We start from the raw sequence: 113558 nt of genomic DNA, 5'->3' as shown, positions 1-113558 counted from the left end.
CCTTCAGGCCGTTGTTGAGGGCCTGAATGCTTTCCAGGTCCAGGTGGTTCGTCGGGTCGTCCAGCACCAGCACGTTGCCGCTTTCCAGCATCATTTTCGAGAGCATGCAGCGCACTTTCTCGCCCCCGCTCAGCACATTGGGCTTCTTCTGCGATTCCTCGCCCGAAAACAGCATCCGGCCCAGCCAGCCGCGCACAAAGCTCTCGTCCTTCTCCACCGAGTACTGGCGCAGCCAGTCTACGAGGTTCATGTTGTCGGCCTGGAAGAAGGCGCTGTTTTCCTTGGGGAAGTAGCTGGGCGTGATGGTGGTGCCCCATTTGTACTCGCCTTTATCGGCCTTGGCTTCGCCAAAGATGATGTCGAACAGGAGGGAGGCGGCGCGGTCGTCGCGGCCCACAATGGCCACCTTGTCGCCCTTGTCGAGCGTGAACGACACGTTTTTGAGCACCGACTGGCCGTCTACCGACTTAGCCACGCCGTCCACCGTGAGCAGCTGGTTGCCGGCTTCGCGCTCGGGCTTGAAGGCGATGTAGGGATAGCGGCGCGACGAGGGCTTGATTTCCTCCAGCGTCAGCTTTTGCAGCAGCTTCTGGCGGCTGGTGGCCTGCTTGCTTTTCGAAGCGTTGGCCGAGAAGCGGCGCACAAACTCTTCGAGCTCTTTGCGCTTGTCCTCGGTTTTCTTGTTCACGTCCTGGCGCTGGCGCAGGGCCAGCTGGCTGCTCTCGTACCAGAACGAGTAGTTGCCGGGGTACATGGTAATTTTCGAGAAGTCCAGGTCGGCCATGTAGTTGCACACGGCATCGAGGAAGTGGCGGTCGTGGCTCACCACAATCACCGTATTCTCAAAGTTGTCGAGGAAGTTTTCGAGCCAGAGCACGCTCTCGGCATCAAGGTTGTTGGTCGGTTCGTCGAGCAGCAGCACGTCGGGGTTGCCAAAAAGGGCCTGGGCCAGCAGCACACGCACTTTTTCGCTGGCCCCAAGGTCGGCCATCAGCGCGTAGTGCTTGTCTTCGGTGATGCCCAGGCCGGAAAGCAGCTCGGCGGCCTGGTAGTCGGCGTCCCAGCCGTTCATGTCGGCAAACTCGCCTTCGAGCACGCCGAGGCGCTCCCCGTCGGCATCGGTGGCCGTGCCCGCATCGTATTTGGCGTAGAGGGCATCCTTCTCCTTCATCACGTCGGCCAGCTTCTGGTGGCCTTGAATCACGGTCTGGAGCACTTGCTGGTCGTCGTAGGCAAACTGGTTCTGCTTCAGCACCGCCAGGCGCTGGCCAGCGGGCATCTCCACCGCGCCGGTATTGGGCTCCAATTCCCCCGAAAGGATTTTCAAAAAGGTCGATTTGCCCGCGCCATTGGCCCCGATGAGGCCATAGACGTTGCCAGGCAGGAATTTAACGGTAACATCTTCAAACAGCACACGCTTGCCGTAGCGCAGGCTCACATTGGAGGTGGAAATCATTCAACTAACTAGAAAGAGTACGTAAAAAGGCGCATAGCACGCAGTCGGCGGTAAAATTACGCAGGAAGCCGCCGCCGAAGCATTGAAATAAACCGCCGCCCGTGCAAATAAGTGCCAGTCAACGCCATTCGGGTAAAACCCCGCACCAGCGAAGGCAGTATAAAGGGGAAAGCCGTGGCAATTGCGCCACATTCCACTTTTAACTCCTTTATCCAATGGCAACTGCACCCGCACTCAAAACAACCGGTGTTTCTTCCGCCAGCCGCCTGGCAGCGCTTCGCGCCACCGCCGAAGGCAATGGCGTTCGGTACGGCATCTACACGGCCGGGGTCCTGATAGTCTATATGGTCATTGCCGCCCTGACAGGCTTTCTCGGCAACATCGAAGCCAGTGCGCTCAATGGCGCCATCATCATTGCGGGCGTGGTGCTGTCCATCCGTCACCTGCGCATGGTGAAGGGCCGTAGCATGGGCTACCTCGAAGGCTACGGCACGGGCATCATCACGGCCCTGATTGCCTCGGCAATACTGGGGGCTGCTTTCTGGCTGATGGGCGGCATTAGCCAGCAGGCCATTTCGCAAATCCGCTCGCGCGACCTGTTTGGCGCAGACCTGGGTGTGCTTATCAGCGGCCTCGGCATTATCCTGATGGGCACAATGACCGGCGTAATCACCTCCCTCATTGCCATGCAGTATTACCGCTCGCCCGATGAAGAACAGGCAGAAATGAAAGAAAACTAGGGTTTGATAATCCCTTGACCGTAAAGGGCTGACTCCTGGAGTCAGCCCTTTTTTGTTGCTGGTTCTTGCCGCCGATGCAAGTTTTTATTTGTGTCGCACTATATTTTTTATTGAGATTAGAAGATGAATTAGACTAGTTCGGAAACTAAACACTAACTTGCGGCCGTTAAGAACAAATTTCAAACATCTCCCCTGTCAAATATTTGTTTTTTATGTGCAAGACCAACGCCTTTTTGCTAACGTTGCTGTTGGCTGGCGTATCCTTCGGCGCACAGGCCCAAATGGCTGACCGGCTGTCGGAACACCCCGCCATGAGCAAGGCCTACGGCGACAAAGCCGTGAGCCTGACCCGCGACATGACCACCCGCCTGCACCTCAACGAGGGGCAGTTTCTGCGCCTGCTGCCCGTGAACCGCACCAAGCTGGCGGGCCTGACAATCATCGAGCGCGAGTACCGCAACGACGAAACAACCCGCGCCGCCAAAGCCGCCGAGCTGGAAGCCCAGTATGAGCAGGAGTGCAGCCGTATTCTCACGCCCACGCAGCTCAGCCAGCTTCAGGAGCAGAACGGCCAGCCCGCCGGCGCTCCCGCCAATACGGGCAACGGCCTGGGCTAAGTAATTCCAGGTTACGCAATAAAAAGGTCCGCCAGGCATCTGGCGGGCCTTTTGGCGTTATGGGGCCGCGGGCGTGAGCGGGTCGGTGAGGACTTCCGTCACGGTGCCGAGCGGGCCGAAGCGCAGGCTCAGGCAGGGCGCGCCTGAGCGGGCGTGGCGGCCAGTGCATTGGCTGCCGGGCTGCAGGTAGTAGTAATACACTTTCTCGGTGCCGGCCCGCAGCTCCTCCTCGTCGGGCGGGCCGAGCAGGGCCGTCACGTCGTCGGCCCGGGCCTCGTAGAGCTTCTCCTTGCTTTGGGTGAGGGCGGGCACGGCCGCGCGGCGCTGGTTGTGGCAGGCATAGGGGTCGGCGCGCCAGGCGGCAGCGTCGAAGCCGGGCAGTTGGGGCAGGGCGTGGCCACAGCCGGCCAGAAAGGCCGCACTCGCCAGAAGCGCCAGGCGGCGGCGGCCGGAAAACGCTGAAAAGGGACGTGAATTCAAGGACAGGGGGGAAAAAGTTGGCCCAGCGCCAAGCATCGGACGAAACTAAGCACTAAATTTGAGCTAGCGGTGTCGTGCTCGCATCGCAAAATAGATAAGATACTACGTTAGCCATTGTTATTGAATATGCTGAAACACCTTGTTCGCTTCGGGTTGGGATTGTCGATGCTGGCCCCGGCTTTCCAGCTCTCGGCTCAGGAGGTACCGGTGAGTGCGCTGGCAAAGCTGCCGGCGCAGGCCCGCCGGGCCTATTTCCAAACCGCCTTCGAGCAGAAAACCGCGCAGCTCTATGCGCGGCTGCAGCTGAATGTTTCGGACCTGCCCCTGGCCGTTTTTCGGGAAGGCCTGGTGGGCTACTATAACCTGCGGGCGGCCAGCCACCGGGCCCCGGTGCCGCCGGTGCTTACGCTGATTGACTTCAGCCGGCCCAGCCAGCAGAAGCGGCTTTGGGTGATTAATATCGAAAAAGCCAAGGTGCTCTACCACACGCTGGTGGCCCACGGCAAAGCCAGCGGTGCCGATGTGCCGATGGCCTTTTCGAACCAGGATGGCTCGGAAATGAGCAGCCTGGGATTTTACCGCACGGCTCCCACTACCTACGTGGGCAAGCACGGCCTCTCGCTCAAAATCAAGGGCCTCGACCCCGGCTTCAACACCAATGCCGAGAGCCGGGCCGTGGTGGTGCACGGGGCCGACTACGTGTGCGAAGACTTTGTGCGGGCGCACGGCCGCCTGGGCCGCAGCCAGGGCTGCCCGGCGCTGCCCGTGGCCCAAACGCCGGCCATTGTGAAGGCCATTCAGGGGGGCAGCGTGCTGTATCTGCACGGGCCGGCCGGGGCGGGCTACCGCTCCAAATGGCTGGACCTGGATGGCGCGGTGGCGGCTTTTGCCAGCATGCAGTAGGGCCAGGCCACCGGGGCGGGGCAGGGCGGGCAATAACCCGGAAGGGAAGGGTGCGTTAAAGGCGCATCGGGCTTCGGCCTGGGGTGGCCGGCTGGTTAGCTGCGCCACATTTCATACTTCTTTACTTCCCCTGTCCATGCGCTTAAATCTTCGCTTCATCATTGCCATCATCGTGGCGGCAGTGGCTTTGTTCGGCTACTTTTTCAATACCTCCAAAAATGAGGTGACGGGCGAAACCCAGCACGTCAACATGAGCGCCGACCAGGAAATTGCCCTGGGGGTGCAGGCGGCTCCCGAAATGGCCGCCCAATACGGCGGCGAAAGCCCCGATGCCCGCGCCACGGCTGCCGTGCAGCAGGTCGGCCAGAAAATCGTGGCCAGCACCAAAGCCGGCCAGACACCCTACCGGTTCCAGTTTCATCTGCTGGCCGACGACCAGACCATCAATGCCTTTGCGCTGCCCGGCGGGCAGGTATTCATCACCCAGGGGCTGCTGAAAAACCTGACTTCGGAAGGGCAGCTGGCGGGGGTGCTGGCGCACGAAATCGGCCACGTTGTGGGCCGGCACTCGGCCGAGCAGGTGGCCAAGTCGAACCTGACGCAGGGGCTGGCCGGCGCGGCTTCCATCGCCTCGTACGACCCCAATAACCCCGGCAGCTCGGTGGCCAAGGCGGCCATTGCGGCGGCCATTGCCAAGGTTATCAGCCTGCGCTTCAGCCGCAACGATGAGTTGGAAGCCGACAAGCTGGCCGTCGATTTCACGCCCAAAGCCGGCTACGACCCCCGCTCGATGATAAAAGTGATGGAAATGCTGCGCAGCCAGGAGGGCCGCAGCAGCACTCCCGAGTTTATGAGCACACACCCCGACCCGGGCAACCGCATTGGCGAGCTGGAGAAGGACATTGCGGCCGATTATCCGCAGGGTGTGCCGGCCGGGCTGAAGCAATAGCCGGGCATTTCAACACAGCCGAAAGCGGCGAAAATCCAGCCTTGCAGTTGGGTTTTCGCCGCTTTTTTAGTCAGCAATCAGGCGTCCGGCCTTCCCGGAAAAACATGCTCATCAGCTGCGTGCCGGTACTGCGGCAGAGCTTATATGGCTAGACCCGTCGCGGAAGCAGCATCTCTAGTTGCCTGCTTTTTCTACCAGCAGCACGGCCAGCCAGGGGAAGTTTTCGAGGGGGGTTACCCGGTAGGCAGGATTGGCGAGTAGGCGCATTTCGACCCATTGGGGGCATTCCAGGTAGTCATCCCACAGGTTGTGGGTGTGCAGGCCATGGTGGTTGGGCTGGCACTGGGCCAGGTAGTTGGGACGGTCGATGACCAGAAATCGGTCATACCGGCTCAAAAACTCGTCGTTGGTAAGGATGTTGCGCTCAAACCGGGCCGGAAAATTGCGCCGCCAAGCCTGCATGTGCTTGAACTCCTGAGGGGGAAAGGTGCCGCTGCTGGGGGCCACTGCCGACTTCCAGTCCAGGATATAATAATACTGGCGACGGTCAGGCGAGTAGTAGTTGCGCTCCAGAAAGTCGCCCGACAGGGTGACGACGCGAGGCAGCTGGCCGTATTTGCGCAGAATCGACTTGCGTAAGTCGCGGGACCCCGGCCGCAGCTTCCCTCTGAAATTGATGCCAACCAGTACCGGGCGAACCAACGCGGCCGCCACCAGCAGGACGAGGGCCAGGCTGACAAACGCGCCGGCCAGCGGTTTCTGACGCTTGAAAAAAGACTGGATATCTTCGGTGAATAGCGCGTGGGCCGTGTTGCGGGAGGCAATGTAGGTGAGCAGAATAGCCCAGCCCAGGGCACTTGGCAGCATATAGCGCGGGTAAAACACCGGTTTGATGGTGAGCGACACCACCCACACACCAACCGGGACCAGCAAAAAAACAGCCGCAAACACCAGCAACGGTATCTCGGCAGCCTGGGGCCGGTACCTGCTGAAATAGCTGCTTACCCCCGGTTTTTTATACTGATAGATAAAGACGCTGACAATGAGGGCAAAGACGACCAGCAGGGTGCGGGAGGCAAAGCTTTGAGCGGTGATGCCATAGATGTCGATGAGGTCGCGCAGGTCGGGGGCGGGTATCCAGGTGCGGGGCTTGCCGGCATCGGCCTGCACCAGAAAGGCCGGCATGTAAAACACCAGCGAAAGCCAGCCCAACACAATGGACGCATACAGCCAGGGCCTGAACATGCGCAGCAGCCGGTCGACGATGACAAACGCGAGCAACACCCCCGCCCCGTAGAACAGCCCAAACAAATGCGTGTGCACCAACGCCGCGTGGGCGCAGGCATTGAGCAACAGCATGCCCAGGCCGGCATGGCGCTTCTGGTAAAGCCTGGCGTAGAGCAGCAGGCAAACGGCGCTGACGGCCAGAAACAGCCCATACATGCGGGCTTCCCCGTTCTGAATCAATATCAGGTTGGAGGTGCAGAACACCAGGCTGACCCCCAGCGCCGTGGGCCAGAAGTGAAAAGTGCGGCGGATGACAACCCAGGCAATGGCCAGGGCAATGCACATGCCCAGCGAAGTGAAGAGGCGCAACGACAGCTCCGAGGAGCCAAACAGCTTGTCCCAGTTCCAGCCCAGAAAAAAATACAGGAAGGGGGTGTTGTTCAGCTTGTCGTGAAACGCAATGAGCATCTTGTCATACGATGCCTCCGAGGTCATGTAGTACGAGAACAGCTCGTCGTTCCAGAAAAACTTTTTGGCCGATACCGTGACGCAGTGAAACAGAATGGCGCAGACTGCGAAGCCCGGCAACAGGTATTCCCAGCGGGAAGGCTTCAGGGCTGCGGGCGGGGATGGAAGGCCGGTGCCGGGGGATTCGGTAGCATAGCGGGAGGGCTGAATTTTCACCAAACGAGGGATTTTAGGCAACAAGAACGGAGCAGCCGGGCGGCGCGCGTAGCCAGGGGCCGGGCCTGCCACGCGTACCGCCCGGCTACTCGGCGTATTTCTTTTCGGGCTGCAAGTGCAGGGATGGATAATATTTCTTCGACTTGAACACGGTGGTGAGCCAGAGCCGGTACAGCACCTGCCAATAGCCTCCGCCCACTTTGGCCAGCCGGAACGAGGAAACGCCCATTTCGGCCGTGCGATTTATCCACGACATGGGCACTTCCTTCACCGAATAATTCATCACGAGGGGCAGCAGGCCGGTTTCGGCGTTGATGGAGAAGCCGGGCTGCGTGAGCGGCATGGCATCGACCACTTCGCGCCGGAACAGCTTGAGGTTGTTGGTGACGTCGCGAAATTTGGTGTTGAGCATGAGGCGGGCCAGCACGTGGAAGCCGCGGTTGGCCACAATTTTCTGGAAAGGGTAGTTGAGCAGCACGCTGTAGCGCGAAAACCGGCTGCCGATGACCACGCCATACCCCTCGGCCGCGCCGTCGAAGATGTCGCGCAGCTCCGGCAGCAGCTCCCGGAAGTCGCAGTCGATGGACAGGACGTATTGGCCGGTTGCGGCGCGGTAGCCATCCGTGATAGCGCGGCCCACGCCATTGGGTGGGGTGCGAAAAACGGGTTTGATGACCGGGTAAGCTTCGGCCAGCTCGGCAATAACCTCGCGGGTGCTGTCGCGGCTGTTGTCGTCAACCAGCACTATCTCGTGGATGTAGCTGCTGTAGAGGTCCATCAGGCGGCTCACCAGCGGCCCGATATTCATTTCCTCGTTGTGGCAGGGCACCACCACCGACACCGCTCGATGCAGCTGCGGATGCTCAAACAGCGAGCTGGCGGGCAGGTAGGGCTTGATGGCACCCTTTTGCGCGTGCACCAGAATGGAGCTGGCAATATTCTGCACCACCGGCATGTTTTCCAGAATAATCGACAGATTTTGCAGCAGCCATTTCCCGTTGCCCGCCAGCGGCGCATAGGCAAAATCGTGAAAGGCGGAGAAGGTATTGCTAAAGCCGGCGGCCTTTATCAGGCGGTGCAGCTGCTGGCGGCTGTAGAGCTTGCGGTAGCTGGCCCCCCCCGAGTGCTTGAATACAGCATTATTCAGCCTGAAAAACGGATTCCAGGGGTTGTTTTCGTAGAACACGACCTGCCCGCCGGTCTTCAGATAAGCATAGGCCTGGCGCAGAACCCAGGCGCAGTTGGCTTCATCGAGCAGGTCAATTACGACCACAAAATCAAATTCCGGGGCCGGTTGCGCCTGCTGAAGCTGCGCGTAGCTGATGCGGTGCAGGGCCGGGTCGGCGGTTTCATTGCCGGCGGGGCCTTCGGCAAAGGTGATGGCCGTGATGGGGTTTTCGCCCCGCGTGGCCTGCCGCAGCTTGTGCGTGAAAAGGCCCGTGCCGCTGCCCAGCTCCAGAACAGACTGGCCGGGAAGCAGGTGCACCAGGTGCCGGAAGGTTTGGGCGCGCCACAGCAACCGCTCGTCGGCAATGGGGTCTTTCCGAAGCCAGTAGTCATCACGCGTGTGCTCGCGGATTGCCAGTTCCCTGACAATAGAAATGCTATCCATCGGCTATTTCAGAACGGACTTGGTGGCAGTTGGCCCCTGGGCGAGCTTAACCGGGCCCACTTTCAGGAGCGTTGCCTCGACCAGCTGCTTAATGGTGGCTTCGAGGGAAATGCTGATGTCCCAGGAAGGGTAGTGGGCGCGCATCTTGGCCAGGTTTGAGATGTAGCAGATGTGGTCGCCAACGCGGTTGGTGGGCACGTAATGATAGGTCTGGGGCTTTGCAGAAAACTTTTCGACCAGGCTGAAGGCTTCCAGAATGGAGCAGGAGTTGGCCCGGCCGCCCCCCAGGTTGTACACCTCGCCCACGCGCGGGGTATTGACGAACATGTTGATGAACCGGGCCACGTCGAAGGCGTGAATATTGTCGCGCACCTGCTTGCCTTTGTAGCCGAAAATCTTGTATTCGCGGCCTTCCAGGTTACACCGCACCAGGTAGCTCAGAAAACCGTGCAGCTCAACCCCCGAGTGGTTGGGGCCGGTGAGGCAGCCGCCGCGCAGGCAGCAGGTGGGCATGCCAAAATAGCGACCGTATTCCTGCACCATCACATCGGCCGCCACCTTGGAAGCCCCAAAAAGCGAGTGCTTTGACTGGTCGATGGAAAAATCCTCGGCAATGCCGTCGGCGTAGGCCGGGTCGGCATAGTCCCAGCGGGTTTCCAGCTCGGTGAGGGCAATGAGGTTGGGCCGGTCGCCGTACACCTTATTGGTCGACAGGTGCACAAACGGCGATTCCGGGCAGAACTGACGGGTGGCTTCCAGCAGGTTCAGGGTGCCGGTGGCATTGGTATCGAAGTCATCGAACGGAATGGTGGCGGCCCGGTCGTGGGAGGGCTGGGCGGCGGTGTGCACAATGGCAAAGGGGCGCACTTTCCGGAGCAGGTCCATCACGCCCTGGCGGTCGCGGATATCGAGCTCATGATGACAGAAAGCGCTGCCCAGGGATTGGGCCAGGCGCCGCTGATTTGCGCGGTTATCGCCCTGAGGGCCAAAGAATACGGCCCGCTGATTGTTGTCGAGGCCATGCACTTCCCACCCGCAGCCGGCGAAAAAAGTGGCTACCTCCGAGCCAATAAGCCCGGAAGACCCTGTGACGAGTATTGATTTCATGTACGATGTAGTGCGGAAAGGAAACCCGGTTATGCTGGGATAGAATTGCTGATATTTATAATAATTATAGCTTTTTGCCTAAAATTAGGCTAAATATTCTTAAGGATTCAAAAATATAGTTAGAGGTATTTTTCGAAATAAGGGTAGAAATCAGACTATAATGGTAGAATAACCGGATAAGCTCAGGTGCAGGCACTGGTAAAAATCTTTTTAATAACCAGTTAAATAAAACTTCGAAAACGCTGAAATAGCTACGTCCTTATTCTGATATGCTGCGCTTTGGGCGCGGCGCGCACCCGCGCAGGGGCCAGCCTGCTGACGCAGCCGCGGGCGCATTAATGGCACGCATAAGATTAATGGCACGCATAAGCAGGGGCGCTCCTGCAACGTGATGCCGCACCGCGCCACTGGCGGGCAAGCCGTTTGGCTGGCTTGCCCGCCAGTGGCGCGGGCAGCCGGCGGTTAAAAATTGGGCGGGGTGAGGTTTTTGAAATGGCCATTCAGGCGCACCCGCTCCTTGAGGCGCTCGGTTTCGAGCACCACGGGCAGGATGGTGTTGAGGTGCTCGCGCACCATCTCCTGGCGTTCGAGCTCGCTGGTGGTGGCCAGGAGCTGGTATTCCTGGTCGGTGCTGAAGCCGATGTGGTGGGCCACGTCGAAGATGGTGTAGTTGGGGGCCAGCTCCAGCAGGAGCTTGCGCAGGCCGAGGGCTTCGTAGAGCTGGCGCACCTGGCGGGTGATGATGTCGCGCAGCAGGGGGTCGGCTTCGTCGTCCTGCACCACGTCTTCGACCAAGCCGCCGGCGTAGAGCTTGCCGGGGGCCTGGCGGTAGAATTTATTGATGCGGAACACGCCCACGGCCCTGGTCCGGATGTCGAGCTCGCCGCTGGCGTAGGTTTGCTCCACGCTGATGAGGCGCATTTCAGTGCCCAGTTCGCTCAGCGACTCGTCGAGGTAGGGCGGGATGCCGAAGGTGGTGTTTTGCTCGATGCACTCGCGCACCAGCTGGCGGTAGCGGGGCTCGAAGATGTGCAGGTTCAGCTTTTCGCCCGGAAAGACGACCAGATTCAGGGGGAATAGCGGCAGCAGGCGGGCCATGGGGAGCGAACGTGAGCAGGAATGAAATCAAGGCCTCAACAGCTGATGGGCTTGATTGGGTTTGGGGCCGCTGCCAGGGGCAAGCCGCCGCGTAGGAGGCAGCAAGGTAGGGGGGAAAGCTGAAACCCCGCTTGCCAAGCTACTTTTGCGCCCGATGCCTTCTGCCAAGCTGATTCCCGACGTTTCCGTGCTGCTCAAGAAAGCCGGCCGCCTGCTGCTGCAGGTGGGCGCGGCGCTGTTTCTGACCTCCATTGCCTGGGTGCTGATATACCGCTGGGTGGCCCCACCGGCCACCTGGCTGATGCTGGACCGCCACGCCCACCCGCCGGTGGGCCTGGGCTACTACGGCATTCAGGAAGAGCCCCGCCGCATTCACTACGATTTCCGGACCCTCGACGAGGTGGCCCCGAACGTGCCCCTGGCCCTGGTGGCGGCTGAGGACCAGCGCTTTCTCATGCATCACGGCTTCGACCTGGACGCGCTGACCAGGGCCGCCAGGCGCAACTGGAACGGCGACGGCAAGCACATTGTGGGCGGCAGCACCATCTCGCAGCAGGTGGCCAAAAACGTGTTTCTGTGGCAGGGGCGCAGCTATGTGCGCAAGGCGGCCGAGGCCTATTTCACGGTGCTCATCGAAACGCTGTGGAGCAAGCGGCGCATCATGGAGATGTACCTGAGCGTGGCCGAGATGGGCGACTGCACCTTTGGGGTGGAGGCGGCGAGCCGGCGCTATTTTGGCAAGCCCGCCAGCGAGGTAACCGCCGCCGAAGCGGCGCTGCTGGCCGGGGTGCTGCCCAATCCGCTGCGCTTCCGGGCCTCCAATCCCGGGCCGGTGGCGCGGGCCAAGCAGCTGCGCGTGATGCGCAACATGCGCCGGCTGGGCGGCACCCGCTTCGTGGCCGAGATATTGAAATGAGCTGGGGAGCAAAAGAACGTCATGCTGCGACTGCGCTCAGCATGACGTTCTTTTGCTGCTATGAAGCATCACCATATTCTTCCGTTGCTCCTTGGTGGCCTGGGCCTCGCCGGCTGCGCTGCCACGCGCCCCGCAGCCCCCGTCGCCAACCCGGCCGCCGCCCGCCGAGCCATCGTGCAGGTGCTCACTACGCAGATGGCGGCCTGGAACCGGGGCGATATTCCGGGCTTCATGGCGGGCTACTGGCAGTCGGACTCGCTGGTGTTCATCGGGCGGAAGGGGCCGACGTATGGCTGGCAGCCCACGCTGGCCAACTACCAGAAGAATTACCCCGACGCGGCGGCCATGGGCCAGCTCGATTTCAGCGGGCTGCGGGTGACGCTGGTGGCCCCCACGGCGGCGCAGGTGGTGGGGCGCTGGCACCTGGCGCGGCCGGCGGCGCTCGGCGACTTGCAGGGCTACTTCCTGCTGGTGCTACGGCAGATTGACGGCCAGTGGGTGGTGGTGGCCGACCACACGAACAGCGCGCAGTAGCGGGCCAGGCAGCGGGCAAAAAGAAGGCCCCGCCAAAAAGGCGGGGCCGGATGAGGTGACGTGGAAATTGACTTTTACCGCGATGGGGTATCGGGCGAAGCAGGGGGAAGGCCTACTGAAGGCGGCTGGGAGGCGGTGAGGCGAAATTGGACGGAACCGGGAGGTGGGGGCGGGCTAGAGGGTTTTTTGCTGGGTGGTTTCGTTGCCGGGGTTGTCGTAGGCGGAGACGAGGATTTTGTCGCCGGCGAGGCTGGCGTTTTGGGCGGTGGCGGTGTAGCGGTAGGTGTAGCCGTCGGGGTCGGGGGTGGCGTCGCCTTCTTCGACGAGGGTGCCGTCGGGGTTCTGGATACGGACGTGGACGTGGTGGACGGCGAAGTCGTCGGTGGCCTGGATGACGATTTCGTCGCCGATGGCACCGCGGTAGGCGGAGAAATCGACGCTACGGATGTCGGGGGCGTTGAGGTAGTCGGCGACGGCGACGGCGCAGGCGGACTGGATGTCGGGGGAGGTGGCGGACTGGTAGGCGGCTTTCTGGGCAGGGTCTTGCTGGGTGGCGCGGCCGTAGAAGGCGGCCCGCTGGAAGCGCTGGCGCTGGGCGAGGATGGCGGGCGTGGGAGCCTTGGAGGAGGGGCGGGGGGCATCGCCGACGGAGACAGTGCCGTTGGCGTTTTGGCGGAAGACGAGGCCGGAGACCTTGCCGGAGAGTCCCTGGGTGAGGGCGTTGGTAGCTTTTGCCATGGTGGTAAAAGATTGGGGGTTAGGTGTGGAATTGTGCGGGCTAGTTACGAAGGAATATTTAGTTTATTGTATGGTTAGGAAATAAAAAAGCCCCGCTGGGGGCGGGGCTTCTTGTCTGAGGAATGAGTTGGTTTTACAGACCGTCATGCTGAGCGGAGCGCAGCGGAGTCGAAGCATCTCGCGCGCTTCGTTGTGACGGTATTAATTACTGCTGCAAGCGAGATGCTTCGACTCCGCTGCGCTCAGCATGACGTTTTTTGCCGCTCTTGCTTAAATCAGCGGGAGGCCCAACTCGGCCAGGAACTGGTTGTGGCGGGCGGTGGCTTCGGCGGCCTGCTTCTCGATTTCAACCAACTGCTTGTGCACGGCCAGCAGGTCGATTTCCTCGGCGCTGGTGGCGGTACTCACGTAGCGCGAGATGTTGAGGTTGTAGCCGTTCTGCTCGATTTCGGCCATGGGCACGCGGCGGGCGTAGCGGTCTTCCTCGGTGCGGTCGCGGTAGGTGGCCACGATTTTGTCGATGTCCTGCTGGCGCAGGAAGTTCTGGCGCTTGCCCTTTTCGAAGTGCTCGGCGGCGTTGATGAACAGCACGTCGTCGGGCTTCTTGCACTTCTTGAGCACGAGGATGCAGACGGGGATGCCGGTGCTGAAAAACAGGTTGGCGGGCAGGCCGATGACGGTGTCGATGTGGCCGTCCTTGAGCAGCTTGGTGCGGATGCGCTCCTCGGCCCCGCCCCGGAACAGCACGCCGTGGGGCAGGATGATGGCCATGGTGCCCTCGGGGCTGAGGAAGTGGAAGGCGTGGAGCAGGAAGGCAAAGTCGGCGGCCGACTTGGGGGCCAGGCCGTGGCTCTTGAAGCGGAAGTCTTCGCCCAGGGCCTCGGTGGGCTCCCAGCGGTAGGAGAAGGGCGGGTTGGCCACGATGGCGTCGAACGCCATCTTTTTGGCCGGGTTGGGCTCGTTGAGCAGGTCCCAGTCGTTCTTGAGGGAGTCGCCGTGGTGGATGTCGAACTCGGTGTCCTTCACGCCGTGGAGCAGCATGTTCATGCGCGCCAAGTTGTAGGTGGTGATGTTCTTTTCCTGGCCGTAAATCTTGCCGATGGTTCCCCCACTCTCATGCATTTTATGGCGCACGTTGAGCAGCAAGGAGCCCGACCCACAGGTAATATCCAGAACTCTTTCCAGCTTGGCGCGCTTGCCGGCGGCGGGATTCTGGCCGTCGAGCACCACGATGTCGGACAGGATGGTGGAGATGGGCTGGGGCGTGTAGAACTCGCCGGCCTTCTTGCCGCCGCCGGCCGCAAACTGCCCGATGAGGTACTCGTAGGCGTCGCCCAGGGTGTCGGCGTCGGTGGAGAAGTCGCGGATGCCCTCCGAGATTTTCTGGATGATGGTGCAGAGCTTGGCGTTGCGCTCGGGGTAGGTGCGTCCGAGCTTCTCGGAGTTGAGGTTGATTTCGGAAAAGAGGCCCTGGAAGGTGCTGTCGAAGGACTCGTTTTCGATGAACTTGAAGCCTTCGCCGAGGGTCTTCAGCAGCTCGTCGTGCTGGGTGCGGGCCAGCTCGGCGATGTGGCTCCACAGGTGCCGGGGCTCGATGACGTAGTGTACGCGGCGGCGCATGAGCTGCTCAAACTCGGGCACGTCGGCCGCGTTGGCGGCGTACCACACGGCCAGGGGGGCGCGCTGGTCGCCGGGGGGCAGGGCGGGGTAGTCGGTGCCCAGCTCCTTGCGGGCGGCGGTTTCGTAGTTGTCGGAGAGGTAGCGCAGGAAGAGGAACGACAGCATGTAGTCGCGGAAGTCGTCGGCGTTCATCGCGCCCCGTAGCTGGTCGGCAATGGCCCAGAGGGTTTTGCCTAGTTGTTGGCTTTGTTGGTTGCTCATGCGGTGGGTTCGGGGGCAGCGGGAAACAGGTTCTGCATCAGCCCTTTTTTATGGAGTTTGAGGGCTTCTATTTTTTGCGTTTGCGCAGTGATACGGTTGTCGAGAGACGAGAGGCAGGCGGCGATTTTTTGCTGTTCCTCGATTTCATAAGGAAGTTTGACAACAATAGTCCGCAACGTTTTTTGGTTAATCCCTTTCGCTGTGGAGCCAGTTGAGAGCTTTTCAAGTTCATCTTGAAATTGTTTGCTCCAGATTAACTGAATTAGAAATGGATTATTTACTGTGGCTTTTGTTTTAAACGCGACTACCCGCTGGCTTAAAATGTATTTCTGAGAATCAGGAACTAGCAAGGCCTTGCCTAATGGTGCTTCCATTGTGAAGACAATATCTCCCTTTTCAAGATTTACTTTCCCCATCCATTTATCATATAATTCTTCGCTCCCCAAGTTGCATTCCGCATCAAAATCAATAAACCCGTTTTTTACATTGTTTGCAGAAAGACTGACAATGTTGCCACCACCCCAACTCATTCCAAGCTTTGGAGGTGTCCTTCCTCTAAAATCAAGGACCTCATCTAGCAAGTCGTAAAAATTAGTGTCCACCCATTCCTCCGCATCTTGAAATTCTGGAAACCGTAGCTTCGGCACCGTTTCTCTTTCGGCGGGAAAGAGCCCCTGCATCAGGCCTCGCTTGTGCTCCTGGAGAGAATCCAGCTTAACGCTTTGCGCGGTGATGAAGTCATCGAGAGAGGAAAGGGCGGCGGCTATTTTTTGCTGTTCGAGCAGAGGTGGGCAAAAAATTTCAATCTTTCTTAAAATTCCTAGCGCAATAAATTTTTGAGTATTACCAGTATTTAGCCTGTTTAATTCACTCGAAAAGTATTTACTATTGAGAAATTGAACGAGGTAATCATTCAATAATTCTTCTTGTTGCTTTATAAGTGCAACGTTCTTAATAGCAAATCCATCTGTTTTTACTTTGACTGGATTGCCTATTGTTCCAATCATACCGAATAATATGTCTCCTACATCTACCCGTGACCTTTTATTAATCTGCTCGTAGTCACTTACTGAAATTAAATCAGTGTTTTTTAAGTCTAAATCCCCGCTGGATAATAGATTTTTCGATGTAACCAACGGTTTTCCTGCGCTATAGAATTTTGGCGAATCATGAGTTCCGTCTCGCACATCACTCATGTTACCCAATTCTTTTACTTCCCACTCCGGCGCCTCCACAAACTCCGGAAACCGCAGCTTCGGCAGGGCCGTCTTTTTCGTTTCTTTACTCATGTAGCTTGTTTTGCGGTAGGTGGGTTGGTGTTGTTGGGGACTGGTGGCCTATTGTCATGCTGAGCGCAGTCGAAGCATCTCGCTCGGGGGCGTTGGGGGTGGTGGCAGCGTCAGCACGCGAGATGCTTCGACTTTGCTCAGCATGACGGGCTTGTTGTAGACGAGTTAGGAAGGCAGTTGGGGTATCTTCCATTCCACCGTTCCAGGTTTGCAGGTCGACGGCTTCCCAACTTGGGTTCAGGCCCGCGATGAGTGCCTCTTTCTTTGCCCGCGTCCAACCTTTGAGCTGTTTTTCGCGGGCAATGGCCTGGCTGGCATCGACGCAATGCTCGAAATATATCAGCAAGTTGCATTGGTAGTGGCCGGTGAACTTGTAGGCATTGCCCAAGCCGGAGCTGTGCTCTGACAGGCGGCGGTTGAGGTCGTTGGTAACGCCGATGTAGAGGACCGTATGGGCGGGATTGGTGAGGATGTAGACGTACATGGCTGAGTAGGGCTTTAGAACGTCATGCTGAGCGGAGCGCAGCGAAGTCGAAGCATCTCGCGTGCATCGTTGAACGATTGGGTTAGTGCCGCACGCGAGATGCTTCGACTACGGCTACGCCTTCGCTCAGCATGACGGGGGTTACTCATAGGTTTTCAGTCCGGATATTTCGCGGCCTTGGGCCATTTTCTTCAATAGGGGAATCAGCTCGGCCATCAGCTCCTTTTCTTTGGCGGCGCGGGTTTTCCAGCCCAGGCCCAGCGGGGCCAGCAGGTCGCCCAGGGCTTCGCTGTCGAAAATCATGCGGCGCAGGATGCCGGCTACGAAGGCCGTGAGGGCCTCCGGGGCCACGCCGTGCCGGGTGGCGATGGCGGCCTGGGCGGCGGCGGTTTGGGCGGCTTTGTAGGCGTCGAAGCCGGCGCGGATTTCGGCTTCGGTGAAGCCGCGGTCGGTGGGCAGGCCGGCGAAGTAGGCGGTCAGGTCGTCGGCCTCGTCCATGAGGTTGGCGCTGGAGCCCAGCAGGCCGATGATTTGCTCGCGGGTCATCTTCTGCTTTTTCGGCCCCGGCGCGGTGCTGGCGGCCATCAGGCCCAGGATGTAGTCGTAGTCGATGACGGCCGAGGCGAAGAGCACGAACTCAAAGTCGAGCTGGAGCTGCTCCCCGCCGGCATCGGGGCCGTCGGGGCCGGGGTGGCGGCCCTGCTGGTCGCGCAGGCGCTTGGCGGTTTCGAGGTACTGGCTGCGGAAGGCGCGCAGGTCGTCGGTGGGCAGCAGGGTTTCGAGCTGGGCTTTTTCGGGCTCGCCCAGGTCGGTGTACTGGTCGAGCTGGGTGCGCAGGCGCTGCACTTCCTTGAACTTCTCGATGAACTGGCCGCGGGCGGCGTCGCCCTTCAGGTTGGCTACTTCCTCGGGCCGGGCGGGCAGGTGCTGGCCTTGCAGGAAGGTTTCGAGCTGCTGCACGGCGGTTTCGTAGCGGGCCAGCACCACGGGGGCGGGGTCCACGAGCCAGATTTCCTTGGGGTCCTGCTTGTTTTCGAGGCCCGAGAACAGGGCAATGGCCGCATCCACGGCGGGCTGCTGCTGGCGGAAGTCGAGCACGTTGCCGTAGGGCTTGGTGTCGTTGAGCACGCGGTTGGTGCGCGAAAACGCCTGGATGAGGCCGTGGTGCTTGAGGTTCTTGTCGACGTACAGGGTGTTGAGGTACTTCGAGTCGAAGCCGGTGAGCAGCATGTCGACCACGATGGTGATGTCGATGCGCTGGGCGCGGGGGTAGTCGGTCACCGGCCACTTCTGGGCCTTGATGCGCTGCTGCACGTCCTGGTAGTACTGGTCGAACTCGGCGATGCTGTGGTTGGTGCGGTACTGCTGGTTGTAGTCGGCGATGATAGTTTTGAGGGCGGCCTTCTTGGTGTCGGGGTCTTCCTGGTTGTCCTGCTTTTCGTTGGGCAGGTCTTCCTGCATCTGGCGCACTTCGGCGCTCACATCGGCGGGCGGCGAGAATACGCAGGCTACGTTCAGGGGGCGGAAGTCGGGCTCATCCTTTTTGGTGTCCTGCATCTGCTTGAACAGCTCGTAGTAGGCAATGGCGTCGTTGATGCTCTGGGTGGCCAGCACGGCGTTGAAGCGGCGCTGGAGGGTGGCCCCGTCGTGCTTGGCCAGAATGGATTCGACCACCGCCTGCCGGGCCGGGGCGGTGCCGGGCTTGGGGCTGGCCGCGCCGTCGGGCTTGAAGTAGTCGACGTGAAAGCGCAGCACGTTCTTGTCCTCGATGGCGTGCGTGATGGTGTAGGGGTGCAGGCGCTTCTGGAAAATGTCCTCCGTGGTCTGGTACGACGCTTCCCGCCCGTCTACCTGCGTGTAGATGGCGTTGGCCTCGAAAATGGGCGTGCCGGTGAAGCCGAACAGCTGGGCCTTCGGGAAAAACTCCTTGATGGCCTTGTGGTTTTCGCCGAACTGGGAGCGGTGGCACTCGTCGAAGATGAGCACCACGCGCTTGTCGCGCAGCGGTTGCAGCTGGGTTTTGTAGTCCTTGGGGTGGCTGGGGTCGAGGGCGAGGCCGAGCTTCTGGATGGTGGTCACGATGACCTTGTCGGCGTAGTCCTGGGAGAGCAGGCGGCGCACCAGGGCCCCGGTGTTGGTGTTTTCCTCCACGCAGCCCTCCTGAAACTTGTTGAACTCCTCGCGGGTCTGGCGGTCGAGGTCCTTGCGGTCGACTACGAACAGGCACTTCTCGATGTCGGGGTTGTCCTTGAGCAGCGTGGAGGCCTTGAACGAGGTGAGCGTCTTGCCGCTGCCGGTGGTGTGCCAGATGTAGCCATTGCCCCGGTTCTGGTGGATGCAGTCGACGATGGCCTTCACGGCGTAAATCTGGTAGGGGCGCATCACCAGCAGCTTCTGCTCGCTTTCCACCAGCACCATGTAGCGGCTAATCATCTCGGCCAGCGTGCACTTGGCCAGGAATTTCTCGGCAAACTCGCCGAGCTGGGTGATTTTGCGGTTGTCTTCGGCCGCGTACTGGTACACGGGCAGGAACTGCTCGTCGGCCGAGAAGCTGAAGTGCTCGGGGCGGTTGTTGGCGAAGTAGTAGGTGCTGCTGCGGTTCGAGACGATGAACAGCTGCACGAAGCAGAGCAGGGTGTTGGTGTAGCCGTTGCCGGGGTCGGCCTTGTAGTTCACAATCTGCTGCATGGCCACGCGGGGCGACACTTGCAGGGTCTTCAGCTCAATCTGGACCAGCGGCAGGCCGTTGAGCAGCAGCAGCACGTCGTAGCGGTGGTGGCTGTTGGCGGTGTTGATGCGCAGCTGATTCACCACCTCAAAGTCGTTCTTGCACCAGTCCTTGAGGTTGACGAGCGTGTAGTGCAGCGGCGTGCCGTCCTCGCGGATGAAAGTGTTCTGCTGGCGCAGCGTTTTCGACGCCTGAAACACGTCGGGGTTCACGATTTCATCGCGCAGCCGGCTGAACTCCGCGTCGGAAAGCGTCACCCGGTTCAGCTCCTCGAACTTCTGGCGGAAGTTGGCTTCCAGCGCGGCCCGGTCGCGGATGTCGGGGCGGTTAGTGTACTTCAGGCGGGTAAGGTCGCCGATGAAGCCGTATTCAATTTGTTGCTCGTTGACCATGGTAGAAGATGGATTAACGGCGCAATATCGGCAGAAAGGCCCACCCGTTGGCGTGAGGTCTACCGGGTGCGCCATTGGGATGTAGCGCGAACTTTGTAGTTCGCGTCCCAGAACATTAATAATCAAACGGTGCGGGGACGCGGACTACAAAGTCCGCGCTACCAGCCCCAGCCCGGCCGCGTGGGCGGCGGCGGCAGCATAGTCGGCCGTTAGCAGCATGGGCACGCCTTCGCGGCCCAGCTCCTCGCTGATGGGCCCGACCAGCGCGGCGCGCTCGGGCACCTGCACGTCGCGAATGTAGATGGCGCGGATGCGGCCGGGGTGGCGGCGCACCACTTCGCGGTAGATGCGGGCATCCTCCTGGCCGCTGTCGCCGCAGAGCACGAAGGGCAGCTTGGGATAGGTGGTGAGGATGTCGTCGATTTCGTGAAGCTTGTGGGCGAAGTGAATGGCCGCCGAGCCGGTGACGCCGGGCGGGGGCGTGGTCTTGGGGCGGGCAATGCTGAGGTCGCGCAGCAGGAGCGGGCCGGTGGGAATGTTGTGCAGGCTCAGAAACTCGGCAAGCATGTCGTAGAGGTTCCAGGGGCTGCTGCTGACGTAGAAAAACGGGTTGTCGGGCCGGCCGGTGCGGCCGTGCTGCAGCCGGCGGTAGAACTCGGCCACGCCCGCAAACGGCTGTTTCGACTGGGCGTTGCTGAACAGCACGCGGCCCAGCATCCGGACGATGCTGGTGGCGCTGGTTTCGAACACGGTGTCGTCGAGGTCGGAGATAACGCCGAACTCGGCGCTGGCGGGCGGCACCAGCACGTTGGCCGCCGTGCTGATGGGCGCGGCCGGCAGCTGGAAGCCGCGCGGCAGCCGGGCCACGCGCACCGGCACCGGATACCAGAGGTAGGCCACGGGGGCGGGCAACTGGTGCGGCTCGATGATGAGGGTGAAATAGCCCTCGTCGTCGGTCGAAACCAGGTGCTGGCTGCCGTCGGGCAGCTCGGCCACGAGGTCGGCCCCGGCCACTTCGCGGCTGTTGAAGCGGCGCACCATGCTGCGGAAATTGCGCCAGCGCGAGTCGTCGGCGGTGGCGGGGCGCAGACCGGGGTCGGCCAGCAGGCGGCCCTTGATGTAAAACTTCCCGGCCGTGCCGTAGCTGCGGTACGCGTCAATCTGGAGGGGGCGCAGCCAGCCGCGCCGGGCCGCAAAACGGGTGTAGAGATGGTCGGTCCACTCGGTGAAATGGGACAGGGCATTGGGCAGCTTCATGGGGCAAACCTACGGCTGAGGGATGGCAATGGCTGATGGCGCGCGGGCCTGGCTGGCCTTCGGGCGCGCAAACCACGCAGTCCGGGCTGCGGAGCTACAGCCGCCCGCGGGCCTTTTGCGTAGAACCCCGACACCCGAATTCACGGGTCATTTCGCCCTTTCTATGCTCGCCACCGCTGCCCACCCCAAAACCCGTAAAAAGAAGCTGCAGCCTCAGGAAGAGGCGCATATCGTGTACAAAGACCCCGCCCGGCAGGCCGAAATGGCCGGCCTGCGCTATGCCACCGACCAGGGCGCGGGCATCTCGCGCAAGCCCACGCGGGCCGGCCATTTCGTGTACCACGACGCGAAGGGCCAGAAAATTGCCGACCCGAAAACGCTGGACCGCATTGCCAGCTTCGTGATTCCGCCGGCCTGGACGGAGGTCTGGATTTCGCCCTCGCCCAACACCCATTTGCAGGTGACGGGCCACGACAGCCTGGGCCGCAAGCAGTACCGCTACCACCCGGCCTGGGATGCCATGCGCAGCCTCACCAAGTTTTCGCGCCTGCGCACCTTCGGCGAAAAGCTGGTGCCCCTGCGCCAGCAGCTCAGCAAGGACCTGCGCCGCCCGACCCTCGACCGCGAGAAGGTGGTGGCCCTGGTGCTCACGCTCATGGACCAGTCGTTTATTCGCGTTGGCAGCAAGGAATACGCCCGGAAAAACGGCAAAACCAAGCCCAGCTACGGCCTGAGCACGTTGCAGGACAAGCACGTCGCCATCGAAGGGGCCGACGTCAACTTCAACTTCGTGGGCAAGAAAGGCGTGCCGCACGACGTGACCCTGCACGATGCCCGCCTGGCCCGGCTGGTGCGCAAGTGCAAGGAAATTCCCGGCCAGCACCTGTTCCAATACTACTCGGCCGATGGGCAGCGCCACGCCCTCGAATCGGGCGACGTGAACGAGTACCTGCACCGCCACACCGGCCTGCAGCTCTCGGCCAAAGACTTTCGCACCTGGGGCGGCACCGTGAAAATGGTGGAGTGCCTGGAAGCCGTGCTCCGGGAAGAGCCCGATTTGGCCCCCGAGAAAGTGGTGAAAAAGGCCGTGAAGGAAGTCGCCTCCGGCCTGGGCAACACGCCCACGGTGTGCTCGAAATACTACATTCACCCGCAGGTGGTGGAGCTGTTCAAATCGGGCCGGCTCATTGAGTTTCTTCGCAAGCACGATGCCGAAACGAAGGCCGGCGACGTGCTGAGCCCCACCGAGCGGCTGGTGCTGAAGATGCTGGAAGCCGCCTGAGCAGCGGTGGCACGGCCACGCTGCGCGCCGGCGCGGCGTGGCCGTGCGCCGGCGCCGCAGAAAGGCGGCTACTCCTCCGGCGGCTTGTCGTAGGCCCGGGCAGCCGGGGCGCTTCCCTGCCTGAACCGGACGCCGCCGGGGCGCTTCGCGGCTTGCAGCTCGTCGTCGCCCGCGCCGCCGAAAACCGCGATGCTGGGCTTGCGACCGGGCCGGGAGCCGAGCTCCTGCACGGTGAAAACATCGTTGCCGCCCAGGCCTTCGATTTGGATGCGCCGGGTTTCGGTGGGAAGAAACGCCCGCCGGTATAGCAGCTCGGCGGTAGCCGCTGCCTGCACCGTTACCACCGTCGAGTCGGCGTAGCGGAGGATGGTGAAGTGCTCGGGCTGGGCCGTGCCGCCAATGCGCGGCTGCCGGGCCAGCTGCTGGTAAAACGCATCGGCCAGCGCGGGCAGGTTATCGCGCCGGGCCCGCAGCGCCGCTATGGTGCGCGGGCCTTCCAGCGCGAAGGCGGCGGCCGGCAGCCGCTGCACCGCCCGCGCAATGAGCGAATCGGGCAGCTGCTGCTGCATGGCCCTTGCCGTGGTCCGAAACTGGTTTCGGCTGAGCGCGTTGAGGGCCCGCTGGTCGAGGTAGTGGCCGGAGCTCATCAGGCCGGTCAGGTTCTTGTAGCGCGGCCCAAACGTGACCCAGTGGCGCAGCGCCAGGCGGCTCACCAGCCAGCCCAGCCCGCCATCGTCGAGGCGGTAGAACACCATGTCACGGTCTTTGGGCAGGGGCCGGAGCGTGGCGCGGCCGCCGGGGGTGGGGCGCAGCAGGGCCCAGCTCCACTGGCCGGGGTGGCGGTCCCAGTCGCCCAGCCAGCCATCGAGCAGGCGGGCGCGCAGCAGGGCAGCCTGGTCGATGCAGGTAGAGCTGGTGAATACCGCGTTGAAGGCCTTGGTGCTGTTGATGACGGCCGTAGGGGCCGGCAGGGCCGCCGGCAACGGGGCCGCCTTCTCTTCCAGAAAAGCCAGTTGCCCCCGAAAGTGCCGGAGCGAATCGGTCTGAAAAGCCGGGTCGTCGGCCCGCACGTAGTACAGGCGCGGGTTGGCGTGGGGCACGCCCACGGCCCCGGCCAGCACGGGCACCGTAAGGCTGGCGTAGGGGTTGGTGGCGGAGATGTTGTCGCGCAGGGCATTTACCAGAAACGTGCCCCGCAGCCACTGCGGCGTGGCCCGGATAGGGTCTTTATCGACGGTACGCACCACGAAGCTGCGGCCGTCGCTGGCCGCCAGGTTCAGGCTGGTGCTGTTGAAGCCGCCGCCCACTTTGCCCGGCCGCAGGCCCCCGGGCCGGATGCCGGGCAGGTGCAGCACCGGCGCGGCAACCGGGGCCGCCCAGGTGGGGCGGTGGTGCCGGCCCACCAGGGCCATGTAGAGGCCGCCGTGCCGGGCATACTGGCGGCCGGCGGTGGCGTTGTGCACGCTGTCGGCCAGGGCGGGCAGGGGCCGGGCGGCATCGGGCCGGGCATCGGGTTGGAAAAACTGCCGCCTCACGCAGCTTGTGCTCAGCAGCAGGGTGGCCAGGGTGCCCGCAATCGGGAAAAAAAGGCGCAGGCGGGACGGGGTCAAAAGCGGAACGGAATAAGGCCGGGGTTTGAACGGCCACGGACGGAAAAAAGCTGAAGGCTGGCGGGAAATCCGAAATTAATTACTTGTGCTCTTTCGGCGTGTGGCGACGGCGCGAAAGGTAGGGCTCCTGCTGCCGGCTGGCGGCCGAAAGCTTCGAGGCTTCCTGGGCATAGAGCTTTATGCGGCGGGCGCTGCCCTGGCGCAGCAGCTGGTTGCTGCCCTCGCCGCCGTAGAGGCGCAGGCGGATGGCCCGGCCGGAGCCGGTGGTGCTCACCTCAAAAACGTCGTCGCCGCCCAGCCCATCCAGGGTAATGGTGTGGGTTTCGGCGCTGAAATAGGTGCGCTGAAAACGCAGCGAGTCGTTGGCGGTGGGCGCGTGCCGGGCCGAGGAATACACGCGCACGGTGGTGGAATCGGGGTAGCGACGCACCACGAAGCGCTCGGCCAGGGCCGTGCCGCCCAGGTTGGGCGCGTGGGCCAGGGTGCGGTAGTAGGCCTCGGCGGCCTGGGGCAGCAGCTGGCGGCGGGCCTTGAGGTAGTTGCCGAGGCGCACGCCTTCGAGGGCAAACACGGCGGGCGGCAGGCGCCGCATGGCCCGCTCAATAACGGAATCGGGGAGGCGGCGCTGCAGGTCGGCGGCCATGCGCTGGAAGTCGGCCCGGGTGAGCTGCGAAAGGCCGCGCTGGTCGATGAACTCGGCCTGAAAGACCAGGCCCGGCACATACCCGTAGTGCTCCCGAAAGGTATGAAACTGCGGCGCAATGAACCGCCGCGAGGCCAGCCAGGGTACCAGCCCGTCATCGAACCGAAAATAAACCTGGTCCCGGTCTTTGGGAATGGGCTGGAAGCGCACCCGCCCGTTTTGCTCCGGAAACGTGGCCCAGTCCCACTGCCGCTCGTGCCGGTCCCAGTCGCCGAGCCACACATCGAGCAGGCGGGCCCGCAGAAAAGCCGGCTGGTCGAGGTAATACGCCGGATGGAAATACAGCTTCTTCAGCACCGTTTCGCCGCCCACGAAATTGGTGGTGCCCGCCAGGTCCGGCGTGGCCGAAGCCACTTCCTCGTACTTCTCTTCCAGCAGCGCCACCTTGCCCCGAAACCGCTCCGACGTGGGCCCCAGGGCCGTTTCATCGGGCCGGATGTACACCAGGCGCGGGCGGGTGTGGGGCACGCCGGCGGCCCGCGCCAGCGGCGGCACCGTGAGGGCCCCGTAGGGCATGGCAGCCGAGGTGGCATCGCGCACGGCATTCAGCAAAAACGTGGGCCGCAGCACTTTGGGCAGCGTTTTGGTGGGGTCTTTGTCGAGGGCGCGGAGGGCGTATTCACGCTCCTGGCGGCCTTCCAGCGTCATGCTGATGCTTTGAAAGCCGCCGCCGGGCTTGCCGGGCTTCAGGCCCCCGGGCGCGGCCGTGGCCAGGTGCAGTACCGGCACGCTAACGGGCGCGGCCCACACCGGCCGGTAGTGCCGGCCCCAAAACCAATAATAAACCCGGGAGTGTTGGCTGTACTGGCGGCCGGCCGTGGCCAGCACCGAATCGGCGGCGAGGGGCAGCGCGGCGGTGCTGCCCGGGCCGACGCGGGCATCGGCCTGGAAAAAGTGGCGACGGGAGCAGCCGGCAGCGGCCAGCCCCACGCCCAGTAGCACCGGCAGGCAGCGGCGGAGGCGGGGCAGAAAAGCGGAAAGTGGAGGCATCCGGAAAAAAGCAGGCGGGAATGGGCCTTTAACGCAGCCGGGCGGCAAAGGTGGGCATTCGGCGCCAGGAAGCGCCCGCGAGCACAACCGTGAGCGCCGCGTTGCGGTATATGCCAGTCAGAACGTGCGGGCCGGTGGCCTGCTCAGCGGCGCACCGGCCCTGGATAACCTGTCTTTTATGTCCGGCTTTCGCCTTTCGATGCTTATTGCCTGTGGTGGGTTGGGAGTGGCGGCGGCCCTGGCGCTGGCCTGCGGCGCGGGCCCCGATGCCGCCCACAACCCGCCGCCCCACTGGTCCGCCGACTCGGCCACGGTGCGCGTGGCGGCCGGCCCGCAATATGCCCGGGGGGCCGTGTGGCGGTTTTTCTGGGGGCGGCACTACCGCACCATCTGGGCCACGCCGGTGACGGTGCCGGTGGTGCGCCTGGCCACCGTGGTGCCCGATACGCTCACGCCCCTGCGGGCCGGTGGCAGCTACCAAACCCATTCGCTCCGCCTGTGCGCCGCCAACGGCCGCGAGTTTGTGCTGCGCTCCGTGGACAAAGATGCCAGCGCCGCCCTGCCGGCCGGCTGGGTGCACCGCCTGTTGGGTGGCCTCATGAAGGACCAAACCAGCGTGGGGCAGCCCTACGGGGCCTACGTGGCTGCTTATCTGGCCGAGGCTGCGGGCGTGTACCACACCAACCCCAGCCTGGTGTACCTGCCCAACGACCCCGGCCTGCGGAGGTTCCGGGCCGACTACGCCAATGCGCTCTACCTGCTGGAAGAGCGGCCCGACGGCAACCAGCAGGGCGCCGCCAATTTCGGTCATTCGCCGGCCGTGGTCAATTCACGCCACATGCTCACGGCCATCCGGCGGCAGCCCACGGCCCGGGTCGAGCCCCGAGCCTACCTGCGCGCCCGCCTGCTCGATATGTGGCTCGGCGACTGGAGCCGCCGGCCCGACCAGTGGCGCTGGGCCAGCTTTCCGGCGGCGGGCCGCCTGCGCTACCGGCCCATTCCGCGCGACCGCGACCAGGCATTTTTTTTGTTCGATGATGGCCTGATTACCCGCGTTATTGCGTGGTTCGTGCCCAAATACCACAGCTTTCACGCCACCATTCCGCTGGGCACCGTCGATGGCCTCACCACCACCGCCCGCGCCCTCGACCGCACCCTGCTGGGCAGCCTGCGCGCCGAGGACTTCCGCCAGGAAGCCGACTCGCTGGGCCGCCGCCTGACCGATGCCGTCATTGCCGAAGCTCTCACGCGGGGGCCGGCCGAAACCCGGGCGACCATTGCCGCCCGCTTTGGCCCCCTGCTGCGGGCCCGGCGCGCGCAGCTGCCCGCCGTGGCCCAACGGTATTTTGAGGTGCTCAGCCGGGAGTGCTGGGTGGTGGGCACCGATATGCCGGAGCGCTTTGTCATCGGCGAAGCCGGACCGGGGCGCCTGCGGGTGCAGCAGCTGGTTATGCGGCCGGGCCGGGCCGATAGCCTGGTGTTCAGCCGGGTGTATGACCGGCAGGCCACCGGGCAGCTGAACGTTTACGGCCTGGGCGGCGACGACATAGTTGAGCTGCGCTCGGCCATCAATCCCGGCTTTCCGGTGCAGGTGTACGACGGAGCCGGCCACGACCAGGTGCTGCGGCCCGCCGTTGCGCGGGCCGATTTGTCGGCCTTCACCTGGTATAGCCGCCCAGACGGCGATGCCACCCGCCACCCGGCCGGCCTCACCATCGAGCCCGACCCGCACCCCGAGCTGACCACCGATGCCCACGCCTGGCTGAAACGCTACAACCTGCGCGACTAGCCCAGGCCGGGCAGCCCCGCCAGGGGCGCCACGCCATCCAGCGTGCCCGCGCTGCCCAGCACCCGAAACCGGGCAAACAGCTCCTCGGTGTACCAGCTTTCGCGCCGCGTGAGCTGAATGACTTCGCGGTGGCGGGCATCCTTATATGCATACTCCTGCATGGCCCGGGCCGACTCCCACACGCTGAACGTGGCCTGGCGCACCAGCGGCAGCTCGCCCAGCCCGATGGCTGCCCGCACGCCCACGGCGTGGGCCAGCGCCGCGCTGGTGGGCTCCACAAACTGCCAGAAGCGCGGCACCTTGCGCCAGCGGATGCTGGCGCGGGTGAGCACGGCCACGGGGCCGGTGTCGGGAATGAGCAGGTCCGGAGCGGCTTCGAAAGGAGCCTGCCCATCCCACAGGCCGTGGGCTTTCAGGGGGGCCAGGTGAAGCGTCCAGCTTTCCGCGCTGCGCTGGCGGTACCCGGCCCAAAGCGGATGCCGGCCGAAAAAAGCCTCGGCCGGGGCGGCATCGTCCCACACGGCCAGCAGGCCGTAGCGGTCCAGGTTGGGCCAGCTGCCGAAGCCGTTGCTGGCCCCGCTGCCCAGCAGCTTAAAAAAACGCAGGCCCGGCACCCGCCTGAGCGTGGCGGGCGAGGTGCCCATCTGGGCCAGACCCCAGCGCCGGTGGCCGGGCCTGAGCGTGAAAACGGTGAGCGTGGTGAGCGGCATGGGCAGGTTTGAGACAACAAAAAAAGGCCGGAATTGCTTCCGGCCTTCAATTTTTCAGCTTAAGACAAGTTATTTGACCTGCACCTGGGCGTGCTGGTTCACGTCGTCGTCTTTGGTGCGCTCGCCGGTGACCACGGCGCGCACGTAGGCGTAGGCCTGCACGAAAAGGCTGCTGGGCGAGTCCCAGTATTCGGCCTTCTCAATCTCCACTTTCAGGATGGTGATGCTGGGGTCTTCCTTGCCTTTGGGAAACCAGCCGCGCATGGGCTCGCTCCACAGCTCGGCAATTTTGGCTTCGTCGCGGTAGGCATTGGCGCGGCCCGACACGGAGGCGTACACGTTGCTGCCGGGGTCGGAGTAGCTCAGGTTCACCTGGCTGTCTTTCTGAATCTCATACACTTTGGCCGATTCCGCATCGGTGAGGAAGTACAGGGCCTTGTCTTCGCCGGGCTTGATGGTGGCCATGGGGCGGCTGTGCAGGCTGCCGTGCTCGTCGGTGGTGGTGAGCATGGCCATGCGTACTTCTTTGATTTTATCGAACAGCTGGGTCAGGTCGTGGGTTACGGGCGACTTCTCGGACATGGGAAAGAGGGTTGGGGAGGTGAAAGAATTTGCCGCCACCAAAACATGCCGGTGGCCTGTGGGCTTACGGTAGGCAGCCGGCCGGGGTTGAACTAATTGCCCCGGCCGGCCCGTACCTTGCCCGCAGTCATGAATTTTCTGGCCCACCTTTTCCTCTCCGGCTCGCCCGCCTCGCCGGTTTACGCCAACATCCTGCTGGGCCAGTTCATCGCCGACTCGGTGCCCGGCCGCCAGCTCGAAAACTACCCACCCGCCGTGCAAACCGGCATTCGCCTGCACCGCGCCATCGATGCCTTCACCGACCAGCACCCCGTGGTGCGGCGCAGCACCCGGCGCCTGCGCGCGGCCGGCTACGGCAAGTACGCCGGCGTGATTTCAGACATGTTTCTCGACCATTTTCTGGCCCGGAATTTTACCGAATTCTCTACTGAGCAGCTGCCCGATTTTACCCGGCGCATGTACGCGCTGCTCGCCACCCGCGAGGCCGAGATGCCGCCCCGCGTGCAGCAGATGTTCCAGCACATGGCGCAGCACAACTGGCTGCTGGGCTATGCCGAAATCGAAGGCATCCGCCGCGCCCTCACCGGCCTGAGCCGCCGGGCTTCGGCCGGCTCGGGAATGGAAACGGCGGCCGGGGAGCTGCAGAATAATTACGCGGCGTATGAGGCAGATTTTCGGGAATACTTCCCGGAGCTACAGGCAATGGCCGCCGGCTTTTTAGCGTGAGCCGACCCATGCCAGCAGGCCGCCCCGCCAGTGATACCGCCCGGGCCGGGCAAAAGGAACCCCGCCGGCCTGGGCCAGGTCCTGCGCGTCGCAGGCGCACGGAGCGGTGGAGCGGCTGCGCTCGCAAGTAGTCCGGACGGGGCCGATACGGAGAAACCCGTAGCCAGCCGTCACTTGTTGCGTCTGCCCAAAGCTGTACAGCTCGCCGTTTTCCCAGGCATGATGGTAGTCGGAGCATTCGAGGCGAACCGCCAGCAGCGAATCAAGCGTTGGGCCGGGGCGCAAAACGTACAGCGTTTGAACAGTCCCATAATCCGGGCTGCCCAGGCGCTTGTATTCGATGGTGAGCAGCAGCTCCGGCTCCCCCTGCCCGTCCACGTTGGCCGTGTCCAGCTGCACGGTGCGGCCGTGCACCTGCGGAATGCTCACCCAGGCGCTGTCGGGATACGGCTTATAAAAGACGGCGGCGTAGCCTTCGTCGTCGTGGGCAAAAACGTACTTCCCAAAAACAAGCGCAGTGTCGCGATAGAACGAGAAATCCTCGTCCGCTGCCGCCGCTGTGCTCGGTTTACTCCGGAGGGGTTGAAAACCGGGGGCGGCCGATGACGAGGCCGGTGGTTTGCCCGCTTTGCCTGGGTGCTCGGCCGCATGGTTGCAGCTGCACAGCAATCCTCCCGCGAGCAGCGTGAAAAGCCTGAGGGCAGACATCGATTTCGACCTGGTACAAAAAAAGTGTTCCTGCAAATAACCAGCGGCTTTGCAGGAACACCATGATTTGGAAGGGCTGACGCGGCTTAGTGGTGGTGGCCGCCTTCGCCGTGCACGTGGCCGTGGGCCAGCTCCTCGGCGGTGGCGTCGCGCACGTCCTGAATCTTGCCGTGGAAGTGCATCACCATGCCGGCCAGCGGGTGGTTGAAGTCCATCTGCACGGCCGTGTCGCCGATGCTGATGACCTTGGCCTGCATGTGGTTGCCCTCGTTGTCGGCCATGGGCAGGAAGTTGCCGGGCTGCAGCATCTCATCGTCGAGCTTGCCGTCGATGAGAAACACCTCCTTGGGGATTTCGACCAGCGCCTGCTCGTCGTAGTCGCCGTAGGCCTGCTCGGGGGTGAGGCTGAACTGGAACTCGTCGCCGGGGTTTTTGCCGTTGAGCTGGGCTTCAAATTCTTCGGGCAGGCCGCTGTGGCCGAAGAGAAACACCATGGGCGAGTCGGCTTCGGCCGATTCGACCAGCACTTTTTCCTGGTTTTCGTCGGTCACGCTGAGGTCGTAGGTGATGGTGACGACTTTCTTGTCGCTGATTGCAGCCATGGGAAATGAGTTGGGCCGGCAGTGCGGCCGTGGGAATTGGGTGGTAAGAAAATTTTCAGGCAAGATAGGTACGCAAATCCCGGAGAAAGGGCGAGGCGCGCGTCAGCATATTGTGTAAGGGCGGCCCGTGGGGCCGTAACCTCGTCGTTGCGGCTGCGTTAGGTGGGGGGCAGGCTGCCTTTGGCCTGTTCAGCAAACCCTTTTTCGGCTTGCACGATGCGCAACTCCCTGATGTTCCTGCTCGGCGGCCTGCTGCTGGCCGCCTGCCAGGCCGACCCGCCCAAAACCCAGGACGAGGCCGTGAAGAAAGAGGCCGTGGTGCAGGCCGATACCACCAACAGGCTGGTCACTCCAACCGATTCGGCCGGCACCACCGCCCCGTAGCGGCGGCGTTGGCCCGGCGAATCGGTTGGGGCCACCCAAATAAGCTCCTGCGTAGCACCAGCACTATTTTTTATGCAGAATAATCAGCAAAATACCCGGCCAAAGCCGGGTGTTTTTCGTTAGGGAAGCGGGCCCGCCTGCGGGCTCCCAACCAACCTTAACCAATCTCCTTCATTCGTCATGGCCAAGAGTCCCCCCAAGTTCGATACGCCCAATTCACCCCAGCCGGCCGACCTGAGCGGCGGCGCGCACATCACCACCTCGTCGGGCCGCCCGCTCGACGACGTGCAGAACTCCTTGACGGCCGGCCCCCGCGGCCCGGTGCTGCAGGAAGACTACAGCGCGTTTGAGCGCCTGGCCCATTTCAACCGCGAGCGGGTGCCCGAGCGCGTGGTGCACGCCAAGGGCGTGGGCGCGCAGGGCAAGTTCACGGTCACGCACGACATCACGCAGTACACCCGCGCCAAGCTGTTCAGCAAGGTGGGCAACGAGTGCGAGGTGCTGGCCCGCTTCAGCACGGTGGCCGGCGAGCGGGGCTCGGCCGATACGGCCCGCGACCCGCGCGGCTTCTCGCTGAAATTCTACACCGAAGGCGGCAACTGGGACATGGTGGGCAACAACACGCCCGTGTTCTTCATCAAGGACGGCCAGAAGTTTCCCGACTTCATTCACAGCCAGAAGCGCGACCCCTACACCAACCTGCGCAGCAAAACCGTGATGTGGGACTTCTGGAGCCTGATGCCCGAAAGCCTGCACCAGGTGCTCATTCTGATGAGCGACCGGGGCACGCCCTACGGCATCCGCCACATGCACGGCTACTCGTCGCACACGTTCTCGCTGATTAACAAGGACAACGTGCGCACGTTCGTGAAATACCACTTCATCACGCAGCAGGGCATTAAGAACTTCACGGATGCCGAAGCCACCGAGATGGGCGGCCTCGACCCCGATTTTGCCCAGCACGACCTCGTGGATGCCATTACGCAGGGCAATTTCCCGCAGTGGAAGCTGTTCATCCAGACCATGCCGGAGGCCGACGCGCCCACTTACAAGTGGAACCCCTTCGACCTGACCAAGGTGTGGCCCCACGCCGACTACCCGCTGCAGGAAGTGGGCGTGCTGGAGCTGAACAAGATTCCGGTGAACTACCACGCCTTTGTGGAGCAGGCTGCCTACACGCCCGCCAACATCGTGGACGGCATGGGCTTCTCGCCCGATAAGATGCTGCAAACCCGCATCCTGAGCTACCCCGATGCCCACCGCTACCGCATCGGCGTGAACTACGACCAGCTGCCGGCCAACCGCAACCCCTTCGCCACCAACAACTACCAGCGCGATGGCCACATGGCCTTCGGCAACAACGGCGGCCCGGGCGTGAACTACTACCCCAACTCCTTCGGCGGCCCCACCGAAGACAAGAGCGTGAGCGACCATGCTTACCCCGTGGAGGCCACCTTCGTGAAGCGCTACGACCGCAACGCCCCCGGCGACGACGACCACTACACCCAGCCTGGCAACCTTTTCCGCCTGATGGATGCCAAGGCCCAGGAAGACACGATTAAGAACATTGTGGGCCACATGGACGGCATCGAAGGCCCCAAGCGCGAAGAAATCATTGCCCGTCAGGTGGCCCTGTGGCGCAAAGTAGATGCGAAGCTGGGCGCCGGCGTAGCCGCCGGCCTCGGCGTGAGCGACAACGGTGCCGCCGCCGGCAGCAACGGCAAAGGCAGCCATTACGCCCCGCCGCCCGCCGCCGACAAGGTGCCGCACGGCGCGCACTAAACCCGTTTAGTTTTCAATAAAAAGACTCGCCGAACTAGTTTGGCGAGTCTTTTTGCTTTTTAGTGAATGCAGCCCACCCATACTTGGGTTCGCTTCACATACGCATCGGCGTACCAGTGGCGGGCTGCCGTACCGGCAGTTCGCACCACGGCTGAGCCGGAGCCTCCAACCGCCGCAACTACCAGGTAATAGCCTTTGGCAAAGCCATTGTAGCCGGTCGAATATTCAATCGAAACGTAGGCCGAATCTTCGATTTCGCGTCCCCGCGCCACGTAAGCCGGGTATTCAAAGCCGTTGTCAGCGCAAGTGGCCTTGCTCATCGTGAGGCCGGAATGGGCATTGGGCCGGTAGCCTTCCAAGTTGAGCGGGATATGCAGGCGGGAAGCAGCCTGGCGGGCAGTTGTCAGCGCAGTCTGGTAATCTTTTGTGCTTTGCAGAATCACCACATCCTTCGTTACCCAAGGCTCCTGCTGCACGCCCATTTTTTGACTGGTAACGAGGATGGTTAAACAGATAAGTGATAACTGGCCATTCATTTCATAAGGAAGGTAACAGCGTGTCGTAATGCTGATGCAAGTCGAACAATTAATCCTGCAGCTCCCAGGCCGTGCGGTAGCCGCCTATACGCTCCACGTACTCAATAAGGGCCTTGAAAAACGGGTGCGCGCTCAGCGTCGAGGAGTCGCCGACGAGCAGCAGCTTTTTGCGGGCCCGGGTCATGCCCACGTTCATGCGGCGAATGTCGCTCAGGAAGCCGATTTCGCCGTGGTTGTTGCTGCGGGTGAGGGTGATGGCAATGATGTCGCGCTCCTGGCCCTGGAACGAATCCACGGTACCCACGCTGAGCTGGCGGTGCAGCATCAGGCCGCTGAGCTCGTCGTTTTCCTCGATGGCGTCCTTGAGGTAGTTGATTTGGGCGCGGTAGGGGGCGATGACGCCGATGCTGAGCGGGTCTTCCTCATGGTCGGCGGGGTCGTAGGGTTCGAGGAGCTGGGCGAGGCGCTTGAGGAGCAGGTCGGCTTCTTCGGGGTTGGCGGTGGAGCGGCTTTCGGGGATGGTGATTTCCTGAAAGCCGAAGCCGGCCGTGTCGAGGAATTCCACGGGCAGGTCGGGGGCGAAGCGCAGGTCGTAGGCATCGAGGCCGGCGTGGGCCACGGTTTCATAGGCCACCAGCTTACCGTCGTAGAACTGGTCGGAGCTGAACTGCATGATTTGCTCGTGCATGCGGTACTGCACCGTGAGCATGCGGGCCGTGGCGGGCTGGCGCTTAATGGCCTTCTCGAACAGCGTTTCGCGCAGGGCCCCGGCCTTGTCGCTCTTCACGGTGGGCGGCAGCTGGTGGTGGTCGCCGGCCAGAATCACGCGCTGGCCCTTGGCAATCGGAATCCAGCAGCCCGGCTCCAGGGCCTGGGCGGCTTCGTCGATGAACACCGTTTCGTAGGTCAGGTGGCGGATGTTGCGGTTGCTGGCGCCCACCAGCGTGCACGTTATCACCTGCACCGATTCCAATAAATCTTCGGTGATGTAGCGCTCCAAGTCGTCGGCCTGCTGGAACAGCATCCGCGCTTCTTCCTTGAGCTGGCGGCGGTGCTGCTGCTCCTCGTAGCCGAAGTTGCGCACGTATTTGCTGGCCGTTTCGCGGTATTGGTCGGCCGTCTGGCGCATCGAGCGCATCTCGTTGTAGCTCTTGTGGTTCATCACCTGGGCATCGAGCGTGTGCTCGAGCAGCAGGTCCGACACCCGCGAGGGGTTGCCCATGCGAATGACGTTGACGCCGCGCTCGGCCAGCTTCTCGGTGAGCAAATCGACGGCCGTGTTGCTGGGCGCGCACACCAGCACGCGCCGCTCACGCCGGATGGTTTCCAGGATGGCCTGCACCAGCGTGGTGGTTTTGCCGGTGCCGGGCGGGCCGTGGATGATGGCCACGTCGCGGGCGGCCAGCACGTGGCGCACGGCGGCCAGCTGGGAGTCGTTGAGCGGGCTGGGATAGAAGAGGTCGGTGGCTTTTTCGTCGCGGAAACGGGCTTCTTTGGCGCCCAGCAGGATATCGCGCAGCTCGGCCAGCCGGTCGCCGTAGGCGCCCATCACCTTGCCCAGGGCGTAATCCATCTCGCGGTAGCTGACTTCGTCAAAAGTCAAATCGATGCCCAGCTTGTGGCCTTCGGTCACCCAGTCGGGCAGGTCTTCCTTGGTGGTGGCCAGCAGCAGCTTGTTGCGCCGCACGCTGGTGATGACGCCGCTGAGGGTGGGCCGGTCGGTGGCCGAGCGGCCGGGCACGTTGCCAAACAAGGAGGCGTTTTTGCCCACCTGAAACAGGTGCAGGCCCTGCTGGCCGGCGGGCCGCTCCAGCTCCAGCACCACCTTGCCGCCGAAGCCGATGTCTTCCTGCGAGATGGTGACGGGGTACCAGGTGAGGCCGCGCTGCTGCCGCTCCTGAATGCTGGCCTTGGCGTTTTTGAGCTTGAACTGCTCCAGGTCTTCCTGCTGCTCCAGCTTCATCAGGGCCTGCACCTGGCGCAGCTCTTTTTCGATGGCGTAGGGGTCGACGGGGGCGAAAGGGGGGATGGTATCGGACAAAAGAATGCGGGTTGGGTTCGTTGCAGTTGGTAACAACGAAAGCGGGGAAATAGTCGATTTACTGGCAACCCATAGGAAACCAAATGCCTCTTACGGAGCAGCTCCCCATATTGGGCAGCACATGATTGGGGTCGAGCGTCGTTATATCAACGTCGCTCATGACTTGGGTTAGCTGTAATTGGTGAAAGTCAGAAACGATGCTTCTCAAAATGTGGCGCGCGTCAGCGTGGTTCCAGGCGCTAACTCCAAATGAACGGCGGTGTTCTGATTCAACCGGCCCCGCATATTCAAACCAGTATCGGGTGAGTTTCATCAGTTGCTGGGAAGTTCTTAAGCCGCGGCCAGCAGTATTTCGACCGCAATAGCTGTGTGACGGCATTAGGGTTGTCGGGCAAAGGTCGGGCGCGCAGCATAAACTCCGGAGTTAATCCGGCCCTGGAAAACCGGCCAGCCCGCTTAGCCTGATGGCAGCACTAAAAAGCCCCGCCGCCCGTATGAGAAGCACTTCTTCACCCGCTCATACCTCCCGAAACCACATGGCAGCTCCCGCCACTCCGCCACTCACCGGCCCCGACCTTATCACCGACGGCCTTGCCCTCACCGACCTCGCCGATGGCGCCATGACCACCGGCCACGCCCACGGCGAGCCCGTGCTGCTGGCCCGGCGCGGCGACGAAATCTTCGCCATCACCGCCAAGTGCAGCCATTTGGGCGCGCCGCTCGGCAAAGGCCTGCTGGTGGGCGACACCGTGCGCTGCCCCTGGCACCACGCCTGTTTCAGCCTGCGCACCGGGGAGGCCCTCCGCGCCCCGGCCCTCGACCCGCTGCCGCGCTGGCCGGTGGAACAGCGCAACGGCCGCGCCTACGTGACCGGCAAGCTGGCGCGCGACCCGCTGGCTCCCTTTGACGCTGCCGAAACCAGCGTGCACCCCGCGGCCGTGGTCATCATCGGAGCGGGCGCGGCCGGCAGCGCGGCGGCCGAAATGCTGCGCCGCCAAGGCTACGAAGGCCGCATCACCGTGCTTGATGGCGAGGCCGAAGCGCCTTACGACCGCACCATGCTATCCAAAACCTTCCCGGCCGATGAGAAGAAGCCCGTCAGCTTACGGCCGGCTGATTTCTACGCCCAGCACCGTCTCGAGCTGGTGCGCGGTGAAGTGGCGGGCATCGACGTGCCCGGCCGCCGCGTGCTGCTGGCCGATGGCACGGCCCATTCCTACGACAAGCTGCTGCTGGCCACCGGAGCCGCGCCCGTGCCGCTGGACATTCCCGGCCACGACCTGCCGCACGTGCACGTGCTGCGCTCGCTGGCCGACCACCGGGCTATTGCAAAAGCGGCCGCCACGGCGAAGCGGGCCGTGGTGCTGGGGGCCAGTTTCATCGGGCTGGAAGTGGCCGCCGCGCTGCGCACCAAGGGCCTGGAAGTGCACGTGGTGGCGCCCGATGGGCTGCCGCTCGCCAAAATAGTAGGGCCGGCGCTGGGCGAAATCGTGCGGAAGCTGCACGAGGACAAAGGCGTCGTTTTTCACCTGGAACAGAAGGCGGCCCGCATCGAAGCGGAGGTGGTGACGCTGGAAAACGGCGAGCAAGTACCGGCCGATTTGGTGGTGGCCGGCATCGGCGTGCGGCCCCGGCTGGCGCTGGCCGAAGCGGCCGGGCTGGCCACGGACAAGGGCGTGACCGTGAACGAATACCTCGAAACCAGCGCGCCGGGCATCTTCGCGGCCGGCGACATTGCCCGCTGGCCCGACCCACACTCCGGCCGCAATATTCGCGTGGAGCACTGGGTGGTGGCCCAGCGCCAGGGCCAGACGGCCGCCCGCAACATCCTGGGGCAGCGCGAGAAATTCGAGGCCGTGCCCTTCTTCTGGAGCAAGCACTACGACTTTTCCATCCGCTACGTGGGCCACGCCGAGCAGTGGGAAGAGGCCCCGGTAAGCGGCGATTTGGCCCGGCAGGAATTCTCCATCGCCTACAAGGCCGGCGGCAAAACCCTGGCCGTGGCCAGCGTGAAGCGCGACGTGGAAAACCTGAAAGCCGAAGTGGCGCTGGAGGCTGATGAAGCGGTGGCGCTGGGGTAGTGGATGGGTTGTTGAAGTGGTGGAGCAGGGTATTTGTCTGTCATTCTGAGCCCAGCGAAGGACCTGCTCCCCGATGAACAGCTCGTAGTATTTTCAAACGGCTCAACCGTGGTAAGGTCCTTCGTCTCTGCTTGAATCGCAGAATGCTCGGGATGACAGAATAATCCACAAACCCACCAGCTACCCCAGCAGCTGCGGCCGCTCCCGGTACACTTTCCACAGAAACTCCCCGAACAGTGTATTGGCCCAGGCAAACCAGGCGCGGGTGTACCTGGCAGGGTTGTCTTTGTGGAAGGACTCGTGCAGGTAGCCGGTGCCGGCGTGGCAGGCTTTGAGGGCCTGCAGGCAGGTCCGGATTTCGGTGTCGTCGCGGCTGGTGAGGCCGCGCATGGCCAGGCCGATGGGCCAAATCATGTCGGGGCCGGTGTGGGGGCTGCCAATGCCGGTGGCGGCCGTGCCCTGGTAGAAGGTGGGATTGGCCGCGGACAGAATCAGGCGGCGGGTGTTCTGGTAGGTGGGCTCGTTGAGGGGCAGCGCGTCGAGGTAGGGCAGGGCCAGCAGGCTGGGCACGTTGGCATCGTCCATGAGCGTGTGGTTGCCGGTGCCGTCCACTTCGTAGGCGTACACGGGGCCGAATTCGGGATGCTGAATGGTGGCGTGCTGGCGCAGGGCCACGGCAATTTCGTCGGCCAGGGCCATGCATTCCTGGGCCGTTTTGTTGTCGTGGGCAATGTCGGCCATCATCAAGAACGCCTGCCGCAGGCTCGTGACGGCGAAGAAGTTGCCGGGCACCAGGAAGGGGTAGCGCGTGGCATCGTCGCTGGGCCGGAAAGCCGAGGCGATGAGGCCCGTGGGGTGCACCGGCGGCGGGTGGCGGGGCGGCGTGTCGAGGAGGTTGGTGGTCTGGCGGAAGAAGTGGTAGGGGCCGGGTCCGGCTTTGTGCTGCTGCTCGCGGAAGGTTTGCAGGGTGCGGGCAATGGCCTGCCGCCACTGCGCGTCGAAGGGCTGGTGGTCGCCCGTGATTTTCCAGTAGTGGTAGCCCAACCGGATGGGGTAGCACAGCGAGTCGATTTCCCATTTGCGCTCGTGCACGCCGGGCTGCATGGCGGTTTCGTCGGTGCGCCACTCGCCCACTTTGGCCGGGTCGAGGTAGAAGGCGTTGGCGTAGGGGTCCTGCAGAATGCAGCGCGTCTGGCGATTAATCACGCCGGCCACGAGCTGGCGCAGGGGCGCATCGCGGGTGATGAGCGCGAGGTAGGGCCACACCTGGGCGGTGCTGTCGCGCAGCCACATGGCATCGATGTCGCCGGTGATGACGAAGGTATCGGGCCGGCCGGCGCGGGTGCCGGGCGTCACGGTGGTGTCCAGCGTGTTGGGGAAGCAGTTATTGAACAGCCAGGCCAGCTCCGGGTCCTGCACGTTGTTGCCGAACTCCGCAATGGCGGCTTCCACGGCCTGGCTCTGGAAGCGGCGCAGGCCGGGCACGGGCCGCACCGTGGGGAACGGCGGCGCTTTGGCTGCCTGGCCGGGCCGGCTCAGCAATGAGCCGGCGGCCAGCAGGCCCGCGCCGCGCACGAAGTTCCGACGATTCATAGGAAAGGAATGTTTGGTAAGAACAAGCAGCGGCACAAAGAAACCCTATGCCCCGATACCCGCGAAATAAACCCGGCGCCCTGCAAACCGTGAGGGAGTGCTGTTTAAAAAGCCACCGGAAGCCAGCCGGGTATTCTGCGGATGAGCTTACCGGACAGCGCTATAAGCGGTTGACAAACGACTGGTTATGCCTGTGGGCGGTTCAGGTAGTAAGCCTGTTTCAAAGCTCCGTATGCCGCGCTCAGGCTTGAAAAAACGAGTAGCAAATACCCGAGCCATAAGCTGATTGCGCCTGAAAACGAATTAATTGGACTCTCTGCAGATGCGAAGGAATGTGGATAATTATTTCTGCAGGCACGCGGTGAAAACGTGTGCGGTATCGATTGCGGCCGCTTAGTTTTGCCAGGAAGTTGTCGGACCTTTCCTTTTCTTTTTTTCCTTTTTTCAGCTCTTCATGAACATTCGTACTCTCAGTCTGTCGGCCATGCTTTTCCTGGCGCTGCTCTGCGCCTCGTGTGGCCCCAGCATCTATCTGGCCAACGACTTCCGCTCGTATGCGCCCAAGCACAAAACGGTGGCCATTCTGCCTGCTACCGTTTCCATTAGCATGCGGCCCAACCAGGCCCGCAACACCAGCGCCGAGCAGATGCGCAACCTGCAGCAGCAAACCGCCCTCGATTTTCAGTCGCGCATCTATGCCTGGCTGCTGCGTCGCCAGCAGCAGTCGCGCTACACCGTCGATTTTCAGGACGTGGCCCTGACCAACTCGCTGCTGCGCAAAGCCAACCTCACCGAGGAAGACATGCGTACGCTGGCCCCTCAGGACCTGGCCAAGGCACTGGGCGTAGACGCGGTGCTCACCACCAGCGTGCGCACCTCCAAACCCATGAGCGACGGCGCTGCCGTGGCCGTGGGCCTGTTGGTGGGCGCCTGGGGTGCCACCAACCAGGCCAACATCACCGTCGACATTCACGAAGCCACGGGCGGCAAGCTGCTCTGGAAATACGACTACGTGGCTTCCGGCTCGGTAGGCAGCTCGCCCGAGGGCATGGTTAACGCGCTGATGCGCAATGCCTCGCGTAAATTTCCCTACACGCCCACCAAATCATAATCTTCCAGCAGCCGACAGCTGAGCAGGCCGCTTCCCACCACGGGGAGCGGCTTTTTTCTTGGCCCGAGCCCGGTCGGTTGTTGGGCATATGGGGAGCTGTGTAGCTGGTCGCAGCACGTCGTGCTGATTCTTTTCCCGAACAGCTGCCTGATTTCTACATCTCCAGCTTCTGTCCCTGAATGGCCTTCGCCATCAGCTCCGGAAACCTGGCCGGCGTGCAGGCAAAGCTGGGAATAGCCAGCGCCGCCAGCTGCTCGGCCACGCGGCGGTCGAAGCTGGGCGCGCCGTCGTCGCTCAGGGCCAGCAGCACCACCACGTTCACGCCGGCGGCTTTGAGGGCAGCGGCGCGCTTTACCATTTCCTTCTCGTTGCCGCCCTCGTAGAGGTCGGTGATGAGGACGAGAATGGTATCCGTCGGGCGGGAAATGAGCTGCTGGCAGTAGCTGAGGGCCAGGTTGATATCGGTGCCGCCGCCGAGCTGCACCCCGAAGAGCAGGTCCACCGGGTCGTGCAGGTTTTCGCTCAGGTTCACCACGGCCGTGTCGAACACCACCATGTGCGTTTTCACCGCTTTCAGCGAAGCCAGCACCGCCCCGAACACGCCCGCGTACACCACCGACGAGGCCATCGAGCCGCTCTGGTCCACGCAGAGCACGATTTCCTTCAGCGCCTGCCCGCGCCGGCCAAACCCCACCAGCCGCTCCGGAATCACGGTTTTGTGCGCCGCCTGGTAGTGTTTCAAATTCGCTTTGATGGTGGCGCCCCAGTCGATTTCGTGGTAGCGCGGGCGCGGGTTGCGCACGGCCCGGCTCAGGGCGCCCTGCACGGCCTGGCGCAGCGGGTTGCTGAGCTTCTGCTCCAGCTCGCGCACCACTTTGGTGATAACCTCGCGGGCCGTGGCCCTGGCCTTCTGCGGCATCACCCGGCTCAGCGACATGAGCGTGCCCACCAGGTGCACGTCGGCCTGCACCGTGCGCAGAATTTCGGGCTCCAGCAGCAGCTGGTTCAGGCCCAGGCGCGTCATGGCGTCCTGCTGCATGATGGCCACCACTTCGGTAGGGAAGTATTCGCGGATGTCGCCCAGCCAGCGGCTCACGCGGGGTGCGGAGCCGCCCAGGCCGGCCTTGCGCTCGGCCTTGTCGCCGTCGTAGAGGGCGGTGAGCACGTCGTCCATCCGGCCGTAGTCGGGCGGCAGGGGCACGGCATCGGCCGCATCGGCGGCGCTGCCCAGAACGAGTTTCCAGCGGGTGGGGGTGGTGGCAGCCATGGCGCGGTGCAGGGCTAAAGGGCGCTGCAGGCCGCAAAATACAGCTTAGCCGGAACCTCCGCGCCCCTGGGGACCGGAAATTCCGGCGGCATCTGCTCACGCAGCGGCTTGGGCCAGCTGGCCGTGCAGGTACTGCTCCACGTCCGCAACGGTGCGCAGCTTCTCGGTTTCAGTGCCCGCCAGGGGCAGGTCGTAGTAGGTGGCCAGCCCGGCCAGCAGCTGCTGGCGCTCCACGGAGGTGAAGGGCGAGTCGTGGGTGAGCGCGGCGCTGGTTTCGGTGCGGCGGTGGCGCAGCCAGTTCAGCAGGAAAGCCCGGGTTGGCGGCCGGGAGGTGTCGGACAGAAAATCCGACGAAAGCGCCAGCTGGTGCATGGTGAAGAGGAAGAGTTCCATCGTGCAGAATAGAGAAGGGTGAAGAAGAGCCGGCCATTCCAACGCCCGCGCGGCGGCGCTTATTGCCGCGCGGTGCGGCCCACGGCGCGGTCCAGGTCGATGGTGGCATGCTGGTAGTCGTATACGGCCTGCAAATACCCTAATTTGGTTCGGGTTAATGCCAGCTCGGCATCGGTGAGGTCGAGGCGCGAGGCCATGCCGGCGCGCCACCGGTCGCGGGTGATGCGGTAGCCCAGCGCGGCGGCGGCCACGGTTTGCTGCTGGCTCTGCACGCGGCGGCGCGCTTCCTGCACGCTCGCCACGCTGGTCAGCACCTCGGCCCGAATCAGCTCCTGCTCGTTGGCCAGGCTGCGCTCGGTTTGCTGCCGCGTGATGCGGGCCTGCTCGGTGCGGGCCAGCACCCGGCCGCCGCTGTAGATGGGCACCGCCACCTGCACGCCCAGGTAAGAGCTCACCGGCCACTGGTAGTCGCCCAGGCGCAGGTTGTAGGCCTGGGCCTGGGTTTGCACGAGGCCGGTGGCGGCCAGCTGCGGCTTGCCCGCCGCTGCCGCCTGCCGGATTTGCTCCTGGTTCAGCTCCTCCGTTAGCTTGAGCTGGCGCAGCTCGGGGCGGTTTTCCAGCGCTTCGGCGTAGGCCTGCCCGTTGGTCAGCGGCTGGGCGCTATCATCAAAATGAAGCGAGTCCAGCAGTGCCAGCGGCTCATCGGCCTCCAGGCCGATGGTGGTGGCCAGCACCGTTTTGGCAATGGCAATGCCGTTGGAAAGGCGCAGGATTTCGGGCCGCAGGTTTTCCACGTTCACGTAGGCCCGCAAGGTGTCCACGCGGGAGGCGCGGCCCTGCAGCAGCAGCGAGCGGGCGTCGCGCAGGGCCTGCTGGTTGCGCCCCAGGCTTTGCTGCTGCAGCCGCAGCTGCTCCTCGGTGATGAGCACGTTGAGGTAGGCCTTGCGCACGGCCGTCACCACGTTGCTGGCCGTCACGGCCGCCTCGGCGGTGCTGCGCACTTCGTCAATGTTGGCCGCTTTGATGCCCGATTTCACCCCGGCCTGCAGCAGCGGCTGGTACACCCCCACGGAGCCCACAAACGCCTGGTCGCCGCCCACGCGCAGATTGGCAATCTGGTTTTCGGCCAGCCCGGCAAAGTTACCCGGCAGGAAGGAAACGGGCCGCTGGATATTATAAACGTATTGCCCGAAGCCGGATACGGTGGGCAGCGCCGCCCCACGGGCCTCGCGGGTGCGCTGGCTGGCCTTAGCCACGGCCAGGCTGGCAATCTGCAGGTCGCGGTTTTTCTCCCGCGCCAGGGCCACGGCGTCGGCAATGGTGAGGGGTTTGGTTTGAGCGGCGGCGGTTATGGAGTAGGCCAGCAGGCCGGCAAGCAGGGCGTAGCGCCGCATCGGCTGCGCGCTTGAAAAGGCAGGAAATTGCATGGGGAATGACTTGAAAAGTCAGGAATTATAAAATGTTGTGCTTAGGAAGATTACAGCGTCTCGTGCTGGCATTAACCTCACCCCCTAACCCCTTCTCCCGCGGAGAGGGGCACCGGCTATGTGCTGGCGTCAGGCTCCCCTCTCCGCGGGAGAGGGGTCGGGGGTGAGGTTTCCCCGCGTCAGGCGGCGCGCTGCATGACCGGCAGATTAGGCGGGCACGGCCACCGGCTCCTCTTCCACCACCACCGGCTTGTGCTTGCGCGAGAGGAAGGAGTACACCGCCGGAATAATGTACAGCGTCAGGAAGCCGGCAAACACCAGCCCGCCCACGATGACCGTGCCCAGCGAGCTGCGGCTGTTCACGGCCCAGGCAATGGGAATGGTGCCGAAAATCATGGCCAGCGAAGTCATCAGAATCGGGCGGAAGCGGGAAGCGGCCGCGGCCTGGGCGGCTTCCAGCGGCGACAGGCCCTGCTCCTTGGCCTGGTTGGCAAACTCCACGATGAGGATGCCGTTTTTGGTAATCAGGCCGATGAGCGTGATGATGCCGATTTGGCTGAACACGTTCAGCGTCTGGCCCAGCGCCCACAGGCTGAGCAGGGCGCCGGTGAGGGCCAGCGGCACGGTGAGCAGAATGATGAGCGGGTCAATCAGGCTCTCAAACTGCGCGGCCAGAATCAGGTAAATCAGCACCAGCGCGAAGCCGAAAGCCAGCACCAGGCTCGACGCGCTTTCGGCAAAGTCGCGCGACTCGCCCGCCAGCGAGGTTTTGATGGTGGCCGGCAGCACCTGCTTGGCAATGCGCTGCATCTCGGCCACGCCGTCGCCCACGGTCGCGCCGGGCGCCAGACCCGCCGACACGGTGGCCGACAAAGCCTGGTCGTAGCGGTAGATGGCGGCCGGGCTGATGCTTTCCTTAAAGGTCACCAGGTTGTCGAGCGACACCATTTCGCCGCTGCGGGTGCGGGCGTACACGCCGCGCAGGGCGTCGGGCGTGCTGCGGTTTTCGCGCTGCAGCTGGCCGATGACGTCGTACTGCCGGTCGTTGAAAATGAAGTAGCCGTAGCGCTGCCCGCTCAGGGCCAGCTGCAGGCTGCGGGCAATTTCGACCACCGAAATGCCCAGCTCCGCCGCTTTGTCGCGGTCAATGGTCAGCACCAGCTCGGGCTTGTTCACCTTCAGGTCGGAGTCCACGAAGCGCAGCACCGGGCTCTTGCGGGCCTCCTCCAGAAACTTCGGCAGCACGGCCGTCACGGCCGCCAGATTAGGCCCCTGCAGCACGAAGTTCACCGGCTGCCCGCCGCCGAAGCGCCCGCCAATGGTGGGCGGCTGCGACGGAAACACCAGCACGCCCCGGAAGTTCTGGGCGTTGCGGCCCAGCACGGCGGCCACCTGGGCCTGGCTGGTGGTGCGCTCTTCGGCCTTTTTAAGGAAGGTTTGCTGAATGGCCACGTTCACCGGCGCAGGCGGCCCGAAGGTGAGCGCCAGCAACGAGTAGGTTTGGAACAAGCCCAGGTTCTGGGTCGAGTCGACCACGAATTTCGACAGCTCGTTCACATACTTTTCAGTGTATTCGTAGGACGAGCCCTCCGGCGCCACCATCACCATCGTCACCTGCGAGCGGTCTTCCAGCGGGGCCAGCTCCGAGGGCAGCAGCCGGCCCACGCCGTAAATCAGCCCCAGGCTGGCCGCCAGCACCGGCAGCGCCACCCAGCGCCGGCGCAGGAACCAAGCCAGCGTGCGCTCGTAGCCGCCGTTGAGGCCCACAAACAGCGGCTCGGTCTTGCGGTAGAGCCAGTTGGGCTGGTCCTGGTGCTTGAGCAGGTAGGCGCTCATCATCGGCGACAGGGTGAGGGCCACGAAGGCCGACACCGTGACCGAGCCGGCCACCACCACCGCAAATTCCTGGAACAGCTTGCCCGTGATGCCCGGCAAAAACAGGATGGGCAGAAATACCGCCGCCAGCGTAATCGTGGTCGAAATCACCGCAAAGTAGATTTCCGCCGAGCCCTTCAGTGCCGCCTGCAAAGGCGTCATGCCCGCCTCTACCTTGGAATAAATATTCTCCAGCACCACAATGGCATCGTCCACCACCAGCCCGATGGCCAGCACCAAACCCAACAGCGTCAATACGTTGATGGAGTAGCCGGCCAGGTACATGATGAAGAAGGCCGACACGATGCTGACCGGAATGGCCACCACCGGAATGATGGTGGAGCGCCAGTCGCGCAGAAACACGAACAGAATCACCACCACCAGCCCGAAGGCGATGAGCAGCGTTTCCTCCACCTCCGAAATCGAGGCCCGAATCGACTCGGTGAAGTCCTTGCCGATGGTCATTTCGTACTCGGCGGGCACTTCCTTGCGCAGCTCCACTAGCCGGCGGTTGAACTCGTCGGCGATGGCAATTTCATTGGCCCCGCGCTGCGGCTCCACAAACACGCCCACGCAGGCCGCGTTGCGCCGCAGCCCGTTGAACACGGCGGTGCGCTCGTTCTCGGCGCCCAGCTCGGCTGTGCCGATGTCGCGGAAGCGCACAATGCTGTTGCCGTCCTGCTTCACTATCATGTTGTTGAAATCCTCGTCCTTGGTCAGGCGGCCCAGGGTGCGGACGGTCAGCTCGTTGCGGTCGCCCTCGATGCGGCCGCCGGGCAGGTCCACGTTTTCCTTACGCAGGGCCTGCTCCACGTCGGCGGGCGTGAGCTGGTAGGCGGCCAGCTTGGCCGGGTCGATGCGCAGGCGCATGGCGTACTTTTTCTCGCCCGCAATGCCGACGTGCTTCACGCCGGGGATGTTCTGCATCCGCTCCTTGATAACGGTGGAGGCCAGGTTGCTGACTTCGAGAATACTCTTGGTCTTGCTCTCCACCACCATGAAAATGACGCCGTCGCCGCCCGAGGCTTTCTCCACCACGGGCGGGTCCACGTCGGCCGGCAGCAGCCGGATGGCCTTAGCCACCTTGTCGCGCACGTCGTTGGCGGCGGCTTCCAGGTCGTCGTTGAGGTTAAATTCCACGGTAATCACGCTGCCCGCCTCCCGCGAAACCGAGGAAATGGTGCGGATGCCGTTGGCCTCGCCAATGGATTCCTCCAAGGGCTTGGTAATCTGGTAGGCCATCACGTCCGGGCTGGCGCCCGGGTAAGAGGTCGTAACCGTGACGATGGGCGAATCCGTGACCGGGTACTCGCGCACCCCCAGGTAGGAAAAGCCCACCAGCCCGAACAAAATAATAAGCACAGACAGCACCCCGGCCAACACCGGCCGCTGAATGCTAACGCTCGATAAACTCATGAGCTAAGAAGAAATGAAGGGTAGTCGTGAGACTATGTATGTGGATTTTTGGAGCAGCGAAACGGTCAGGTTGAGCGCAGCGTCTCGCCGGGGTAACCTCACCCCCTGACCTCCTCTCCCGCGGAGAGGGGGCACCGGTTATGCACCAACGGGAATCGTCAGGCTCCCCTCTCCACGGGAGAGGGGCCGGGGTGAGGTTCCGGCGTCAGGCGGCAAGCGAGATGCTTCGCTGCGCTCGGCATGACGTTCTGCCTACTTATTGGCGCTGGCTACCTGCACGGGCGCCCCCGGCCCCAGCCGCAACAGGTTGGTGGTGATGACGGTATCGCCGGCGCTCAGGCCACTGAGCACCTGCACGGTGCCGCGGCTGCGCGGGCCGGTGGTCACGTCGCGGTAGTCGGCCCTGCCGCCTTTGATGGCGTAGAGCGCGTAGCCCTTGGCCGTGGGAATGAGCGCCTGCGTGGGCACCACCAGCGCCTCCGAAGTGGCGTGCAGGGCGAAGCTGATTTTGGCCGACATGCCCGGCACCAACTGTTGCTTGGCATTCGGGCTGATGGCTTTCACCAGCAGGCTGCGGGTGCTCACGTCGGTGCGCGGCTCGGTGGCAATGATGCGGCCGGCTTGCGGCGCCGAGCCGTTTTCGGTGGTGAATCGGATGGTCTGGCCGGGGCGCACCTCGGCGGCGTAGCGCTCGGGCACGGTGAAGGTAACTTCCACCTGGCTCACGTCTTCGAGGGAGGTGAGCACGGTGCTGGGCGTCACGTAGGCGCCCACGTCCACTTTGTTGAGGCCGATTTTACCGGCAAACGGGGCGCGAATCTGCGTTTTGGCCAGGTCCACGTCCACGGATTTGATATCTGCCTGCAGCACCTGCAGGTTGGTCGACACCTGGTCGTACTCCTGCTGCGTCACCGATTCGGTCCGGAGCAGGCCGCGCATGCGCCCGTCGTCGAGCAGCGCCAGCTTTTCCTGCAGCTTGAGCTTGTGGCGGCGGGCCAGCAGGTCGGCGTCATCGAGCTTGAAGAGCAGGGCCCCGCGCGCCACGCTGCTGCCTTCGTGGGCGTACACGGCGGTGACTTTGCGGGCCACTTCGCTTACCAGCTGCACCTCCTGGTTGGCCTGAATGGTGCCGGTGGCTTGCAGCTCATCGGCGGCGGCGGTGGGGCGCACCACGTAGTGGTCGACGAGCAGCGCGGGCGTGGCGGCCGGAGCCGGGGCTTCGGCAGGGGAGGCTGCTGTCTTGTTGGCTGACAGTACCTTGGGAATGCCAAAGCCTAGCAGAATAACGAGCACAAAGGCGCCCAGCAGCAGCCCTCGCGAACGGGAAAGTGTGGTGGTCATGGAGGTTCGGGGTCAAAGAAAACGCATCAATAAATAATAATGCGTTAATGTGTTTTGATAAAAAAATGACTTGGCAATTCGTAAAAGGTAGCACCTCACCTCAGCAGGAAGCGGCCAGTTTCCCCAGGTGTGCGCTTTTCATCAACACATAAACAAGTGTTGATGTTTTGAGAAAATAAAAAACCAGCTGATTATTTCCATCAGCTGGCACAGGGCTACTTCACTTTCAGCATGCCCAGGAAGCTTTCCAGCTCCTGCAGCTTCTCCGGATTAACGGAGTAAAGCACGCAGCGGCCTTCCTTGCGCGACTCCACCAACCCGGCCTCCATCAGAGCCTTGATGTGGTGCGACATGGAAGGCTGGCTCACGGGCGCTACGTCGAACAAATCGGCGCACGCCACTTGCGGGGCCTGCGAAATCTCCTGCAGGATGCGCAGGCGGTTGGGGTCGCTGAGGGCTTTGGCGATTTTGACGAGGGACTTGGTATCCATGGGAAGCAAAGTTAACACATGCTAATGTGTTGATGTGTGCTAAACGGCTTTGCCCGCCGAATGGTTCGGCCGCCGCCCAGCGCCGCCCGGCTTCGCGGCACCGGCCGGGCCCCTGTATGGCTTGGTCGGTGCCGCGAAGTCGGGCGGCGCTGGGTTATCTTGTGGGTTGGCTACTTTTTTGCAATCAGATGGTTACGCCGGCAATGGCTTTTTCCAGGGCCGTGGGTTCCAGGTCGGGAATGCTGGTGCCTTCCACCCGCACCACTTCCACATCGGTGAGGCCGATGAAAGCCAGAACCGGCTTCAGGTAAGGGGCCATGAAGTCGTAGGCGGCCATGGGCGAGCCTTCGGAATACACGCCGCCGCTGGCCAGCGCCAGGTACACTTTCTTGCCCGTGAGCAGGCCCTGCGGCCCGTTGGGGCCATACGAAAACGTGACCCCGGCCCGCACCAGGTGGTCGAGCCAGGCCTTGAGCGAGGAGGGAATGCCGAAGTTGTACATGGGCGCGCCAATGACCAGCACATCGGCCGCCCGCACTTCCTCGATAACTTCGTCGGAATGCCGGATGGCGGCCAGCTGCGCCGGGGTGCGGCTTTCGGCCGGCGTGAAGATTCCCTGCACGAAGGCTTCCTCGAAGTGCGGCAGCGGGTGCGTGGTCAGGTTGCGCTCGTGCACCGTGCTGCCGGGGTGGGCGGCCCGGAGCTGCTCAACAAGCTGGTGGCCCAGCCGGGTGCTGTAGGAGTTGGAACGGGGGCTGGAAATGATGTGCAGAATATGCATGGCTGATGAGGGGCCAGCCGCATTGGTTTGGCTGACTGGCCCGGCAAACCTACCGGCCGCCCAATGCCGATTCCTAGCTGATTCTCAAAACAGTACCGGTTCTGAAAAGAGTAGCTATTTGAAAATAAGGGCGTTGGGAAACAGCTGCCAGCCATGCTGTAAACCTCCAGCCCGGCGGCGTGGTAGTAGTGCAGCATCAAACCTAACCGCCATGATTCCGCCCACCGTCGACCTTACGTATCCTGCCTGCCGCAGCGCCCATCAGTCCGTGCGCGACACCCTCGACGTGGTAGGCGGCAAGTGGAAGCTGGTGATTCTGGCCGTGCTGCGGGACCGCAAATACCGTTTCAAGGAGCTGAGCCGGGCGCTGAACATCTCGCCGAGCATTCTCTCCAAGGAATTGCAGGAGATGGAAATGGACCGGCTGGTGACGCGCACAGTGTACAACACCACCCCCCAAACCGTGGAATACGAAGCCACCGAATACAGCAAAACCCTGACGGAGGTATTGCAGGCCATGCGCAAGTGGGGCGAGCTGCACCACGAAACCATTGTGGGCAAAAAGCGCGGGGCCGCGGTTTGATTGAGAAGCAGTAAAGAACGGGGAGGCTGCGCACAGCCGCCGCCCCGTTCCGGAACAGCCCAAAGCCTAGACCCCCAGCAGCTCGCGCAGCCCCGGCAGCACCTGCGCCCCGCGCTCCCAGTCGAAGTCCAGGGATTCGGGGGTGGCCGAAGCGGGGGCATCCGTACTGGCTATTTCCAGAATCTGGCGGCGCTCGGGCAGCGAGAAGTCGGTGAAGGCGCGGCGGAGCAGGGGCACGATTTCGCGGAAAGTGTCCTCCTTCAGCTCCCCCAGCCAGGCATCCAGCAGGTCGAATAGCTCGCGGTGGTGGATGAGCAGCAGGCCGCTGCCGCGCAGGAAGCCTTCAATCCAGGCGGTGGCGTAGTCGGTGGGCTGGGCGGGGGCCAGCGCCAGGCCCAGGGCCGTGGCCGTGGCGTCGGAATCGGCCTGGCGGGCATCGAAAAGCAGGCGGGCGGCGGCCCCGGCCAGCAGGCCGTTGGTAGCGGCGTTGCGCTGCACGGCGGCCAGCGCGGCGTACCAATCGGTTTCGTGGGCAGGGTTTTCGAGCAGGCGAATGGCCTGGTGAGTGGCTTCGATGCTGGCCAGAAGCGGCCTGGCGGCGGCATAGTCGAGGCCGGCGCAGGCGGCCGGCAGGCCGATGCACAGGCGCGGCACCAGCTGGTGCACTACCTGGGCCACCTGCCGGGTATCGGTGCGGCGCACGTTGCCGTAGCGCAGCACCTGGGCCAGCGGGGGCAGGGCGGCCAGCAGGTGGGTCACGTCGCGGGTATCGGCCCCGATGGTTTCGAGGCGGGCCACCAGCGCCGGAATGGCTGGGCCGAGGTCGGCGCGCAGGGCTTCTTCCAGCAGCCGGCTCACGGCTTCGAGGCGGGTGGCTTCGGCGGCGCGGGCGGTGGCGCGGGCGGCGGCGGCGGCCAGCACGGTGTTGCCCCAACGGCCGGCCTCAATCACGGCCAGGGCCATTTCGGGTTCCCATTCCAGGGTCCAGATTTCGTGAAAGGTGCCGCTTTTGCCGGTCACTTCCCCGGGCTCGCCCCAGTTGATGTCGAGTAGGCGCAGGCGGTGCAGCAGGTGGCTGCGGTCGCGCTGGGCGGGCTGGCGCAGGTCGAGGTCGAGCGGCTTCGAAACGGCTTCGGGCTTGAGGCGCAGGGACTTTTGCTGCTGGGCCAGGTCCTGCTGCAGGGGCGTGGCGGGCAGGCCGGCCGGCACCTCGCCCAGCTTCACCCCAATCACCAGCTCCTGGTGCACCAGCGCCAGCGGCTCGGCGTAGCCCCCGCCCAGGATGGCCACGGCGGCTTCCTGCAGCTCGTCGATGCCCGGCAGGGCCAGCCCGCGCACGGCGGCCAGCGCGGCGGCCAGCCGCACACCCTCAATGGCGTGGGCCGAAGACGCGTCCACGTCCTGCCCGCGCAGTAGGCGGGTAGCGCGCACCATCCAGTGCGTCAGCACCTCGGCGCGGGGCTGGGCAAACAGCAGCTCGTACCAGGCCGGCGAGAGCACGCCCGCCCCGTAGCCCGAGCTGAACGACAGCCGCTCGTAAGTCCACGGAATCCAGGTGGTTTCGGTGGCGACCTTTTTAAGGCCCTTGAGGCGGGCTTTGTCTTCTTTTTTGCGTAAGTCGGGCTGCAATACCGGCGCGTGCCAGGCCCCGCACACCACCGCCACGCGCGGGTAGCCCTGGGCCAGCGTAGCCCGCAGCGTTTCGCGCATGAAAGCCTCGCGGAGCAGGGTTTCTTCGGTTTCGGGGCGTTTCAATTCCTCGCGCAGGGCCGTCATCAAATCCAGCACCACGGCGAAGGTGTCGGCGTTGCCGGGCGCGTGCTCGAGGTGGGTTTCCCACCACTGCTCCGAGTCGGTGTAGCCGGCCAGGCGGGCGATGTAGGCCACGGGGTCGGTTTCTGCGTTTGCCTCACCATCTGGGGGAACCTCACCCCCTGACCCCCTCTCCAAAAGAGAGGGGGCACCGGTTATGCGCTCTTCCGCTTTTTCAGACAAATCGTCCTCATGGGCCGGTTCCCCCTCTCCTGAGGAGAGGAGGTCAGGGGGTGAGGTTGACGTCAGGTCCACCACCGCGTCCTTCATCCCAAACCGCAGACTCATCGGCAAATCCATGCACCGCACGTGCGCCCCGTGGCGGGCGCACCACTGCACCGCCTGCCACTCCGGCGAAAACTCGGCAAACGGCAGAAACGACGCCTGTCCTTGCTGCTTCGGGTTATAAACGAGCAGGGCCACGGGCGGCACCAGCTCCGGGTGGGTGGCCGTGGCCAGGGCGGCTTCGGCATCGGCGGGGCACTCCAGCAGCACGATATCGGGCCGGAAAGCGTCGAGCGCGGCCACGAGGCTGGCGGCGCTGCCGGGGCCGTGGTGGCGAATGCCGAACAGGCGGAGGTCGGTGGGCATGGGAAGAACAGGGAATTGGGCAGGGCCTGCAAATGAACAACACCCCGCCCAACCGGCCCCGCGCTAGCCGAAATTTTCTTCGATGAGCTCCTTATTGATGAATGCGCCGGCCTTGCCGCCAGCGGCCACCGCCGCCGAAACCGCTCGCATAGGCGTTGTATTGTCGCCGGCCGCGAACACGCCCCCGACGCTGGTGCGCTGGAAGTCATCGACCTGCACATGGCCCATTGGGGTAAGCACGCAGCCAAGCTGCTGCGCCAGGGTGCCAGGCAGCTGAAACGGCACCCGGGCAAATACCGCGTCCAGCGGGTGCGTGGCGCCATCGGCCAGTTGCACGGCCCGCAGCTGCCCTTGCTCGTGGGCAATGCGGGCCAGGGCTGTTTCCACGATGCCGATGCCGTGGCGGGCCAGCGCCTGCTGCTGGGCAGTGCTGAGCGTAGAAGGCCCATCGGTGAAGAGGGTGAACTGCCGCGACCAGTGGTGAATCAGGCGGGCAAAATCGAAGCCCGTGTCGCCGTTGCCGATGACGCCCAGGCGTTGGTCACGCACTTCGTAGCCGTGGCAGTAGGGGCAGTGCAGCACCGAAATGCCCCAGCACTCGGCAAAGCCGGGCAGTGCCGGCAGCAGGTCCGCGACGCCGGTGGCCAGCAGCAGCCGCGCCGCCGTGAAGCTGGAACCAGCGGCGGTTTCGATGCGGAAGCCGTCCGCAACCGTGCTGGCGGTCAGGGCTTCCTCAGCCCGCAGTTCGATGGTGGGGTAATGCTGCACCTGCGCCAGGGCCTGGGCGCGCAGGGCCGCCGGCGTGGCCCCGTCCTGGGTGAGGAAGTTGTGGGAGTGGGGCGTCTGGCGGTTGCAGGGCCGGTCGGTGTCGAGGAGGAGCACGCGGCGGCGGGAGCGGCCCAGGGCCATGGCGGCCGAAAGGCCGGCGTAGCTCCCGCCGATGATAATAGCGTCGAAATCAGGCATTGAGAAGGATGAGAGCAGCCGCGCTGCGTGCGGGCCATCGGGACGGACGCGGGCGGGCTGGATTCCCTTACAAAAAAACTGTTCTGCCCACCGACACACTGCTGCACCCGGCAGATATCCTGCTGGCGCTAAAAGATATCTTACTTCCTATGAAAGATATCCTACTGACACCTGCGGATACGGTTCTGGACCTGGAAAATATTCTAATGTCGCTTGAATATGTCCTAGTGGCAGGTGTGGAGTCGGGGGTGGTTGAAGGAATATGCTGAAATTATCTGAACTCGAATCAACTAGAGATAGAGCTAAGGATACCCTGTCAAATCAGCCTGCCGACACTCTGGCACTCATCATTTCTTGAAAACGCAATTGATTACCATTTGAGTCAGACCAAAAATTGCCATTATTCTCGTAGGAAAAAATATGCAGTTCAGGCGTGGTCAATGCGTTGCAGACGATACATAGCTTATAGTCTAGCGACTTTTTCAAAAGATGCTGGTATTCATTCGGCGTCAGTTCGGCCATAAGCGATGTCCCTGATAATCCTTTGACTTCCAAGTTTAGGGTGCGCCGACCACGAGTTGCAGTCAAGTCCCAACCAACGTTGTCCTTCTCGACAGAAACAACACCATAACCTATGCTGGTGTAATGTGTAGCCACGGCATCTATTGCCGCTTTCTCTACCGCAATTCGCTTTAGAATGTCTGGTTGCCGCGCCCGTTCGTCTTTGGATTTGCTCTTGTCTTTTATTAAACCACCTGCATTAATATAAGCTAAAACGCTCGCTGCAAAAAGCGGATTTTTATCTTGATAAAAGGTATTGCTGCGACCTGGATAACCTTCTCCTCGCGGTACTTCAAATAGCCTTTCATCGTCATCCAGAAGCGTGCAGTCAGCTTCTTTCGCTTTTGCGAAATAGCCGATATCACCTTTCCCATAATTACGTTTAAATGCTGGGGTGGCCGGTTGCAACGTGGCATAGACTTTTGCATGACGATACCAGCCAATAATGAAAGAACCGCCACCTGGGCGATTGGCAATCCATACAACGGTTACATCGGCAAGGCTGCTTCCAGTAGCACCAGCATCAATACGAGACAGGTTGATGCCGCTGGCATTGCTTGGAGGTTGAACGTATCCGTAGCAGCTTTTTTTGAATACTGAATAATTATAAACTTCTCCTTTCTCCGGCCAGGACCCTCCCCCAGAAATGGTATCACTGATTTTGGGGCCAGTGTAATTTTTCATCCAGCCAATGCGAAAGAAAACAATGCGGTCCATTCTATAGGTCGTTTAGGTTGTGAATTGAGGCTAAAAGAAACCTAAACTAATTACTATCCAAATCAAATTTTTGCATACCAAAACTTACTCCACCACCTCCCGGCAGGCCCTATACAAATCCTTCCAGCCCTCGCGCTCCTTGGCCACGGTTTCGAGGTATTCGAGCCAGACCACGCGGTCGGGGGTGGGGTCTTTGATGACGGCGCCGGTGAGGCCGGCAGCCAGGTCGTGGGCGCGCAGGGTGCCGTCGCCGAAGTAGGCGGCCAGGGCCAGGCCGGAGTTCATCACCGAGATGGCCTCGCCGGTGCTGAGGGTGCCGCTGGGGCTCTTGAGCTTGGTTTTGCCGTTGTCGGTCACGCCCTGGCGCAGCTCGCGGAAGATGGTGACGAGGCGGCTGATTTGCTCCAGCGCGGGCGCTTCGACGGGCAGCTGCAGGGCCTGGCCCTGCTTGGCCACGCGGGTCTGCACGATGTGGACTTCCTCGGCCAGGGTGGCGGGCAGGGGCAGCACCACGGCGTTGAAGCGGCGGCGCAGGGCGCTGCTCAGCTCGTTCACGCCCCGGTCCCGGTCGTTGGCCGTGGCGATGACGTTGAAGCCCTGCCGGGCCTGAATTTCGGTGCTCAGCTCGGGGATGGGCAGCACCTTTTCCGAGAGCATCGTGAGCAGGGTGTCCTGCACGTCGGAGGGGATGCGCGTCAGCTCCTCGATGCGGACGAACTGGCCGGTTTCCATGCCTTTGTAGAGCGGGCTGGGCACCAGCGCACTCAGGGAAGGGCCTTCGGCGAGCAGGCGGGCGTAGTTCCAGGAGTAGCGCAGGCTGTCTTCGGCGGTGCCGGCGGTGCCCTGCACCAGCAGGTTGGTGTGCCCGCTGATGGCGGCGGTGAGGTGCTCGCTCACCCAGCTTTTGGCCGTGCCGGGCACGCCGAGCAGCAGCAGGGCGCGGTCGGTGGCTAGGGTGGCCACGGCAATTTCCATCAGCCGCCGCTGCCCGATGTACTTGGGCTCAACCTCAAACCCGTTATCGAGCTGGCCGCCCAGCAGGTAGGTCACCACGGCCCAGGGCGAGAGGTGCCAGCCGGGCGGCTTGGGGCGGCTGGTATCGAGGGCCTTGAGGGCGGCCAGCTCTTCGGCGTAGAGGTCTTCGGCGTGGGGGCGGAGCAGGGTCGGGGTCATGGTCGGGTTGGGATGGGAAATGGAAAGGGTTTGCGGTCAATCAGCCCGTCAGGCTTCGGCTGCGCTCAGCCTGACGGGCTTGTTTATTCGTGCAGGGAGGCCGCCAAATCGGCCTGGAATTTCAGGGTGTCGGCAAAAAGCTGGAACTGGGTTCGGTAAAAGTCGTGGGCATCCGGAATTTCGGCCAGCAGCTTTTGGGCGGCGGCGGCATCGGTGGGCGCAATGTGGTCGCGCAGGGTTTCGCTCACGAAGTAGCCAAAGCGGTACCGCTCGCGGGGCAGGTATGGCAGCGCCAGCGCGGTGTCCGCCGTGTGGCGGGCCACCACGGCCAGCGTGGCGGCCGTGAGGGCCCACGGCCAGGGGCCCGGCAGCACCCGGGTCTGTTCCAGCAGTTCCCAATCGCCTTCCCAGGTGCCGGCGGGCCGGTTCAGGCGCCTGAGCAGCGGCACCAGCAGCAGGCGTTGCTGCTCGGCGGCGGGCAGCAGGGGCACCAGCTTCCACAGCGGCAGTTGGATGCCGGCCTGCGCGAGGCTGGCAGCCTGCTCCAGCCACAGCTGCACGAAGGCCGCCGCGATGCGCGGGCTCTGGTGAGTGGCCGCGCTTTCGGCCCAGGCCATGAGCACCGGCATGGCCCAGTCAGAGGCCAGCGCCTGGGCCAGCAGCTCGGCCGGCGTGGCGTTGAGCTGCGCCACCCAGCGGTCGACGGGCACCCAAGCCAGCAGGTTGGCCAGACGGGCCGCGCCGGCCCCAATGGCCTGGGTCCGGCCATTGGCCCGGGCCAAGTAGCTGAAATGGGTGTTTTGCTCTTCGATGCCATCCAGCAGCCAGGTCTTATCCCAGGCATCGGGCAGGCGGATGTCCAGGGTGGCTTTGCCGAGGCCCAGCAGGCCGCGCCGAGTGCTGAGCAGCGGCACGGCCCGCGCCCACAGCCGTCCGACGAGGGCTGCGCCGGGCAGCCGCACCAGCAGGCCCGCCGCCAGGCGGCGCACGTCCTGGCCCCGCGCTCTGAGCAGGGCTTCCAGCGTGGGCTCGGCATCGGGGTGCAGGTGGTTGCCCAGAATTTCCAGCAACGCCTCCTGGGTTTTGGCGGGCTCGCCGGGCAGGGCGGCCAGGAGCAGGGCGCGGGCTTCGTCGGGGGCCTGGGCAAAGCGCTCGGTGAGCCAGGCGCGGCGCTGAGCCAGCGTGCCGGTTTCCCAGGTGGCGGGGTTGGCCTCGGCCGTGGTGGAGGTACCATCAGTCAGCCTGACCCATGCGGGGTTGAGGCTGGCCAGCCAGTGGCCCCGGTTGCCCAGCACGGGGGGCGCTGCGGCCCGCGTTTCGGCCGTGGCGCCGGCCTGGTGCAGCAGCGGCACCAGCAGCGCCGGCGGCACCAGCCGGTGGCGGGCGGCCACGCTGGTGAGGTAGTCGGGCACCAGCTCCGGGTGCAGGCCGTTGACAAGCATCTGGTGGAGGTAGTCGGTGCCCTTGGGGCCAATGGCGGGCAGGCGCTCGGCCGGCGCGGGCGTCAGGGGCGGGCCGGTGGCCGGGGCTGGCTGGTGGCCCGCCTTGCGCATCAGGGCCAGGGTGCCGGCGGCCAGCAGCAGCTGCTGCTCGGCAGAATCGGCCGGCGTGGGGAAGGGCGGAACGACTTCGCCGCTCTGGCGGGTGCCAAGCAGGGCAATGCGCAGCAGTTTCGCGGCATCAACCGCCCGGGCCGGGCCGGTGCCGGCATTGGCGCTGGCATCCTGCGTCCGGGGGGCGTGCGCAGCGGCTTCAGCGTCGGCATCCTGCTGCCGGCCCACCGATGCTCTTGGCGCCGGTGCGGGAGCGGCCAGGGCGGTTTCGCCGGCGTTCCACCCAGTGAGCGGCCGGAACGCCTGCCCATCCCACTCCCCGAAAAGCGTGACCGGCTGCCCGCCGCTCTCGGCCAGCAGCTGCCAGCCAAAGTTCTCATCACCGAGCCGCAGCGGCAAAATGCCCGCCTCGGTGGCGTGGTGCAGCTGCCAGCGGCCATCGGGCAGGGGCGTGGGCAGCACCTGGCTGAGCGTGGCAGGCCACTCGCGCAGCCAGGGCTGGCGGGCCAGGGCCGCGGCGTAGTCGTGCAGCAGCTGGCTGATGGACTGGCCCGCCGGCACCGCGCCGGGCGGCACGGTGCCATCGAACTTTACGCTGACGGGAGCGGCCCGCAAGGGCAGCAGGCCGGGGTAAAAAGCCACCTCGCCGAGGTAGCTGCCGTGCGGAATGAACGGCGTGCCGAACGGCTGCCCGCCGAAGGAAAACTCCAGCACCAGCGCCGTGCGGCCGGTGTGGCGGCCACTCAGCCAGGTGCGGCGGGCGCTGAGGCGGTCCTCGTCCCAGCGGAACTGGCCCAGCACGCGCCAGGCATCGGCCACGGGCGCGGCGGTGGCCAGCAGGTCTTCTTTTTTGAGGTTGATGCCGACCTGCTGGAGGATTTCCGGCCGGGCATCGGGGCCGAGGCTGGGCAGGTTCCGGAAGGCGCGCACCAGCAGGTACAGCTCGCCGAGGCGGCCCAGCAGGCGCGCGGGCCAGTCGGCGTGGGCGTGGCGCAGCGTGGCCAGCTCGCGCACGGCAGCCGCCAGGCCGGGCAGCTGGTTATCGACCAGCCGGGCGGCCTGGCTTTCCCAGAACCTGGCGGGCTGCTGGTTGAGGGTGGCCAAGCCGGCCCGCACCAGGTCTTCGAGCCAGGCGGCGAGGTCGTCGGCCCCGGCCGCCATGCGGGCCAAGCGCTTCGGGTCGACGGCGAGGTCACTGGCTGCTGGAACCTCCCCCCCCGGCCCCTTCTCCCGCGGAGAGGGGGAGCCTGATGGAGCGTTTTCGTTGTGGAGTGGTGGTACTGCTGAGGGAGCTCCTGAAGAAACGTTCGTCGCGGCAGCGGCCGGGCTGCTGGGCGCTTTTTCAACCTTTTTCTCCTGGGTTTGCTGGCGCTTCTGAAGCCATTCTGCCAGCCAGGCGGGCGGCGTGTGGCCCGTTAGCAGCTCCGGCTGCCGGGCCATGAGCAGGAGCAGCCCGGCCCCGTGCTTGCAGGGAAATACCCGGCTGGGACAGCTGCACTTGAAGGCCGGCTCGGTGAGGTCGATGCCGGTGAGGTAGGGCCGGGAGCCGCTGCCGGCGCACTCGCCCCAGGCGGCCGTATCGGTGCGGCCCAGGTTGGCCCATTTGGCGGGTTTCAGCAGCTCCTGGCCTCTTTTCAGGGTGCCGGGGTCGGTGATGAGGGACTGGGCTTGCGCTTCGGTGAAGGAAATCATGGGAGCGGGGTAGGCCCCAAATGTATGTAGCACATGCTTTAGCTTGTGCGTCGGGCAGGGCCAAAGCGCAGCAGAGACGCCAGGGGGCGTCGCTACACGTTTCACGCAAAAAAGTCGTCCGGGTCGGCCCGGCTCAGGTACTGCCGCAAGTGCGGCAGGGTGTCGAAATGCGGCCCCACGCAGGCCATGAAATCGGCCACGGCCACCGGCCCGCTGGCGTAGGCCACAAACGTGTGCCCGCCCTCGCCAAACTCCAGCTCCTCCAGCAGCCCGGGCTGCGTGTCTTCAATGATGGTTTCGATGTGCTCGGCCCAGGAATCGGCGGTGCCACCGAAGCCATAGTGCTGAAACAGCTGGTAATACGCCTCCAGCCCACTCACATCGGCGAAAATGAGCAGCTGGTACTCGGGCATGACGGCGGCCGGGGCGGCCGTCACCTGGAAGGGAAAGGTGGCAGACATGGGGTGAAAGTACGGCCTACTTCCGCCGCCGCAAGGCCACTACCAGGCCCACGCAGGCCAGCGCCAGGGCGGTAATCAGGGCATCGCGCACGAAATGCCCCTGCTTGGCTTCGGCCACTTCGGCTTCGAGGTCGCGCTGCCGGGCCAGCTGCTGCTTCTCGCGCTGCCGCAGGTTCTGGGCCTCGTTTTCCAGCTCGGCCAGGCGCTGGGCGGTGAGGTTGCGGTCGTCGCGGGAGCTGGTTTCGAGGTGGGTGGTGGTGGCGGCCAGCCGCACCGAGGTCGAAGTGGCTTTTTGGGCGGTTTCGTTGAGCACGTCCACAATCTGCTGGTCTTTGTCCACGATGCCCTGCAGGGCGTCCACCACTTCCTGCAGGTCTTTTTTGGAGGGCTTATTGCCGAACAGGCTATGCCGCTGGGCGCTGGCTTCGGCGTAGCGCCGGGTGAGCACGGCGCGCTGCTGGAGCAGGCCGGGCAGGCGGCTGTCGGGCGTCACGGCGGGCTCCTGGGCAGTGGCCGAAAGCGCCGTTAGCAGGCCTACAGCCGAGAAAAAAACGCGAAACATTGGCCGGCGTGTAGTTCTTTGCAGGCTGGAAGACAAGTGTGAAAACGGCATTGGCATGAATAAAATCCGGATAATGAAGAAAGCCAGCGCCTTATTGCTGGGGGCGCTGAGCGTGTGGAGCTGCGAAACTACGCGCCTGAAAACCCCGCCCACCTACGGCGGGGCCGTGTCGGAGGGCCTGCACGAGAAAGGGGCCAGCGGCGTGCTGCCCTTCCTCATTCAGGAAACCAGCGCCGACGCCACCTACGGCTTTACGGAAACCAACCCCGTGCGAGTTGGCGGCGGCAAGGAGGCCGGGGCCCGCAACCAGCAGCGCTACCTCAACGCCCTGCTCGGCCCCAAGGGGCAGCCCCTTGAATACCAGCGCGAAGGCAGCTGCTGCGCGTTTAAAATCGATGCCGGCGGCGTAGACAACGAAGGCCAGCTCGACGTGTACACCGTCACCTGGAAGGGCCGCAAAGAGCCCCTGAAGCTCTACCTCAACATGTACGAGGAAGGTGCCCTGGCCGCCCCCATGGGCCTGACGGCGGCCCGGTAGCCGCGCAGCCTTGCCCCGCCGGGCGCCGTAAGATGCCAGGCGGCTGGAACGCGGCAAAACAGCCCCGCCAGCGCCCGCCCATGAAAAAGCTCCTCTCATTCCTTTTGCTGCTCACCACCGGCTGCGGCACCTGCGAGCAGGTGCAGCTCACGCCCGAGGAACGGGCCTGGTTTCCCAACCATCCGAAGGGCACGACCATCAGCTTCCGCAGCAACCGCGGCAACGCCAATACCATGACGCTGCTTGCGCAGCGCGAATGGTTTAGCAACACGGATTGCAACAAGCTGGAATCAGGGTCTTACCAGCCCATTCACGTGCAGTACGGCCTGGAATCGGCCACGCAGTACGACCCTAAATCGCCCCATCTCAGCATCGTCATCGATAAAACCAGGCCCACTATTCCGGGCCGGCTGCAGTTCAGCATCTGCGGCCTGGAATACCCGCTGCCGGCCGGCCAGAAAATCGGGCCCACCGACGTGCTGCTGCCGGAGCCCTGCACCCTGAGCACCGGGAAAACCTATCCGGCCGCCTACGTCTTTCGCGATGGCCAGAACGCCAAAAACTACGGGACCGGCCGCCTGAAAGCCTTTCACTGGGACAAGCAGGCCGGCCTGGTGCGCTACGAGCTGGCCGACGGCGAAGTGTTTGAGCGGGTGGGAGAGTAGGAGGGTGGTGAACGGTCAGGCTTCGGCTGCGCCCGGCACGACGGTGGCCGTTTCCGTGATTTCCAGCGCCCGGACAATTAAAAATCCCTCCCTCAGCGGTACTTTTAACCTTGTTCTACCGCTGAAACGTATGCCTGCCCGCTATTTTCCGCGCCTCGCGGCCCTCGCCACCGATGCCACCGCCACGCCCGCCGACCAGCTCCCGCGCCTGCGCAAGCTGCTCGAAGCCGTGCTGCGCGACGAGTACAAGCGGCGGGGCGTGAGCTTCGGCAACCTCAGCCAGGCCATTGGCTTTGTGGCGTATGAGCACGAGCTCACGGGCCGCCTGCGTCACCAGCTGCAGGCCCTGCGCCTGAGCGCCAACCTGGTGCTGCACGAAAGCTACCCCGGCACCGTGGCCGAAGCGGCCTCGGGCTTCAACGCCGTGGTGGAGCTGATTGAGCAGCTCACCGGCGTGCTCTACGACGGCCCCGCCCTGCAGCTCCCGCCCGATGCCGGCCTGCAGGAAAACGAGCAGGCCGCTTTCGAAGCCGCGCTGGCTGCCCAGGCGGCCATTCCGCTGCCGCCCGCCACGCCCCTCGAAGCCTGGCGCGTGCACGTGCTGGCCACCAACCTGGCCACCGGCGAGCTGACCGTGGAAATGGACAAGCCCGCCGACGGCCGCCCCGCCGGCCCGTTCGAGCTGGTGCTGCCCGAGGCCTACGCCAGCCTGCTGCCCACGGCGGCCGTGCTGCACCCCACGCTGCACCTCATCGGCCCGGTGCTGCGGCCCGATGGCCGCGTGCAGCCGCGCCGCGTGGTGCTGGAGCCCGATTACCTCATCAGCGTGACCACCGTGGCCGAGTGCGCCCAGAAGGACGGCACCATCCCCGAATGGGCCCTCATCAGCGCCTTTCTGCCCGATGAAACCTCGCGCCCACTGGTGCTGGGTAACCTGGTGAACATGCTGCTGGACGAGGAAGTGAGCCACGCGGCGAGGAATGAAGAGTTAAGAATGAAGAATGAAGAATTGACGCTGGAGCAGCGGAAAGCTTCATTCTCGGCGCTCTTGGAAAAAGCCCGTCCTGGGCAGGGTTTCTCCAGGAATATTTTCAACGGTGTAGAAAATACGTTCGACTCTGCTACGTCTGGCTCCTCCTTTCCATCGGAGAGGGAGCCGGGGGGTGAGGCGCCCGCCAACGCCGATTTCGACCTCGAGCACTTCCTGCACAAGCGGCTGTTTCGCCTCGCGCCGCTGGCCCTCAGCACCCTGCCCGAGTTCCAGACCCGCAACGGCGTGCCGGAGCTGTTCGCCGACCTGCGCCGCCACCACCGCACCCTGCGCGACACCCAGCGGCGCGGCTTCGTGGCCGACAGCCGCACCGGCTACCAGCAGCAGCGCCTGCGCGTGACCGACTGCTTCCTCGAACCCACCTTTCTCTCGGCCACCTACGGCCTGCAGGGCCGCCTCGACCTGCTCCACGAAAGCCCTACCGGCTACGACCTCATCGAGCTGAAAAGCTCGAAGTCGGTGCCCGGCGGCCCGCCCTGGACCAACCACACCGCCCAGGCCCAGCTCTACCGCCTGCTGCTCGAATCCGTTTTCGGGGCCGACGGCGAAACGGCCGGCCGGGGGCGCACCAGCATCCTGTATTCCAACGCCGCCGATGGCCAGAGCGCCGTGCGCCGCGTGGACCAGGACCAGGCCCTGATTGACCGCCTGCTCAACGCCCGCAACCAGCTGGTGGGCGTGGAGCTGCAGCTGGCCCGCGCCACCGGCCCGCGCCAGACCCGGCAGCTGCTCGCGCCCGTCATCAAGCCCGATTTGGCCGGCCTGCCCAGCTTCGGCCGCGAAAAAGCCCAGCACGTGGCCAATGCCTGGGCCGCCGCCGACCTCGTGGAGCGCGCCTACTGCCTGGAGCTGATTCGCTTCTCGGCCCGTGAGATGCGCCTCACCCTGCTCGGCGACGAAGCCCGGCCCGGCGATGCCGGCGGTCAGGCCGGCCTCTGGCTGCTGCCCCAGGCCCGCAAGCACCAGAATTTCAGCCTGCTCGATGAGCTGGAATTAATCGAAGACCACAGCAATGCCGACGACGATGCCCGCGACGGCCTGGGGCCGCACCTGGTTTTCCAGCGTCCGGCCGGTGGGCGGGAAGTAAACTTCCGGGCCGGCGACACGCTGATTCTGTACCCGCGCCGCAAGGCCGGGGCTGCGGTCGACCACGTTGCGGCCCCGCTCAGTGTGCTCGATGCCCAGGTGGTGAAAGTGGTGCTGGCCGAAGACCTGAGCACCGACGGCCGCGTGGTGCTGTCCATCCGCAACCGCCGGCTGGCGCCGCGCTACCTGCACGGCCACTCGCACTGGGCCCTGGAGCCCGATACGTACGACACCTTCCGCCGCGAGTGGGCCGGCATCTCGGCCTTCCTGAGCCTGGCGCCGGAGCGCCGCCAGCGCCTGCTGGCGCGCACCGCGCCGCGCCAGCCCGAGCCGGAATTCTGGACACCGGCTTCGCCGCCCGCTACCACGGCCCCCGAGGTGGTGGCCCGCGCCCTGGCCGCGCCCGACTGGTTTGTGCTCTGCGGCCCGCCCGGCACCGGCAAGACCCGCGCCGTGCTGCGTGAGCTGGCCGAACGGCTCTACAAACAGGACAAGCACACGCTGCTGGCCGCCTACACCAACCGCGCCGTGGACGAAATCTGCGAGCAGCTGGTGGCCGCCGGGCTGCCGTTTATCCGGGTGGGCTCGCGCCTGGGCACGGCGCCGCACTACCGGCCGTACCTGCTGGATAACATGCTGCGCGACTGCCCCACGCGTCAGGCCGTGCGCGACCGGCTCAAAAACTGCCCGTTCTACGTGGGCACCGTGGCCAGCCTGCTGGGCAAGCCGGAGCTGTTCACCCTCAAGCAGTTCGACCTGGCCGTGGTGGACGAGGCCAGCCAGGTGCTGGAAGCGCCCATGCTGGCGCTGCTTTCGAAAGTCAACAAGTTCATCCTCATCGGCGACCACCGCCAGCTGCCCGCTGTGGTGACGCAGGAGCCCGAAGCCAGCGCCGTGGCCGAGGAAGTGGCCGAATTGCTGCAGCAGGAGCTGGGCCTGAGCAACCTGCGCAATTCCTACTTCGAGCGCCTGTTCAAAAAGGCCGAAGCGCACTGGCCCCACGCCCACGGCACCCTGGCCGACCACTACCGCATGCACACCGAGCTGGTGGCGCTGGTGAACGACGACTTCTACAACGGCCTGCTGCGCTGCCCCATGCCCTGGCAGCACGAGCCGCTGAGCCGGCCCGCCTGGCCCGCGCCCACCGATGCCCTCACGCGGCAGCTGCACGACCAGCGGCTGATTTTCGTGCCCACGCGCCGCCAGCCCGAAGACCTGTCCATGAAAGAATCGGCGCAGGAAGCCGACCTGGCGGCCCGCACCGCCGCCTACGTGGTGCAGGGCTACGGCCCCAACTTCAACCCCGAAACCACGCTGGGCATCATCGCCAGCTACCGCAACCAGGCGGCGCTCATCCGGGCGCGGCTGGCGGCGCTGGCGGTGGAGCTGGATTTGCCTGCCCTCACCCAGGTCAGCGTCGATACGGTGGAGCGCTACCAGGGCTCGCAGCGCGACGTCATCGTGGTGAGCTTCTGCTGCCACCACGAGCACCAGCTGGAGCTGATGGTGTCGCCCAACGAGGACGGCACCGTGGACCGCAAGCTCAACGTGGCCCTCACGCGGGCGCGGCAGCAGCTGGTGCTGCTCGGCAACGAGGAAATTCTGTGCCGCGCCCCGCACCACGCGGCCCTGCTGGCACGGGTGAGAAATGCGGCGGTTTCGGCCTGAAAAAACCGGGCGCTCCAAGGGCGCTTAAGCCTCGGAACGCCCGGTTAATCAGTTGTAAAAAGTGAATCCGTCCTTACTGCACGTTGGTGAGCTCCACTTCGAAGCGCAGCACGGTGTTGGGTGGAATGCTCCCCTGGCCCGATGACCCGTAGGCCAGGGCCGAAGGAATCAGCAGCAGGCCCTTTTCGCCCTTGCGCATCAGCGCAATGCCGATGTCCCAGCCCGAAATCACATTGCCGGCACCCAGGATGAATTTGAACGGGTGGGTCGGGTCAATCGACGAATCGAACACGCGCCCATCGATGTACCGGCCGGTGTAGAGCACCGAAACGGTTTTGCCGCTTGTGGCCTGCACGCCGTTGGGAGCCGAAACAATGGGCACGTAGTACAGGCCCGAAGGCTGCTTCTGGGCGTTGGTGATGGCATTATCCGTGAGGTATTTCTGGATAATTGCGTCGTCGATGCCCGAGTAGTCCTGCGTGGTGGTGGAGTCGTCTTTCTTGCAGGCGCTGGGCACCACATTGGCGGCTGCCAGCAAGCCCAGCAGCACAAACCGAAGTGCGCCGGCGGAAAATGGAATTTTCATAAATGGGTTCTTTTTAGTTAACATCAACGGCGGCCTCGTTGCCGGCCCGGCGGCGGGCCTATTGCACGTCCACCACCTCTACCTCGAAGCGCAGCACGGCATTGGGGCCAATCTGAGTGGAGGCGCCCTGCGGCCCGTACGCCAGTCCCGAGGGGATTAGCAGCTCGGCCTGGTCGCCCTTGTGCATCAGGGCAACGCCTTCCTCAAAGCCCGGAATCAGCTGGCCCCGGCCGGCGGTGAAGACGAGCGGAGTGTTGTTGTGCAATGAAGAGGCATCAAACACGGTTCCGGTTGCATCGAGCAAATGGCCGGTGTAGCGCACCGATACCGTAGCGCCGGGGCTAACGCGCACGGCATTGAGGTTGGTGACAACGGGCAGGAAATAAAGTCCGGAGGCCTGTTTCTGGGCGGTGGTGATGTTTTTGCTGGCCAGGTATTGCGTGATGAGGCCATCATCGACCACCGCGTAGTCCACCACCTCCACCTCGAAGCGCACCACCGAGTTGGCCGGAATAGCGCCGCCCGCCGTGGATACCCCATACGCCAGGCGCGAGGGCATCAGCAGCTCGGCCCGGTCGCCGATGTGCATGAGCGAAATGCCTTCCTCGAAGCCCGGAATCAGCTGGCCCGCGCCCACCGTGAAGGTGATGGGCACGTTGTTGTGGCGCGAAGAGGCATCGAACACCGTGCCGGCCGCATCGAGCAAATGCGCGGTATAAAGCACCGATACGGTAGCCCCCACGGCCACCCGCCTCGCATTCGCGTTGGTCGTAACGGGCAGGAAATAGAGCCCGGAGGGCTGCGGCTGGGCGGTGGTAATGTTTTTGCTGGCCAGGTATTGCGTGATAATGTCCTGGTCAACGGCGCTGTAGTCCTGAATTTCGGGGTCGTCCTTCTTGCAGGCCGTCGTCGCCAGGCCCGTCGCCCCCAATAAAATCACCAGAAACAGCCGAAACAGGCCGGTCGGAATAATTGCTTTCATCGTTTTTTTGGTGAAATTAAGTCGGCGAGGCTGCACCCGCAGCCCCCCGGCTCCGGCGGCCGCCAATAGCCGGGCATTGCTGAGAATGATTTCGCCGGCCAATAAGTTGCCCATTACCTTCTTACAGGCCCGCTCGCCTTCAGTTTGAAGGATAGGCGCTGGCCGGTGCCCCGGCCGGCGGCGGCGCGGTAAGCGCCGGATTGCCAAAAGCCGGTCTGGCAACCGGCCCCGGAAACCACCCGTTTTCGCTGCCATATAGCGCCGCAACGCCATAGAAGAAGAAAAGCCACTTCAGGCAGCGGCGCACGGGGGCGTTGTGGGCGCGCCGCACCAGCCGGAATATCAGCAGCGCCGCCAGGGGCAAGCCTGCCAGCAGCCCCTGCCAGGTTTCCTGGTCCTGATAAGTGGGCACGTAATAGCTGCCGTCATCGCCGAAAAAGCCCAGGTCGATGCGCTCCGCGCCGACGATGATTTTCTGCTGCCAGGCCGCCAGGCGCGACCAGCGCGCCATCAGCAGGCTCAGCAGGTACAAGCCCGCCACCACTACCCCCGGCGCCAATCCCCGCCAGGCAGTGTCGGGAACCGCCGCCAGCAGCAGGCAAATCACACCGAACAGTAAAAGGTAAATCATAAGCAAAAACCGCTGACCGGGCCCGGCAGGCCTATAAACCACTTACTTGGCCTCGATGCGCAGGCTCGCCGCGAGCGCCAGGCCGCCGCCCAGCGTGTAGGCCAGCACGTCGCCCCACTCAAAATGACTGCCCAGCACGATGCGCGCCACCCGCGAGTGCCAGCCCAGCCGGTCCAGCAATTCCACGTATTGCAGCCCTTCAATCAGGTAGGAGATGGCCAGGGCGGCCCCGGCCACTTTCCAGGCCGGCGCGTGCAGGAAGCTTCGGAGCAGGCAATACAGCAGAATGGTGGCCAGAAAATCGCCCGCATACGGCCGGATAAACCGGTCGTGCACAAATGCGGCAATCAGCAGCTCCAGCAGCAGCAAGCCGCTGGCTGCCAGCAAATATCCTTTGTGAACGCGCAGCATACGAAGCCCGGTTTACGCCCGGAGCGGGGCTTTGTGAAACGGGCAGCCCCGTGGAACCGCCGCGCCGCCGGACGGGGGAGCCGGCTCCATCGGCGCCGCATCGAGGGCCTGAATACGGGCCTGGTACTCGGCCGGGAGCATGGCATTTTTGGCCCATTGGCTGGCGGGCCAGCGTTTGGTGAGGCAGTAGAGTGCGACGGCGGGGCTAATCCAGGCTCCATCGGGCAGGTGCAGCTGCGCCCGCACGCCGGGCGGCACCACAAGGCCCTGCACCGCCCGCAGCAGCCCGTAGCGCGGGCCGCCCAGGTGCCTGCGGTATTGCCGGTAGAGGTCGATGGAATGGGGACTCAGCACCAAGTTTTGCGCCAGGTGCTGCGCGCGGGCGGCCCGCCACTCGGCATACGTGGCGGGCAGGCCGGGCACGCCCATGCGCCGCCCCACGCGGCAGAACACGGCCACTATTTCCTCTCGCTCGGCATCCGTCAGCGGGCGTTCCAGCACCTCAAAAGCTTTGATGGAATAAGCCACGAGCAAAAACAGCACGTCGCGGTAGGCCCAGTCGGGGATGGCGTAGCCGCGCTTGCTCTCCACCGCCGCGTGGATGGCAGCAATGGCATCGATGGCTTTTTCGGCCCCGGTGCGGTCGGCAAACACGATGCGGCGGGCGTAGTCCACCGTCGAAAACAGGCGGCCCAGCGGGTCGGCCGGCAGGCGGCCGGTGAAGTAGAGCCAGTCCACGGCCTTGTTTAGCGCAAACTCGGCGGCGGCCCCGGCAAAGATGAACAGCACGGTATCGGCCGTGCCCCAGATGCGGCGTACAATGGAATCGGGAGCTACGAAGTAATTCATGTTTGTAAAGAACTTTGAAATACAAAGCTAGCGCACAAACTTTGATTTTCAGCCTTGGCAATTGGCATCCTGTCCATGTCTGCGAGTTGCTCAATCGTGCGGCAGCGCCAATTCCTGGGTCACGACGGCCTTCGGCTTGTGCCGGTAGAAAAACAGAATCAGCAGCGGCAGCAGCGTGAGTTCGGCCACCACGCCGAAAAGGAGGGTGAGGCCGATGAGCAGGCCCACGTAGAAAGTGCCGTCGAAGGACGAGAACAGCAGCGTGGAGAAGCCGCCCACCAAAATGAGCGAGGTGACGATGACGGCTTTGCCGGCCAGCAGGTAGGTATGCTTCACGGCTTGGAACAGGTTGGGCTCGTGCGCCAGCGTGAGACGTAGCTTGCTGATGAAGTGGATGGTATCATCGACGGCGATGCCGAAGGCGATGGTGAAGATGATGCTGGTGCTCACCTTCATACTTACGCCGGCCAGGCCCATCACCCCGGCCACAATGAGGATGGGCACGAGGTTGGGAATGAGCACCACCACCGTCATGCGCAAGGACCGGAACAGGGCCAGCACGATGAGCGTGACCATCACCACGTCGATGCTCATGCCGGTTATCATGTTCAGCGTGAGGTTCTCGTTGTTTTTATCGATGAGATTGCTGGAGCCGGTGAGGCGGGTGCGCAGCACGGTGCTGTCGATGCTGGTGCGCAGGTAGCGGCGCAGGCCGTCGTTGAGGGCGTCGGCGCGGATGCTGCCCACGTCGGCCATGCGGCCGGTGAGGCGGCCGGCGGTGGCATCGGGCGTGGCCAGGGCCCGGAATTCGGGCTTTTTGCGAAACAGCCGGAGCTTGCCGCGCAGGCGGGCCAGCTCGGTGGAATCGGTCGGGAGGCGGTACTCGGCCAGGCCGCCGCCGTTCAGGGCTTTGCGCAGCGACTTGACCAGCGTGACGGGCGAGGCGGCGAAGCGCAGGCCGTAGGTTTTTTGCAGATAGCCTTCAATCTGCTCGGTCTGGCGCAGCACGGCCAGGTCGTAGATGTCGCGGCCACCCGCCGGTTTCAGCTCCAGCTCGAAGGGCCGCACGCCGGCGAACTTCCGCTCGAAAAAGGCAAAATCGAGCCGTACGGGGTCGTTCTTGGAGAGGTCGTCGAGCAGCGAGGAATTGATACGGACGCGCGTGGCCAGCCCAATGGAAGCCGCCAGCACCAGCCCACTCACCACAAAAATCAGCCGCCGCCGCACCAGCACCTGCCGAAACAGGCGGCCCAGCACGCCATCCCAGCTGTGGCCCTGCCGGCGTGGCACCCGCAGCTGCGGCTTTTTGAGCAGAATAAGCAGCGCCGGCAACAGCGTGAAGCTGAGCACAAACGCCAGCAGCACGGCAATGCCGGTGAAGAGCCCGAAGTTGTAAATCGGCCGGATGGTGCTCGTCATCAGCGTGAAAAAGCCCAGGCTGGTGGTGAGCGCCGACAGCCCCGAGCCAAACCCCGATTCCTTGAGCGTAACCCACAGGGCGTCTTTTTTGCTGGCCCCATAGCCCAGCTCGGCCACGTAGCGCGTGATGATGTGGACGGTATCGGACGTGCCCACCACAAACATCATCACCGGCAGCAGGGCCGTCATCAGGTCGATGCTGATGCCGCTGGCCCCCATCACGCCCAGCCCCCACAAAATGGCCCCCAGCACCACCACCAGCGGCAGCACCACGCCCCACCACGTCCGAAACGTGAACCAGAGCAGCCCCGTGACGAGCAGCACCGACAAACTCATAAACACGGCCAGCTCCCACTGCAGCCGGTCCACAAACACGGATTGGGCCACGGCCCGGCCGGCCAGGTGGTAGTCCTTCTCCGGGAATTTCAGCCGGGCCAGCCCGCCCCGCAGCGTGGCCAGGAGCGAGTCGCCGGGCGGCTTTTTGAGGTCGGGCGTGGTTTGAATCACCAGCGTCACGGCCCGCGCATCGGGGCTGAACACGTTGCCCACCAGGCCGGGCGTGCGGTAAATCAGCGTCGAGTCGGCGGCGCGGCGGGCGGGCTCGGCGGGGTGCAGGTAGGGCAGGTTGAAGAAGCCGAGGCCCTCCACCACGGGGTTGGCGAGGGTGGTGGGGGAGGTGACGGCCATTACGTGCCGCTCGCGCCGGGCCAGCCGCGTCAGCGAATCGACCCGCGCCAGAAAGCCGGGCGCGAATACCGTCTGGCCGGCCGTCGCTTCCAGGCCCAGCAGCAGGTAGTCGTTGTCGTTGCCGAAGCGCCGGGTGTAGCCCTGGTAGTAGTCCAGGTCGGGGTCGCCGGCGGGGTAGAAGTCGTTGAAATTGTAGTTGAAGCGCAGCTGGGCCACGTAGTAGGCGCTCAGCGCAGAGAGCAGCCCGAGCACGAGCAGGGCCAGATAAGCAGTACGGCGAAGGGGCATAAGGGAATGGGGGCGGCCAGCGTAAGGCCTACGGCAGGCGTAGCTACCGCAACGCCCCGGTTTCCGCAATTGTTTCGCCGGTCCGGGTCCGGCGCATGTTCCCGCCGCCTGGTGCGAAGGGCTCCGAAACCGCCCGCCAAACCAGCCAATATTACTTTTCGCACACGCGCTTTGACTTATTGTAGCAAGTGCTTTTTCAGTGCAGAAGCATCCTTCGCACGGCGCATCTTTGCGGTTTATTTCCCCCTTTTAAGATTGGTTGCTATTGCTATGAAAAGAGTGTTATTCATTACCCTTGCCCTGTATTGCCTGGCGTTTGCCGCCTGCGCTCAAACCCCGGCCCAGACCCAGGGCCTGAAAAAAGCCATCCTGAAAAACGATGCCCCGGCGGCCGAATCCCTGCTCACGGCCGGGGCCAATCCCAACGCCGTGGTCGAAATCGTGCCCGGCTTTGCCACCACCTACCTCATCACGGCCGCTGCCAACAATAGCCTGCCCCTGGTGAAGTTGCTGCTCAAATACAAGGCCCAGGTGAACCAGCCCGATGCCTTCAAAGCCACGGCCCTGATGGCCGCCGCCGGCAAAGGCAACCGGGAAATGGTGGAGCTGCTGCTTGGCAGCGGGGCCGACGCCAAGGCCAGGGACGACGACGGCAAAGACGCCCTGGCCCTGGCCAAAGAAAGCGGCAACAAGGAAATTGTGACGCTGCTGGAGCAAAAGCTGAAATGAGCGGGGCGGGCTGGCGAAAAAGCACGGCCTTTGTGTATCTTAGGGGCTGCTAACCGCGCCATTTTCCCTTCACCTCCCTTCATTGCTTATCCCATGAAAAAGACCCTGCTCGCCCTCGCCCTGTTTGCCTTCGCCGGCACCACCGCTTTCGCGCACGATGGCCACGACAAAGACGGTAAAAAAGGCAAGAAAGAAACCTCCTGCACCAAAGGGGCCGGCAGCTCGTGCTGCATGAAAGGCGGCAAAACCGCTGCCGTGAAGCCCGCCACCAAGCCCGAGGCTGCCGTTAAGCTGTAGTCGCAACCGGCTTCGGCCGCTGCCTGAAAAACAAAAGCCGCTTCCGGAAGGAGGCGGCTTTTTTATTGAGGCTAGGGTTTTAAGCGGTTCGTCCTGCATTGGGTTGAGCAGTTGGAGAATAGCCAAAACTAGTCGGGTGGCTTGTTCGAACTCCTGCAGGCAGCCTTATTTTTACCCAGCCAAAAGCCCCGTCCCATGCACCAGTACCAAGCCCTGCTCCGCCAAATCCTGACCACCGGCACCGTGAAAACCGACCGCACGGGCACCGGCACCGTGTCCATCTTCGGCCCGCAGATGCGGTTCAACCTGGCCGAGGGCTTCCCGCTGGTGACGACCAAAAAGGTGCACCTGAAGAGCATCATCCACGAGTTGCTCTGGTTCCTGCAGGGCGACACCAACATTGCCTACCTCAAGGAGCACGGCGTGAAAATCTGGGACGAGTGGGCCGACGCCAACGGCGACCTCGGCCCCGTGTACGGCCACCAGTGGCGCTCCTGGCCCGACGGCTACGGCGGCCACATCGACCAGATTTCGCAGGTTATTCAGCAACTCAAAACCCAGCCCGACTCGCGCCGCATCCTCGTGTCGGCCTGGAACGTGGCCGAACTGCCCGACATGAAGCTGCAGCCCTGCCACGCCCTGTTTCAGTTTTACGTGGCCGATGGCAAGCTCTCCTGCCAGCTCTACCAGCGCTCGGCCGACGTGTTTCTGGGCGTGCCCTTCAACATTGCCAGCTACGCCCTGCTCACCCTCATGGTGGCCCAGGTGACGGGCCTGCAGCCGGGCGAATTCATCTGGACCGGCGGCGACACCCACCTCTACAGCAACCACCTGGAGCAGGCCGAACTGCAGCTTACCCGCGCGCCCCACCCGCTGCCCCAAATGATTATCAACCCCGAGGTAAAGGACATTTTCGGCTTCCGCTACGAGGACTTCGAGCTGGTGAACTACGAGCCCTGGCCGGCCATCAAGGCGCCGGTGGCCGTATAAGCTGCCGATTGGCAGCCGTTAGTTGGGCTCATCTGTCTTCTTAATGCAGGATTCGTGATGCACCGGTGGGTATTGTGTCTTTTATTGCTGGGAATGGCCCACGAGGGCGGTGCGCAAGGCGGTGGTCACCCGCCTGTGCGTAAGAAAAGCCGGAACAGAACTCCTCGCTTAGCCCCGCCGATGTCCGCAGCAGCTGCCCCCGGCGCCATGCCCTTGTTGACGCGCTTCTGGCAGCTGACCGATTCGACTGCGCGAACCGATGCCGCCGACGTCTTCCACCAATACGTGGCGCACTTCATCAGCTACCCGGCCCTGGCGCTTCAGGCCGGGGTGGTGGCGACGATATACGCCCGGCTTACCGTGCAGCCCGATGGCCACGTGGGCAGTATTTCCATCACGCGGCGCGACCTGAACCCCGCCTCGCCGCCCCTCAAAGCGGTGATGGCGCTCGATGCCGAATTGCAGCGGGTGGCGTGGCAGCTGCGCTTCAAACCAGCGGTGCCGGCCATCGACAGCACCTCGCTGCGGCCCAGCGAGCCCGCCGAAACGGTAGCCGGCGTAATTGCCGGGGGCGACAGCACCGAAATTACCCTGGTTTCGGTGGAAGACCACGACAGCCCGGTTTTTCTGGCCGATACCGTCACCATTTCGCACCGGTTTGAGCCGCAGTGAGGAACGGCGGCAACGCAGCCCCAAATACCGCCGTGCCAATGCGCCGCACCACGCGCACGGCCGCAACATTCGCCGTAAACACGGCCTCTGCGGTCAGCAATTCCTCTTTCGGAAACAGCCCTTCGCGGCCTTCCCAGCCTGCCGCCCGGGCCGCCCGCAGCACCTGCGCCCGCCGCACGCCCGCCACGCAGCCGCTGGCCAGCGAAGGCGTGACTAGCACCTGATTTTTTACCCAGAAAATAGCCGCCGCGCCCGCCTCGGCCACATGCCCGGCCGCATCGCAGAGGATAATCTCATCGAGCCCGCGCTGCTGCCGCTCATGGGCCGCCCGCACGTAGAGCCACGCCTGCGGCCCTTTGCAGAAGCTGAGCGGGGAATGAATGGATTGGGTTTCGAGGGCGAAATCGGCTTGGCTGATGGGCGTTTCGTCGGGCGCGAAGGCTTCGGCGGTGGCCAGCCAGTCGGCGGTGTCGGTGGTGGGCGTGTAGCGGCCGCCGCCGGCGCGCCAGAGCTGCAGGCGCAGGCGGGCGGCGGGCAGGTGGTTGGCCCGGGCAAGGCGCGTTAGCGTAGCTTCCAATGCTTCGGGCGTGGCCAGCGGCTCGGGCAGCATGAGATGGAGTGCGGCGGCAGCTTGCCGCATGCGGGCATGGTGGTCGGGCGCGAGGCGCAGGCGGCCAGCCGTGAAAACCAGGGTTTCAAAAAAGCCGTCGCCGAAGGCCAGGCCACGGTTGGGCAGGGCGAGCGTGGCGGCGGGCAGGAGGTGGCCATTGTAGACTAGCATTAGCGTGGGGCTACGCGGTAAGGGACGCGTACCTGGAAGGTCGTGTCGCGGCCATTGTTGTTGAAGTGGATTGTTCCATGCCACGCTGCCGGACCGGGGTGGTTGGGTGCAACAAAACGCACCAGCCCCTGACCATCGGGGCCCACGCGTACGAACTGGCCATTGCACGTCATTGATGCCCGCATGCCTTGCAACACTTTCACCACGTACAGCTTTGCCCGGTAGGTTGTGCCAGGAGCCACAGCGTTGGCTTCGGCGGTGGCCACAGCCATGATGCGGCCGTTGAGTTTTCGGGCGCCCAGGCGCGGTGAAAGTTGCCGAAGTGTGCCAAATTCGATGGCCCGCACGTCGCTCTCCAACCGCGTAAGGTGCGCCAGAGCGGCCACAACTGGCATGTTGCTGAACGATGGCGCTGCCAGCTGCCCTGTAGCGTTCGGACTGAGTTGCCGGCCTGCCTGGGCGTAGTCAGCTAGCTGGCAGGTCAGGTTTTGGTAAGCGACGGCGCCAGGGGCCAACTGCGTTGCCACGGCTTCCGTGGCCTCGGGGTGCGGCAGGGGCAGGCCGTTAGAACCAAGCGGGTTGCCAGAGGCGCGCAGCAGTTCCTCGCGGCGGGTACGGAGCGTACGCACCAGCGAATCGGCGCGGCTGGCAAAGGCTTCGGCCTGGGTAAGCAACGCGACGTCGTGGGGCTGATTCTGATTTTTGACAACTTCGGCCTGGAGGCCCTCCAAGGCGCCTGCGACCGTGTGCGCGGCGTGGTCATTATCATCGGTCAGCGCCTCGTCGAGCTGCTGCAATTGCAGGTACAGCTTCGTTTGGGTGGCGTGCTGGCGAAAGAGGCCGTAGCCCATGCCACCAGTCAGGGCCAGCAGCCCCAGGCCGAACAGGAAAGAAGTGCCTCTCATCTCAGGGCCGGGGTTTTACAATCAAATAAGGCACATCAACCTCAAACACAGTATCAGTCGGGCACATTTGTAGCCGAACGGTGCCACGCCACTGGGCCCGAACCGTATCGGGCTGGCCGGGCACGGCTGGTGGCACTGCGAAAGCTACATGCCCGAGCGCGTCAATGGAATCCATTGGCATGGTCTGGCCATTGGCTGTGAACTGCATGTTGGAGCGATGGAGCGGGACGGCTTCGTTCAGAAACAGACGCGCCTGATACTCGCCGCCGGGGGCCACGCTTGCACTGGCGGGCACTGCATGCGCGCTTATCCAGTTGAAATACATGCAGCACGACCCGACTTTTTGCGCCTGGGTGTTGAGAGCATCCCGTTCGTTGCGGCGGACCAGCGCTTCCAGCTTGGTGAGAGTTGCCCAAGTTGCTTCCAGGGGCACTTTCTCAAAATAGGTCCGGCCCAGCCAATTAGGGTCGGGCGGGCCGGGAAACTCCCGGGTAAGGTAGCGCGAATAGGGCACGTAGGTATGAATAAAATCCGAATAGCGGTCGAGGTGCCGAACCAGTTCAGGCAAGTCAATGGCTTTTCCGGTAGCTTGCAGCTGGCGGCGCAGCGCTCGGAGTGTATCGGTCAGGGCTTGTGAGCGGGAAAGAATTTGCTGGCTTTCGCTCAACACCGCGACATCACGAGCCTGCATATAATTGCGGCATACTTCCTTCGCCAAAACCCTCACCGTAACTCCCGCCTGACGTTCGCTCTGCCGATTGTTGGTTGTCAGTGCCGCATCCATCGCCCCGATTGCGTTCAGCAGTACGCCTTGCTGCACCTGTGTGCGGTAATACGCCCAGCCAGCACAGCCCACTCCGGCAAGAAGCAGCACGGCTGCAATGCGCTGTTTTATTGTATTCATATTCAAAGCCTCAACGCGTAGGGCGCGTGAACATTACACCAACGCAAACTTCTTTCCCGGCAGGGCCCGCACCACACCCCGAAACTCCAGCCCCAGCAGCAGCGAGGCCACGGCATGAATGGCCAGCTGCGCTTTCCAGGCCAAATCATCCATCTGCGCCTCGCGGCCGGGCGCGGCGGCCAGCACGGTTATCAGGGCAAATTCCTCGGCCGTAAAATCGTCGGCCGAGTAGGAGGGAGCCGGCTTGAACTTGCCCGACTGGTGCAGGGCCGCGTCCCAGTTCAGGAGCTGCTCCAGGTCTAGCGGCTCTTGGTAGAGCGCCGCCTTATTGGCTTTGATAAGGGCGTTGCAGCCCTCGGAGGCCGCCGAGCCCAGGTTGCCGGGCACGGCCAGCACGTCGCGGTCGTAGCTCAGGGCCAGCTCGGCGGTGATGAGGGCGCCGCCTTTTATTGCCGCTTCCACCACCACCGTGCCGTCGCTCAGCCCGGCGATGATGCGGTTGCGGGCCGGGAAGTTGTAGCGGTCGGGGGGCGTGCCGAAGGGAAATTCGGTGAGCAGGCCGCCCTGCTCGCGCATTTTTTCGGCCGTTTTCTGGTGGGTAAGGGGGTAGATGCGGTCCAGGCCGGTGGCCATTACGCCCACCGTTTCGAGGCCTTCCTGCAGGGCGGCGCGGTGCGCAATGATGTCGATGCCGTAGGCCAGGCCACTCACCACCAGCGGGCGGTGCGGCAGCAGCCCGCGCACGATGCGCTCGGTTTGCTCGCGGCCGTAGTCGGTGTTTTTGCGGGTGCCCACGAGGGCCACGGTTTTGGGCGCGTTCAGGTCGGCCGTGCCCTGGTAGTAGAGGATGGCGGGCGCGTCCGGAATCTGCTTGAGGCGGCTGGGAAAGCGCTTGCTGGTGTAAAACAATATTTCCACGCCGTCCTTTTCGGCCTTTTTCAAATCGGCTTCTGCTTTGCGAAAGGCGGCCTCGCGGTCCGGCCCCGTGATGGTTTTAACCGTGGCCTCGCCCACGCCCGGAATGCGGCGCAGCTTGCCGGGCGGCAGCATCAGCACGTTTTTGGCCGAGCCGCCGTAGCTCATCAGCTGCCGCGTGAGCTGCGGGCCGATGCCGGGTAGCAGGGTAAGGGCGAGTTCGTGGTAGAGGTCGTTCATGTAGCGTAAGCTTCAGCTTGCGACGAGTGCAGCGAGTTCTGCTGCCGGGAAATTGGTAGAGCTGATTTGAGGTAGCGGCGCGGCGCTGAATTCGCTGCGCTCATCACAAGCTAAAGCTTATGCTACTACTCTGCGGTGTCCGCATCTGCCTTCCCCGCCGCTTCTACCTCCTTCTTCAGGCTCACCAGAAACGCCCGCACTTTCTCCAGGCTCTGCACCACGTCAATCTTTTCCTTCAGCTGCGGGCCCTTCTGCTTCAGCATGTCGCGCGCGCCGGGGATGGTGTAGCCGCGCTCCTTCACCAGGTGGTAGATGGTGCGGAACACCTCGATGTCCTGTGGCGTGTAGAGGCGGTTGCCTTTCTTGCTGCGGCGGGGGCGCAGCTCCTCAAACTCGGTTTCCCAGAAGCGCACCAGCGACTCGGCCACCTTGAACTGGGCGGCTACTTCGCCGATGGTGAAGTACTGTTTCTCAATGTTGCGCTCTTTATAGGGCATGGGACTACCTTTGCAAATACTCCGAAAAGTAGCCTAAAATTCGCAGCTATGCGCGGTGGCCGGCTTATTTGGCGGACATAATCCAACGGTTTCCCTTCATTCGCCAACTCCGGGCTGGCGCTTCCTATGTCACTTCCCACCGCTTCCGCTGTCCGTCAGCAATTCCTCGATTTCTTCGCCTCCAAAGGCCACCACATCGTGCCCTCGGCCCCGATTGTGGTGAAGGACGACCCCACGCTGCTGTTCATCAACTCGGGCATGGCCCCGTTCAAGGACTACTTTTTGGGCAACAAGCCGGCGCCCTACAAGCGCATTGCCGATACCCAGAAGTGCCTGCGCGTGAGCGGCAAGCACAACGATTTGGAGGAGGTCGGCTACGACACCTACCACCACACCATGTTTGAGATGCTGGGCAACTGGTCGTTCGGCGACTACTTCAAAACCGACGCCATTGCCTGGGCCTGGGAGCTGCTGACCGAGGTGTACAAGCTCGACAAAGACCGCCTCTACGTTACTTATTTCGAAGGTGATGAGAAGGATGGCACCGCCGCCGATACCGAAACTCAGAACCTCTGGCGCAAATACACCACCGACGACCGGATTCTGCCCGGCAACAAGAAGGACAACTTCTGGGAGATGGGCGACACCGGCCCCTGCGGCCCCTGCACCGAAATCCACATCGACCTGCGCTCGGAGGAGGAGCGCGCCGCCACCCCCGGCCGCGAGCTCGTGAACGCCGACCACCCGCAGGTGGTGGAAATCTGGAACAACGTGTTCATGGAATTCCAGCGCCTGGCCGACAAGTCCCTCATCAAGCTGCCCGAGCAGAGCGTGGACACCGGCATGGGCTTCGAGCGCCTGATGATGGCCGTGTCGGGCGTGAAGTCGAACTACGACACCGACGTATTTCAGCCCCTCATCCAGTTCATTGCCAGCGAAGTTGGCCTGGCGTACCACGGCACCGCCCCCGCTACGGTGAACGACCAGCCGGCCACCGAAAACGAGAAAACGGACATCGCCATCCGCGTGATTGCCGACCACATCCGCACCATCGCCTTCACCATTGCCGACGGCCAGCTGCCCTCGAACGTGAAGGCCGGCTACGTCATTCGCCGCATTCTGCGCCGGGCCGTGCGCTACGCCTTCTCGTCGCTGAACCAGAAGCAGCCCTTCCTCTACAAGCTGGTGCCGGTGCTGGCCGACCAGATGGCCGGCATCTTCCCCGAGCTGAAGGCCCAGGTGCCCTTCGTGCAGCGCGTGATTGAGGAGGAGGAAATCGCCTTCCTGAAAACCCTCGAAACCGGCCTGCGCCGCCTCGATGCCCTGGAAGAAAGCACCCGCCAAAACGGCGGCGTCATCGACGGCAAAACCGCGTTTGAGCTGTCCGACACCTTCGGCTTCCCGCTCGACCTCACGGCCCTCATCGCCCGCGAAAAGGGCCTGAGTGTGGACGAAGAAGGCTTCAAGAAGGAGCTGGAGCAGCAGAAGAACCGCAGCCGCAACGCCCAGGAAACCGAGCAGAGCGACTGGGTGACGGTGACCGAGCACGAAATCCCGAACGTGTTTGTGGGCTACGACCAGGACGAGGCCACGGCCCGCCTGCTGCGCTACCGCAAAATCGACAAGAAGGGCAAAACCGAGTACCAGCTGGTGTTCGACCAAACGCCCTTCTACGCCGAAAGCGGCGGCCAGATTGGCGACACCGGCTACCTGGAGTCGCCGCTGAGCAAGGTGCGCGTAATTGATACCAAGAAGGAAAACGACCTCATCATCCACACCACGCTGGACTTGCCGCAGGATTTGGAAGCTGCGTTCCTGGCCCGGCCCGATGCCGCCCGCCGCGCCCTCATCCGCAACAACCACACGGCCACTCACCTGCTGCAGGCCGCCCTGCGCGAAATCCTGGGCAGCCACGTGCAGCAGAAAGGCTCGCTGGTGAACGACAAGCTGCTGCGCTTTGACTTCTCGCACTTCACCAAGGTGAGCGACGAGCAGCTGCGCGAGATTGAGCGCATGGTGAACGAGAAAATCCGCCAGCAGATTCCGCTCGACGAGCGCCGCAACGTGCCCATTGCCGAGGCCAAAAACCTGGGCGCCATGGCCCTGTTTGGCGAAAAGTACGGCGACTTCGTGCGCGTCATCACCTTCGACAAGGGGTACTCGGTGGAGCTCTGCGGCGGCCTGCACGTGCAGAACACCGGCAGCATCGGCTATTTCAAAATCACGAGCGAAAGCGCCGTGGGCGCGGGCGTGCGCCGCATTGAGGCCGTGACGGCCGGCGCGGCCGAAGCCTACGTGGACCAGCAGCTCGACCTGCTGGCCCAGGTGCGCGAAACCCTTGGCAATCCCCAGCATCTCATCACCAGCCTGGAGAAGCAGAACGAGGAAATTGCCGGCCTGCGCAAGCAAATCGAGCAGTTTGCCCAGCAAAGCATCAACCAACAGAAAGACCAGCTCGTGGGTCAGGTGCGCGACCTGAACGGCGTGCGCTTCCTGGCCGCGCAAGTGCAGGCCAGTTCGGCGGAATCGCTGAAAACGCTGGCCTTCAACCTGCGCCAGGCCGTGCCCAACCTGGTGGCCATCCTCGGCGCCGAAATCGACGGCAAGCCACAGCTGGCCGTAATGCTCGACGACGAAATCGCCAAAGCCGGCAAGCTCAACGCCAGCACGCTGGTGCGCGAGCTGGCCAGGGAAATCCAGGGCGGCGGCGGCGGGCAGCCGTTCTTCGCCACCGCCGGCGGCAAGAATGCGGCCGGGCTGGGTGCCGCCATTGCCAAGGCCGAGGCCGCCGTGGCGGCGGCGCTGTAACAGCTAATTCGTTTCTGAATACCCCGCGCGGCGGCTTCTTTTAACAGGGGCCGCCGCGTTTATTTATTCTGGTCCTGTAATGGCTCGTAACGATGGCGCAGGGTGCGGGACTGGCCCTTTGGGCCTGACTAATGATGCCGGGCAACGGCGGCCGGGGGCCAGCCCCGCATCCGACCGCACGACGAGGACTGAGCCATCGGGTGTAACGCGGCACCCTGGCGAGCGATACAATCTTTGCACCAGCCGCCCCACTTGGCCGGGGCGGAGCAATTTTATCCGATATTTCGGCTCACTTTCACCGTTTTTCTGCTCGTACCCATGTCCACCTTTGCGCTTTTGCTGCTTGGCCTCATTGTTCTCACGCTGTTTCTGTGCTACGTCATTGTGCCGCAGGGCACGGTGGCCGTTATCACCATTTTCGGCAAGTACCGGCGCATTATGCTGCCGGGGCTGAATTTCAAGCTGCCGTTTATCGAGACGGTGTACAAGCGCATCTCCATTCAGAACCGCTCGCTGGAGCTGAACTTTCAGGCCATTACCGTGGACCAGGCCAACGTTAACTTCAAGGCCATGCTGGTGTACGCCGCCTTCGACCAGAGCGAGGAGGCCATTAAAAACGTGGCCTTCAAGTTCGTGGACGAGATGAGCCTGATGCAGGCGCTGGTGCGAACGGTGGAAGGCAGCATCCGGGCCTTTGTGGCCACGCAGCGGCAGGCGGCCGTGCTCAGCCTGCGGGGCGAAATCGTGCTGCACGTGAAGGACCAGCTCGATGCCACGCTCGAAAGCTGGGGCTACCACCTCATTGATTTGCAGCTCAACGACATTGCCTTCGATGAGGAAATCATGCGTTCGATGGCCAAGGTGGTGGCCAGCAACAACCTGAAAGCCGCCGCCGAAAACGAAGGCCAGGCCCTGCTCATCACCAAAACCAAAGCGGCCGAAGCCGAAGGCAACGCCATCAAGATTGCGGCCGAAGCCGAGAAGATTGCGGCCCAGCTGCGGGGCCAGGGCGTGGCCCTGTTCCGCGAAGAAGTAACCAAGGGCCTGGCCCACGCCGTGGAGGAAATGAGCAAAAACAACCTCGACCCGTCGATGGTGTACTTCTCGATGTGGACCGAGGCCATCAAGCACTTCGCCGAGCAGGGCAAGGGCAACGTCATTTTCCTCGACGGCTCCAACGAGGGCATGAACAAAAGCATGGAGCAGCTGATGGCCATGCAGCAGCTGCCGCGCCCGGGGAAATAAGCGTCTGGCGGGCCGGCATTCAACCGTTGTGCCCGGCCTTGCGTACCTTGGGGAGTGAAAAGCCGCCGGAAGTTCCGGCCGGTTTTTTACTCCTTTTTTTCGGTGAAAGCACGGCTACTTTATCTGGGATTCTTGCTGACGGGGCCATTGGCCGGCCGGGCCCAGGCGCCCCGTGCGGCCACGCCGGAGCCCATTGTCGCCTATTTCACCCCCGATTACCAAATCACGACGGCCGCCGACTCGTTGGCCATGTGCGCCGAAACCACGTTTCGCGACAGCCTGGGCGGCATCACGCGGGTGTATTATCCCTCGGGCCACCTCAAGCAGTACATCCCGTATGCCCATGTGGGCCGGGGCATCCGCTACGGCACCCTCACCACCTGGTACGAAGACGGCCAGCTGTGCACCAAGGAAGACTACGTGCGCGGCGTGCGCCACGGCGACCTGCTGACCTACTACCCCGACGGCACCCTGAAACGCCGCGAGCACTACGAAAACGGCCGCTGCGGCGTGGGCACCTGCTACGACGCCAGCGGCCACCCGGTGCCGTATTTCGTGTACGAGCAGCTGCCGCTGTACCCCGGCGGGGCCGAGCAGCTGGTGCGGGAGCTCACCAAAGCCGTGCGCCTGAACTCGCAGGAAGTGGAGGCCATGCGCCGCGAAAGCCGCCGGATGCTGAACATGGCCCAGTATGGTGCGCAGCGTGAGGTGGATGTGGAGCTGACCGTGGCCCCCGATGGCCGCGTGGCCAACGCCCGGGTGGTGCATTCCACGGCCGGCTTCCTCAACAACGCGGCGCTGCGGGCCGTGGCCAAGCTCAAGCGCCAGTTCATACCCGGCCGGCGCGACGGGCAGGTGCTGATGAGCTACCTCACCGTGCCGCTCTACTACACCCTGGAAGCGTCTTACAACCAGCCCTATAACGGGGGCGGCTACAACCGGGGCTACCGCATGGGGCGGCGCTAGCACCGCCCGCTCCAATACCGTAAAAAGCATCCTAGCCCATTGCTGGTTACCTTTAAGGCCGGAATTAGCCCGTAGTACCCCGCTTTACATAAGATGGACGAAGCCACCCTTGCCAAATACCAGCCCGTCATCGGCCTGGAAGTACACGCTCAGCTGCTCACGCACAGCAAAATGTACTCATCCGATGAAAACGAGTACGGCGTTGCCCCCAACACCAACCTGTCGGTTATCACCCTCGGCCACCCCGGCACCTTGCCCAAAGTGAACGGCACGGCCGTGGAGTATGCCATGAAAATGGGCCTGGCCACCAACTGCCAGATTCGGCGCGACAACCTGTTTGCCCGCAAAAACTACTTTTACCCCGACCTGCCCAAGGGCTACCAGATTACCCAGGACAAAACCCCGATTTGCCACGACGGCCACCTTGAGGTGCGCGTGGGCGGCGAAACCAAGCGCATCGGCATCACCCGCATTCACATGGAGGAAGACGCGGGCAAGAGCATGCACCTGGCCGGCGAAACCGAAACCCTCGTGGACCTGAACCGCGCCGGCGTGCCGCTGATTGAGATTGTGAGTGAGCCCGACATCCGGACCGGCGACGAAGCCTACGCCTACCTCACCGAAATCAAGAAGCTGGTGGAGTACCTCGGCATCTGCGACGGCAACATGGAGGAAGGCTCGCTGCGCTGCGACGCCAACATCTCGGTGATGCTGAAAGGCGCCACCAAGTTTGGGATGAAGGTGGAAGTGAAGAACATGAACTCCTTCCGCAACGTGCAGCGCGCCATTGCCTACGAGGTGGAGCGCCAAATCAGCATCCTCGAAGCCGGCGGCGAAGTGGACAGCGAAACCCGCGGCTTCGATGCCACCAGCGGCACCACCAACGGCCAGCGCAGCAAGGAAACCCTCAACGACTACCGCTACTTCCCCGAGCCCGACCTGCCGCCGCTGGTGATTTCGGACGAGTGGCTGCACCGCGTGGCCGCCGAGCTGCCGGCCCTGCCGCAGCAGCTCTACGCCCGCTTCACGGGCGAGCTGGGGCTGAGCGACTACGATGCCTCGGTGCTGATAGACCAAAAGGACGTGGCCCTGTACTTTGATGAGCTGGCGCGCCTCACGCCCAACGCCAAAGCCGCCGCCAACTGGGTGATGGGTCCGGTGAAGAGCTACCTCAACGAGCGCGCCCTCACCATGGCCGACTTCCCGCTCGACGTGGCCCAGCTGGCTGGCATCATTGAGCTGATTGACGCGGGCAAAATCAACTACTCGGTGGCCAGCAAGCAGCTGTTTCCGCACCTGCTCGACCACCCCACGGCCAACGCCACCGGCGCGGCCGAAAGCCTGGGCCTGCTCACCCAGGCCGACAACGGCGAGCTGGCCACCCTGGTGCAGCAGGTGGTGGACGCCAACCCCGCGAAAGTGGCCGAGTACCGCGCCGGCAAAAAGTCGCTCACCGGCATGTTCATGGGCGAGCTCATGAAGCTGACCGGCGGCAAGGCCGACCCCAAGCTGGCCAACCAGCTGCTGCGCGCCGCGCTGGAAGGCTAGGCCACTGGTGGATGCGTGGGTTGCCGGATTGGCGGGCTGGTGAATAAAATTCGTCGCTTCACTAATCCGATAACCCACCATTCGGAACAATAACTTTTCCGCCTTGCGTTGGCTATTTTTACGCACAAGCTCATGCCCCATCCTATGATAAAATCTGTTTTCCTGGCGGCCACCGTGTTGGGCCTGGCCAATGCCTGTCAGAATGCCGTGGCCGCTGATGGCTACGAGGTATCGGGCCAGCTCAAAAACGCGCCGGCTGGCACGGTGCTGCACCTTTCGGAGCTGAACACCAACCAGTTTGTAGAGAAGGCGCAGGTGAAAACCGATGCCGCCGGCAATTTCACGCTGAAGGGCGCGGCCCTCGCGCCCGGCATTTTCCAGCTGAAAGTGGACGATGCCAACCAGGTGCTGCTGCTGCTCGACAACAAAACCCGCGTGCAAATCAGCGGCGATGCCAAGAGCCTGCCCGCCACCTACAGCGTGAAAGGCAGCAAGGACACCGAAATGCTGCGCCAGCTCACCAAGGTGATGGAGGGCAGCAAGGGCCAGCTCGAAAGCCTTGGCCAGCGCTACAACGCGGCCGGCCAGGCTGGCAAGGCCGACGAGATGAAAGCCATTGAGAAGGAGTATTTTGCCATTCAGAAGGGCAACACGAGCAAGGTGAAAAGCCTCATCCGGCACAACGCCACGGCGGTGGCCAGCGGCTTTGCCGTGGGCGCGTTCATCAACCCCGAGGAAGAGTTTGCCTTTGCCGATTCGGTGGCCACCATTCAGCGCAAAGCCAACCCCAACTCGCCCTTCACCAAAGAGCTGACGGCTCGCCTGGAGCCCATGCGCGCCACGGCCCCCGGCACCGAGGCCCCCGAAATCAACCTGCCCACGCCCGAGGGCAAAACCCTGGCCCTGAGCAGCCTGCGCGGCAAGTATGTGCTGATTGACTTCTGGGCCAGCTGGTGCGGCCCCTGCCGCCAGGAAAACCCCAACGTGGTGAAAGCCTACAACCAGTTCAAAGACAAGGGCAAAGGCTTCACCATCTACTCCGTGTCGCTGGACCAGGACAAGGCCAAGTGGGAGAAAGCCATTGCCTCCGACAACCTCACCTGGCACCACGTATCGGACCTGGCCGGCTGGAACAGCGTGGCCGGTGCCGCTTACGGCGTAAAATCCATCCCAGCCTCCTTCCTGCTCGACCCGCAGGGCAAGATTATCGCCAAAAACCTGCGCGGCGAAGCCCTGGCCGCCAAGCTGGCCGAGGTCCTGAAGTAGGGTTCGGCGGTTAGCGAATACTAAAAAAGCTCGGCGGTCTGCCGGGCTTTTTTAGTGTGGCCTAGTTCAGAAACATGCGCTGCAAGCCGGGCCAGAGGCGTTTTTTCAGGCTCACGTCGTACTCCACCAGGTCCACAGTGGCGGAGGCGAGGTAAGCGAAGCCCAGGGTGGGAAACTGCACCGGCTCGTAAATCTGGGTATTGCGGATGGTGGCATCGAGCAGGTTTTTGCCGAAGGCGATGATGTGCGTGGCGGCCAGGTGGCGGCGCAGGCTGGCCAGCGCCACCGGCAGCTCCGACTCCACGTTCACCAGCACCACGTCGGCCATTACGTAGCCGAGCGCCTGGAGCATCTTGTTCAGGAACACGTTACGGTGCAGCTTCTGGAATTGCTCCGTCGGCAGCCGGAACAGCATGACGATGCCCTGCGCATTGTCGCCCATCGTCGAAAATGGCGTGAGCGTCGCCGGGGGCACGTCGGCGGGGCCGGGGGGCAGGGTGCTGGCGGGCATGGCCGCTGCCGGAGCGGCCGCATGGGCCAGCCGGTCGGTCAGCTTGACCTGCGTGGCCGTGGGAATGGATTTCGGCAATCCGGAGCGCGGAGGTGCCTCATCGGGACGGGCCAGCCGGTCGGCCAGGCTATTGGGCTTTGCCGCGTTTTGCGGCGGCGGAGCGGCCGCCGCGGTACTGCCTGACGAGGCCCCGGCAGCCGGTACGGCACCGTTGGTTGGCGCGCTGGGCTCGGCCGGCATGTAGAGAGTCACGTCGGTGTAGAAATTTTGCAGGAAGGCGAGCTTTTCAGCAGACATAGCAAGTGAGAATTGGCCGGTGGAAACACTAAAATAAGCCCGGAGCTGGCCACTTGCTACAGCGCAAACAAAGCCTTGAGCTCCTGCGCCTCGGCGGGCTGCATACGGCCGGCCAGCACCAGCCGCAGCTGGCGGCGGCGCAGCGCGCCTTCGTAGAGGCTGATTTCTTCCTCGGTGTGGGGCACGGCTTCGGGCACGTCGATGGGCCGGCCCGACTGGTCCACGGCCACGAAGGTGAAAAAAGCCTCGTTGGTTTTGAGCTTCGTGCCACTGGGAATGTCCTCGGCCCACACGTCGATGTGCACTTCCATGCTGGAGCTGAAGGCCCGCGTGACCTGGGCTTGCAGCGTCACCACGTTGCCCAGCCGGATGCTGTCGCGAAACGACACGTTGTCGACCGAAGCCGTGACCACAATGCGGTTGGAGTGCTTCTGAGCCGAGATGGCGGCGGCAATGTCCATCAGGTGCATCATGCGGCCGCCCATCAGGTTGTTCAGCGTGTTGGTATCGTTGGGCAGCACCAGCTCGGTCATGATGACGAAGGAATCGGCGACGGGTTTTTGCTTGCGCATGGCGAAAATAGTGCGGGTTATCAGCCTCCGGTTGCCTGCGTGGGTTCCGGCCCTCAGCGCCAGCCCACCGCACACACCCAGAAGCCGGGTTTGGGCAAAGGTACGCCGCCCGTGCCGGGCCCTAACCACAAAAAAGCCCCATCCGGTGGCGGATGGGGCTTTGGGTATCGAAGCTGTGCCTGACTTACTCGACGTTAAGCTTGGAGGAGAAGGTTTGGCCGTCGAGGGCGATTCGCAGGAGGTAGACGCCAGGCTTGAGGGCCTGGCCGGCGGCGGCGGGCAGGGCGATGGCCAGCGGGCCGGCGGGGTAGGCCTTGGCGGGCAGGGCGAGCACGGGGCGGCCGAGCACGTCGCAGAGGCTGAGCTGGACCAGGGTGGCGGCGGGCAGGGTCAGGTGCACGGCGGTTTCGCGGGTGAGCGGGTTGGGGAAGACGCTGATGCCGCGCTGGGCCAGGGCCTGGGCCTGGGTGGGCAGGGCGCCGCTGATGCGCAGGTTGTCGAAGAAGAAGGTGTTGCCCTGGGCGGAGCCGTTGACCATCTGGAAGCGGACCTTGAAGAGGCCGCTGCGCTGGAACTGGGCGGGGATGGCCACGGTCAGGTCCTGCCAGCTGGCGGGGGCGATGGGCACGTAGCCGTCGTTGGGGGTCAGGCCCTGGGTGGTGAGGTCGGTGACGGTCAGGGTGGTGGGCGAGGACCAGGTCACGCCGCAGTCGGCGCTGAAGGCGATGCGCAGCTGGGCGTTGTCGCTGCCGGAGCGCAGGGCGTAGGCGCGGGCGAAGCGCAGGGCGGCGGTGCCGGGGACGGCGGCCAGGTTGATGTTGGGGGTGACGAGGGTGGTGATGCCGCCGGCGGGGATGGTGCGGTTTGGCACCTGCAGGTAGGCCGCGCCGTCGGCGGCGGGCAGGGCGGTGAGGCGCTGCCAGCGGTAGGCGGCGGCCACGCCGGCGCTGGTGGTGCCGGAGACGTCGTAGTTGCGCAGGGTGGGGGCGGCGAAGAGGGCGGGGAAGGCGGGGTCTTCGAAGGACTGCTGGAGCGGGGCGTTTTCGCCCCCGGTCGGACCATCCACCTTGATGAGGTTGGTCTGAGTGCTGGAGCTGCTACCAACGGAGTTGCTCACGGTTTCGGTAACGGAGTAGAAGCCGGCGGTGGGGTAAGACACCGACACGGTCTGGCCGGTGGCCGTGGCGGGGGTGCCGCCGGGGAAGGACCAGGAGTAGGTGAGCGTGCCGCCCGAGGCGGTGAAGTTGGCGGAGTAGTCGCGCAGGGTCACGGGCGAGTTGATGCACACGCTGGCGCTGGTGCCGGGGGCCACGGCGAAGGCGGCCACCGGCGCGCAGTCCGGCGCCACGTACCCGTCGTTGGTGCCCGTGGCTACCAGGTTGGCCTGCGAGGTGAGCACGCTGCGGTTGCTGGCAAGCACGGCCCGCATAAACGCCCGCTGGCCCTGGGTGAACATCGTGGAGCAATACGAATAGTCCATGTAGTTCTGCACGTTGGCAATCGGGCCACAGGTTGCCTGTGCCAGGTTACAGGTGAGGGAGCCGTCCGTCGGAGGCGTATCGGCCACGTTGTCGGTGCCGCTGCAATCACCCGTACCGGCATTGTTGGTGCTGCCCCAGGGGTGGCTCAGGCCGAAGTAATGGCCAATTTCGTGCGTGGCGGCAAAGCTTTTATAGGCGTTGCTGGTGCCCTGCGTACCGAAGTAGTCGTGAAGAACGGTGAAGCCGTCGCGGGGATTGGTCGGGGTGTTGGGCGGGCTAACGTAGCCAGCGGCGCCGCCCCCCATGGTTCTTACCACCCAGACGTTGAGGTAGCGCGACTGGTCCCACACGCCTACCTGCTGCACGGCACCGGTGCGGTCGTCATCGCACACGCCCGGCAGATAGTGCCGGGTAATGCCGGTGGTGCAGTTGCCGTTGGGGTCTTTCTTGGCCAACCGGAACCGAAACCCGACCGACGCCGCGATGGGGCGGAAGAGGGGGATGGTGTTAGCCGTGTCGGCGTTGAGCTTCTGGTAAGTAATGTTCAGCTGGTCGATGGCGCTGTTAATCTGCCGGTCCGAGATGTTCTCGACCCCGCCGGCATGAATGATGTGCACCACAATGGGAATGGTCACATCGGTCACGTAGGAGGCGCCGCGCAGCTGGCTCTGGGCCAGTACCTCCAGCTGCTGGTTCAGGGCTTTCTGGGCCTCGCGGGCCCCCGGGTGTGACGCATAGTAGCGCTCCTGCTCATCGTAAACGCCACACCAGTTTCGGCTGACGGTTTGGGCATGAGCCCCGGTGCCGGTCAGCGCCGTCGCGGCGGTCAGCACCAAGGGAAGTAATTTTTTCAGCATAAGAGCAATAAGAAAAGGAGAATAAAGCCCAATCACACACCGGGCAGCTGTTTAGCTCTTGCGAATCTACAATAAAAAAGCCCCACCCTGTGCAGAGTGGAGCTTTTTTGACGAATCAAGCGCGCGAAATATTACTCGACGTTGAGCTTGGAGGAGAAAGTTTGGCCGTCGAGGGCGATTCGCAGGAGGTAGACGCCGGGCTTGAGGGCTTGGCCGGCGGCGGCGGGCAGGGCGATGGCCTGCGGGCCGGCGGGGTAGGCCTTGGCGGGCAGGGCGAGCACGGGGCGGCCGAGCACGTCGCAGAGGCTGAGCTGGACCAGGGTGGCGGCGGGCAGGGTCAGGTGCACGGCGGTTTCGCGGGTGAGCGGGTTGGGGAAGACGCTGATGCCGCGCTGGGCCAGGGCCTGGGCCTGGGTGGGCAGGGCGCCGCTGATGCGCAGGTTGTCGAAGAAGAAGGTGTTGCCCTGGGCGGAGCCGTTGACCATCTGGAAGCGGACCTTGAAGAGGCCGCTGCGCTGGAACTGGGCGGGGATGGCCACGGTCAGGTCCTGCCAGCTGGCGGGGGCGATGGGCACGTAGCCGTCGTTGGGGGTCAGGCCCTGGGTGGTGAGGTCGGTGACGGTCAGGGTGGTGGGCGAGGACCAGGTCACGCCGCAGTCGGCGCTGAAGGCGATGCGCAGCTGGGCGTTGTCGCTGCCGGAGCGCAGGGCGTAGGCGCGGGCGAAGCGCAGGGCGGCGGTGCCGGGGACGGCGGCCAGGTTGATGTTGGGGGTGACGAGGGTGGTGATGCCGCCGGCGGGGATGGTGCGGTTTGGCACCTGCAGGTAGGCCGTGCCGTCGGCGGCGGGCAGGGCGGTGAGGCGCTGCCAGCGGTAGGCGGCGGCCACGCCGGCGCTGGTGGTGCCGGAGACGTCGTAGTTGCGCAGGGTGGGGGCGGCGAAGAGGGCGGGGAAGGCGGGGTCTTCGAAGGACTGCTGGAGCGGGGCGTTCTCGCCCCCGGTCGGGCCCTCCACCTTAATGAGGTTGGTCTGAGTGCTGGAGCTGCTACCAACGGAGTTGGTCACAGTTTCGGTGACGGAGTAGAAGCCGGCAGTGGGGTAAGACACCGACACGGTCTGGCCGGTGGCCGTGGCGGGGGTGCCGCCGGGGAAGGACCAGGAGTAGGTGAGCGTGCCGCCCGAGGCGGTGAAGTTGGCGGAGTAGTCGCGCAGGGTCACGGGCGAGTTGATGCACACGCTGGCGCTGGTGCCGGGGGCCACGGCAAAGGCGGCCACCGGCGCGCAGTCCGGCGCCACGTACCCGTCGTTGGTGCCCGTGGCCAGCAGGTTGGCCGCGGTCGTGAGGCTGGTCCGCACGCTGGACGTAGCCAGCACGTTGCGCATCAGCTGCTTCTGGCCTTCCGTGAACATGGTGGGGCAGGAGGCATAGTCCATGATGTTCTGCACGTTGGCCAGCTCACCGCAGGGCGAGTACGCCAGGTTGCAGTTGAAAGTGCCGTCGGTGGGCGGCGTGTCGGTCACGAAGTCGGTGCCGGAGCAGTCGCCGGTACCGGGGTTGTTGGTCTGGCCCCAGGGGTGGCTCAGGCCAAAGTAGTGGCCGATTTCGTGGGTGGCGGTGCGGCTCTGGGCACGGGTCGGGGTGCTGGTGCCCTGGTTGCCGAACCAGTCATGACGCGCCACGAAGCCGTCGCGCGCGGCGGTCGAGTTCTGCGGCAGGTTGGAGTAGCCCAGCACAATGCCACCGCCCGCAGTCGGCGTGCCAATGCTGCTCACAATCCAGATGTTGAGGTAGCGCAGCCGGTCCCAGATGACGGCCGCCTGCACGGCGCCGCTCTGGTCGTCGTTGATGAGGTTGGGCAGGTAGTGGCGGGTGATGCCGGTGGTGCAGTTGCCGTTGGGGTCTTTCTTGGCCAGCCGGAACCGGAAGCCCACGGCCGCCGCCCGCGCCCGGAAATACGGCAGGGTGTTGGCCGTGTCCGGGTTCAGCTTCTGGTAGTCGATGTTCAGCTGGTCGATGGCGCTGTTAATCTGCCGGTCCGAGATGTTGTCAACTCCCCCCGCGTGAATGATGTGCACCACCACCGGAATGGTCACATCGGTCACGTAGGCAGCGCCGCGCTGCTGGTTTTGCGCCATGGCCTCCAGCTGCTGGTAATAGGCCCGCTGGGCTTCGCGAGCGCCGGGGTGGGCGGCAAAGTATCGCTCCTGCTCATCGGTTGCACCGCACCAGTTGCGGCCGCGTTGGTCGGCCGCGCTTTGGGCACTGGCTCCGAAGCCGGTCAGGGCCAGGGCAGCGGTCAGCACCGTGGGTATCAGTTTTTTCAACATGAGAAAATAAAATGGAAAAAATGTGGGAGTGGCAAAAGGGGAGGTAAAACAATTCAGGTCCAGAACACCTGAATGGGGGCAGTCAAATTTACCAGATAAAAGCCGGAACGTCGCTGAGCGTGTTGCAGCAGCTAAGGAATGATTACTTTGCTGATAGTCTGGCCGCTGGCCGTGCGCAGCTGCACCAGATAGACACCGGGGGCGGGGCGGCCGGTTCCGCGCGGCAGCAAAGGCAGGGTTTGCAGGCCGGCGCGGCCCGTGGTCAGCACGGGGGCGCTCACGGCGCGGCCCAGCAGGTCGGTGAGGCGCAGCTCCACGGCCCCGGCGGTGGGCAGGGCAAATTCCACCACGGTTTCGGCGGTCAGCGGGTTGGGGTAAATGCGCGCGGCCGTTACGGCTCCGTCGTTGCGGGTAGCCAGCAGAGGCGCGGCCCCCACGGCCACCTTGTCGAAGTAGAAATAGTTGCCCCCGTTGCTCTGCAGCGTAAAGCGGCACTGAAACCGGCTGCCCAGGTAGGCGGCCGGAATGTCCACGCGCAGGCTCTGCCAGTCCGACGCCGCAGTGGGCGTAAAGCCGTAGACGCGCAGCGTATCCCGCGTGTTGAGGGCGGCGGCGGTGAAGCCCCGCAGGGTGTTCCAGCTCACGCCGCAGTCGGTGCTGGCCTGCACCACCAGAAACTCGTTGGCCATGCCCGGCCGCAGCGCATAGGCCCGGCTGAAGGTGATGGCGGGCTGGTCGGCGGCGGTGAGGCCGCTCAGGTCAATGTTGGGCGAGGTAAGGGTGGTCTGGGTGCCGCCGGTGAGGGTGGTGCTGGGCACCAGCAGGCAGGCCGTGCCGTCGCTCACCACCAGGCCGCTCGCCCCGTTTACCCGGCGAATAAACCGCGCGCTGCTCGCCGTCGAAGTGGAGGAGTTGGCCCAGTTGCGCAGGTCGGGAGCCGGGTAGTTAACCGGGAAAGTCGGGTTTTCGAACGACTCCACCACCGGGCCCACCAGGCCGGCATTGCCGCCCAGCACGCGCACCAGGCCGCTGCGGGTGGTGGTGCCGGTTTGCCCGGCCAGCGTAATGCTCAGGGTTACGTCGTAAATGCCGCCGGTCGGATAGGTTACCACCGGCGCGCGCAGGCTGGAGGTGGCGGGCACCCCGCCCGGAAACTGCCAGGCGTACACGGCGCCGGGCGAGGCCACGGCGGCGTTGTAGGAGTAATCGGTGAACGTGACCGTTGAGCCCGCGCAAACCGTGGTGGCCGAGGCCTGGAACGCCGCCACCGGCGCGCAGCCCGGCGCCACGTAGCCGTCGTTGGTGCCCGTGGCCAGCAGATTTGCGGCGCTGGTGAGGGTCGAGCGGCAGCCAAGCTGCAGCGAGGCCCGCATCACCGCGCGCTGGCCCAGCGTAAACATGTTGGTGCACGAGGAGTAATCCATGTAGTTCTGCACGTTGGCCAGCGGCCCGCAGGGGTTGAAGCTGGTGAGCACCGTGCCCGTGCCGTACGGCGACGAGCAGCTCGACTGCGACCCGGTGGTGTTGGGCGTGTCGGCAATGCCGTCGTCGATGCCGCAATTGCTGGCCAGGCCCGGCGTATTGCTGCCGCCCCAGGTGTGGGGCAGGCCAAAATAGTGGCCGATTTCGTGCGTCAGCGACCGGATGCACAGGTTGGCCCCGCACGAGGTGCCGATGCTGCCAAACTGCGCGTTGCGAATCACAATGCCATCGACGGTGCCGCCTGTGCAGGGCAGGTAGGCATAGCCGCCGGCCCCGTTGGCATTGGTACACACCCAGATGTTGAGGTACTTGTCCTGGTCCCACTTGATGAGGTCCTTCACCCGGTCGTCGCCGATGTTGCCATCGGTGGAGTAGGTGCGGGTGATGCCGGTGGTGCAGTTGCCGTTGGGGTCCTTCTTGGCCAGCCGCATCTGGAAGCCGATGTTGGCCGCAATGGGCTGGAAGGCCGGCAGAATGGCGGTGGTGTCGCGGTTGGTTTTGCTGTAGTCTTCGTTGATGACGCGAATGGCGTCCTCCACCTGCGCATCGGAAATGTTGCTGCTGCCGCCCGTGTGAATGATGTGCACTACCACCGGCACCGTCACGTCGGGGGCGGCCAGCAGGCGGGCCCGGGTTTCGGGCGGCATGCTGGCCACGCCCTGCAGGAAATCCCGGTAGGCCGCCGCCGCGCCGGGCTGCCGCGCAAACGCCGCCTGCTGCACGCTGTCGAAGGCGCAGCGGAAGCCGGTTTGATGCTCCGGATACTTTCGGATGACGCCTTCCGGCGTTTGGGCGGCTGCCGGGCCGGCGCATAGCAAGCCAACCGCGGTCAGGCCCAGGAGCCTCCCCCGTAAATTACGTAACAGTTTGAGCATAAAAGAAAAACAGGAGAAAAAGAACGTTGGAAAAGGGGGGCGAAGCTGCTGGCAGGTGCCAGCCTGGGGGTGGGGCTTCAGCAATGAGTTTCAGGCAAGCAAATTAGGTTCAGGCAGATGGGGAAAGTATGAAGGTGCTAATTCTTCCAGCCGCTAGCTCCTAGCAACGGCACGAAGCGAAAAGTTTCAAACTCTTCCCGCACGTAGCTCTCGGGCCCTTCGCGGGTCACGCGAATCATGCGCTGGTTCTGGCTGTCGCCCACCGGAATCACCAGCCGGCCGCCCACCCGCAGCTGGCGCAGCAGGGCCGGCGGCAGCCCCGGCGCGCCGGCCGTCACCAGAATGCCGTCGAAGGGCGCTTTGTCCGGCAGGCCCACCGAGCCGTCGCCGCAGTGCAGGCCCGCGCCCGTGGCCCCCAGGGCGGCCAAAAACGCTTTGGTGCGCCGAAACAGCACTTCGTTGAACTCGATGCTCTCGACGTGGGGCGTGAGGCGCAGCAGCACCGCGCACTGGTAACCCGAGCCGGTGCCCACTTCCAGCACCCGGTCGGTGGGCTGCACCCGGAGCAGCTGGGTCTGGTAGGCCACGGTGTAGGGCTGCGAAATGGTCTGGCCCTCGCCAATGGGAAAAGCCTTGTCCTGATAGGCGTGGGCCTCAAAGGCCGGCTCGAAAAACAGGTGGCGCGGCACGGCTTCCAGCGCGGCCAGCACCCGCTCGTCGGAAATGCCGCGGCGGCGCAGCTCGCGGGCCAGCGCCCGGCGCTGGCCCTGGTGGCGGTAGGTGTCCTGAAGCGGTGAGATGGCGGGAGGAAAAGGAATGAGAGGAAAAATGCGACAGCCCTGGGCGGCCCGGCCGGGTGGCCGGAACCGGGCCGCCGCCCAACATGCAGCGGCGCGCCGCTACCTTTGTCCGGTGCGGTATTTGCTTTGCCGGCCGCTAAAATACTACCAAGTCCTTCGTTTTGCAGCTTATTCGCCGCTTCCAATATTTCAAGCTCGTGGCCGCCGATTTCGGCGCGGCGCTCATTGCGTGGATGTGCTTCTACCTGTTGCGCAAATATTTGCTCAACGAGCTGACGGGCTACCGCTTCACCGAAGGGGCGTTGTTCGACCTCACCGGCTCGGCCGTATTTATTGCCGTGTTCTGGACGGTGCTCTACACGCTGGTGGGCGAATACCGCGACATTTTCCGCAAGTCGCGCCTAGCCGAAATCATTCGCCTGGCCCAGGTTTCCATGCTGGGGGCCATTGTCATTTTCTTCACCCTGCTGCTCGACGACCAGGGTGTGGTGAACTACCGCGCCTACTATAAAACCTTCACGGCCTACTACTTGCTGCACTTCTTCATCTCGGCCGTGCTGCGCACCTGGGCCGTGAGCAGCGTGCAGGGCCTGATTTACAAAGGCCGGATTTTCTTCCCCACGCTGCTGGTGGGCTCCAATGCGCTGGCCCTGAACACCTACCGCGAGCTGGCCCGCACCGGCCGCCACCTGGGCCTGCGGCTGGTGGGGTTCGCCCCCGTGGGCGACACCGTGGACCCCGTACTGGCCGCCGAGCTCCCCGCCCACGGCTCCTACCAGCGCCTGCCGGCCCTGGTGCGGGCCCTCAAAATCGAGCAGATTGTTATTGCCATCGAGCCCAGCGAGCACCGGCTCATTCAGGATATTCTGACGCTGCTGGAGGGCACGCCCGCCCGCGTGAGCATCCTGCCCGACTTGTACCAGATGCTGCTGGGCTCGGTGAAAGTCAATCACTTATTCGGCACGCCGCTCATCGAAATCAAGCAGGACCTGCTGCCCGTGTGGCAGGTGGTGCTCAAGCGGGTGCTCGACGTGGTGGGCTCGGCGCTGTTTCTGGTGCTGGCCTGGTGGGTGTATGCCTTCACGGCCGTGATGGTGCGGCTGTCGTCGCCGGGGCCCATTTTCTACCGGCAGGAGCGCATCGGGCGCAACGGCCAGCCGTTCAAAATCATTAAGTTCCGGTCGATGTACATCGATGCCGAGAAGATGGGGCCGGCCCTGAGCTCCGACCACGACCCGCGCATCACCAAGTGGGGCCGCTTCATGCGCAAGGTGCGGCTGGACGAGCTGCCGCAGTTCTGGAACGTGCTGAAGGGCGACATGAGCATTGTGGGCCCGCGCCCGGAGCGCCAGTTTTTCATCGACCAGATTGTGAAAATCGCGCCCCACTACCGCCACCTGCACCGGGTGCGCCCGGGCCTCACCTCGCTGGGCCAGGTGAAGTACGGCTACGCCGAAACCGTGGCTCAGATGGTGGAACGCCTCAAGTTCGACATTCTCTACATCGAGAACATGAGCCTGGCCATGGACTTTCGGGTGCTGCTCTACACCCTCAAGATTATCGTGGAAGGACGGGGGAAATAAGGATTAATGAGGAATGAGGAATGAGGAATGAGGAATTAGCAGGCGGCCCCATTCTTCATTCCTCATTCCTCATTAAGCGCAGCGTTACCTTTGCAGCTGCCGGCCGGAACCTTTCAAGCTCCGGGTGAATTGCACCACCGATATGAATACTGAAGTAAAAGGGAGAGTCCTCGTCGCCATGAGCGGCGGAATTGACAGCAGCGTGGCCGCCGTGCTGCTGCACGAGCAAGGCTACGAAGTGGTCGGGATGACCATGAAAACCTGGGACTACGCCAGCGCGGGCGGCTCCAAAAAAGAAACCGGCTGCTGCTCGCTCGACAGCATCAACGATGCCCGCGACATTGCCGTGACGCTCGGCTTTCCGCACTACATCATCGACATCCGGGACGAGTTTGGGGACTTCGTCATCGACAATTTTACCGACGAGTACCTGGCCGGCCGCACGCCCAACCCCTGCGTGCTCTGCAACACCCACATCAAGTGGGATGCGCTGCTGCGCCGCGCCGACCAGCTGGGCTGCGACTTCATTGCCACGGGCCACTACGCCAACATCCGCAAGGATGCCGACACCGGCCGCTTCGTGGTGAGCAAGGGCCTCGACGAAAACAAGGACCAAAGCTATGCCCTGTGGGGCGTGAGCCAGGAGAGCCTGAGCCGCACGCTGTTTCCGCTGGGCGGCATGCGCAAAACCGAGATTTATGACGAAGCCCGCCGGCGCGGCTTCACCGAGCTGGTGAACAAGCCCGAGAGCTACGAAATCTGCTTTATTCCGGACAACGACTACCGGGGCTTCCTGCGCCGCCGCGTGCCGGGCCTGGAGGCCCGCGTGGCCGGCGGCAACTTCGTGACCAAAAACGGCCGCGTCATCGGCAAGCACGAGGGCTACCCGTTCTACACCATCGGGCAGCGCAAGGGGCTGGGCGTGGCGCTGGGCTACCCCGCCTTCGTGCTCGAAATCCGGCCCGATACCAACGAAGTGGTGCTCGGCAACTACGACGAGCTGGCCAGCACGGCCACCGTGGTGGGCAAGCTCAACATGGGCAAGCTGGCCAGCCTCGAAGGCCGCGGCCTGGTGCCGGCCGTGGTGAAAGTGCGCTACAACCACGACGGCTCCCCGGCGTTTCTGGAAGAAGTGGACGGCAAAATCCGCGTTTACTTTGAGGAGCCCGTGCACGCCATCACGCCCGGGCAGGCCGCCGTGTTCTACGACGGGCAGGACGTGCTGGGCGGCGGCTGGATTGAGCGCCACGTAATTGGCGAATTTCCCTTACCTTTTGCCGCTGCTGAGGTCAGCAATTAGTTTTAATCCCCTTTCCTGCTGCGCTACCTATGCATCGGATATTTTCAACCTGGCCGGGCGTAACCGTGGCGCGCCGCATTCGTTCTGTGGCCGTGGTAGCGGTGGTTTTGGCCGCCGCTACCACCGGCTGTAAAAACGAAACCGAGGCCATTCCCGAAACCGGGGCCGACTATTATCCGGTGGCCGTGGGGCGGTTCTGGACCTACGCCGTGACGGATACCGTGTGGGGACAGTCGGCCTACAACGGGCAGGTGACCCGGGGCAGCGTCACCGTGACCAACACCCAAAAGCGCGACCTCATCACCGAAACCTTTGTCGATGCCGCCGGCAACACGGCCTACCGCATGGTGCGCGCCAAGCGCAACACGGCCGCCGATGCCTGGACCAACGACAGCGTGTTTGTGCTGACGGCCAACCCGCAGTTCGTGGCCATCAGCCGCAGCAACCGCCAGACGCTCGAAGCGGTGTTTGCCATCCGGGAAGGCGGGAAATGGCACGTCAACGCGCTCAACAGCAGCATGGCGGATATTGACGATACCGTGAAAACCCGCCAATACAGCCAACTGGGGCAGCCGTTTACTACGGCGGCCACGGCTGGCCAGGCGGCCGTCACGTACCCCACTACCGTTGTGACCAGCGACATTGGCCCGGCGGTGCAGGACAACCTGCTGAACCGGGTGAGCTACCAGCAGGTTTTTGCGAAGAACATTGGCCCGGTGTTTCGCAACCGGCGCAATCTGGCGTTTTTCAACTACACCGACTCCGGCAATGGCAACCAGGTTTTTCCGGCCAATGCCTACAACATCGGCTCCTACACGCACCGCGAAACCCTGATTGACTACGGCCCGAAATAAGCCGCTTTACCTGCTGATTTTACTTCTTGCCTTCTCTTTACAATGGCATCTTCTTTTACGAAATGGCTGATTGCCGGGGCGCTCACGGCCTTGGCAGCGGCTCCGGCCGCAGCCCAGGGCACGGTGCGCCGCCACCTGGTGTATTTCCGCGACAAAGTGGGCACGCCCTATTCGGTGGCGCAGCCACAGGCTTTTTTGTCGGCCCGGGCCGTGGCGCGGCGCACCCGTCAGGGCATTGCCGTGCTCCCGCGCGACCTGCCCGTAACGCCGGCCTACGTGGCCCAAGTCCGGGCCGTGTCGGGCGGGCCGCAGGTGCTCTACACCTCGCGCTGGTTTAATGCCGCCGTGGTGTCGTGCGACTCGCTCACCCTCATTCGCATCAAGGCGCTGCCGGCCGTGCGCAGTGCCGTCACGCTCAACCAGAGCTACCAGGCCCCGGCCCCGTTCACGCCGCCCACGCAGGTGGCTCCCGTGGTATCGGGCGCAAGCACACCCCGCGCCCGCTACGGCAAAGCCTACCGGCAGAACGAGCAGATTGCGGCCATTGCCATGCACAACGCCGGCTACCGGGGCGAAGGCATGCAGATTGCCGTCTTCGATGCGGGCTTTCCGGGCGTGAATCAGATGTCGGCCCTGCAATCGGCTTTTCAGGAGCAGCGCGTGGTGGGCACCCGCAACTTTGTGGATGGCGGCACCAGCGTGTACCTGCGCAACAGCCACGGCACCAACTGCCTGGCGGCCATTGGCGGCAACCAGAGCGGGTTTTTCATTGGCAGTGCGCCCAAGGCCACGTTCCACCTGTGCATCACAGAGGACGTGTATTCCGAGCATCCGATTGAGGAGGCCAACTGGCTGGCGGCCGCCGAATACGCCGACTCGGCGGGGGTTGACATCATCAGCTCGTCGTTGGGCTACACCGATTTCGATGCTCCATCGCCGTCCTACACCTACGCCGACATGAACGGCCGCACCGCCATCAGCTCGCGGGCGGCCACCATGGCGGCCCGCGTGGGCATGCTGGTGGTGAACGCCGCCGGCAACGAGGGCAGCAACCCCTGGCACTACATCTCGGCCCCCGCCGATGCCGACTCCATCATGTCGGTCGGGGCGGTCGATTCGGTGGGCAACCACGCGTATTTCAGCTCCTACGGGCCCACTTCCGACGGGCGCATCAAGCCCACGCTCTCGGCCATGGGCTTTGCCTCGGCGGTGCTGGCGGCCAATGGCACGGCTTTCCGGGGCAGCGGCACCTCGTATGCCTGCCCCATTCTGGCGGGCATGGCGGCCGGCTTCTGGCAGGCTAATCCCACGCTCACGGCGCAGCAGGTCATTCTGGCCCTGCGCAGCACGGCCACGCAGGCCACCAATCCCGACAATACGCTGGGCTACGGCATTCCCAACTTTGTTTCGGCCTACAATGCGCTGCACCCCAATGCGCCGCTGGCGGCCGAAAGCGCGGTGGCCGCCGCTGCGGGCTCATTGGGCATTTACCCCAATCCCAACGGCAATGGGCCGCTTACGCTGGTGCTGCCCACCAGCCTGCGCGGCCAGGCGCTGAGCGTGCGCGTGCTGGATGCGCGCGGCGCGGTGGTAGCCAAAAAAATGCTGCCGGCCACCAATCTCAGCGAAACCCAATTGCAGCTGCCGGCGCTGGCCAAAGGCGCTTATACCTGCGAGGTAAGCGCGGGAAATATTCGGCAAAACGTGAAGTTTGTGCAGCAATAGGCAGAGAATCAGCCGACGGAAAAAGAGCACCTTCCGGTGCTCTTTTTTTATGGTCTTTTGGGCGAATATCTCCTTGTTTTTGAGGGAGATATTCCGTATTTTTAAAGCATAAATCCACCCTTTTCTCTATCGGCAGAATGTTGCAGATGATGACCACCAAGCGCATTGGGCGCCGCCAGTTTCACTTCACCGTGCAGGGCAATAATTTTTACGAAACCGTGGCCGAATACGACCGGCTCAGCTTCCCCGATGTAGCCGCCTGCGGCATCTGCGGCTCCGACAACCTCGACCTGACCAGCCGCGTGGCGCAGGGCAAGTACAAATACACTTCCGTTAAGTGCCTGGCCTGCCGCGCCGACCTGACTTTTGGCAAGAACAAGGATGACGACCAGAGCTATTTCCTGCGCCGCCGCGAAAACGGCGAGCTGGACTGGAAGGCGCTGGAGAAAGCCGAGAAATAATCATTCTGCTCCTTGCCCTGTTTCACCCTGGCACACGGCACTCTGGTTTCAGGGTGCCGTTCTTTGTATGCGCGGATAACGCGGGCGTTATCGGCGAAATTCTTCTAATCTGCTTAATCTGCGGTCTATGTTTACCGGAATTATTGAAGCCCTGGGCACCATTGTCAACGTTGAAGACCAGGGCAGCAACCGCCATTTCACCGTGGCCTCGCCCTTCGCCGCCGAACTGAAGATTGACCAGAGCGTGGCCCACGACGGCGTATGCCTGACCGTGGTAGCCGTTGACGCGGAGGCCGGAACACATGTCGTGACGGCCATTGATGAAACCCTGCGCGTGACCAACCTGAGCCAGTGGCAGCCCGGCCGGCACGTCAACCTGGAGCGTTGCCTGGCGGCGAATGGCCGCTTCGATGGCCACATTGTGCAGGGGCACGTCGATGCCACGGCCACCTGCCTGAGCGTGGAGGACCAAGACGGCTCCTGGCTGTTCCGGTTCGGCCACGCCCCCGGCCCCGGCCGCCTGACGGTGGAAAAAGGCTCCATCTGCGTGAACGGCACCAGCCTCACCTGCTTCGACAGCACCGACGAGGGCTTCACGGTGGCCATCATTCCCTACACCTACGAGCACACCAGCTTCCAGCAGCTGCAGGCCGGCGAAACGGTAAACCTGGAATTCGATATCGTGGGCAAGTACGTGGCCAAGCTCCTTGGCAGGGTGGGCTAGCCGGCCTGAATGACCCATCAAAAAAGGCCGGCTGAATGCTCGGGCGGCCTTTTTTGATGACTTTTTTTCAAACTAAGCCGGCTGGGCCGTGCGGAAGAATGTTTGGGCGCGCTGCAGGGCGCGGGTGTCGTCCTGGATGTCGTTGGGGCGGGAGCCGGTGCCATAGAGCATGCCGCCCCACTGCATGTGCATGTATTGGGCGGTGAGCCTGAGGGATGCTTCCAGCGGTTCGGCCTCGAAGGTGTCGCCGCTGCTTACCACTATCAGCCACAGGGTTTTGCCGCGCATCTGCTCGCGGAAATTCAGCGCGGGGGTGCGCAGCCAGGCGCTCCAGTGGTCGAGGTACTGCTTGGCCTGAACCGGCAGGCTGTACCAGTAAAGCGGCGTTGTGAGCACAATGTCGGTGGCTTCCAGCGTGGCATCCAGCAATATCCGGGCATTGCCGGTGGGCGCAGCATAGGCACCGCTGTGGCGCAGGTCCACGAAGTTGGGCAGCGGGTAATCGAGGAAGTGCAGCCAGCGCTGCGGAATGCCGGGCAGCAGGCCGTGCGCGGCACAGTAGGCCAATTGCTCGCTATTGCCCAGCCGCCGCGTGCTGGACAACAGAAATAAAAACTGACGCGAAAGCTCAGGCATACGGCAGAAAGTTACATTTGCTGAGGCATCCAGCGCAATACCAGCCAGTGGTAGAGCCCCGCCGCGCCCCAGCCCAGCAGCGCCCCGATGGCTGCCCCGCCCAGCACGTCGGAAGGGTAGTGCGCCCCCAGGTACATGCGGCTGTAGGACAGCAGCACCGCCCAAATGAATGCCAGGGTTTTGGTAGCCCGAAAGCGGCCCGCTGGCAGTACGAGCAGCAGAAAAACGGCCAGCGCCATCGAGTTGGCGGCGTGCGAAGACAGGAAGCCGAACTGCCCGCCGCAGCCATCGGGCAGGTGCAGCAGGCCGGCCAGCTTGCCGTCGTGGCAGGGACGGAGGCGACCGAAAAAGGGTTTGAACAGCCGGCTGGTGATGCTGTCGGCCAGGCCCACGGCCGCCACCACCAGCGGCAGCAGCAGCAACGCCCGGCGGCGGAACAAGTCAATCAGCACCGTGATGAGGAGGGCGTAGCCGGGAATCCAGGCGTAGCGGTTCGAAGCGAAGACCATCGCCGCATCCAGGGCGGGCGTGTGGGCGTGGTTGATGGCCAGCACCAGGTGCCGGTCAAGGTTCTGCAGGGCATCAAGCATCGGCCAGCCAGTCTACGCCTTTGCGGAGCCAGCCCAGGGTGTTGGCCTCCGGGGTGCCGGGGGCGGGCGGGGCGGGGTTGTAGGCCCAGCCGGTGCGCGGGGGCAGGCTCATGAGGATGGACTCGGTGCGGCCGCCGGTTTCGAGGCCGAAGCGGGTGCCCCGGTCGAAGGCCAGGTTGAACTCGGCGTAGCGGGCGCGGCGCTGGGTTTGCCAGGCTTCTTCGCGCTCGGTGAAGGGCAGGGCGTGGTTTTCGGCCATCAGCCCGGTGTAGAAGGGGCCGAACAGCTCGGCTACGTTGCGCATGAAGGCGAAAAGTTCTTCGGCCGTGCCGTCGGGGCCCACCGTCAGCCGGTCGTAGAAGATGCCGCCCACGCCGCGCGTCTCCTGCCGGTGCGGCAGGTAGAAATAGTCGTCGGCCCAGCGGGTGAACTTCGGATAATAAGCCGGATTGTGACGGTCGCACACGGCCTGCAATTGCCGGTGGAAGCGGCGGGCCTGGGCTTCGTCCACGTAAATGGGGGTGAGGTCGATGCCGCCGCCGAACCACGCCTCGCCGTTGCCGGCCTCGAAATACCGCACGTTCATGTGGATGATGGGCACGCGGGGGCTGCGCGGGTGCAGCACCACGCTCACGCCGGTGGCGTAGAAGCGCGGGTCGGGCATGTGCAGCTGGCGGGCGGCGGCTTCGCTCATCTCGCCCCACACCGTGGAGAAGCCCACCCCGCCTTTTTCGAGGATGCGGCCGTTTTCCAGCACTTTGGAGCGCCCGCCGCCGCCGCCTTCGCGCTGCCAGGCATCGGTGCGGAAGGTGGCCGGGCCGGCATCGGCGGCTTCGAGCTGCTGGCAGAGGCGCAGCTGAAAATCAGCGAGCCAGGTTTCGATTTCGGGGCGCGTGGTGGGCGAAGGCATTAAGGGCAATTAGCAGTGAAGAATGAGGAATGAAGAATGAACAGTTTGCATCGTGGCAATAACTACTCATTCTGCATTTCTCAATTGCTCGTTGAGCACGGCGCAAAGATAGGAAGGGGGCGCGGGGCGTACTTTTGCAGCCTCACCCGCCCCATCCGCTAATGTCCGATTTTGCCGCCCCCGAAACCGCTGACCTCTCCAATACCCGCGTAGCCAATGCCGCCGCCGCCGCCGCCGCGGCTTTCATCGCCCCCAATGCGCCGGCTGCCCCGGCCCCAAGCGCGGACTTGCTGCGCCGGGCCTACCTGCTGATGAACACCGCCGCCGAAATGGCCGGCCTCTACGAAGAGGAGAAAGCCATTGCCGCCCGCTACGTGCACGCCACCGCCCGGGGCCACGAAGCCGTGCAGCTGGCCGCCGCCTTTCTGCTCACCGGGCACGACTACGCCGCGCCGTACTACCGCGACGATGCCCTGCTGCTGGGCCTGGGCTTGCGGCCGTATGAGCTGATGCTTCAGCTCATGGCCAAGGCCGACGACCCGTTCAGCGGCGGGCGCACGTACTACTCGCACCCCTCGCTGCGCCGGGCGGGCATTCCGGTGATTCCGCACCAAAGCTCGGCCACGGGCATGCAGGCCATTCCGGCCACGGGCGTGGCGCACGCCATCAAGTATTTTGAATCGGTGAGCCGTGAGCAGCTGGCAGCGGGCAACGAAGCATTCCAGGCAAAGCACGCGGAGCTGACTACGAATCGGGCGCTGTCGCTGTGCTCGATTGGTGACGGGGCCATGACCGAGGGCGAAGTGGCCGAGGCCCTGCAAATGGCCATTCTGCACCAGCTGCCCATCGTTTACCTGGTGCAGGACAACGACTGGGGCATTTCGGCCACCGGCCGCGAGATGCGCGCCATGAACGCCTACGAGTTTGCGGCCGGCTTCCCCGGCCTGCGCCGGCTGCAGGTGGACGGGGCCGACTTCGCCTCCTCGTACCAGGGCCTGACCGAGGCGTTTGCGCACGTGCGGGCGCGGCGCGGGCCGGTGCTGGTGCACGCCAAGTGCCCGCTGCTGGGCCACCACACCAGCGGCGTGCGCCGCGAGTGGTACCGCTCCGACCTGGCCGCCCACCAGACCCAGGACCCGCTGCCCCGCCTGCACCAGCAGCTGCTGCGCGCCGGCGTGAGCGAAGCCGACCTGGCCGCCCTGCAGGCCGAAGCCCGCGCCACCGTGCGCGCCGACTGGGCCGAGGCCCTGGCCGCCCCCAATCCCGACCCCGCCACCTTCGCCGACCACGAGTTTGCCCCGCCGGCCATCACCGAAGAAGCCGGCGAGCGCAGCCCCGCCGGCGCCGATAAAGCCCTGATGGTGGACGCGGCCCTGCACGCCGTGGACGACATTCTGCGCGAATTTCCCGAGGCGCTGTTCTACGGCCAGGATGTGGGCGGCGAGCTGGGCGGGGTGTTCCGCGAGGCCGCGCTGCTGGCCAAGAAATACGGCGACCGCCGGGTGTTCAACACGCCCATTCAAGAGGCGTACATTGTGGGCAGCACGGCGGGCATGGCAGCCGTGGGCGCACGGCCCATCGTCGAAATTCAGTTTGCCGACTACATCTGGCCTTCGCTGAACCAGCTGGTGGAGGAGCTGTCGAAATCCTGCTACCTCACCATGGGCAAGTTCCCGATTCCGGCCGTCGTGCGCGTGCCCATTGGGGCCTATGGCGGGGGCGGGCCCTACCACTCGGGCTCCGTCGAGAGCACGCTGCTCACCATTCGGGGCATCAAAGTGGTGTACCCCAGCAACGCGGCCGACATGAAGGGCCTGATGCGCGCCGCTTACCTCGACCCCAACCCGGTGATTATGCTGGAGCACAAGGGCCTGTACTGGAGCAAGGTGCCCGGCACCGAAGACGCCAAAACCGTGGAGCCGGCCGCTGGCTACGTCATCCCGCTGGGCCGCGCCGCCATTGCCCAGGAAGCCGATGCTGAGAAGCTGCGCCAGGGCGAAACCGCCCTGGTCGTGACCTACGGCATGGGCGTGCACTGGGCCAAAACCGCCAGCCGCGACTTCCCCGGTCAGGTCGAAATCCTCGACCTGCGCACGCTCAATCCCATCGACTTCGAGGCCGTGACGGCTGCCACCCGACGGCACGGCAAGGTGCTCGTCCTCACCGAGGAGCCGCTGCTCAACAGCTTCGCCGAAAGCCTGGCCGGCCGCATTCAGCGCCACTGCTTCACGGCCCTCGATGCGCCGGTGTTCACCCTCGGCGCGGCCAACCTACCCGCCATTGCCCTCAACGTGGAGCTGGAAAAGCAGATGCTGCCGAGTGCCGCCAAAGTTTCGGCCGCGCTGGGCGAGCTGCTGGGCTATTAGTAGCAATCAAGCTCGCCTACGGCTTCAAAACGGCTAGCCAGCCGGGGAGCAGAGCCGCCGCTTTGCGGCGGCCGGTGTGTAGCGAAGCATGGTTCTCGTGATTCAACAGCCGCGTAGCGGCGGCAGAAGTCGTTCAACCGAATCTGCCGCTGCTGCGCGGCTTTTTCGTTTTCCCACTTACTGCTACAAGCCTGCTGCCGCCAGGTCGCTGCTTCGTTGGGGTTAGGCAAACGCCGGCGGCAACCCGCCAGGCGCTTTACCACAGCTGCGCCCGCAGGCCAAACCCGAGCGTGAGAATGTCCTTGAACGGCAGGCTGCCTTTGGCACTGGTCCAGCTGATAAAGTATAAGTCGTTGGTGCCAAGCTCGTAATAGGCCATGACTGACCGGGGGCGGCCCTGCCGGGTGGGCTTAAGCGCGTAGCCAACGCTGCTGCCCACGAAGGCGCCTTCGCGGGTGTGCGACGACCACCAGTAGTAGTCCTCGTCGTACTTGCTGCCCCGGGTAGTGGTGAGGCCGCGGCTGGCCGAGTAGTTGACAAAGCCGCCCACCGTGAAAGGCTGCACCCGCCACCCGGTTCCTTTAATGGGCAACTGCCACGGGGTGTAGCTGAGCTTCGCCGTGAAAATGCCCATGGGCGTAATGCTGAGGCTTTTGGGCAGGTAGCCGGCCAGCACTTCAAAGGCAAGCCGGTTGCGGTAAGACGTCCAGCCGGCCCCAACGGCTGCCACGCCCTGGCCGCCGGCCGTGTGCACCAGCAGGCGCGCGGGCACATACCAGCTCAGTGGTTTGACCGGAACGGTGTCGGCCGGGGCCATGGCCGGCGAGCCCAGGCCCGCAAGGCGAAGCAGAAGCAGGGTGGCGAAGCTCATCAGAAATCAACGGTTTTGAGCTTGAACTGATTGCGGCCCCACAGCGTCAGAATCACGTAGCGGCGCTTCTCGAAGCTGTAGGAATTGATGAGCGTAAGCCCTTCGCCGTAGGGCTGGCTGATGCTGAAATCGTGGCGGTGCCCGTTGAGGGCCAGGGCCACGCGGGGCGCAGCTTTCAGCGACTGCACGTAGGGCTGCTCCAACTGCCGGTCGAAGTCCTCATCCATTGGCGGGACGTGGTTGATGACCACCTGCCGCTGCACGCCCACCGTATCGGCCAGCTGCTGCTGCAGCCAGTTGATGTTGGGCACGGTGCCATCGAAGCGGTATTCGCGGCCGTTGGTATTCAGCATAATGAACTGCGTGCCCGCGTAGCGGAAGGCATAATCCAGCGGGCCAAACACCTGCTGGTACACTTCCCGGCCGTTGGCGGCGTGGTCGTGGTTGCCCACCACCGTCACGTAGGGCACGCGCAGCTTGCTGAGCTTGTCGTGTATCCACCACATCTCCCGGCCCAGGCCGAAGTCGGAAATGTCGCCGGCCACCACCAGAAAAGAGATGCCGGGCTGCTGGTTCACGCTGGCCACCAGGTCCCCGGCCTGGTCGTAGAACCGCTGCGAATCGCCGGTGAACACGAAGCGCAGGGTGTCGCCGGGCGGGAGCGGCTGCCGGGCCAGCGCCGCCAGATTCTTGGCCGTGAGGTCGCTGTAAGCTGCCGGAGTGGAGGTTTGATTGGGGCTGAATTCAATCAGCTCACAGCCCGAAAACAGCGCCAGGCTGGCGGCCGCCGCCAGCGCCGTGCGTACCCGGCTGCGGGTGCCGGAAGGGTAAATATCGTTCATCATGCGTCAGGTGCTGCGGGTCCGAACCGGACCCGCACAATGGATTACGCATGACAAACAGAATTACTTCAGATTTGCTACGGAATGTCTTCAGAATGCCTCGAAGACTAGATTAAATTGCCAGTTTGCCAGACTGAGTTGGCGGTTTAAAATGGATACCCGATGCCCAGGTTGAAGGAAATGGGATTGGCCGTGGTGTCGAAATTGCGCAGGGCCCAGCGCTGGCCGGGTTCGGCGGTGGGGTCGTACACCTTGGTGGCAACGTCGAGGCGCAGAATCAGGAACGTAAAATCGAAGCGGATGCCGAAGCCCGAGCCCACGGCAATCTGCTTGTAGAACTGGTTGAGTTGAAACTGCGCGCCGGGACGCAGGTATTGGCCGAAGTCGGATTTGGTAGGGTCTTCCTGCTTGCGTTCCTGCAAGCCCCACACGTTGCCAAAATCGGTAAACAAAGCTCCTTTGATGAAGCTGTAGATGGGAAACCGGTACTCGGCGCTGCCTTCAAGCAATAGCTCGCCGGGCTGCTCAGTGATGTAGTCGCGGGCCCCGTTCGAGAGCTTCGAGGTGTAGCCACCCGGGCCCAGGCGGCGCGGCTGCCAGGCCCGCAGGCTGGTAGAGCCGCCGGCAAAAAACGACTTGTCGTAGGGCACGATGAACGGACTCAGGCCGGTTTGCTCATCGTAGGTGCGGCTCAGGGCGTGAACCACGCCACCGTTTAGGCGCCACACAAAAAAGGTCTGGGGCGTGAGGTGGTGGTAGCGACGGTAGTCGGCGCTGATGCGGGCAAAGTCGTACACATTCAGGCTTGTCGCATCGTAGAGCGCATTGCGGTAGAGCCCACGCGTGAGGCCGCCAATTTCGGCAAACAGGCGCAGGTAGCGCGCGTCGCGGGTCTGGTTGAAGTCGTTGGAATTGTAGAGCGAGGTGAAGCTGAAGCTGGGCTCAATCTGCTTATTAAAGGAGCGGTAGAGCGACGAACCATCACGTATGCGCAGCGTGTCTAGGCGTTTCTGGAAATCATCTGTCACCTTCGAATTCACCAGCGTCATCACCACCGGCGAAAACACGTACTGATGAACCGGCGACCGTTGCCAGATATAATCCCAGGCAAACTCGAAGTTGGAGCGCGTGTATTCCGGCCGGTTCACATAAGTTTCCGAGAGTGAGAAGCGCGTTTTGGGGTTGTAGCGCGTCAGGAAATGATTGGTGCGGAACGGCACCAGAAACTGCGGCAGCACCAGCGCCGCCGTGGCGCCCAACTGAGTGGTGTATACCTGCTGAGGGTTATCGCCTTCCACCACGCCCACGCGGGTGAGCTGGCCCTCGAAGCCGGCGCGTACGCCCACTTCCAGCACCTCGGCCCCGCCAAAGGGGTTGCGGGTTTTCAGGCGCAGGTTCAGGAACGGGCCGGGCAGGTAGGCCACGTAGGTTACCCCGGCCTCGCTGGTTTCGCCAAACTTGGGCGCGGGCGAGGCGTTGATGACCGCCACCAGCTCGCCGGTACTGGGCCTGAGGCCGGCGCTGTCGGCGGCGGGCGGGTCGGGCACCTTGCGGTAGTTCACGGTATTGAACCGGAACATGTCGAGGTCGGCCAGCAGGCGCTGGGTTTGCAGGGTATTGGCCAGGCTATAGTGCTGGCCGGGGCGCACCAGCACCTTGCGCGCCAGCAGGCTGGTGCTGTATTTCTGCTCGTAGGCCGCAAAGCGGATGGAGTCCGTGGTCACGGTATCGGTGCGCAGGCCCAGGCTGGGGCGGGCGCGCAGGGCGGCGGCGGTGGTGGCGCGGCGCAGGGTGTCGCCGGCGGCGTTGCGCAGGGTGCGGCCCACGCCGGCATCGGTGATGAAGCGCACCTGCTTCACCGTGTACACACGGTGGCCCTGGTTGGGGGCGGGGTTGGCGATGAAGGTGCGCAGCCGCACCGTGAATTTCTCGTAGCTGGTATCGGCCTCGAGGGTGATGTACTGCTGGCGGAAATCGAAATAGCCGGCGTTTTTCAGCAGGGCTTCGAGGCGGGTGCGCTCCTGGCCAATCAGCTCCTCGTTGTAGCGGTCATTTTCCTTGAGCAGCGTCGCGCCCCGGCCCTGGCGCACCACGGCAGCCACGCCCGAGTCGGCAATGCTGGGCGCTTGCAGGCGGTAGTGAAAGGGCCGGCCTTCGGCAATGTTATACGTCACCGTCACGCGCCGGTACTGCTTGGCCGCGTCCAGCGAATCGGGTTTGCCAGGGAAAATCGCCCCGACGCTTTTCAGGGCCCGCAGCACAATCCCGCGCTTGTACCGGGTGGTGTCGGTGGCCGACACCCGCGCCCGAAAGAAGCCCTGCGAGCGCAGGTAGGTCGTCATCTGCTCCACCGACTTGCGGGTGAGCGCCGAGTCGTAGATGGCCGGGGCCTCGCCCAGCCGCATGATGGCGTTGCCCTTGTCCAGGGCCAGCTGCTTGCGGTTCACCCTGCGCTCGCGGCGCGAAATCAGCTTGCCCAGCTCGGCCGAGTCGGTGCCGGCGGCCTTCATCTTGGCCGCGTAGGTGCTCTGAATGTCGCGCAGCTTGTTTTTGATGCGGACCGAGTCGTAGAAATTAAATCCCAGCTGGTAGATAGCCAGCTTGGGCAGCGGGAAGCGGGTGTTAGGCTTTTGCTGGGCCAGGGTGGTCAGGCGCTCCTTGTCGGCCTGCTCCACGCCTTTTATCTCGACGCGGCTCAGCAGGCGCTGGTTGGGGCGCAGCAGCTTGAAGGGCGAGCAGGCGGCCACGGCCGCCAGCAGCAGCCAGGGGGCCAGCCGGCCCACGGGCCGTAGTTTTGACGAATAATAGTCGAACGATGGTTTCAAAAGCACTTGGCAAATACGTGCAGTCGCTGCACCAAAAGAAGTACCGGCACCGCCACGGGGCGTTTCTGGTAGAGGGAGGCAAAAGCGTGTTGGAGCTGCTAAGTTCCGACCTGGAAACCGAACACCTGCTGGCCACGGCCGAATTCATCGACCAAAACCGTGCCCGGCTGCCCGCTCGCCTGCCGCTCGGCACCGCCACCGAAGCCGAGCTCACCCAGCTTGGCACGCTGGCCACCAACACCACGGCCCTGGCCGTGGCCCGCCTGCCCGCGCCGCCGCCGCTGCCCCTAACGCTGCCCGAAACCGGTTTGTTGCTCGCCCTCGACGAAGTGCGCGACCCCGGCAACCTCGGCACCCTGCTACGCCTGGCCGACTGGTACGGCCTGCCCGGTGTGGTGCTCAGCCCCGGCTGCGCCGATGCCTACGCCCCCAAAACCGTGGCCGCCAGCATGGGCGCCTTCGCCCGCGTGCGCGTCTGGGAGCGCGACCTCGCCGAGTGGCTGCCCACGCTGCCCGCCGCCACCGGCATCTTCGGGGCCGACCTGCAGGGCGACAACGTGCACCGCCTCACCCTGCGCCCCGCCGGTGTGCTGGTGATGGGCTCCGAGTCGCACGGCCTCACGCCGGGCGTGGCGGCGGCCCTCACGCGCAAGCTGCACATTCCGCGTGGCGTGGGCGGCCAGGCCGAAAGCCTGAACGTGGCCATCTCGGCGGCCATTTTGCTGGATAATTTTTTCCGGAATCAATAAGGGCACTTTGCCATTGCGAGCGCCGCGAAGCCATCCTTCCGCCGGGCGCAACCAACCGTGCGATGTAAAAAGCCCCGGCTCAAATTTGAGCCGGGGCTTTTTACATCGCACGGTTGGCCGATGCTAGTTGATGCCAATCAGGCGGAGGCCGAAGCTCAGTACCTGGGTGTCGGGGCCGGCGTTGGCTTTGAAGAGAGGGTTCATGTTGTACTTGCCGAAAAACTCAAGGCTGCGGTAGCCGATGGTGCCCTGCAGGCCATACTGGAAGTTCTCCATGTTGTAGCTGCCGTCTTCGTGGTCTTTGTAGGTGGTGCCTTCGCTGGTGTATTTCACCTTGGTCCAGGACTTGATGCGGTAGCCCACGAAACCGCCCGCGCCGATGGTAAACGTAGGCTTGTAGTGCGAGTCGTGCAGCTGCAGGCGCAGCATCAGGGGCAGGTTGATGCTTGACGTGGCCAGCTTCGTTTTCTGGTACTGGCGGCCTTCGCGGTTCAGGATGATGCTGGTGCGGCCGTTCTCGTTCACCCATTGGTGGTTGCCGTTCAGCATGTAGTTGTTGAAGGCAAACTCGGGGCCCACCGTCACGCTCATGGGGCTGTGCTTGCCGCCGAGGCGGATGTCCCAGTCCATGCCAATGTTAACGTAGCGCGAGCCTTCGGTGCGCAGGTCCACGTCCGATTGTCCGGCCACGGATTTCTGGTTCACCAGCGCGTTCAGGCCCAGGTCGAAAATGAGGTGAGAGCTGGCACTGCGCTTCTCAAGCTGCTTCATGCGGGTCGAGTCGCGGTGGGCCTGGCGCTGCTCCTTGGTTTTCACATCCACGGTGTTGTAGGATTTGTTGCCTTTCTCATCGGTGCTCACCGTCACCCCGAAGGCCTTGTTCAGCACCACGTCCACGCGGTTGGTGTTTGCCTCTTTTTTGCGGGTGGTGATGCGGATTTGCTCGGGCAGGTTTTTGCCGGGCTGGTCCTTATCGGGGTAGAACTGCAGCGTCACCTGGTCGGTGCTGGAGCTCTGGGCCGCTTTTTCAGCCTGCGTGATGTAGCTGGCCAGGCGCGAGGTGAGGGAGTCGAGCTGGTAGGTTTTCATCTGGCGCAGCTGCGCCGCGTCGCGCACCACCAGGGTCAGGATGGCCTGGTTGGGCAGGCGCACCACAATGGTGTCCTTAAAAGCCGCCGTGGAGGCGCTGAAGGCCGTGGCGCGGGCCACGGCAGGCCCGCCCATCAACACAAGCAGCAGCAGAAAGAAGGAGAGAAAAGCGCGTTGCATGATTTCTAAGAAAAAGAGAGGTTAGAGTTGAATGGACTTGCTGACGCGGCGGCCGGCAATGTTGGCCCGAAGCGTCACGTTTTCAGGCAGGCCGGTGGCTTCGGCCAGGCTGAGGCGCTCGCCCCGCACCAGGTGGCCGGCCTGCTGGAGCAGGCGCCCGCCCAGGCCCCGGCGCTCGGCCGGCTCTTCGGCCGCAGCCACTTCTGCCAGCGCGGTGCGGATGCTGCGGGCGGCCGGCGTGGCCCCGTTGCGCACATCCACCGTGATGATGGTGCCGGCCGGGACGATTTCCGGAGCCGGAACGGCGGGGGGGGAGGTCTGGGCCACTACCGGGGCCGGGGCGGGATGCAGGCGCGGCTCGTCAGCAGCGGTGTTCCCGGCCGGGGCGGGGGTGTGGGCGGGCAGTGCGCTGGCCACGAGTGAGGGCGAAGGGGCGGCCACGTCTGGCTGCCGGGTGCTTCCCAGCGGGTGGCGGGGCGACTGCCGTTCGGCAAACTTCCTGGCCTTTGGTGCGGTAGATGCCAGCGCCACGGCGTGGGTTGCCTGGGCTGCCGCATTTTTTTGCGAAGGCGCCGAAACGGCGTTTTCAGTGGCCCGGGCCGCCGTAGTTGCGGCAACTGCCTCGCGCGATTGGGCTGCCGCTGCCGCTGCCTGCACTGCTTTCGTGGCGGCGGTGGCCTCTGCGTTTGTAGCGGCGCCCTGCGCGGCAGCAGCCCTTGTAGCCGCCTGGCCAATTGTGGCAGTGGTCCCGTGGCCACCCTGCACGGCTACGGCATCGGCGCCGGTTTTTCCGCCCGGGAACCCCAGCCACAGGCCGGCCCCGCCCGCCGTAATCAGCAGCGCAATGGCGGCGGCCAGGGCCAGGGGCCACCACGCGGCGGCCCGGCGCTTGCGGGGGCGCAGGTGCTCATCTTCCAGCCGCTCCCACAGCTCGCGGGCGGGCGGACTGATGTGCGCGTTCAGGTGTGCCTGAAACAGCTGGTCGAGCCGCTCGGCGTTCGGCGCTTCGGCCGGCGCGGGTGCGCCGGCGGCCGGCCCGGCGG

The 113558-nt window shown here is 63.9% G+C and carries 94 protein-coding genes (1 of these 94 running past the window's edge); 34 read left to right on the top strand and 60 right to left on the bottom strand.

The features are described from left to right. A protein-coding gene (locus tag ACYVHT_RS15715; RefSeq protein ID WP_460553767.1) for an ABC-F family ATP-binding cassette domain-containing protein crosses the window boundary here: on the bottom strand, positions 1–1456 show its 5' portion. It extends 176 nt beyond the left edge of the window; only the first 1456 of its 1632 coding nucleotides appear in the window; the start codon lies at positions 1454–1456; the stop codon falls past the left edge of the window. A gap of 215 nt (positions 1457–1671) precedes the next feature. Here ACYVHT_RS15715 and ACYVHT_RS15710 point away from each other — a divergent pair, with 215 nt between their 5' ends. Both ACYVHT_RS15710 and ACYVHT_RS15705 read left to right on the top strand, forming a co-directional pair. Then, entirely contained in the window at positions 1672–2196 is a 525-nt protein-coding gene (locus ACYVHT_RS15710; RefSeq protein ID WP_460553764.1) for a DUF4199 domain-containing protein, read from the top strand. A gap of 212 nt (positions 2197–2408) precedes the next feature. After that, positions 2409–2813 carry a hypothetical protein gene (locus ACYVHT_RS15705; protein WP_460553761.1) on the top strand — a complete coding sequence of 135 codons (405 nt, stop codon included), beginning with the start codon at positions 2409–2411 and terminating at the stop codon, positions 2811–2813. A gap of 57 nt (positions 2814–2870) precedes the next feature. Here ACYVHT_RS15705 and ACYVHT_RS15700 read toward each other — a convergent pair whose 3' ends face one another. Further along, positions 2871–3293: a hypothetical protein gene (locus ACYVHT_RS15700; RefSeq protein ID WP_460553758.1), complete on the bottom strand. Its 423-nt coding sequence runs from the start codon at positions 3291–3293 to the stop codon at positions 2871–2873. Positions 3294–3419: 126 nt separating this feature from the next. Here ACYVHT_RS15700 and ACYVHT_RS15695 point away from each other — a divergent pair, with 126 nt between their 5' ends. Together ACYVHT_RS15695 and ACYVHT_RS15690 are read left to right on the top strand one after the other, a co-directional pair. After that, positions 3420–4196 (top strand): murein L,D-transpeptidase catalytic domain family protein, encoded by a 777-nt coding sequence (locus ACYVHT_RS15695; RefSeq protein WP_460553755.1) that lies wholly within the window; start codon positions 3420–3422, stop codon positions 4194–4196. Positions 4197–4332: 136 nt separating this feature from the next. Further along, a complete protein-coding gene (locus ACYVHT_RS15690; RefSeq protein WP_460553752.1) occupies positions 4333–5145 on the top strand; it encodes a M48 family metalloprotease in 813 nt (270 codons plus the stop codon). A 174-nt stretch (positions 5146–5319) separates the two neighbouring features. Here ACYVHT_RS15690 and ACYVHT_RS15685 read toward each other — a convergent pair whose 3' ends face one another. The 4 genes from ACYVHT_RS15685 to ACYVHT_RS15670 all read right to left on the bottom strand — a co-directional run bounded on the left by ACYVHT_RS15685 (position 5320) and on the right by ACYVHT_RS15670 (position 10873). Further along, positions 5320–7056: a hypothetical protein gene (locus tag ACYVHT_RS15685; protein ID WP_460553749.1), complete on the bottom strand. Its 1737-nt coding sequence runs from the start codon at positions 7054–7056 to the stop codon at positions 5320–5322. 85 nt (positions 7057–7141) lie between these two features. Beyond that, positions 7142–8668 (bottom strand): glycosyltransferase, encoded by a 1527-nt coding sequence (locus ACYVHT_RS15680; protein WP_460553746.1) that lies wholly within the window; start codon positions 8666–8668, stop codon positions 7142–7144. Positions 8669–8671: 3 nt separating this feature from the next. Next, positions 8672–9775, bottom strand: coding sequence for an NAD-dependent epimerase/dehydratase family protein (locus tag ACYVHT_RS15675; RefSeq protein ID WP_460553743.1), 1104 nt, complete (start codon positions 9773–9775; stop codon positions 8672–8674). Positions 9776–10237: 462 nt separating this feature from the next. Then, on the bottom strand, positions 10238–10873 hold the full coding sequence (locus ACYVHT_RS15670) for an LON peptidase substrate-binding domain-containing protein (protein ID WP_460553740.1): 636 nt from the start codon (positions 10871–10873) through the stop codon (positions 10238–10240). A 154-nt stretch (positions 10874–11027) separates the two neighbouring features. Here ACYVHT_RS15670 and mtgA point away from each other — a divergent pair, with 154 nt between their 5' ends. Together mtgA and ACYVHT_RS15660 are read left to right on the top strand one after the other, a co-directional pair. Then, positions 11028–11789, top strand: a complete 762-nt coding sequence (gene mtgA / locus ACYVHT_RS15665; RefSeq protein ID WP_460553737.1) for a biosynthetic peptidoglycan transglycosylase — start codon at positions 11028–11030, stop codon at positions 11787–11789. A gap of 60 nt (positions 11790–11849) precedes the next feature. Continuing rightward, positions 11850–12323 carry a YybH family protein gene (locus ACYVHT_RS15660; RefSeq protein ID WP_460553734.1) on the top strand — a complete coding sequence of 158 codons (474 nt, stop codon included), beginning with the start codon at positions 11850–11852 and terminating at the stop codon, positions 12321–12323. 174 nt (positions 12324–12497) lie between these two features. Here ACYVHT_RS15660 and ACYVHT_RS15655 read toward each other — a convergent pair whose 3' ends face one another. The 6 genes from ACYVHT_RS15655 to ACYVHT_RS15630 form a co-directional block, all read right to left on the bottom strand. Further along, on the bottom strand, positions 12498–13061 hold the full coding sequence (locus ACYVHT_RS15655) for a hypothetical protein (protein ID WP_460553732.1): 564 nt from the start codon (positions 13059–13061) through the stop codon (positions 12498–12500). 270 nt (positions 13062–13331) lie between these two features. After that, positions 13332–14942 (bottom strand): type I restriction-modification system subunit M, encoded by a 1611-nt coding sequence (locus ACYVHT_RS15650; protein ID WP_460553729.1) that lies wholly within the window; start codon positions 14940–14942, stop codon positions 13332–13334. After that, the gene (locus tag ACYVHT_RS15645) at positions 14939–16231 is read right to left on the bottom strand and encodes a restriction endonuclease subunit S (protein ID WP_460553726.1); all 1293 of its coding nucleotides are present in this window, start codon (positions 16229–16231) and stop codon (positions 14939–14941) included. Before ACYVHT_RS15645 ends, ACYVHT_RS15650 begins: the two co-directional genes overlap by 4 nt. Then, positions 16224–16715 (bottom strand): GIY-YIG nuclease family protein, encoded by a 492-nt coding sequence (locus ACYVHT_RS15640; RefSeq protein WP_460553724.1) that lies wholly within the window; start codon positions 16713–16715, stop codon positions 16224–16226. The genes ACYVHT_RS15645 and ACYVHT_RS15640 overlap by 8 nt, the downstream gene beginning before the upstream one ends. 141 nt (positions 16716–16856) lie before the next feature. After that, positions 16857–19835 carry a type I restriction endonuclease subunit R gene (locus ACYVHT_RS15635; protein WP_460553721.1) on the bottom strand — a complete coding sequence of 993 codons (2979 nt, stop codon included), beginning with the start codon at positions 19833–19835 and terminating at the stop codon, positions 16857–16859. Between the two features lie 144 nt (positions 19836–19979). Continuing rightward, positions 19980–21092 carry an App1 family protein gene (locus ACYVHT_RS15630; protein ID WP_460553718.1) on the bottom strand — a complete coding sequence of 371 codons (1113 nt, stop codon included), beginning with the start codon at positions 21090–21092 and terminating at the stop codon, positions 19980–19982. A gap of 163 nt (positions 21093–21255) precedes the next feature. Here ACYVHT_RS15630 and ACYVHT_RS15625 point away from each other — a divergent pair, with 163 nt between their 5' ends. Continuing rightward, positions 21256–22374, top strand: a complete 1119-nt coding sequence (locus tag ACYVHT_RS15625) for a DNA topoisomerase IB (protein ID WP_460553715.1) — start codon at positions 21256–21258, stop codon at positions 22372–22374. Positions 22375–22442: 68 nt separating this feature from the next. Here ACYVHT_RS15625 and ACYVHT_RS15620 read toward each other — a convergent pair whose 3' ends face one another. After that, the gene (locus tag ACYVHT_RS15620) at positions 22443–23984 is read right to left on the bottom strand and encodes a hypothetical protein (protein WP_460553712.1); all 1542 of its coding nucleotides are present in this window, start codon (positions 23982–23984) and stop codon (positions 22443–22445) included. A 79-nt stretch (positions 23985–24063) separates the two neighbouring features. Then, positions 24064–25677: a hypothetical protein gene (locus ACYVHT_RS15615; RefSeq protein WP_460553709.1), complete on the bottom strand. Its 1614-nt coding sequence runs from the start codon at positions 25675–25677 to the stop codon at positions 24064–24066. A 178-nt stretch (positions 25678–25855) separates the two neighbouring features. Here ACYVHT_RS15615 and ACYVHT_RS15610 point away from each other — a divergent pair, with 178 nt between their 5' ends. After that, positions 25856–27466: a hypothetical protein gene (locus ACYVHT_RS15610; RefSeq protein WP_460553706.1), complete on the top strand. Its 1611-nt coding sequence runs from the start codon at positions 25856–25858 to the stop codon at positions 27464–27466. On the opposite strand, the gene ACYVHT_RS15605 is transcribed toward ACYVHT_RS15610, so the two are convergent. Next, on the bottom strand, positions 27463–28176 hold the full coding sequence (locus ACYVHT_RS15605; RefSeq protein WP_460553703.1) for a spheroidene monooxygenase: 714 nt from the start codon (positions 28174–28176) through the stop codon (positions 27463–27465). The genes ACYVHT_RS15610 and ACYVHT_RS15605 overlap by 4 nt on opposite strands. A gap of 69 nt (positions 28177–28245) precedes the next feature. After that, positions 28246–28758 (bottom strand): pyridoxamine 5'-phosphate oxidase family protein, encoded by a 513-nt coding sequence (locus ACYVHT_RS15600; protein WP_460553700.1) that lies wholly within the window; start codon positions 28756–28758, stop codon positions 28246–28248. A gap of 129 nt (positions 28759–28887) precedes the next feature. Here ACYVHT_RS15600 and ACYVHT_RS15595 point away from each other — a divergent pair, with 129 nt between their 5' ends. Further along, a complete protein-coding gene (locus ACYVHT_RS15595; RefSeq protein ID WP_460553698.1) occupies positions 28888–29484 on the top strand; it encodes an acyl carrier protein phosphodiesterase in 597 nt (198 codons plus the stop codon). Here ACYVHT_RS15595 and ACYVHT_RS15590 read toward each other — a convergent pair. Next, a complete protein-coding gene (locus ACYVHT_RS15590; RefSeq protein WP_460553695.1) occupies positions 29476–30192 on the bottom strand; it encodes a hypothetical protein in 717 nt (238 codons plus the stop codon). The two genes, ACYVHT_RS15595 and ACYVHT_RS15590, sit on opposite strands and share 9 nt — an antisense overlap. Before the next feature lie 86 nt (positions 30193–30278). Beyond that, positions 30279–30794 carry an FKBP-type peptidyl-prolyl cis-trans isomerase gene (locus ACYVHT_RS15585; RefSeq protein ID WP_460553693.1) on the bottom strand — a complete coding sequence of 172 codons (516 nt, stop codon included), beginning with the start codon at positions 30792–30794 and terminating at the stop codon, positions 30279–30281. A 216-nt stretch (positions 30795–31010) separates the two neighbouring features. On the opposite strand from ACYVHT_RS15585, the gene ACYVHT_RS15580 reads away from it, so the two are divergent. Together ACYVHT_RS15580 and ACYVHT_RS15575 are read left to right on the top strand one after the other, a co-directional pair. After that, positions 31011–31178 carry a hypothetical protein gene (locus tag ACYVHT_RS15580; protein WP_460553689.1) on the top strand — a complete coding sequence of 56 codons (168 nt, stop codon included), beginning with the start codon at positions 31011–31013 and terminating at the stop codon, positions 31176–31178. Positions 31179–31358: 180 nt separating this feature from the next. Next, positions 31359–32960, top strand: a complete 1602-nt coding sequence (locus tag ACYVHT_RS15575; protein WP_460553686.1) for a catalase — start codon at positions 31359–31361, stop codon at positions 32958–32960. A gap of 59 nt (positions 32961–33019) precedes the next feature. Here the strand turns inward: ACYVHT_RS15575 and ACYVHT_RS15570 are convergent, their stop codons facing one another. Together ACYVHT_RS15570 and ACYVHT_RS15565 are read right to left on the bottom strand one after the other, a co-directional pair. Beyond that, positions 33020–33496, bottom strand: a complete 477-nt coding sequence (locus tag ACYVHT_RS15570) for a hypothetical protein (RefSeq protein ID WP_460553683.1) — start codon at positions 33494–33496, stop codon at positions 33020–33022. Between the two features lie 49 nt (positions 33497–33545). Beyond that, the gene (locus ACYVHT_RS15565; protein ID WP_460553680.1) at positions 33546–35537 is read right to left on the bottom strand and encodes a DEAD/DEAH box helicase; all 1992 of its coding nucleotides are present in this window, start codon (positions 35535–35537) and stop codon (positions 33546–33548) included. Positions 35538–36073: 536 nt separating this feature from the next. Between ACYVHT_RS15565 and ACYVHT_RS15560 the strand changes: the two genes are divergently transcribed. Further along, positions 36074–37618, top strand: a complete 1545-nt coding sequence (locus ACYVHT_RS15560; protein ID WP_460553677.1) for an FAD-dependent oxidoreductase — start codon at positions 36074–36076, stop codon at positions 37616–37618. A gap of 180 nt (positions 37619–37798) precedes the next feature. Here the strand turns inward: ACYVHT_RS15560 and ACYVHT_RS15555 are convergent, their stop codons facing one another. Continuing rightward, entirely contained in the window at positions 37799–39211 is a 1413-nt protein-coding gene (locus ACYVHT_RS15555) for a glycoside hydrolase family 125 protein (RefSeq protein ID WP_460553674.1), read from the bottom strand. A 454-nt stretch (positions 39212–39665) separates the two neighbouring features. On the opposite strand from ACYVHT_RS15555, the gene ACYVHT_RS15550 reads away from it, so the two are divergent. Next, positions 39666–40322 carry a hypothetical protein gene (locus tag ACYVHT_RS15550; RefSeq protein WP_460553671.1) on the top strand — a complete coding sequence of 219 codons (657 nt, stop codon included), beginning with the start codon at positions 39666–39668 and terminating at the stop codon, positions 40320–40322. Between the two features lie 154 nt (positions 40323–40476). Here the strand turns inward: ACYVHT_RS15550 and ACYVHT_RS15545 are convergent, their stop codons facing one another. The 7 genes from ACYVHT_RS15545 to ACYVHT_RS15515 form a co-directional block, all read right to left on the bottom strand. After that, a complete protein-coding gene (locus ACYVHT_RS15545) occupies positions 40477–41589 on the bottom strand; it encodes a vWA domain-containing protein (RefSeq protein WP_460553668.1) in 1113 nt (370 codons plus the stop codon). Between the two features lie 96 nt (positions 41590–41685). Beyond that, positions 41686–41982, bottom strand: coding sequence for a hypothetical protein (locus ACYVHT_RS15540; protein ID WP_460553665.1), 297 nt, complete (start codon positions 41980–41982; stop codon positions 41686–41688). A gap of 59 nt (positions 41983–42041) precedes the next feature. Further along, positions 42042–43409, bottom strand: coding sequence for a TolC family protein (locus tag ACYVHT_RS15535; RefSeq protein ID WP_460553662.1), 1368 nt, complete (start codon positions 43407–43409; stop codon positions 42042–42044). A 207-nt stretch (positions 43410–43616) separates the two neighbouring features. Beyond that, positions 43617–46700: an efflux RND transporter permease subunit gene (locus ACYVHT_RS15530; protein WP_460553659.1), complete on the bottom strand. Its 3084-nt coding sequence runs from the start codon at positions 46698–46700 to the stop codon at positions 43617–43619. Positions 46701–46952: 252 nt separating this feature from the next. Then, complete coding sequence (locus ACYVHT_RS15525) at positions 46953–48041, bottom strand: efflux RND transporter periplasmic adaptor subunit (protein WP_460553656.1); 1089 nt, start codon at positions 48039–48041, stop codon at positions 46953–46955. A gap of 215 nt (positions 48042–48256) precedes the next feature. Further along, positions 48257–48532 (bottom strand): ArsR/SmtB family transcription factor, encoded by a 276-nt coding sequence (locus ACYVHT_RS15520; RefSeq protein ID WP_460553653.1) that lies wholly within the window; start codon positions 48530–48532, stop codon positions 48257–48259. 184 nt (positions 48533–48716) lie between these two features. Next, positions 48717–49313: an FMN-dependent NADH-azoreductase gene (locus ACYVHT_RS15515; protein ID WP_460553650.1), complete on the bottom strand. Its 597-nt coding sequence runs from the start codon at positions 49311–49313 to the stop codon at positions 48717–48719. 211 nt (positions 49314–49524) lie between these two features. Here ACYVHT_RS15515 and ACYVHT_RS15510 point away from each other — a divergent pair, with 211 nt between their 5' ends. Further along, positions 49525–49896: a winged helix-turn-helix transcriptional regulator gene (locus ACYVHT_RS15510; RefSeq protein WP_460553647.1), complete on the top strand. Its 372-nt coding sequence runs from the start codon at positions 49525–49527 to the stop codon at positions 49894–49896. Between the two features lie 66 nt (positions 49897–49962). Here ACYVHT_RS15510 and ACYVHT_RS15505 read toward each other — a convergent pair whose 3' ends face one another. The 7 genes from ACYVHT_RS15505 to ACYVHT_RS15475 all read right to left on the bottom strand — a co-directional run bounded on the left by ACYVHT_RS15505 (position 49963) and on the right by ACYVHT_RS15475 (position 59984). Further along, positions 49963–52299, bottom strand: a complete 2337-nt coding sequence (locus ACYVHT_RS15505; protein WP_460553644.1) for a DUF5682 family protein — start codon at positions 52297–52299, stop codon at positions 49963–49965. Positions 52300–52362: 63 nt separating this feature from the next. Then, entirely contained in the window at positions 52363–53265 is a 903-nt protein-coding gene (locus ACYVHT_RS15500) for an NAD(P)/FAD-dependent oxidoreductase (RefSeq protein ID WP_460553641.1), read from the bottom strand. Between the two features lie 321 nt (positions 53266–53586). Further along, positions 53587–54543, bottom strand: a complete 957-nt coding sequence (locus ACYVHT_RS15495) for a protein NO VEIN domain-containing protein (protein ID WP_460553638.1) — start codon at positions 54541–54543, stop codon at positions 53587–53589. A gap of 84 nt (positions 54544–54627) precedes the next feature. After that, entirely contained in the window at positions 54628–55716 is a 1089-nt protein-coding gene (locus ACYVHT_RS15490) for an ATP-binding protein (RefSeq protein WP_460553635.1), read from the bottom strand. Positions 55717–55799: 83 nt separating this feature from the next. Continuing rightward, complete coding sequence (locus ACYVHT_RS15485) at positions 55800–58961, bottom strand: SWIM zinc finger family protein (protein ID WP_460553632.1); 3162 nt, start codon at positions 58959–58961, stop codon at positions 55800–55802. A gap of 101 nt (positions 58962–59062) precedes the next feature. Beyond that, a complete protein-coding gene (locus ACYVHT_RS15480) occupies positions 59063–59422 on the bottom strand; it encodes a hypothetical protein (protein WP_460553629.1) in 360 nt (119 codons plus the stop codon). 16 nt (positions 59423–59438) lie between these two features. Continuing rightward, positions 59439–59984, bottom strand: coding sequence for a hypothetical protein (locus ACYVHT_RS15475; RefSeq protein WP_460553627.1), 546 nt, complete (start codon positions 59982–59984; stop codon positions 59439–59441). 73 nt (positions 59985–60057) lie between these two features. Between ACYVHT_RS15475 and ACYVHT_RS15470 the strand changes: the two genes are divergently transcribed. The 3 genes from ACYVHT_RS15470 to ACYVHT_RS15460 all read left to right on the top strand — a co-directional run bounded on the left by ACYVHT_RS15470 (position 60058) and on the right by ACYVHT_RS15460 (position 64992). Continuing rightward, positions 60058–60522 (top strand): hypothetical protein, encoded by a 465-nt coding sequence (locus tag ACYVHT_RS15470; protein WP_460553624.1) that lies wholly within the window; start codon positions 60058–60060, stop codon positions 60520–60522. A gap of 80 nt (positions 60523–60602) precedes the next feature. Next, positions 60603–61187 carry a hypothetical protein gene (locus ACYVHT_RS15465; RefSeq protein ID WP_460553621.1) on the top strand — a complete coding sequence of 195 codons (585 nt, stop codon included), beginning with the start codon at positions 60603–60605 and terminating at the stop codon, positions 61185–61187. Positions 61188–61317: 130 nt separating this feature from the next. Beyond that, on the top strand, positions 61318–64992 hold the full coding sequence (locus tag ACYVHT_RS15460; protein ID WP_460553618.1) for a DEAD/DEAH box helicase: 3675 nt from the start codon (positions 61318–61320) through the stop codon (positions 64990–64992). Between the two features lie 73 nt (positions 64993–65065). Here ACYVHT_RS15460 and ACYVHT_RS15455 read toward each other — a convergent pair whose 3' ends face one another. The 6 genes from ACYVHT_RS15455 to ACYVHT_RS15430 form a co-directional block, all read right to left on the bottom strand. After that, positions 65066–65578: an FKBP-type peptidyl-prolyl cis-trans isomerase gene (locus ACYVHT_RS15455; RefSeq protein ID WP_460553616.1), complete on the bottom strand. Its 513-nt coding sequence runs from the start codon at positions 65576–65578 to the stop codon at positions 65066–65068. 58 nt (positions 65579–65636) lie between these two features. Then, the gene (locus tag ACYVHT_RS15450) at positions 65637–66560 is read right to left on the bottom strand and encodes an FKBP-type peptidyl-prolyl cis-trans isomerase (RefSeq protein ID WP_460553613.1); all 924 of its coding nucleotides are present in this window, start codon (positions 66558–66560) and stop codon (positions 65637–65639) included. A gap of 139 nt (positions 66561–66699) precedes the next feature. Next, positions 66700–67191: a hypothetical protein gene (locus tag ACYVHT_RS15445; protein ID WP_460553611.1), complete on the bottom strand. Its 492-nt coding sequence runs from the start codon at positions 67189–67191 to the stop codon at positions 66700–66702. 42 nt (positions 67192–67233) lie between these two features. After that, positions 67234–67602, bottom strand: a complete 369-nt coding sequence (locus tag ACYVHT_RS15440; RefSeq protein ID WP_460553608.1) for a ribosomal maturation YjgA family protein — start codon at positions 67600–67602, stop codon at positions 67234–67236. A gap of 12 nt (positions 67603–67614) precedes the next feature. Further along, positions 67615–68451 carry an oxygenase MpaB family protein gene (locus tag ACYVHT_RS15435; RefSeq protein ID WP_460553605.1) on the bottom strand — a complete coding sequence of 279 codons (837 nt, stop codon included), beginning with the start codon at positions 68449–68451 and terminating at the stop codon, positions 67615–67617. Positions 68452–68541: 90 nt separating this feature from the next. After that, positions 68542–70845 (bottom strand): efflux RND transporter permease subunit, encoded by a 2304-nt coding sequence (locus ACYVHT_RS15430; RefSeq protein WP_460553602.1) that lies wholly within the window; start codon positions 70843–70845, stop codon positions 68542–68544. Between the two features lie 270 nt (positions 70846–71115). Between ACYVHT_RS15430 and ACYVHT_RS15425 the strand changes: the two genes are divergently transcribed. The 4 genes from ACYVHT_RS15425 to ACYVHT_RS15410 all read left to right on the top strand — a co-directional run bounded on the left by ACYVHT_RS15425 (position 71116) and on the right by ACYVHT_RS15410 (position 73533). After that, entirely contained in the window at positions 71116–71574 is a 459-nt protein-coding gene (locus tag ACYVHT_RS15425; RefSeq protein WP_460553599.1) for an ankyrin repeat domain-containing protein, read from the top strand. 93 nt (positions 71575–71667) lie between these two features. Then, the gene (locus ACYVHT_RS15420) at positions 71668–71871 is read left to right on the top strand and encodes a hypothetical protein (protein WP_460553596.1); all 204 of its coding nucleotides are present in this window, start codon (positions 71668–71670) and stop codon (positions 71869–71871) included. Positions 71872–72066: 195 nt separating this feature from the next. Next, entirely contained in the window at positions 72067–72861 is a 795-nt protein-coding gene (locus ACYVHT_RS15415) for a thymidylate synthase (RefSeq protein ID WP_460553593.1), read from the top strand. 180 nt (positions 72862–73041) lie between these two features. Beyond that, positions 73042–73533, top strand: a complete 492-nt coding sequence (locus tag ACYVHT_RS15410) for an energy transducer TonB (protein ID WP_460553590.1) — start codon at positions 73042–73044, stop codon at positions 73531–73533. On the opposite strand, the gene ACYVHT_RS15405 is transcribed toward ACYVHT_RS15410, so the two are convergent. The 5 genes from ACYVHT_RS15405 to ACYVHT_RS15385 all read right to left on the bottom strand — a co-directional run bounded on the left by ACYVHT_RS15405 (position 73502) and on the right by ACYVHT_RS15385 (position 77775). Beyond that, positions 73502–74314 (bottom strand): aminotransferase class IV, encoded by an 813-nt coding sequence (locus tag ACYVHT_RS15405; protein ID WP_460553587.1) that lies wholly within the window; start codon positions 74312–74314, stop codon positions 73502–73504. The two genes, ACYVHT_RS15410 and ACYVHT_RS15405, sit on opposite strands and share 32 nt — an antisense overlap. After that, positions 74314–75219 carry a hypothetical protein gene (locus tag ACYVHT_RS15400; RefSeq protein ID WP_460553584.1) on the bottom strand — a complete coding sequence of 302 codons (906 nt, stop codon included), beginning with the start codon at positions 75217–75219 and terminating at the stop codon, positions 74314–74316. The genes ACYVHT_RS15405 and ACYVHT_RS15400 overlap by 1 nt, the downstream gene beginning before the upstream one ends. A gap of 1 nt (position 75220) precedes the next feature. After that, positions 75221–76123 (bottom strand): hypothetical protein, encoded by a 903-nt coding sequence (locus ACYVHT_RS15395; RefSeq protein WP_460553581.1) that lies wholly within the window; start codon positions 76121–76123, stop codon positions 75221–75223. A 33-nt stretch (positions 76124–76156) separates the two neighbouring features. Beyond that, the gene (gene dprA / locus ACYVHT_RS15390; RefSeq protein WP_460553578.1) at positions 76157–77278 is read right to left on the bottom strand and encodes a DNA-processing protein DprA; all 1122 of its coding nucleotides are present in this window, start codon (positions 77276–77278) and stop codon (positions 76157–76159) included. 125 nt (positions 77279–77403) lie between these two features. After that, a complete protein-coding gene (locus tag ACYVHT_RS15385; protein WP_460553575.1) occupies positions 77404–77775 on the bottom strand; it encodes a MerR family transcriptional regulator in 372 nt (123 codons plus the stop codon). Positions 77776–77901: 126 nt separating this feature from the next. Between ACYVHT_RS15385 and alaS the strand changes: the two genes are divergently transcribed. The 5 genes from alaS to ACYVHT_RS15360 all read left to right on the top strand — a co-directional run bounded on the left by alaS (position 77902) and on the right by ACYVHT_RS15360 (position 85608). Further along, positions 77902–80583, top strand: coding sequence for an alanine--tRNA ligase (alaS, locus tag ACYVHT_RS15380; protein ID WP_460553572.1), 2682 nt, complete (start codon positions 77902–77904; stop codon positions 80581–80583). 318 nt (positions 80584–80901) lie between these two features. Continuing rightward, on the top strand, positions 80902–81828 hold the full coding sequence (locus ACYVHT_RS15375; protein ID WP_460553569.1) for an SPFH domain-containing protein: 927 nt from the start codon (positions 80902–80904) through the stop codon (positions 81826–81828). Positions 81829–81930: 102 nt separating this feature from the next. Continuing rightward, complete coding sequence (locus ACYVHT_RS15370; RefSeq protein ID WP_460553566.1) at positions 81931–82794, top strand: TonB family protein; 864 nt, start codon at positions 81931–81933, stop codon at positions 82792–82794. A gap of 93 nt (positions 82795–82887) precedes the next feature. Further along, a complete protein-coding gene (gene gatB / locus ACYVHT_RS15365) occupies positions 82888–84342 on the top strand; it encodes an Asp-tRNA(Asn)/Glu-tRNA(Gln) amidotransferase subunit GatB (RefSeq protein WP_460553564.1) in 1455 nt (484 codons plus the stop codon). Positions 84343–84486: 144 nt separating this feature from the next. After that, positions 84487–85608 carry a redoxin domain-containing protein gene (locus tag ACYVHT_RS15360; RefSeq protein WP_460553561.1) on the top strand — a complete coding sequence of 374 codons (1122 nt, stop codon included), beginning with the start codon at positions 84487–84489 and terminating at the stop codon, positions 85606–85608. A 61-nt stretch (positions 85609–85669) separates the two neighbouring features. Here ACYVHT_RS15360 and ACYVHT_RS15355 read toward each other — a convergent pair whose 3' ends face one another. The 6 genes from ACYVHT_RS15355 to ACYVHT_RS15330 all read right to left on the bottom strand — a co-directional run bounded on the left by ACYVHT_RS15355 (position 85670) and on the right by ACYVHT_RS15330 (position 94810). Beyond that, positions 85670–86416: a hypothetical protein gene (locus tag ACYVHT_RS15355; RefSeq protein ID WP_460553558.1), complete on the bottom strand. Its 747-nt coding sequence runs from the start codon at positions 86414–86416 to the stop codon at positions 85670–85672. A 56-nt stretch (positions 86417–86472) separates the two neighbouring features. After that, positions 86473–86988, bottom strand: a complete 516-nt coding sequence (locus ACYVHT_RS15350; protein WP_208176850.1) for an acyl-CoA thioesterase — start codon at positions 86986–86988, stop codon at positions 86473–86475. A 184-nt stretch (positions 86989–87172) separates the two neighbouring features. Next, on the bottom strand, positions 87173–89326 hold the full coding sequence (locus tag ACYVHT_RS15345; protein ID WP_460553554.1) for a M43 family zinc metalloprotease: 2154 nt from the start codon (positions 89324–89326) through the stop codon (positions 87173–87175). Positions 89327–89457: 131 nt separating this feature from the next. Continuing rightward, a complete protein-coding gene (locus ACYVHT_RS15340) occupies positions 89458–91653 on the bottom strand; it encodes a M43 family zinc metalloprotease (protein ID WP_460553551.1) in 2196 nt (731 codons plus the stop codon). A 131-nt stretch (positions 91654–91784) separates the two neighbouring features. Then, positions 91785–94010 carry a M43 family zinc metalloprotease gene (locus ACYVHT_RS15335; protein WP_460553548.1) on the bottom strand — a complete coding sequence of 742 codons (2226 nt, stop codon included), beginning with the start codon at positions 94008–94010 and terminating at the stop codon, positions 91785–91787. 137 nt (positions 94011–94147) lie between these two features. Further along, entirely contained in the window at positions 94148–94810 is a 663-nt protein-coding gene (locus tag ACYVHT_RS15330; RefSeq protein ID WP_460553866.1) for a protein-L-isoaspartate(D-aspartate) O-methyltransferase, read from the bottom strand. Between the two features lie 161 nt (positions 94811–94971). Between ACYVHT_RS15330 and ACYVHT_RS15325 the strand changes: the two genes are divergently transcribed. The 6 genes from ACYVHT_RS15325 to ACYVHT_RS15300 all read left to right on the top strand — a co-directional run bounded on the left by ACYVHT_RS15325 (position 94972) and on the right by ACYVHT_RS15300 (position 101457). Further along, on the top strand, positions 94972–96393 hold the full coding sequence (locus ACYVHT_RS15325; protein ID WP_460553545.1) for a sugar transferase: 1422 nt from the start codon (positions 94972–94974) through the stop codon (positions 96391–96393). A gap of 142 nt (positions 96394–96535) precedes the next feature. Next, positions 96536–97693 carry a tRNA 2-thiouridine(34) synthase MnmA gene (mnmA, locus tag ACYVHT_RS15320; RefSeq protein WP_460553542.1) on the top strand — a complete coding sequence of 386 codons (1158 nt, stop codon included), beginning with the start codon at positions 96536–96538 and terminating at the stop codon, positions 97691–97693. Between the two features lie 29 nt (positions 97694–97722). Continuing rightward, on the top strand, positions 97723–98547 hold the full coding sequence (locus ACYVHT_RS15315; protein WP_460553539.1) for a hypothetical protein: 825 nt from the start codon (positions 97723–97725) through the stop codon (positions 98545–98547). A gap of 42 nt (positions 98548–98589) precedes the next feature. Continuing rightward, positions 98590–100272: a S8 family serine peptidase gene (locus ACYVHT_RS15310; RefSeq protein ID WP_460553536.1), complete on the top strand. Its 1683-nt coding sequence runs from the start codon at positions 98590–98592 to the stop codon at positions 100270–100272. A 146-nt stretch (positions 100273–100418) separates the two neighbouring features. After that, positions 100419–100733 carry a hypothetical protein gene (locus ACYVHT_RS15305; protein WP_460553533.1) on the top strand — a complete coding sequence of 105 codons (315 nt, stop codon included), beginning with the start codon at positions 100419–100421 and terminating at the stop codon, positions 100731–100733. Positions 100734–100860: 127 nt separating this feature from the next. Next, positions 100861–101457, top strand: coding sequence for a riboflavin synthase (locus tag ACYVHT_RS15300; RefSeq protein ID WP_460553530.1), 597 nt, complete (start codon positions 100861–100863; stop codon positions 101455–101457). Between the two features lie 72 nt (positions 101458–101529). Here the strand turns inward: ACYVHT_RS15300 and ACYVHT_RS15295 are convergent, their stop codons facing one another. From ACYVHT_RS15295 to hemF, 3 genes are read right to left on the bottom strand one after another with little or no spacing between them, the layout of a single operon-like run. Further along, positions 101530–102093 carry a flavodoxin family protein gene (locus ACYVHT_RS15295; protein WP_460553527.1) on the bottom strand — a complete coding sequence of 188 codons (564 nt, stop codon included), beginning with the start codon at positions 102091–102093 and terminating at the stop codon, positions 101530–101532. 11 nt (positions 102094–102104) lie between these two features. Continuing rightward, on the bottom strand, positions 102105–102683 hold the full coding sequence (locus ACYVHT_RS15290) for a phosphatase PAP2 family protein (protein ID WP_460553525.1): 579 nt from the start codon (positions 102681–102683) through the stop codon (positions 102105–102107). Beyond that, positions 102676–103593, bottom strand: coding sequence for an oxygen-dependent coproporphyrinogen-III oxidase (gene hemF, locus ACYVHT_RS15285; RefSeq protein ID WP_460553522.1), 918 nt, complete (start codon positions 103591–103593; stop codon positions 102676–102678). Before hemF ends, ACYVHT_RS15290 begins: the two co-directional genes overlap by 8 nt. Before the next feature lie 311 nt (positions 103594–103904). Between hemF and ACYVHT_RS15280 the strand changes: the two genes are divergently transcribed. Continuing rightward, complete coding sequence (locus ACYVHT_RS15280) at positions 103905–105959, top strand: alpha-ketoacid dehydrogenase subunit alpha/beta (RefSeq protein ID WP_460553862.1); 2055 nt, start codon at positions 103905–103907, stop codon at positions 105957–105959. A gap of 256 nt (positions 105960–106215) precedes the next feature. Here ACYVHT_RS15280 and ACYVHT_RS15275 read toward each other — a convergent pair whose 3' ends face one another. The 3 genes from ACYVHT_RS15275 to tamL all read right to left on the bottom strand — a co-directional run bounded on the left by ACYVHT_RS15275 (position 106216) and on the right by tamL (position 110497). Beyond that, the gene (locus ACYVHT_RS15275) at positions 106216–106830 is read right to left on the bottom strand and encodes a hypothetical protein (RefSeq protein ID WP_460553520.1); all 615 of its coding nucleotides are present in this window, start codon (positions 106828–106830) and stop codon (positions 106216–106218) included. Continuing rightward, positions 106830–107675 carry a metallophosphoesterase family protein gene (locus ACYVHT_RS15270; RefSeq protein WP_460553517.1) on the bottom strand — a complete coding sequence of 282 codons (846 nt, stop codon included), beginning with the start codon at positions 107673–107675 and terminating at the stop codon, positions 106830–106832. Before ACYVHT_RS15270 ends, ACYVHT_RS15275 begins: the two co-directional genes overlap by 1 nt. A gap of 143 nt (positions 107676–107818) precedes the next feature. After that, positions 107819–110497, bottom strand: a complete 2679-nt coding sequence (gene tamL, locus ACYVHT_RS15265; protein ID WP_460553514.1) for a translocation and assembly module lipoprotein TamL — start codon at positions 110495–110497, stop codon at positions 107819–107821. On the opposite strand from tamL, the gene ACYVHT_RS15260 reads away from it, so the two are divergent. Next, complete coding sequence (locus ACYVHT_RS15260; protein WP_460553511.1) at positions 110488–111246, top strand: RNA methyltransferase; 759 nt, start codon at positions 110488–110490, stop codon at positions 111244–111246. The two genes, tamL and ACYVHT_RS15260, sit on opposite strands and share 10 nt — an antisense overlap. A 123-nt stretch (positions 111247–111369) precedes the next feature. On the opposite strand, the gene ACYVHT_RS15255 is transcribed toward ACYVHT_RS15260, so the two are convergent. After that, complete coding sequence (locus tag ACYVHT_RS15255) at positions 111370–112515, bottom strand: porin family protein (protein WP_460553508.1); 1146 nt, start codon at positions 112513–112515, stop codon at positions 111370–111372. Between the two features lie 21 nt (positions 112516–112536). Continuing rightward, positions 112537–113558, bottom strand: a 1022-nt coding sequence (locus ACYVHT_RS15250; RefSeq protein ID WP_460553506.1) for a hypothetical protein, incomplete at its 5' end; no start/stop codon positions are given.

This window comes from Hymenobacter daeguensis, assembly GCF_054780555.1.
This window is presented reverse-complemented; position numbering and strand designations above follow the sequence as displayed.

Bases quoted from the DNA above. Each gene is read 5' to 3' on its own strand.
- ACYVHT_RS15490 (WP_460553635.1), bottom strand. From the start codon at position 55,716: ATGACCCCGACCCTGCTCCGCCCCCACGCCGAAGACCTCTACGCCGAA.
- ACYVHT_RS15260 (WP_460553511.1), top strand. From the start codon at position 110,488: ATGGTTTCAAAAGCACTTGGCAAATACGTGCAGTCGCTGCACCAAAAG.
- ACYVHT_RS15670 (WP_460553740.1), bottom strand. From the start codon at position 10,873: ATGGCCCGCCTGCTGCCGCTATTCCCCCTGAATCTGGTCGTCTTTCCG.
- ACYVHT_RS15575 (WP_460553686.1), top strand. From the start codon at position 31,359: ATGGCCAAGAGTCCCCCCAAGTTCGATACGCCCAATTCACCCCAGCCG.
- mnmA (WP_460553542.1), top strand. From the start codon at position 96,536: ATGAATACTGAAGTAAAAGGGAGAGTCCTCGTCGCCATGAGCGGCGGA.
- ACYVHT_RS15520 (WP_460553653.1), bottom strand. From the start codon at position 48,532: ATGGATACCAAGTCCCTCGTCAAAATCGCCAAAGCCCTCAGCGACCCC.
- mtgA (WP_460553737.1), top strand. From the start codon at position 11,028: ATGCCTTCTGCCAAGCTGATTCCCGACGTTTCCGTGCTGCTCAAGAAA.
- ACYVHT_RS15345 (WP_460553554.1), bottom strand. From the start codon at position 89,326: ATGCTGAAAAAATTACTTCCCTTGGTGCTGACCGCCGCGACGGCGCTG.
- ACYVHT_RS15535 (WP_460553662.1), bottom strand. From the start codon at position 43,409: ATGCAATTTCCTGCCTTTTCAAGCGCGCAGCCGATGCGGCGCTACGCC.
- ACYVHT_RS15600 (WP_460553700.1), bottom strand. From the start codon at position 28,758: ATGTCCGAGAAGTCGCCCGTAACCCACGACCTGACCCAGCTGTTCGAT.
- hemF (WP_460553522.1), bottom strand. From the start codon at position 103,593: ATGCCTTCGCCCACCACGCGCCCCGAAATCGAAACCTGGCTCGCTGAT.
- ACYVHT_RS15385 (WP_460553575.1), bottom strand. From the start codon at position 77,775: ATGCCCTATAAAGAGCGCAACATTGAGAAACAGTACTTCACCATCGGC.
- ACYVHT_RS15525 (WP_460553656.1), bottom strand. From the start codon at position 48,041: ATGACCACCACACTTTCCCGTTCGCGAGGGCTGCTGCTGGGCGCCTTT.
- ACYVHT_RS15395 (WP_460553581.1), bottom strand. From the start codon at position 76,123: ATGAATACAATAAAACAGCGCATTGCAGCCGTGCTGCTTCTTGCCGGA.
- ACYVHT_RS15350 (WP_208176850.1), bottom strand. From the start codon at position 86,988: ATGCGCAAGCAAAAACCCGTCGCCGATTCCTTCGTCATCATGACCGAG.
- ACYVHT_RS15360 (WP_460553561.1), top strand. From the start codon at position 84,487: ATGATAAAATCTGTTTTCCTGGCGGCCACCGTGTTGGGCCTGGCCAAT.
- ACYVHT_RS15355 (WP_460553558.1), bottom strand. From the start codon at position 86,416: ATGTCTGCTGAAAAGCTCGCCTTCCTGCAAAATTTCTACACCGACGTG.
- ACYVHT_RS15500 (WP_460553641.1), bottom strand. From the start codon at position 53,265: ATGCCTGATTTCGACGCTATTATCATCGGCGGGAGCTACGCCGGCCTT.
- ACYVHT_RS15290 (WP_460553525.1), bottom strand. From the start codon at position 102,683: ATGCTTGATGCCCTGCAGAACCTTGACCGGCACCTGGTGCTGGCCATC.
- ACYVHT_RS15410 (WP_460553590.1), top strand. From the start codon at position 73,042: ATGTCCGCAGCAGCTGCCCCCGGCGCCATGCCCTTGTTGACGCGCTTC.
- ACYVHT_RS15450 (WP_460553613.1), bottom strand. From the start codon at position 66,560: ATGAAAGCAATTATTCCGACCGGCCTGTTTCGGCTGTTTCTGGTGATT.
- ACYVHT_RS15270 (WP_460553517.1), bottom strand. From the start codon at position 107,675: ATGATGAACGATATTTACCCTTCCGGCACCCGCAGCCGGGTACGCACG.
- ACYVHT_RS15340 (WP_460553551.1), bottom strand. From the start codon at position 91,653: ATGTTGAAAAAACTGATACCCACGGTGCTGACCGCTGCCCTGGCCCTG.
- ACYVHT_RS15705 (WP_460553761.1), top strand. From the start codon at position 2,409: ATGTGCAAGACCAACGCCTTTTTGCTAACGTTGCTGTTGGCTGGCGTA.
- ACYVHT_RS15660 (WP_460553734.1), top strand. From the start codon at position 11,850: ATGAAGCATCACCATATTCTTCCGTTGCTCCTTGGTGGCCTGGGCCTC.
- ACYVHT_RS15455 (WP_460553616.1), bottom strand. From the start codon at position 65,578: ATGAAAATTCCATTTTCCGCCGGCGCACTTCGGTTTGTGCTGCTGGGC.
- ACYVHT_RS15465 (WP_460553621.1), top strand. From the start codon at position 60,603: ATGAAAAAGCTCCTCTCATTCCTTTTGCTGCTCACCACCGGCTGCGGC.
- ACYVHT_RS15280 (WP_460553862.1), top strand. From the start codon at position 103,905: ATGAACACCGCCGCCGAAATGGCCGGCCTCTACGAAGAGGAGAAAGCC.
- ACYVHT_RS15375 (WP_460553569.1), top strand. From the start codon at position 80,902: ATGTCCACCTTTGCGCTTTTGCTGCTTGGCCTCATTGTTCTCACGCTG.
- ACYVHT_RS15425 (WP_460553599.1), top strand. From the start codon at position 71,116: ATGAAAAGAGTGTTATTCATTACCCTTGCCCTGTATTGCCTGGCGTTT.
- ACYVHT_RS15540 (WP_460553665.1), bottom strand. From the start codon at position 41,982: ATGGAACTCTTCCTCTTCACCATGCACCAGCTGGCGCTTTCGTCGGAT.
- ACYVHT_RS15635 (WP_460553721.1), bottom strand. From the start codon at position 19,835: ATGGTCAACGAGCAACAAATTGAATACGGCTTCATCGGCGACCTTACC.
- ACYVHT_RS15625 (WP_460553715.1), top strand. From the start codon at position 21,256: ATGCTCGCCACCGCTGCCCACCCCAAAACCCGTAAAAAGAAGCTGCAG.
- ACYVHT_RS15585 (WP_460553693.1), bottom strand. From the start codon at position 30,794: ATGGCTGCAATCAGCGACAAGAAAGTCGTCACCATCACCTACGACCTC.
- ACYVHT_RS15475 (WP_460553627.1), bottom strand. From the start codon at position 59,984: ATGTTTCGCGTTTTTTTCTCGGCTGTAGGCCTGCTAACGGCGCTTTCG.
- ACYVHT_RS15255 (WP_460553508.1), bottom strand. From the start codon at position 112,515: ATGCAACGCGCTTTTCTCTCCTTCTTTCTGCTGCTGCTTGTGTTGATG.
- ACYVHT_RS15630 (WP_460553718.1), bottom strand. From the start codon at position 21,092: ATGAAGCTGCCCAATGCCCTGTCCCATTTCACCGAGTGGACCGACCAT.
- ACYVHT_RS15610 (WP_460553706.1), top strand. From the start codon at position 25,856: ATGTCCGGCTTTCGCCTTTCGATGCTTATTGCCTGTGGTGGGTTGGGA.
- ACYVHT_RS15560 (WP_460553677.1), top strand. From the start codon at position 36,074: ATGGCAGCTCCCGCCACTCCGCCACTCACCGGCCCCGACCTTATCACC.
- ACYVHT_RS15590 (WP_460553695.1), bottom strand. From the start codon at position 30,192: ATGTCTGCCCTCAGGCTTTTCACGCTGCTCGCGGGAGGATTGCTGTGC.
- ACYVHT_RS15305 (WP_460553533.1), top strand. From the start codon at position 100,419: ATGATGACCACCAAGCGCATTGGGCGCCGCCAGTTTCACTTCACCGTG.
- ACYVHT_RS15515 (WP_460553650.1), bottom strand. From the start codon at position 49,313: ATGCATATTCTGCACATCATTTCCAGCCCCCGTTCCAACTCCTACAGC.
- ACYVHT_RS15480 (WP_460553629.1), bottom strand. From the start codon at position 59,422: ATGTCTGCCACCTTTCCCTTCCAGGTGACGGCCGCCCCGGCCGCCGTC.
- ACYVHT_RS15530 (WP_460553659.1), bottom strand. From the start codon at position 46,700: ATGAGTTTATCGAGCGTTAGCATTCAGCGGCCGGTGTTGGCCGGGGTG.
- ACYVHT_RS15315 (WP_460553539.1), top strand. From the start codon at position 97,723: ATGCATCGGATATTTTCAACCTGGCCGGGCGTAACCGTGGCGCGCCGC.
- ACYVHT_RS15310 (WP_460553536.1), top strand. From the start codon at position 98,590: ATGGCATCTTCTTTTACGAAATGGCTGATTGCCGGGGCGCTCACGGCC.
- ACYVHT_RS15595 (WP_460553698.1), top strand. From the start codon at position 28,888: ATGAATTTTCTGGCCCACCTTTTCCTCTCCGGCTCGCCCGCCTCGCCG.
- ACYVHT_RS15640 (WP_460553724.1), bottom strand. From the start codon at position 16,715: ATGTACGTCTACATCCTCACCAATCCCGCCCATACGGTCCTCTACATC.
- ACYVHT_RS15460 (WP_460553618.1), top strand. From the start codon at position 61,318: ATGCCTGCCCGCTATTTTCCGCGCCTCGCGGCCCTCGCCACCGATGCC.
- ACYVHT_RS15415 (WP_460553593.1), top strand. From the start codon at position 72,067: ATGCACCAGTACCAAGCCCTGCTCCGCCAAATCCTGACCACCGGCACC.
- ACYVHT_RS15645 (WP_460553726.1), bottom strand. From the start codon at position 16,231: ATGAGTAAAGAAACGAAAAAGACGGCCCTGCCGAAGCTGCGGTTTCCG.
- ACYVHT_RS15435 (WP_460553605.1), bottom strand. From the start codon at position 68,451: ATGAATTACTTCGTAGCTCCCGATTCCATTGTACGCCGCATCTGGGGC.
- ACYVHT_RS15695 (WP_460553755.1), top strand. From the start codon at position 3,420: ATGCTGAAACACCTTGTTCGCTTCGGGTTGGGATTGTCGATGCTGGCC.
- ACYVHT_RS15405 (WP_460553587.1), bottom strand. From the start codon at position 74,314: ATGCTAGTCTACAATGGCCACCTCCTGCCCGCCGCCACGCTCGCCCTG.
- ACYVHT_RS15615 (WP_460553709.1), bottom strand. From the start codon at position 25,677: ATGCCTCCACTTTCCGCTTTTCTGCCCCGCCTCCGCCGCTGCCTGCCG.
- ACYVHT_RS15335 (WP_460553548.1), bottom strand. From the start codon at position 94,010: ATGCTCAAACTGTTACGTAATTTACGGGGGAGGCTCCTGGGCCTGACC.
- ACYVHT_RS15470 (WP_460553624.1), top strand. From the start codon at position 60,058: ATGAAGAAAGCCAGCGCCTTATTGCTGGGGGCGCTGAGCGTGTGGAGC.
- ACYVHT_RS15710 (WP_460553764.1), top strand. From the start codon at position 1,672: ATGGCAACTGCACCCGCACTCAAAACAACCGGTGTTTCTTCCGCCAGC.
- ACYVHT_RS15605 (WP_460553703.1), bottom strand. From the start codon at position 28,176: ATGCCGCTCACCACGCTCACCGTTTTCACGCTCAGGCCCGGCCACCGG.
- ACYVHT_RS15510 (WP_460553647.1), top strand. From the start codon at position 49,525: ATGATTCCGCCCACCGTCGACCTTACGTATCCTGCCTGCCGCAGCGCC.
- ACYVHT_RS15400 (WP_460553584.1), bottom strand. From the start codon at position 75,219: ATGAGAGGCACTTCTTTCCTGTTCGGCCTGGGGCTGCTGGCCCTGACT.
- ACYVHT_RS15570 (WP_460553683.1), bottom strand. From the start codon at position 33,496: ATGAATGGCCAGTTATCACTTATCTGTTTAACCATCCTCGTTACCAGT.
- ACYVHT_RS15680 (WP_460553746.1), bottom strand. From the start codon at position 8,668: ATGGATAGCATTTCTATTGTCAGGGAACTGGCAATCCGCGAGCACACG.
- ACYVHT_RS15550 (WP_460553671.1), top strand. From the start codon at position 39,666: ATGAACATTCGTACTCTCAGTCTGTCGGCCATGCTTTTCCTGGCGCTG.
- ACYVHT_RS15675 (WP_460553743.1), bottom strand. From the start codon at position 9,775: ATGAAATCAATACTCGTCACAGGGTCTTCCGGGCTTATTGGCTCGGAG.
- ACYVHT_RS15485 (WP_460553632.1), bottom strand. From the start codon at position 58,961: ATGATTTCCTTCACCGAAGCGCAAGCCCAGTCCCTCATCACCGACCCC.
- ACYVHT_RS15445 (WP_460553611.1), bottom strand. From the start codon at position 67,191: ATGATTTACCTTTTACTGTTCGGTGTGATTTGCCTGCTGCTGGCGGCG.
- ACYVHT_RS15275 (WP_460553520.1), bottom strand. From the start codon at position 106,830: ATGAGCTTCGCCACCCTGCTTCTGCTTCGCCTTGCGGGCCTGGGCTCG.
- ACYVHT_RS15650 (WP_460553729.1), bottom strand. From the start codon at position 14,942: ATGAGCAACCAACAAAGCCAACAACTAGGCAAAACCCTCTGGGCCATT.
- ACYVHT_RS15300 (WP_460553530.1), top strand. From the start codon at position 100,861: ATGTTTACCGGAATTATTGAAGCCCTGGGCACCATTGTCAACGTTGAA.
- alaS (WP_460553572.1), top strand. From the start codon at position 77,902: ATGTCACTTCCCACCGCTTCCGCTGTCCGTCAGCAATTCCTCGATTTC.
- ACYVHT_RS15495 (WP_460553638.1), bottom strand. From the start codon at position 54,543: ATGGACCGCATTGTTTTCTTTCGCATTGGCTGGATGAAAAATTACACT.
- ACYVHT_RS15440 (WP_460553608.1), bottom strand. From the start codon at position 67,602: ATGCTGCGCGTTCACAAAGGATATTTGCTGGCAGCCAGCGGCTTGCTG.
- ACYVHT_RS15505 (WP_460553644.1), bottom strand. From the start codon at position 52,299: ATGCCCACCGACCTCCGCCTGTTCGGCATTCGCCACCACGGCCCCGGC.
- ACYVHT_RS15430 (WP_460553602.1), bottom strand. From the start codon at position 70,845: ATGCCCCTTCGCCGTACTGCTTATCTGGCCCTGCTCGTGCTCGGGCTG.
- ACYVHT_RS15555 (WP_460553674.1), bottom strand. From the start codon at position 39,211: ATGAATCGTCGGAACTTCGTGCGCGGCGCGGGCCTGCTGGCCGCCGGC.
- gatB (WP_460553564.1), top strand. From the start codon at position 82,888: ATGGACGAAGCCACCCTTGCCAAATACCAGCCCGTCATCGGCCTGGAA.
- ACYVHT_RS15545 (WP_460553668.1), bottom strand. From the start codon at position 41,589: ATGGCTGCCACCACCCCCACCCGCTGGAAACTCGTTCTGGGCAGCGCC.
- dprA (WP_460553578.1), bottom strand. From the start codon at position 77,278: ATGAACGACCTCTACCACGAACTCGCCCTTACCCTGCTACCCGGCATC.
- ACYVHT_RS15295 (WP_460553527.1), bottom strand. From the start codon at position 102,093: ATGCCTGAGCTTTCGCGTCAGTTTTTATTTCTGTTGTCCAGCACGCGG.
- ACYVHT_RS15655 (WP_460553732.1), bottom strand. From the start codon at position 13,061: ATGGCAAAAGCTACCAACGCCCTCACCCAGGGACTCTCCGGCAAGGTC.
- ACYVHT_RS15580 (WP_460553689.1), top strand. From the start codon at position 31,011: ATGCGCAACTCCCTGATGTTCCTGCTCGGCGGCCTGCTGCTGGCCGCC.
- ACYVHT_RS15420 (WP_460553596.1), top strand. From the start codon at position 71,668: ATGAAAAAGACCCTGCTCGCCCTCGCCCTGTTTGCCTTCGCCGGCACC.
- ACYVHT_RS15690 (WP_460553752.1), top strand. From the start codon at position 4,333: ATGCGCTTAAATCTTCGCTTCATCATTGCCATCATCGTGGCGGCAGTG.